The sequence below is a fragment of the Pseudomonas sp. Au-Pse12 genome (genome assembly GCF_021341665.1).
Lineage (GTDB): Bacteria > Pseudomonadota > Gammaproteobacteria > Pseudomonadales > Pseudomonadaceae > Aquipseudomonas.
Genome location: NZ_JAJTTH010000005.1, coordinates 338,983 through 453,005, shown reverse-complemented (window position 1 = coordinate 453,005; position 114,023 = coordinate 338,983). Strand labels below are relative to the sequence as shown.

The following is a 114,023-nucleotide window of genomic DNA, read 5'->3' as shown; positions in this document are numbered from 1 at the left end:
TGGGCGCCACCCACTGCGAGCAGGCGCATATCCTGTTCCTGAACCCCGATACCGTGCTACAGCCAGGAGCGCTGCAAGGAATGGTCGACGCCCTGCGCCAGGCCGACGACCTGGGCATGGCGGGTGGCCTGCTGTGCAATGTCGACGGTAGCGAACAACCCGGGGGGCGCCGGGTCTTTCCCACGCCACGGCGAGCGGTGGTTCGTGCCCTCAACTTGTCGGGCCTGGCCTGGCTGTCGCCACGGCTGTTTTCCGACTTCCTCCTGCACCGCGAACCCCTGCCTCCCCATCCGACCCTCGTGGAGGCCATTTCCGGCGCCTGCATGCTGATCAAGCGCGAAGCCCTGGACAGCGTTGGCGGCTGGGACGAAGGCTATTTCCTGCACTGCGAAGACCTGGACCTGTGCATGCGTTTTCGTCAGGAAGGCTGGAAGGTCTGTTTCGTACCACAGGCAAGGATCTTTCATACCTGGGGCGCCTGCAGTCGCTCTCGTCCGCTGTTTGTCGAATGGCACAAACACCGGGGGATGATTCGTTTCTATGCCAAGTTCTTTCGAGATGATTACCCGAGGGTGCTGTCCTGGGGCGTTTCGGCTGGGGTCTGGGTGCGATTTGGCGTTGTGGCGGGGTATCACTCGGTGCTGCGGCTAGGGCGGATACTTGGGCAAAAATGCTAGGATCGCCGCCTTATTGAAATAACTGAACACTTCGACGGCATGTTGGGCTTGGTCGAATTTTACAAAAGGAAGTCGCAATGAGCGTCCACCTACTTCTCTGGCTCATTCTGACTGGCATGACCGCCTACCTGGCGAACACACGCGGCCGATCAGGACCACGATGGTTTGCAATCGGGCTTTTTCTCCCTGGCGTTGCCCTGATCGCCGTTTTGTTGATGCCTCGCTTGGCGAAGACCGGCGTCGACGCGCTGGTGCATGAGGACCTGCGCCCCTGCCCCGCCTGCACCCAAGCCATCAAAGCGGCTGCCACACGATGCAAACATTGCAAAGCCGACGTGGAACCTATCGCCCTAAAAGATCGCAGCGGCTGGGTAGCGCGATTCACTGCCAATAGCGATGAAGAGTTTGAACGACTGGCCGCGCAGCTAACGCTGATCGACATACCGACAATCCTCGATGAAGCCCCCCACGCGCTCTCGGGCCCGTTTGAAGAAAAAGCCGAGGCACAGAACACGCTCAACTACCTGAAATCCACCCATGGCCTGGATGGGCTGGTGACCTGGCGCTCGGTCACAAGATAACGCCCCCCCCCTTTTCAACCCTTGCCTTACCGCACGCGCCGCCAATCCCGAGTCACCTGTTTTCAGGCACGAGCCCAACTCTCTTGATAAACTCGGGCAGCGTCGCAACAGCCGTTATGCACCCTATTGCCGATGCCGCCAGCGGTACGTAAGCGAAACCTGATCATGGCAATCGTCCTGTGGCCCCCGAGCAAAAGTGCTTGCCACCTTGAATCAGCACTCCTCAGAAAACGCCCGTTCACCCCCAAACACGCCTTAAACACGTAGAGCAAAATGGTCCAGAATTCAGCTACAGCCCCAATAAACTCAAGCCCTACGCTGTCTCGGCGGTTTAGCGTTGCACCCATGATGGATTGGACCGACCGTCACTGCCGGTTCTTTCTGCGCCTGTTGTCCAAGCACACGCTGCTCTACACCGAAATGGTCACTACCGGGGCGCTGCTCAACGGTGATCACGAACGCTTCCTGCGCTACCACCAGTCCGAGCACCCTCTGGCGTTGCAACTGGGGGGCAGCACACCGACGGATCTGGCGGCCTGCGCGCGCATGGCTCAGGAGCATGGTTACGATGAGGTCAACCTGAATGTCGGCTGCCCCAGCGACCGGGTACAGAACAATATGATCGGTGCCTGCCTGATGGGCCACCCGGCGCTGGTGGCCGATTGCGTGAAGGCCATGCGCGATGCCGTGTCGATTCCAGTGACGGTCAAACATCGAATTGGCATCAACGGACGGGACAGTTATGCCGAACTGTGCGACTTCGTCGGTCAGGTCGAGGAAGCCGGGTGCACCAGCTTTACCGTGCATGCGCGGATTGCCATTCTCGAAGGCCTATCACCCAAGGAAAACCGTGACATTCCTCCGCTGCGCTACGATGTGGCGGCGCAATTGAAAGCGGATTTCCCGCAGTTGGAGATCATCCTCAATGGCGGGATCAAGACCCTCGAGGCCTGTCATGAACATCTGCAGACCTTTGACGGCGTGATGTTGGGGCGCGAGGCCTATCACAACCCCTATTTGCTGGCCGAGGTGGACCAGCAACTGTTCGGCAGTACCGCACCGGTGATTTCCCGGGCCGAGGCGCTGGCCCGCTTGCGCCCCTATATTGCCGAGCACCTGGCGGCAGGTGGCGCCATGCACCACATCACGCGTCATGTGCTGGGGCTGGGGACAGGCTTCCCCGGTGCTCGCAAGTTCCGCCAACTGTTGTCGGTGGATATTCACAAGACCCAGGATCCGCTGGCCCTGCTGGATCAGGCCGGACAGTTGCTGGAAGGACGCTAAGCGTCGGCCAGGTTGAACCTGGCCGGGCTTTTGGCATCGTATCTATCTGGATAGTGCCCCACCATTCAAACGGCTGTTTTCAGGCCGCAGGCTGTGCGGCCGTAGTTAGCATTCCGCGCCCTTGAGCGCCTGACAGCGCTCGGGTAATGTCGTCAGACCCATAGGACAGAGCACGCTCATGACTTCCAAGCTGGAACAACTGAAGAAAATCACCACCGTTGTGGCCGATACCGGCGACTTCGACGCTATCGCCCGGGTCAAGCCGGTGGATGCCACCACCAACCCTTCGCTGCTGCTCAAGGCTGCGGCCATTCCTGGTTATGCCGATCTGCTGAACGCCTGCGTCAGCGATTGCAAAGGCGATGTCGGCCTGGCCAGCGACCGTTTTGGCGTTGCTGTCGGCCAGGAGATTCTCAAGGTCATTCCGGGCCGCATTTCCACCGAAGTGGATGCCCGTTTGTCGTTCGACACCGAAGCCATGCTCAAGCGCGCCCATCGCCTGATCGAGCTGTATGAAAATGCTGGTGTCGGCCGTGACCGAGTGCTGATCAAGATCGCCTCCACCTGGGAAGGTATCCGCGCGGCAGAGAAACTCGAACGCGAAGGCATCCAGACCAACCTCACCCTGCTGTTTTCCTTCGCCCAGGCCGTGGCCTGCGCCGAAGCCGGTGTGTTCCTGATTTCGCCATTCGTGGGACGAATCTACGACTGGTACAAGAAAGCCACCGGCAACGACTACGTCGGCGCCGATGATCCAGGCGTGCAGTCGGTAACGCGCATCTACAACTACTACAAAGCCAATGACTACAAGACCGTGGTCATGGGCGCGAGCTTCCGCAACCTGAACCAGATCGAGCAACTGGCAGGCTGCGATCGCCTGACCATCAGCCCGGACTTGATCGAGAAACTGGCTGCCGATACCGGCAAGCTGGAACGCAAGCTGAGCCCAGGCAAGACCGGTGAATCCCGTCAGAGCCTGAACGAAGCACAGTTCCGCTGGGCCTCCAACGAAGATGCGATGGCCACCGAAAAGCTCGCCGAAGGCATTCGCCAGTTCGCCCGCGACCAGGAAAAGCTCGAAGCCCTGTTGGCTGCCAAGTTCTGATAGCTTCGCGGCGATGCAAAAAGGGCGAACCCTCACAGGTTCGCCCTTTTTTGTGCTCTGCTGCCTCAACCGATCAGTGACGCTCCAGAGCATTCACCAGGTCGTGGAAGGCTTCACGATTGGAGTCGTTGAGCCCCATGAGAATCTTGTGCGCCTCCAGGACCTTGATCCGCACCACTTCTTCCGACTGGTCCTGGGACGGCAGATCGGTCAGGCATTCCGGGCAAGGGATCGGACGATCGACGATGTTGAACACCTGATCGAAACCCATGGACTGCAACAGACGGGTAATGTCTTCGTGGGTGGTGACGACTGTGGGCAACAGACCGACTTTCTGCCGCGACAGGATCGACAACTTGGCCAGCAGGCCCAGAGTGGTGCTGTCGATGCTACGGGTTTCCGTCAGATCGATCACGATCGCCGAGAAATTCAGCGCGGTAAAAATCCGCTCAATAGTCGCATCCAGCGCCGAACACAAGGTCAGGCGCACTTCACCGACGAACTTCAGAACGAAGGTGCCGTCCTGCTCGGCGAACTGGATTCTACCGGTACTCATTGAAGGTTCCTGCTCAACACCAATAGGGCGATATCATCCGGCATCTCCCCTAGCGTGGCCAATCCAAAAACTTGCCGCAAGCCATCCAGGCTGCCGCCCGCTGCTCTTACCCGCTCGGGCAAGGCTGCTTCTTTCTCTTTGAGTGTAGGCTCGGGCAAAAGGTCCAGAATGCCGTCGGACATCAGCGTCAGGCTGAACACTGGCGGCAACTCCAGAATGTGATCTTCGTAGGTAGCCTCGTTGAACAGGCCCACCGGCAAACCACGCCCTTCCAGATAACGCACACTGTCTGGGGTGTACAACACCGGCAGCGGCAAATGCCCGCCAATGCTATAGGTCAACAAACCAGTCTCCTCGTCGATGACACCACCGACCATTGTGACGTGCTTGCCCAGCTTACAACTGATCAGGCCACGGTTGATATGACCGAGCACTTCCGAAGGCTTGAATTCCGGCAAGGTGCCGTTGCGCTTGGACTCGAACAGCAAACGCGTGGTCATGAACTTCAACAGCACGGTGACGAAGGCCGACGACGCACCATGACCGGAAACATCCGCCAGGTAAAAAGCCACCCGACGCTCGTCGACCCGGAAATAGTCGACAAAATCACCCGACAGGTACAACGACGGGATGATCTGGTGAGCAAAGTTGAACGCGTCGATTGACCAAGGGCTGGTAGGCAGCATGTTCATCTGCACCTGGCGACCGGCGTTCTGGTCCTCCTGGAGCAGATTGAGGCTGGCCTCGAGCTCGCGGTTGGCCGCTTCAAGCTTCTCTCTATAACGCTGGTTTTCCAGCAACAGACGCGCACGATCCAAGGCCCGACGCACCGAGTGCTCAAGCACAGCCAGATCTTCCAGCGGCTTGATCAGGTAGTCCGCCGCCCCCAGGCGCAACGCTTCAACCGCGTCGTTCATCACGCCCGCGCCCGAAACCACAATCACCGGAGTTTGTGGCGACAGCTCAGTCACTTGACGGATAAGTTCGAGACCGCCCATCTGCGGCATGCGCAGATCGCAGATCACCAGATCGGGGTTGTCGCGCTCGAATACCTGAAGACCCTGCTGGCCATTGGCAGCCTGCAGTACGCTGAAGCCACTGTCTTCCAAATAGGCCGCGAGGCTCGCGCGCACTACTTCGTCGTCATCGATTATCAGCAGCGTGGCACTGGTTTTTTGCATGTGGGCAAACGGCGCCAGAATTAGGTTGGCGTAGGGCGCTCTGGCCTGAGGCCTGATGCACGCTACTGGATTCGCTTTCTAGCCACTCTGCAAGCGAGGCCAGGACCTTCAGCCCTGCACGCCCGACCATCAGAGGTGCCCTTCTAAGGCGCAGACGGTACTCCCATCCGCGGGGCGTTTCAAGCTCATGCCGATGGTCGCCTAACGTCTTTACACCGCAAATCACCGGGAGTTATAAAAACCGCTAAAACCGCAACTCAATCGCAGGATGGAACCCATGAATCAAAACCAGCGTGACTACAGCGAAAAGCGCGATTACATCCGCATGCGGGTGGATGCCGAGGTCACGCTGATCCATCAGGGACAAGTGATTGAAGCCGTCTGCATCGACCTTTCCAGCAGCGGCATGCAGGTCCAGGCCCCTCGCTCGTTCCAGGTCGGCGATCAGTTGAGCGTGCGTATCGACTCCGAGCACGCAGCCCTCAGAGGCCTTGAGGCAGAGACGGAAGTGGTGTGGGCCAAGCCGCTGGAAGGTGGCGGCCAGAAACTTGGGCTTACAATCCTTAAAATGAAGTAAAACTCCAGCCCATGAAAAAGGCGGCCATCGGGCCGCCTTTTCAGTTTCAACAGAACCGCCGAAAGCTTAAAAATCGTCTTCGACCTTGCCGTCCTTGACCTTGAATTCGCGATTCTGCAGGTAGGCATTGCGAATGAAGGTGTACTTGTCACCACGAATCAACTTGTCCGCCGACAACAGGCTAGCCCGGGTATCGACGATATCCAGACCCATGGTGGTGTTCCGTGCGGGGATGTCATTCATGTAGCGGTAAGGTTCGGTGTAGCTGTCGACATATTTGGCCGGCGCATCACGCAGGGTGCTTGGGCCCAACAGCGGCAGCATCACGTAAGGACCGCTGCCCACGCCCCAGTGTCCCAGCGTCTGGCCGAAATCTTCGTCGTTGCGTTGCAGGCCCATCTTGGTGCCGACGTCGAAAAAGCCGGCCAGGCCCAGCGTGGTATTCATCAGCAATCGCGCAGTATCGACACCGGCCGCCCGTGGCTTGGCCTGGAGGATGTCATTGGCCAGGTTGCCGACATCGCCGATGTTGCGAAACATATTGTGGATGCCGTCTTCCAGAAACTGCGGCGTGACAGCCTGATAGCCTTGCGCCAAAGGCTTCAGGGCATAAGTATCCAGCGTGTCGTTGAAGGTGAAGATGGGACGGTTGATGCTTTCCCACGGATCGTCTTCAGCCGCCTGGGCGACCAGGGGAGCCAGCGTCACACCGGCACTCATACATAGTGGAACTAGATAACGGCTCCAGCGCATAGCAGGAAACTCCTTCGATTGTTCTCTCGCGGGGCTATGCCCTGAGGATAAGTTCAGGAGTATAAATCGGATAAGCCGGTTTAGGCAGCATCACTGCAAGCTGTCTTTGCCCATCAGCCAGCCAACCCCGTACTCGTTCACCGTGCTGTCACCTGCGTGTCATCTTCTGCCGCTAGCCTCGGGGGGTATTTCAAGGACGCTGACATGCCCCACGCCGACGCCTCAGTGCAACCCGCCCGCCCCTTGACCGCCGTGCTCTTCGGGCTCAGTGGCTGCCTGGTGGATTTCGGCGCGCGGATGCGCCAGCAAGCCACGGCCGCCCCTGCCCCGGAGCAAGCCCAAGCCACCCCAGGCGCGTTGGAAACCTTGCGACACCTGCATCAGCAAGGCATCCCCTGTGCCTGGCTGGAGCAGCTGCTTCCCACCAACAGCCGCCGGCTGGCGGCCAACTTGCCGGATTGGATCAAGCCTGCCCCCCATTCCCCAACCCCCTGGCCCGCACCCGATGCCTGCTGGCAAGCGCTGATGGCACTGAATGTCAAAGGCATCGACGGCTGCGTCCTGGTCAGCGGCGAGCCTCAGTTGCTGCAGTCAGGCCTCAATGCCGGCCTCTGGACCATTGGCCTGGCCTCCTGCGGCTCCCTGTGCGGCCTGACGCCCAGCGAATGGCAAGCGCTCAGCCAGCAGGAGCGGGAACACAAGCGCGGCAAAGCCACGGTGCAGCTCTTTGGCTTGGGCGTGCATTCGGTCATCGACCATCTGGGGGAGCTCAACACCTGCCTGGCAGACATCGAGCTGCGTCGGTTCAAAGGTGAAAAACCCTGACATAAGGCTGTTGATCCGGATCATGCACAGCGCCTGGGAGTGGATTACTCTAAGCCGTGGGCATGGACCTTTGACGCAACCTCGCGGTCCATCCCTGTGCCTATCAATAAAGGGAGAACGCCATGCCTGCCCGCGAACTGCAAGAACAACTCGACACCCTGCGCGAGCAATTGGAGCAGAACCCACCGCTTTCCGAAGCAGAGCGCGCCAACCTGCAAGAACTGATGCAGCAGATCGAACTGCAGCTCAAGCTGGAGAGCGGCACCCAGGACACCAGCCTCGCCGACGGCGTCAATCTGGCCGTTGAACGCTTTGAACTGGAACACCCGGCCATCGCCGGAACCTTGCGCAACATCGTCCAGACCCTGGGCAACATCGGCATCTGACTCAACCGCCGATGGCCCGCCTCACAAAACAAAAGCCCCACTCTCAGAGCGGGGCTTTTGCTTTACTGGCGTACCAGCCGGTGATTGGCGAAGTCCGCCGTTTCAGTGCTGCGGTAAGGGTTGATATCCAGCCCGCCGCGACGCACATAACGCGCGTATACGGTGAGTTTCTGCGGTTTGAGCAAGCGTTGCAGGTCGAGGAAGATCCGCTCCACGCACTGCTCGTGGAAGTCCGAATGCTGGCGGAAGCTCACCAGGTAGGCCAGCAGGCTGGCGTGATCCAGCGCCGCGCCACGGTACTCCACCACCACGCTGCCCCAGTCCGGCTGGCTGGTCACTGGGCAGTTGGACTTGAGCAGATGACTGTGCACGCTCTCTTCCACCACACGCGAAGCATCACAGCGCAGCAGTTCCGGACGCGGGTGCTCGTAACTGTCGACATTGATTTCCAATTCGTCGATGCATACGCCGGGAAGCGCCACCACGCCTTCGGCCTCGACTTCCTGCAGGCTGCGGATACGCACGCCCACCGGCTTGCCGGCAGCGGCCGAAAGATCGGTGCGCAAGGTCGCCTCAAGCACCCCGCGATCGGCAAATGGCGTCTGGTTCAGCGAGTTGAGATACAGCTTGAAGGACTTGGATTCGATGATGTTCGGCGAGTCAGCGGGAATGCTGAACTCGCCAATGGCCACCACCGGCTTGCCCGAAGGCAGCAACCAGGACAACTCGAAGCAGTTCCAGTAGTCCACACCTTTATAAGGTAGGGTATCGGCACTCAAGCCCAACTCGGCCCACTTCGCCGCCCGGGGTATCGGGAACAGCAGGGACGGGGTGTAAGTGGAGACGTATTCACTGGACTTGCCCAGCGGCGAATGTTCGGCTGCGGGATGCATGGCGGAAACCTGACTGAAGAATCAGCGGATTCTACCAGCCTTTGCTCCCGCCTTTGAGCCCCGGGTACTTACGGACTGACCGTCAACTTGCCGACCATCCCCGCCTGATAGTGCCCGGGAATGTTGCAGGCAAACTCCAGGCTGCCGCTCTTGCTGAAGGTCCAGGTCAGCTCGGCCCGCTTGCCCGGCTCCACCAGCACGCTGTTGGGATCGTCATGCCGCATGCCGTGGTCCATGCCTGCCATCGATCCGTGCCCCATCGCCCCATGATCCATGGCCTGCATGCCGGTGGGCGTGAGCATCCCGCTCTGTTGCATCTTGAGCATTTCCTGCTGGTGCTCGGCATGCATGGCCGCGTTGCCCAGGTTGAATTCATGCAGCAGCTGACCGTTGTTGATCAATACAAAACGCACCGTTTCCCCCGCCTTGATCTCCAGCGCCTTGGGATTGAACGACATGTCCCCCATCACCACCTCGACACTGCGGCTGGCCTTGGCCGCCGGTGCCGGCTGGCCAAAGTCGTAGGACGCCGCCGGCGAGGCCCATAGCGGCGCGCTCAACAGCATCAGACAACCGCCCAGAATCGACCGGCTTCGCCACAACAGCTTTTGCATACTCATCATTAGACTCCAACAAGATCGGGATTCAGCCTGTGGCACACTCTAGAACCCTGCCGCTGCCAGCCAGCTGACAAGAAGGTTACAACTTTGTCAGTTTGAACCGCCCCGGCCTCTTGCACGGTATAAAGCCCGGGTTCCGCCCGCCACGAGTCCACCATGAAACTGCTGATTGTCGAAGACCAAGCAAAAACCGGTCACTACCTGCGCCAAGGCCTGAGCGAGGCCGGCTTCAATGCCGAACTGGTGGCCGATGGCAACACTGGTCAGCACCTGGCCCTGACCGGTGATTATGCCCTGCTGATTCTCGACGTGATGCTCCCCGGTCGCGATGGCTGGCAGATCCTCCAGGCGGTGCGCAGCGCCGGCCTGGAAATGCCCGTCTTGTTCCTCACCGCCCGGGATGCGGTAGAAGACCGGGTCCATGGCCTGGAGCTGGGGGCCGACGACTACCTGGTCAAGCCCTTCGCCTTCTCCGAACTGCTGGCGCGGGTGCGCAGCCTGCTGCGCCGTGGCAGCGCGGTAGCCCAGGAAACCAGCCTGCAACTGGCCGACCTGCGCCTGGACCTGATCCGCCGTCGGGTGGAGCGCAGCGGCCAACGCATCGATCTCACCGCCAAGGAGTTCGCCCTGCTGGAGATGCTGCTGCGGCGCCAGGGCGAAGTCCTGCCCAAATCGCTGATTGCCTCCCAGGTCTGGGACATGAATTTCGACAGCGACACCAACGTCATCGAAGTGGCGATCCGCCGCCTGCGCCTGAAGATCGATGACGATTACCCGAACAAACTGATCCATACCGTGCGCGGCATGGGCTACGTGCTCGAAGAGCGCCAGGCCTGATGCGCCGCCTGTCGCTGAGCGGGCGCCTGGCGCTGCTGTTCGCCGCGTGCACCGCGGTGGTCTCGCTGCTGGCGGGCGTGCTGTTCAGCCGCGCCAGCGAAGCCCACTTCATCGAACTGGATCAGCAACTGCTGGACGGCAAGCTGCTGGCCCTGCGCAGCGCCTTGCAGGATGTCAGCGAGGCCGCGGATCTGCCCCGGCACCAGGCCAGGTTGCAGGACGAACTGAGCCATCAGCCAGACCTGCAGCTACGCGTCAGCGACGCCAACGGCCGGCTCTGGTTCGACAGTGCCCCGAGCCTGCCCGCTTCGCTGCCCGGCAGCGCCGGCTTGCACAGCCTGAACCAGGCCGGTAGCGCCTACCGGATCTACACCGCCGCGCTGAATCCCGGCCAACCCGCCTCGGCGCAGTTGACCCTGATCCTCGACATCACCCATCACCAGCACTTTCTGCAACGCATGCAGCATCTGATCTGGCTGACCGTGGGCCTGTCGGCCCTGGCCACCGCCCTGCTCGGCGCCTGGGCCGCCCGCAGCGGCTTGCGCCCGTTGCGGCGCATGAGCGCGGTGGCCGCCGGCGTGTCCGCCAGTTCCCTGACCCAGCGCCTGCCCCAGGAGCAGATGCCCGCCGAACTGGCGGAGCTGGCCAGCAGCTTCAACGCCATGCTTGGCCGCCTTGAAGAGTCGTTCCAACGCCTCTCGGCGTTTTCTGCCGACATAGCCCACGAACTGCGCACGCCGCTGTCGAACCTGCTGACCCACACCCAGGTCACCCTGACCCGGCCCCGACCGCTGGAGGACTACCGCGAAGCCTTGCACAGCAACCTCGAAGAACTGCAGTGGATGGCACAACTGGTCAACGACATGCTGTACCTGGCCAAGGCCGACCACGGCCTGCTGAGCCCCAGGCGCGAAGCGCTGGACCTGGCCCAGGAGACCGACATGCTGCTGGAGTTCTATGCCCCATTGGCCGAAGACGCGCAGATCGAACTGACCCGTGAAGGCCATGCCGGCTTTGCCGGGGACCGCAGCATGCTGCGCCGCGCGCTGTCCAACCTGCTGGATAACGCCCTGCGCTTCACCCCTGCCGGAGGCTCGATCAAGGTGCGGATCAACGACAGCGCCCAACACTTGAGCCTGAGTATCGAGAACAGCGGTGAAGGCATTGCCCAAGAGGCATTGCCACGACTGTTCGACCGCTTCTACCGGGCGGACCCGGCGCGGCGTGAAGGCAGCAGTGAACATGCGGGGCTGGGGCTGGCAATCACTCAGTCGATCATTCGCGCCCATGGTGGGCAGATCCGTTGCGAATCGGCGGCGGGTTGGACGCGCTTTGTGATCGAATTGCCAAAGCAAGATTGAGGGTCTGTTCGCCGGCAAGCCGGCGAACGCACCCGCGAGTATCAGGAATAACGCAACGCGTGGGCCGGCTCGACCTTGGATGCGCGCCAGGCTGGATACACGGTGGCCAGGAAGCTCAGGACAAAGCCGGCGCCGCAGATCAACGCGACATCGCCGCCCTGCAACTCGGAAGGCAGGTTGCTGACGAAATACACGTCGGAGCTGAAGATCTGCTGGCCACTGATCCGCTCCAGCCAACCCACCAGCTCGCTCACGTTCAACGCAGCAATGACTCCCAGCACCCCACCGATCAGGGTGCCGACAATCCCGATCACCGTGCCCTGGACCATGAAGATCGCCATCACCTGCCGCGGCGTGGCGCCGATGGTGCGCAGGATCGCGATGTCCGCGCCCTTGTCGTTCACCACCATGATCAGGGTGGCGATGATGTTGAACGCCGCTACCGCGACAATCATCAGCAACAGCAGGCCAATCATGGTCTTTTCCATTTTCATCGCGCTGAACAGGCTGCCCTGGGTGTGGGTCCAGTCATCGGCGCGGAAGTCCGTCCCCAGGCCCTTGGCGATGTCCGCCGAAACCTGTGGCGCGGCATACAGATCCTTGACCGCCAGGCGCACGCTCTGTACCTGGTTGGGCTGCCAGTGCTGCATCTCTGCGGCGTCAGCCACATGGATCAGGCCCATGGAACCATCCAGCTCGGCCCCCACCTTGAACACCCCAACCACATTCAAGCGCTGCATGCGCGGGGTAATACCCCCGGGCGCGGTGCTGACTTCCGGCACGATCAGGGTCAGCTTGTCGCCGACATTCAGGCGAAAACGCCGGGCGGTGATCTCGCCGATCACCACACCGAACTCACCGGGTTTCAGATCCTGCAGGCTGCCCTGGACAATATGCTGGGTAACGATGGAGACCTTGCCTTCCTGGGCCGGGTCGATGCCGCTGATCTGGATCGGCTGCATCGCTCCCTTGTAGGACAGCATGCCTTCCATCTCGGTGAAGGGCACTGCCGCGGTGACTTCCGGGTTCTTCAGGGCCGCCGCGGCCACCGGTTGCCAGTCGTCAATGGGCTTGACCCCGACGATGGTGGCGTGAGGCACCATGCCGAGGATCCGCGAGCTCATTTCCCGCTGGAAGCCGTTCATCACCGACAACACCACGATCATCGCCAGCACGCCCAAGGCGAGGCCGATCATCGAGGTCATGGAAATGAACGAGACAAAGCGATTACGCCGTTTGGCGCGGGTGTAGCGCGTGCCGATAAAGATCGATAAGGGTCTGAACATGGGCAAGGCACCCTGGAAAAATTAATGACCCGGCGCCGACGGGCTAGCCCGCCGACGCCGCGTGCGGCCGCATCAGATGGCGACCAGGTGACCTTCTTGCAGGTGCAGTACGCGGTCCATCTGCCGGGCCAGGTTCATGTCGTGGGTCACCACCAGGAAGGCGGTGCGCATCGACGTACTGAGCTCCAGCATCAAGTCCTGAATACCCTGGGCGGTGTGCGAGTCGAGGTTGCCGGTGGGCTCGTCGAGCATCACCAGCCCCGGCTTGTTCACCAGGGCCCGGGCAATGGCCACCCGCTGGCGCTCGCCGCCGGACAGTTCGGCCGGCTTGTGCTCCAGGCGATGGCCGAGCCCGACACGCTCCAGCAGCGCGGTCGCACGCTGACGGGCTTCGGGGATCGGCGTACGGCCGATCAGCAGCGGCATGCAGACGTTCTCCAGGGCGGTGAACTCCGGCAGCAGGTGGTGGAATTGATAGACGAAGCCCAGGGCGCGATTGCGCAACTGGCCACGAGCCTTCTCGCCCAACGCCGAGAGCTCTTCGCCAGCCAGCCAGACGCTGCCCTTGGACGGCGTATCCAGGCCGCCCAGCAAGTTGAGCAAGGTACTCTTGCCGGAGCCGGAGGTACCGACGATGGCCACTCGCTCACCCGGATGCAGTTCCAGTTGCAGGCCGGACAGGACCACCACCGATTCCGGACCTTCCTCATAGGACTTGCCCAGGTCACGGCAGCTCAGGATTGCTTTTTCACTCATGCCCAACTCACTCATAACGTAGCGCCTCTGCAGGCTGGGTGCGCGCCGCACGCCAGGCTGGATACAGGGTGGCGAGGAAACTCAGGACCAATGCCGCGCCGCAGACCATCAACACGTCCTCGGCCATCAGTTGCGACGGCAGGTAGTCGATGAAATACACGTCGGCATTCAGGAATTTATGGCCGATCAGGCCTTCGAGGGCGGAGATCGCGGCACTGACATTCAACGCTGCGAGCATCCCCAGCACCGCCCCGATCAGGGTGCCGACCACGCCGATCACCGTGCCCTGGACCATGAAGATCGCCATGATGGTGCCCGGTGTGGCACCCAGGGTACGGAGGATGGCGATGTCACCTTTCTTGTCGTTCACCACCATCACCAGGGTCGAGATGATGTTGAACGCAGCCACCGCGACGATCAGCAGCAACAGCAGGCCGATCATGGCTTTTTCCATGCGGATGGCCTGGTACAGGTTGCCATGGGTACGGGTCCAGTCGCGGGCGTAGAAATGGTTCTCGCCCAACTGCTGGGCGATTTCCCAAGCGGTGCGTGGGGCCTGGAACAGGTCGTCGAACTTCAGCCGCAGGCCCTGGACCTGATCCGGCTTCCAACGGTGCAGGCGGCCTAGGTCTTCGAGGTTGGTCAGGCCCAGGTAGCCGTCGATCTCGCCCGCGCCGACGTGGAAGATGCCCACCACGGTAAAACGCTTCATGCGCGGGAACATGCCGGCCGGGGTCACCGTGACTTCCGGCGCGACGAAGGTCAGCTTGTCGCCCAGGCCGACGCCCAGCTTGGCGGCCGCCTTGTCGCCGATGACGATGCCGAAGCTGCCGGGCGCCAGCGCGTCCAGCTGCCCCTGTTGCATGAAGTGGTCGATGATCGACACCTGCCGCTCCTGCGCGGGGTCGATGGCATTGAGCAGCACTTTCTGCACCTGGCCGTTGTTGGTCAGCAAGCCCTGCATCTGGGTGAATGGCGCCACCGCCAGCACTTTCGGGTTCTGCTTGACCTTGTCGGCCAGGCTTTGCCAGTCGCTGATGGGCTCGCCGGATTCAATGGTGGCGTGGGGCACCATGCCCAGCACGCGGGTGCGCATCTCATGATCGAAGCCGTTCATCACCGACAGCACCACGATCATCACGATCACGCCGAGGGCGAGTCCGATCATCGAGGTCAGGGAAATGAATGACACAAAATGATTGCGACGCTTTGCACGGGTATAACGCGTGCCGATAAAAGCAAACAGAGGTCTGAACATGTCGGGGCTTGTGCAGAGGAAAAGAAGACGTCCTTGTGGCGGGGCCTGGTAAGCAGCTTTACACTCAGACCACTGCCTCTACCATGGGTTCGCCATGTCGACATTAGATGAAGAAGATCGCCGCGAATACTACCGTATCGAGGACGCGATCGCACTGGAAATTAGCCCCTTGTCCGCCCACGACGCGGCGAGCAAGGAAGTGTTGCAGGATGAGTCTCCACTGTTCAATTTGCTCAGTGAACTGCACCTGAGCGAATTCGAATCCCAGCACCTGCTGCGCCAGGTCAGCGAGCGCGATCGCACCCTGGCCAGCTACCTCAAGGCCATGAACAAGCGCATCGACCTGCTCAGCCAAGTGGTGGCGCAGACCGTGTTCGGCAAGTTCGGCGAACCGCAGCGGGTGATCCTTTCCGAAGGTGGCATCGAGTTCAACCACCACCTGAGCTACGCCAAGGGCAGCCACCTGGCCGTGAAACTGCTGCTGATGCCCCAGGCCCTGGGCCTGCTGCTGCGGGCCAAGGTCATCCACTGCGAGCCCCAGAGTTTCGGCACCTTCGAGATCGGCACCGAGTTCGAAGCATTGACCGACGCCCAACGCCAGCTGCTGGCACGCTATATCCTGCAAAAACAGGCCCAGCAACGCCGCCAGGCCCGGGAGCAGAGCGACCCTGCCGCCGGCTGAGCAGCACGCCTGACCCCTCTTAAGGAACAACATCCGTGAAGGAGCAATTGTGACCCTGATCTATGGCCATCGCGGCGCTAAAGGCGAAGCACCGGAAAATACCCTGACCAGCTTTCAGGAATGCCTCAAGCACGGCGTGCGCCGTTGCGAGCTCGACCTGCACCTGTCCATGGACGGTGAACTGATGGTGATCCACGACCCGACCCTCAAGCGCACCACCGACCGGCGCGGCAAGGTGGTGGAGCATTCCGCCGCCGAGCTGGTGACCTACGACGCGCGCAAAGGCGGCCCAGGCTGGGTCAGCCCCTGCCCCATTCCACGCCTTGAAGAGCTGTTCGAGAAATGCGACTTCGAGCACTGGCAGCTGGAAGTCAAAAGTGCCTCGCGCACTCGCGCCGCCACCACTGTGCTGGCGATTCGGGAAATGGCCCAGCGCTTCGGCCTGCTGGACAAGGTCACCGTGACCTCAAGCTCGCGGGAAGTGCTGAAAGCGGCGGTCGAGCTGACCCCGGACCTGTCTCGCGGACTGGTCGCCGAATACGCCTGGCTCGACCCACTGAAGGTCGCCCAGAGCTACGGTTGCGAGATTCTTGCGCTGAACTGGACCCTGTGCACCCCGGAGCGTCTGCAACGGGCGCAGCGTCAGGGTTTGCATGTGTCGGTGTGGACGGTCAACGAGCCCGCGCTGATGCGCAGGCTCGCCGACTTCGGCGTAGATAGCCTGATTACAGACTTTCCCGGTTTGGCCAGCGCCACTCTCGAGAATTACTGAAATCGGTCTCCCCGGCCGGCTCAGGCCACCGGCCGGAGCCGCTCAAAAAAGCCGGTTGAGGCCGTCGTATGCCGCTACCCGATAGGCTTCGGCCATGGTCGGGTAGTTGAAGGTGGTGTTGACGAAGTACTTCAGGGTGTTGTGCTCGCCCGGCTGGTTCATGATCGCCTGACCGATATGCACGATCTCCGAAGCCTGGTAGCCGAAGCAGTGCACGCCGAGGACTTCCAGGGTTTCCCGATGGAACAGGATCTTCAGCATGCCTTGCGGCTCGCCGGCGATCTGCGCGCGGGCCATGCCCTTGAAGAACGCCTTGCCCACTTCATACGGCACCTTGGCCTGGGTCAGCTCCTGCTCGTTCTTGCCGATCGAGCTGATCTCCGGAATGGTGTAGATCCCGGTCGGCACGTCGTTGACGAAGCGCCAGCTACCGTTATCGACAATGCTGCCGGCAGCGGAGCGACCCTGGTCATGGGCGGCACTGGCCAGGCTTGGCCAGCCGATCACGTCACCGGCGCCATAGATGTTCGGCACGCAGGTGCGGTAGTTCTCGTCGACTTCGATCTGGCCGCGGCTGTTGACCTTGACCCCGATGTTCTCCATGCCCAGCTTGTCGGTGTTGCCGGTCCGGCCGTTGCACCAGAGCAAGGCGTCGGCCTTGATCTTCTTGCCGGATTTCAGGTGCAGGATCACCCCGTTGTCGACCCCTTCGACCCGGTCGTATTCCTCGTTGTGGCGCACGGTGATGTTGTTGTTGCTGAAGTGGTAGCTCAGGGCCTGGGAGATTTCCGAATCCAGGAAGCTCAGCAACTGGCCACGGTTGTCCACCAGTTCCACCAGCACCCCAAGACCACTGAAGATCGAGGCGTATTCGCAGCCGATGACCCCGGCGCCGTAGACGATGAGTTTGCGCGGGGTGTGGCCGAGGCTGAGGATGGTGTCGCTATCGTAGATACGCGGGTGGCTGAAATCGATGTCCGCCGGCCGATAAGGGCGCGAGCCGGTGGCGATGATGATGTGCTTGGCGACCAGCTTTTCCACCACGCCGTTGGCGCAGACCACTTCCACGGTCTGCTCGTCGGCGAAGCTGCCAGTGCCGAAGAACACGTCGACCCGGTTACGGGCGTAGTAGCCGGTGCGCGAAGCCACTTGCTTGGAGATGACCTTCTCGGCGCTCTTGAGCACGTCCGGGAACGAGAACCAACGCGGTTCGCCAATGGCCCGGAACATCGGGTTGGTGTTGAACTGCATGATCTGCCGGACCGAGTGACGCAGGGCCTTGGACGGAATGGTACCCAGGTGGGTGCAGTTACCGCCGACCTGGCGACGGCTATCGACCATCGCCACTTTGCGTCCTGCTTTCGCGGCGTTCATCGCCGCACCTTCTCCAGCGGGGCCCGAGCCCAGCACCACTACGTCGTAGTTGTAGACAGCCATGCGTACTCCTCAGAACAGGCCGAGATGCCCTTCTGGCATCTCCGGCTAAATCATGCCGCGGCCAGCGGCATGAAGGATCAATTTGGCTCGGTTACGAACCCGGGCACAGTCTATAGAAGCGTCAACGCCGCGCACATTAACCCTTGGTCGCGTCGTAGGCTACTTTTGCCTGCACTACAGGGCTCACAAGCGTGCTCAAGGCTATTGTTTTTGCCCGGCCAGCAGCGCATCGAAGGCCGGGGTGCTGCGTGTGACGAAACCTGTATCGGCACGCATCACAAAAAATCCGGCGATGGCGTGTTTTTCCGCGTACTCCCAACCCGCCTCCGGGCCGAGTATCAGCAACAGCGTCGACAGGCCATCGGCCATCAGCGCCGAAGGATGAATCACCGTGACCGAGGCCAGCCGATGGGTGATCGGCCTGCCGAGCCGAGCATCGAAGGTGTGGGAATAACGCTGGCCGTCCTGCTCGAAGTAATTACGGTAGTCGCCAGAGGTGGATACGCCATAACCATCAACGGCAATCACCCGCTGCGCCACCTGCTGGTCGTCACGTGGTTCCTCCAGGGCAATCCGCCAGGACGTGCCGTCCGGCTTGCGCCCCACCGCCTTGAGCTCGCCGGTGGCTTCGGCGAGAAAGCTGTCGATTCCCAGCTGCGCAAGCCGCGCGGCCATGCGATCCACCGCGTAACCGGCAGCGATGCTGTTGAAATCCACCTCCACCGGCGCATCCTTGCACAGCTCCTGCCCTTCGATACGCAAATGCCCATGCCCGACCCGCTGCCGAACCTCGGCCAGCGCCGAGGCAGTGGGAACCTTTTCCTCACGCCCCTGGGGACCAAACCCCCAGAGATCAAGTAACGGCTCCACCGTCAGGTCGAAAGCACCATCGCTGTCTCGGGACAGTTGCTCGCCGACCCGGACCAACTGCAGTACCGGCTCCGGCATCGGCTGACAACTGTTGGCGGGCAAGCCATTGAAACGCTCGATATCCGAATCGCTGCGGTAGGTGGACATCTGCCGGTCGACCTCGGACAGAATCCCCTCGACCTCAGCCTGAACCAACGACGCAGCCGGGCCATTGGCGTGTTGCACATACTGTACGGACCAGGTGCTGCCCATGGTTGGCCCCGATAGGCTTTGCAGGCGATCGCCGCCGCAGCCCGATAGCAGCGCCAGCACAGCGCACAAAGCGCCCCATCGCGATCTTTCGTTACCTGGCAAGGTCTTCCTCCCGATCAACCGCCCAACAGGCTCGGCTGACATTACAAATGGCCATTATGCGACAGACGGAACCAGACCGCGCGCGACCCCAGCCCCCTCGTCTATACGCAGAGCCTTGATCTAGAGCCGCCAAACCACCCAAAGAGTTTTTGTTGCCGGATGGCCTTCATACACATATCGTTACAAAACTGTTCAGCGTGCAGCCTCGTGCCCCGACTTTGCAGTAAGGGACGCATAACGACCAGGGATTGCTAACAAGACAGCCAAAGTGAGTGCAAAAAATGTCCACGACCACGGGCAAAGGCAAGGCGATCTTTCGCGTTGTCAGCGGCAACTTCCTCGAGATGTTCGACTTCATGGTCTACGGCTTCTACGCCACGGCAATCGCCAAGACCTTCTTTCCTGCCGACAGTGCCTTCGCCTCGCTGATGCTGTCCCTGGCGACCTTCGGCGCCGGCTTCCTGATGCGCCCCCTGGGGGCGATTTTCCTGGGTGCCTATATTGACCGTCACGGCCGCCGCCAGGGCCTGATCATCACCCTGGCACTGATGGCCGCGGGTACGGTGCTGATAGCCTGCGTGCCGGGCTACGCCACTCTCGGCGTCGCCGCGCCCCTGCTGGTATTGCTGGGCCGCCTGCTGCAAGGCTTTTCCGCCGGCGTCGAACTGGGCGGTGTGTCGGTCTACCTGGCCGAGATCTCGACCCCTGGCCGCAAGGGCTTTTTCGTCAGTTGGCAGTCGGCCAGCCAACAGGCGGCGGTGGTGTTCGCCGGCTTGCTGGGGGTGGGCCTGAACCACTGGCTGAGCCCCGAGCAAATGGGCGACTGGGGCTGGCGCGTGCCGTTCCTGGTGGGCTGCATGATTGTTCCGGCGATCTTCATGATCCGTCGTTCCCTGGAGGAAACCCCAGAGTTCCAGGCCCGCAAACATCGCCCTTCGCTGCAGGAAATCGTCCGCTCCATCGGTCAGAACTTCGGCATCGTCATCGCCGGCATGGCCTTGGTGGTCATGACCACCGTGTCCTTCTACCTGATCACCGCCTACACCCCGACCTTCGGCAAGGCTGAGCTGCACCTGTCGGACTTCGACGCACTGCTGGTGACCGTGTGCATCGGCCTGTCGAACTTCTTCTGGCTGCCGGTGATGGGCTCGCTGTCGGACAAGGTCGGGCGCAAGCCGCTGCTGCTGGGCGCGACCATCCTGGCGATCTTTACCGCTTACCCGGCGCTGTCCTGGCTGGTGGCCAACCCCAGCTTCAGCCATCTGCTGATCGTCGAACTGTGGCTGTCCTTCCTCTATGGCTCGTATAACGGCGCCATGGTGGTGGCCCTGACTGAAATCATGCCGGTGGAAGTGCGCACCACGGGTTTCTCCCTGGCCTACAGCCTGGCGACCGCAACCTTCGGCGGCTTCACTCCGGCGGCCTGCACCTACCTGATCCACGTCCTGGGCAACCAGGCCGCACCGGGCATCTGGCTCAGCGGCGCAGCCGTGCTGGGGCTGATTGCGACGCTGGTGCTGTTCCGTGGCAACCGCCACGAACTGCGTACCGCGCAGGCGGCTGGCAGCGCCTGACAGCCAGCTTCACCAACGAGCTGGCGCCGGCCTTCCAGGCGCAAGCCACAAACAAAAACGCCCCGACGAGTCGGGGCGTTTTCATTTCAGCTGTCGCTTAGCGTGGGAACGCTGGCGGGTTGACCCCAGCCATGTCTTCCATCACGCGCACGACCTGGCAGCTGTAACCGAACTCGTTGTCGTACCAGACGTACAGAACAACGCGGTTGTCCTGAACGATGGTCGCTTCAGCGTCGACCACACCGGCGTGGCGCGAGCCCACGAAGTCGGTGGACACCACTTCCTGCGAGTTGACGAAGTCGATCTGCTTGTGCAGGTCGGAGTGCAGCGCCATGTAGCGCAGGTACTCGTTCATCTCTTCACGGGTGGCGGCTTTCTCGAGGTTCAGGTTGAGAATGGCCATCGACACGTTCGGCGTTGGAACGCGGATCGCGTTACCGGTCAGCTTGCCGGCCAGCTCAGGCAGGGCCTTGGCAGCAGCAGTGGCCGCACCGGTTTCGGTGATCACCATGTTCAGCGCGGCGCTACGACCACGGCGATCGCCCTTGTGGAAGTTGTCGATCAGGTTCTGGTCGTTGGTGTACGAGTGAACGGTTTCGACGTGACCGTTGATGATGCCGAACTTGTCATTCACAGCCTTCAGCACCGGCACGATGGCGTTGGTGGTGCAGGAAGCGGCGGAGATGATCTTGTCTTCAGCGGTAATTTCGCTGTGGTTGATACCGTGAACGATGTTCTTCAGCTTGCCCTTGCCAGGCGCGGTCAGAACAACGCGGTCGATACCCGGGCAGGCCAGGTGTTGACCCAGACCATCGGCGTCACGCCATACACCGGTGTTGTCCACCAGCAGCGCGTTCTTGATCCCGTACTGGGTGTAGTCCACCTCGGTCGGGTTCTTCGCGTAGATCACCTGGATCAGGTTGCCGTTGGCGGTGATGGTGTTGTTTTCTTCGTCGATGGTGATGGTGCCATTGAACGAACCGTGTACCGAGTCGCGACGCAGCAGGCTGGCGCGCTTGGTCAGGTCGTTTTCGGCGCCTTTGCGCACCACGATGGCGCGCAGGCGCAGGCCGTCGCCGCCACCGGTTTTCTCGATCAGGATGCGCGCCAGCAGACGGCCGATACGACCGAAGCCGTACAGGACAACGTCAGTGCCTTTGCGGGCCGAAGCATTTTGCTGGCCCACGACATCAGCCAGTTCTTCGCGAACGAATTGCTCGGCGGTACGGCCGTTGCCTTCGTTGCGGAATTTGAACGCCAACTTGCCCAGGTCTACCGAAGCCGCGCCGAGCTTGAGCTCGCTCATGGCCTTGAGCAGTGGGAATGTTTCGTGGACGGAGAGTTCGCTGTCGTCGGAGGAGCGATGGCGAGCAAAGCGATGAGCTTTGAGAATCGCGATGACAGACTGGTTGATCAGGCTGCGGCCATAGATCGAGCTCACCACATTGTTATTGCGGTAGAGCTGACCGATAAGCGGAATCATCGCTTCTGCGAGTGCTTCACGGTCGATCCATTCACCAAGACACTGGTCGGGCTTCTGAGTCACGGGAACCTTCCACATGTAGGGGCAGAAAAAAGGGGCTACATTATGCCGCCCAGTTCCTGCCGTAGCAATGCGCGCCTGTCGTGCGGAACGTAACAAAAAGGCCTTGCAAAAAAACACCACTGTGCTGGAGGCCAGTAAAACCGTGGCTTCCAGCAGCGTCAATTTTTTGGACAGCTTATCAGCCTGTCTGTAACCCTCCGTAACACCAGCCGGATTCGGCACTACATTTCCGCCCAAAAGGCACATTTTGTTGTCATAGCCACTACATTTGCCCTGAGCGGCGTAATAGACGCATCAGCCACTGACAGTGGCCACCCGGGGCCGTTACAATTACCGACTTTCGTCGCAACGCTTGGAGCTTGACCGTCCGTGCCCGTCCTGCGTCTACCGCTACTCCCTGCCGCCGCCGGTAAACAGCATTGGGGCAACCTGCCCGGTGCCGCCCTGAGCCTGGCCATCGCCGAAGCCGCCAGCGCTGCCAAGCGCTTTACCCTCCTGTTGACCGCCGACAGCCAAAGCGCTGACCGGCTGGAACAGGAGCTGAGCTTCTTCGCCCCGGACCTGCCGGTGCTGCATTTCCCCGATTGGGAAACCCTGCCCTACGACCTGTTCTCGCCGCACCAGGACATCATTTCCCAGCGCATCGCCAGCCTCTACCGGCTGCCGGAGCTGGAGCACGGCGTGCTGGTGGTGCCGATCACCACCGCCCTGCATCGCCTGGCGCCGACCCAGTTCCTGCTGGGCAGCAGCCTGGTGCTGGATGTCGGCCAGAAGCTTGATGTGGAACAGATGCGCACGCGCCTGGAAGCCACTGGCTATCGCTACGTCGACACGGTCTACGAGCACGGCGAATTCACCGTGCGCGGCGCGCTGATCGACCTGTTCCCCATGGGCAGCAAGCTGCCCTATCGCATCGACCTGTTCGATGACGAAATCGAAACCCTGCGCACCTTCGATCCAGAGAACCAGCGTTCCATCGACAAGGTCGACTCGGTGCGCCTGCTGCCGGCCAAGGAATTCCCGCTACAGAAAGAAGCGGTGACCCGCTTCAAGGCGCGCTTTCGCGAACGCTTCGACGTGGATTTCCGCCGCTGCCCGATCTTCCAGGACCTGAGCAGCGGGATCACCCCGGCCGGCATCGAGTACTACCTGCCGCTGTTCTTCGAAGAAACGTCGACCCTGTTCGATTACCTGCCCCAGGACACCCAGGTGTTCTCCCTGCCGGGCATCGAACAGGCCGCGGAAAACTTCTGGAACGACGTACGCAACCGCTATGAAGAACGCCGCGTTGATCCTTCGCGGCCACTGCTGCCGCCGGCGGAGCTGTTCCTGCCCGTGGAGGACTGCTTTGCCCGCCTGAAGAACTGGCCGCGAGTGGTGGCCAGCCAGCAGGACATCGAAACCGGTGTCGGTCGCGAACGCTTCCCGGCCCACGAATTGCCCAACCTGGCCATCGAGGCCAAGGCCAACCAGCCGCTGGCGGCGCTCTCGGGCTTCCTCGACGAGTTCCCCGGCCGGGTGTTGTTCACCGCCGAATCCGCCGGCCGCCGGGAAGTGCTGCTGGAACTGCTGGAACGCCTCAAGCTGCGCCCCAAGACCGTCGACAGCTGGCCGGACTTCGTCGCCAGCAAGGAGCGCCTGGCGATCACCATCGCGCCCCTGGACGAAGGCCTGGTGCTGGATGATCCGGCCCTGGCCCTGGTGGCCGAAAGCCCATTGTTCGGCCAGCGGGTGATGCAGCGCCGGCGCCGGGAAAAACGCGCCGACGCCAACAACGACGCTGTGATCAAGAACCTCACCGAGCTGCGCGAAGGCGCGCCGGTGGTGCACATCGACCACGGTGTCGGCCGCTACCTGGGCCTGGCGACCCTGGAGATCGACAACCAGGCCGCCGAGTTCCTGACCCTGGAGTACGCCGAAGGCGCCAAGCTCTACGTGCCCGTGGCTAACCTGCACCTGATCGCCCGCTACACCGGCAGCGACGACGCCCTGGCGCCGTTGCACCGCCTGGGCTCGGAAGCCTGGCAGAAAGCCAAGCGCAAGGCCGCCGAGCAAGTCCGCGATGTGGCCGCCGAGCTGCTGGACATCTATGCCCGCCGCGCTGCCCGCGAAGGTTACGCGTTCGCCGATCCGAAGGCCGACTACGCCACCTTCAGCGCCGGCTTCCCCTTCGAGGAAACCCCGGACCAGCAGAGCACCATCGAAGCGGTGCGCGAGGACATGCTTTCCGGTAAACCGATGGACCGTCTGGTGTGCGGCGACGTCGGCTTCGGCAAGACCGAAGTGGCCATGCGCGCCGCTTTCATTGCGGTCCACGGCGGCAAGCAGGTGGCGATCCTGGTGCCCACCACCCTGCTCGCCCAGCAGCACTACAACAGCTTCCGCGACCGCTTCGCCGACTGGCCGGTGACCGTGGAAGTGATGAGCCGCTTCAAGTCGGCCAAGGAAGTGAACGCCGCGGTGGCGGACCTGGCCGAAGGCAAGATCGACATCGTCATCGGCACCCACAAGCTGCTGCAGGACGATGTGAAGATCAAGAACCTGGGGCTGGTAATCATCGACGAAGAACACCGCTTCGGCGTGCGCCAGAAAGAACAGCTCAAGGCCCTGCGCAGCGAAGTCGACATCCTCACCCTGACCGCCACGCCGATCCCGCGGACCCTGAACATGGCGGTCTCGGGCATGCGCGACCTGTCGATCATCGCCACCCCGCCGGCCCGCCGCCTATCGGTGCGAACCTTTGTCATGGAGCAGAACAAGAGCACGGTCAAAGAGGCCCTGCTGCGTGAACTGCTGCGTGGCGGCCAGGTGTATTACCTGCACAACGACGTGAAGACCATCGAGAAATGCGCCGCCGAGCTGGCCGAACTGGTGCCCGAAGCCCGGATCGGCATCGGCCACGGGCAGATGCGCGAACGCGAACTCGAACAGGTGATGAGCGACTTCTACCACAAGCGCTTCAACGTGCTGATCGCCTCGACCATCATCGAGACCGGGATCGACGTGCCCAGCGCCAACACCATCATCATCGAGCGTGCCGACAAGTTCGGCCTGGCCCAGCTGCACCAGTTGCGCGGCCGGGTCGGGCGCAGCCACCACCAGGCCTACGCGTACCTCTTGACGCCGCCGCGCCAGCAGATCACCCCGGACGCGGAAAAGCGCCTGGAGGCCATCGCCAACACCCAGGACCTGGGGGCCGGCTTTGTCCTGGCCACCAACGACCTGGAGATCCGCGGCGCCGGCGAACTGCTGGGCGACGGCCAGAGCGGGCAGATCCAGGCCGTGGGCTTCACCCTGTATATGGAGATGCTCGAGCGCGCGGTAAAAGCCATCCGCAAGGGCGAACAGCCGAACCTCGACCAGCCCCTGGGCGGCGGTCCGGAAATCAACCTGCGCCTGCCGGCGCTGATCCCCGAGGACTACCTGCCAGATGTGCACGCGCGCCTGATCCTCTACAAGCGCATAGCCTCGGCCACCGACGAAGACGGCCTGAAGGACCTGCAGGTGGAGATGATCGACCGCTTCGGCCTGCTGCCCGAGCCGACCAAGAACCTGATCCGCCTGACCCTGCTGAAACTCCAGGCCGAAACCCTGGGGATCAAGAAGGTCGATGGCGGCCCGCAAGGCGGGCGTATCGAGTTCGCCGCGGACACTCCGGTAGACCCCATGGCGCTGATCAAGCTGATCCAGGGCCAACCCAAACGCTACAAATTCGAAGGCGCAACGCTGTTCAAGTTCATGGTGCCGATGGAACGCCCGGAAGAGCGCTTTAATACATTGGAGGCACTGTTTGAACGCCTCACCCCGAAAACTGCTTGAAGGACGCCCCATGCGCCTGTTCCGCTCCTTGACCCTGCTCCTGGCCCTGGTCGCGCCAACGGCCTTTGCCGACGACCTGTACCAGGTGGAAATGATCCTTGTCCGGCAGAACGCCGAGCCGCAGATCATCAGCCGCGCCGCGCCGGAAGACTGGGCCGCCGGCGCTCAACACCTGAGCCCCGACAGCCAGCGCACGCCCTCCCTGGGCGGGATCGTCGACAAGCTCAACGCCAGTGGCAACTACAGCGTGCTGCTGCACAAGGCCTGGCAACAGACCCTGGGGGAAAACCCGGTCAAGGTGGCCCTCAGCGACGGCCCCGAACAGTTCGGCCAATTCCCCATCGAAGGCACCCTGAACCTCAAGCTCGGGCGCTTCACCGATGTCGACGCGGACTTCTGGATCAACCAGATCGACAGCAATGGCCTGGTCACCAGCAGCGAGCGCCTGAAACAGCAAAGCCATACCAAGAATGGCCAGCTCAACTACCTGGACAACGGCCACCTGGCGCTGCTGATCAAGATCACTTCGCTGACCGCTCCAGCGCCGCGCCCTGCTCCAACTGAAATTCCGGACTGATCGAAGTCCCTATGACCCCGCCCCTGACCAAACCCCTGGCCCCGTCCTGGGTCAACCGCTTCAAGGAACAAGCCTTGGAGCGCGGCCGGCGTTACGCCCTGGAAAAGCGCGTACGCATCGCCACGGCCGGAGACAGCGCTATCACTGCCAGCTGTGAAGGCTCCGGCGACCACGTCTACCGACAAACCATTACCCTGCGCGAATCGAGCAAGGGCAACCTGCTGCTGATCGACGCCCACTGCACGTGCCCGGTCCACAGTAACTGCAAACACGTTGCCGCGGTGCTGCTGCAGGTGGAGGAAACCCTGGCCTATCCGGCAGCGGCCCAAGACGCCGAGCTGCTGGAAAAGCTCTCGGCGGTGCTCGACAGCCGGCGCCCCGCCGCCCTGCCCCAGGTGCTGCTGGAGGACGTGCGCCCAATACCGCGCCTGTGGCTGGCGAGCATCGAGTTCAGCGCCTTCGAACCGCGCAACGGCAAGATACAGCGTTATATCCAGCACCGCGCCGCGCTGTCGTTCAACTACAACGGTGAGTACGTCAGCGGGCAGAAAAACGCCGATGTGATCATCCGCCAGGAACACCAAAGCCTGCGCATCAAGCGCCAGCCCGAGCTGGAGCAAGGCTGGCGCGAACAGTTGCGCGGCCTGGGCTTCAAGATCGCCACCCGGCAGAGCAAGGCGCTACCGGAAAGCGCCGGCGAGCTGTTCGAGATGGTCAATGACAGCGCCTGGCTGACGTTCACCCTGAATGAACTGCCCAAGCTGCGCAGCCAGGACTGGGAGCTGCAGATCGACGACGGTTTCGGCTTCGACCTGACCGCGGTGGACGATTGGTACGCCAGCGTCGACGAGGCCCCGGGCCGCGACTGGTTCGACCTGGAACTGGGGATCATCGTCAACGGCGAGCGCCTGAGCCTGCTGCCGATCCTGCTCAACCTGATGCGCTCGCACACCGAGATTCTCAACCCGGAGCGCCTGGCCAAGCGCCGCGACGACGAGCTGATCCTGGTGAACATTCCCAACCGGCCCAACTCGCTGCACGGGCCGCTGCAAGTGGCGCTGCCCTATGGCCGCCTGAAGCCGGTGCTGGCAACCCTGGGCGAGTTCTACCTGCAGGAACCCGGTGAAACCACCCTGCGCCTGAGCAGCGCCGATGCCACCCGCCTCAACCCGCTGCAGGAACTGCCGCTGCTGTGGGAAGGCGGCGAACACATTCGCACCTTCGCCCAGCGCCTGCGGGACATCCGCGACTATTCGGCGCCTGCGCCACCAGGCCTGAATGCCACCCTGCGCCCCTACCAGCTCGAGGGCCTGAGCTGGATGCAGTCCCTGCGCCAATTGGAAGTGGGCGGCATCCTGGCCGACGACATGGGCCTGGGCAAGACCCTGCAGACCCTGGCGCACATTCTCAGCGAGAAGCAAGCCGGACGCCTGGACCGGCCGTGCATGGTGGTGATGCCCACCAGCCTGATTCCCAACTGGCTGGACGAGGCGGCGCACTTCACCCCGCAACTCAAGGTTCTGGCGCTGTACGGCGCGGGGCGCAAGAAACACTTCGCGCAACTGGCCGACTACGACCTGCTGCTGACCACCTATGCACTGCTGCCCAAGGACGTCGAACTGCTGGCCGCGCAACCCTTGCATGTACTGATCCTCGATGAGGCCCAGTACATCAAGAACCCCTCGAGCAAGGCCGCCCAGGCCGCCCGCGAACTGAACGCCCGGCAGCGCCTGTGCCTGTCCGGCACGCCCCTGGAAAACCACCTGGGAGAGCTCTGGTCGCTGTTCCACTTCCTGTTGCCGGGCTGGCTTGGCGATGCCAAGAGCTTCAATCGCGACTATCGGGTGCCGATCGAAAAACACGCCAGTGAAGTGCGCCTGCAACACCTCAACGGCCGGATCAAACCCTTCCTGCTGCGCCGCACCAAGGAGCAAGTGGCCACCGAGCTGCCGCCCAAGACCGAGATCATCCACTGGGTCGAGCTCAACGAGGCGCAACGTGATGTCTACGAAACCATGCGCCTGGCCATGGACAAGAAAGTCCGCGACGAAATCACCCGCAAAGGCGTGGCCCGCAGCCAGATCATCATTCTTGAAGCGCTGCTCAAGCTGCGCCAAGTGTGCTGCGACCTGCGCTTGGTCAATGACTCGCCACCGGCACGGGGCAGCTCGTCGGGCAAACTCGACAGCCTGATGGAGATGCTTGAGGAGCTGTTTGAAGAGGGCCGGCGGATCCTGCTGTTCTCACAGTTCACCTCGATGCTGAGCCTGATCGAGGCCGAACTGAAACGACGCAACATCGCCTACGCCCTGCTCACCGGCCAGACCCGGGATCGGCGCACGCCGGTGCGGGATTTCCAGAGCGGCAAGCTGCAGATTTTCCTGATCAGCCTCAAGGCCGGCGGGGTCGGCCTCAACCTGACGGAGGCCGACACCGTGATCCACTACGACCCCTGGTGGAACCCGGCCACCGAGAGCCAGGCCACCGACCGCGCCTATCGCATTGGCCAGGAGAAGCCGGTGTTCGTCTACAAGCTGATTGCTCGAGGCACGGTGGAAGAGAAGATCCAGCACCTGCAACAGGAAAAATCCGACCTGGCGGCAGGCGTGCTGGACGGGCGCAAGGCCGGTGACTGGAAGTTGCAGAGCGACGACATCGAAGCGCTGTTCGCGCCACTACCGGACAACAAGGGCGGCCGCTAAGGCAGCCCGATCACCCAGGCACCAGGGTATCCCGGGCGCCTCCTGCCAGGTACCTCAGTCGATCAGCTGAGCGTCCTTGAGTGCGCCCAGCGCCGTCAGCCAACGTGGGTCCTGCTTGTATTCGAGGTTGGCGAAGGCCTGACCACGCATCCGTGCAATCCGCGGCGATGGCTGTACCTTGAGGCGCTGTACGGCGCTCAGGGCCAGCTCCGCGGCAGCCCGGTCGTTGCACACCAAGCCCATGTCACAACCGGCGGACAACGCGGCCTCGATCCGGCTCGCCGCATCCCCGACGACATGTGCGCCGGCCATCGACAGGTCGTCACTGAAAATCACCCCGTCAAATTGCAGCTCACCACGCAGGATGTCCTGCAACCAGTAGCGGGAGAAACCAGCGGGCTGGGGGTCGACCTGCGGGTAGATGACGTGCGCCGGCATCACCGCCGCCAGCTGCCGACTCAAGCGGGCGAAGGGCAGCAGGTCCTTGGCGCGAATTTCATCCAGGCTGCGCTCGTCATTGGGAATCGCCACATGGGAGTCGGCCTCGGCCCAGCCATGTCCGGGAAAGTGCTTGCCGGTAGCGGCCATGCCGGCGCTGTTCATGCCGCGGATAAAGGCTCCGGCGAGCACTGCCGCCTGCTCGGGATCGCCTTCAAAAGCGCGGCTGCCCACCACCGCACTGCGCTGGTGGTCGAGATCCAGGACCGGGGCGAAGCTCAGGTCCAGGCCTACTGCCAGGACCTCGGTGGCCATGATCCAGCCGCACTGTTCGGCCAGATACTCGGCATTCGGGTTGTCAGCCAGGGCCCGCATGGCCGGCAGACGCACAAAGCCCTGGCGCAGACGCTGCACCCGACCACCCTCCTGGTCCACCGCCAACAGCACGTCCGGGCGAATGGCCCTGATCGCCGCACACAACTCACGCACCTGGCGCGGGTGCTCGATATTGCGCGCAAAGATAATCAACCCACCGACCTGCGGCTGGCGCAGGAGTTGGCGATCTTCGGCCGTCAGCCAGGTACCGGCAACGTCCACCATCAAAGAGCCTTGCAGGCCTGCAGTCATAGAAATTCCTTAAGCACTACGATGGCTTCCAGGCAACGCCGACGAGGCCGCATCCACTGGGATGCAACCGGAGCAAGCAGCGTCGGCACAAGGAAGGCACGGGGATATGAAACGAGAATCGGCATGGGCGGCTAGCTTAGCGGATGTAAGCAGTCGCGCCCACCCGCGGGATCACGCCTTGGCAGCTGCCGGAGCGGTTTTGCTGCGCGGCTTGAGCTGGGCGCTGGCCATGGCTTCATCGGTGACGCCGGTTTCGGCACGCATGCCGGCGGCGAGGAATGGAACCATCAAGCGCATCACCTGTTCGATGGAGGTGTTGACCCCGAAATCGGTTTCGGCAATCGCCCGCAGCGCCTTGATCCCGGACATGCTGAACGCTGCCGCACCCAGCATGAAGTGCACGCGCCAGAACAATTCGATGGGTGGAATGCGCGGTGCCGCCTCGTTGACCAACAGCATGTAGCGCCGGAACACCTTGCCGTACATGTCTTCCAGGTAACGTCGCAAATGCCCCTGGCTCTGGCTGAAGGCCAGCCCCAGCAGGCGCATGAAGATCGACAGGTCGTTACCGCTGCGTGGTTGCACCACCAACGCCTGCTCAACGAGGATTTCCAGCAACTCCTCCAGGCTTGGCTTGTTTTCCGGCTTGGACTGGCGACGCTCCAGCTCACGATCAAGGCTGATGCAGAACGGCCCGAGGAAGCGCGAGAACACCGCCTGGATCAGGGCCTTCTTGGAACCGAAATGATAGTTGACTGCTGCCAGGTTGACCCCGGCCTTGCTGGTGATCAGCCGCAACGAGGTTTCGGCAAAACCTTTTTCCGCGAACAACTGCTCGGCAGCATCGAGAATGCGTTCAACGGTTTCCGACTGGGCCATGGCTACTCCGCCTGACAAACACTTGTTTGAAACATACGTTTCAGGCTCCGCAATGTCAAGCCTGCGAGCCTCTGCAAAGGCCCTTCGGCGCGCTATTTAATCACACCTGCCGGCCCCTGTAGCCAGGATTGCGGCGCCAGAATGACAACCGTCCGACCACCCCGGGAAAAAGGAGGATTGCCAAGCGACGTTCACTGTATATAATCCCAGTCACTGTATAAAAAGACAGAGCGATCGACATGCTAAAACTGACGCCACGCCAAGCTGAGATTCTGGCTTTTATCAAACGCTGCCTTGAAGACAACGGCTACCCGCCGACCCGTGCGGAAATCGCCCAGGAGCTGGGGTTCAAATCCCCCAACGCGGCTGAAGAACACCTCAAGGCCCTGGCCCGCAAGGGCGCCATCGAAATGACCCCTGGCGCCTCTCGCGGGATCCGCATCCCCGGCTTCGAGGCCAAGGCCGACGACACACTGCCGATCATCGGCCGAGTCGCCGCTGGCGCGCCAATCCTGGCCCAACAGCACATCGAAGAGTCCTGCAACATCAATCCGGCCTTCTTCCACCCTCGCGCCGACTACCTGCTGCGGGTCCACGGCATGAGCATGAAGGATATCGGCATCTTCGACGGCGACCTGCTGGCGGTGCACACCACTCGTGAGGCCCGCAATGGCCAGGTCGTGGTCGCGCGCATCGGCGACGAAGTCACGGTCAAGCGCTTCAAGCGCGAAGGCAGCAAGGTCTGGCTGATCGCCGAGAACCCTGAGTTCGCCCCTATCGAAGTCAACCTGAAAGATCAGGAGCTGGTGATCGAAGGCTTGAGTGTCGGCGTCATTCGCCGCTAAAGGAGGCTCCATGCAGTTCCCCCACACACCACAGCAAGCACAACTGCCACTGTTCGAAGCGTTCCTGGCCCAGCCATTGGCGCCCGCCCTCAAGGAAGTGGTCGAATCGCCCTGGAACAAAGATCCAGAAGCCTTCAGCGAACTGTCGTTACGCGGCGCCGCCGGGAACTGCCTGAACCTCCTGGCCCCCATCCTCCGGGAACTCAGCCAGGATCAGGATGCCCGCTGGCTGACCTTGATCGCGCCCCCTTCCAGCCTGACCCAGAGCTGGCTACGGGACGCTGGGCTGAATCGCGAACGGATCCTGCTGCTGCACCCTCGCGGCAACCAGAGCCCGCAACAGCTCGCCTGCGAAGCCTTGCGCCTGGGCCGTAGCCATACCGTAGTCAGCTGGTTGAACCCACTGAGTGCCAGCGCACGACAACAGTTGACGACTGCCGCACGCACTGGCGATGCGCAAAGCCTGAATATTCGCCTGGGATAAAACACCGGGAAAGCGTGGGATTGACGCTGGAATGACACCAGGCTTCTCCAGGATTGAGAAGCCGAAACAAATACGACGAATGACCGGAATAAAACCGATAGACGGGCTTAGTGCAGAACCCGAGGGCCGTCTTCCTTGTCGATTTCGCCTTCAACCAGTCGGCCAGCCATCTGTACACCAACGCTCAACATGGCCTTGGCCACTTCCACGTGCTGACCTTGAAGAAACGCTTTGGCATCCTCGGAGAAATCCAAAGTAACCAGAGAACCCTCGTCCTCAGCTCTGCGCAGCTCGATACGGCCGTCTGGCAACTCGACAATTTCTAGAAAGGACGTTGGCATAAAGGTCTGGTCTCCACGAAAGGGCGGGATTATATCAGTCATCACCCGCGCCCCGCTCAGGATCTTGCATCGAAATCACCGCCATTCGACTGGCATTGCCTCCCTGCCCCATGCAACAAATACCGAGCCGCACTCTCCCAAACGGCTTGAAAACACTGTTCAGAAATTCGGTTTGTATTCAAAACCCGCTGCCGCCTCGCTGTCGGAGAACGGTGCGATCAGCGACTTTTTCAGGGTCAATCGATTGATCACAGAACCGGGAAACAACTGAATGGAGTTGTTGAAATGCTCCACATTCTGGTTGAACAGGGTAATGGCCCCGCCGATATTGCCCTCCTGCTCGGCAACCTCACGCATCAGATTGCTCAACAGTTCGGCGGACTTGAGATCAGGGTAGGCTTCAAACGCGAGATTCAAACCACCCAGCAATGCCTTGGCGCCCTGGCTGACCGACTTGAGCGCATCGCCATCGGCGGCGGACGGCAAACTGCCAATCGCACTGCGCAGCCCAACTATCTTCTCCAGCAACTGGCTTTCATAAGCCTGGAAACCCGCCACTTGCGGCTCGAGCATATCCAGCACCTTGATCCGCTGGCGCTGGTAGGTCAGCACATCCGACCAGGCACGCTGGGCGCGGTTGTACGCGCCGACAATCTTGTTGTAGTGCACATAGGCAAGAACACCTAAGGCAATCGCGATGACCAGCAACACATCCATACTCTACCGCTCCATTTCGTCAGCGACCTTCAATGGAAGGTCGAAGTTGTTGTCGTGCAACTCTGCCAGTTCATGCACCAGGGCCAGCACCGGAAACAAGTTCGGCAGCTCTAGCCCTTGCTCGATATTCGCGTAAAAGTTCGCTAGATCCGCAAACGTGCCCGGGTCTTTGTAGGCCATGACCTCGGCATCATCGAAACTCAGGCATAAATGGCCCTCGCTGGAGAACTCCAGGTTCACCCTCTTCAGCCGCCGACAAAGCTTCAGTAGAAAAGCCAGGGTCGTGGGCGTCGCAAACTTGGCACAGGCCAGCTCGCTGTCACCGGTGAAACTGAAGGTTCTGTTGAAGTCATCAGAAGTGGTTTCGAAGACCTTGCATGTTGTGCGCTTTTTATCCGGCAGATAACTGCGCACCTTCACGCCGCTGGCCCAGGGAAAATCCACCACCAGACTGAAGCGATCGAAGCTCTCGTATACCCGCTCACTCTCGCCATCGGATTTCGACTTGTAGTGGGAATTCACATAGCACAGATGATGAAAGACAAAGGCCAACTGATGCCGCGCACCCTGATAGACGCCCCTGGCCGAAGCCTCAATACGGCGACTGTCATTGCCGCGGTCATAATCCTCGAACTCGCTGCTCAGCTGCGTGAAACGCTCTTCGGCAGTTCCTCCCGGATCCCAAAGACCATTGGTGAGGAATGAACATTTGCGGGCTATTTTCTTCGGCAGCTCATCTAACACCGCTGTGCGAGCCATCCAGGTGTACAGGCAGGCAAAACCCAGACACGCCGTCACGAACCACATCCAGACCACCCCTGCCATGGCTGGGATTGCCGAGACAATGGCCAGCATCAACAGCAGCCAGGACTGGGCATGGTCGAACTCCAGCCCTCCCTTGAAGGACTGGAGCCTGGCGATGACCTGTAACAGGTCATCGTTGCTCCTGGCCCGCGCCACCTCCGCGTTACTGGTGATCAGCAACTGCGTCAACTCCGCGTCGCGCCTGAGAAACTGCATCACGCTTCCTTAATCAATTCGCCGATTTCAGAAACCTCTGGAAAAGCGGCAGGCACATGCCCCTCGTGCAATTCCGCCAGTCGATGCATCAGCCCCAGCAGTGGATACAACCTCGGCAACTCGATGCCAGCCTTGATTCGCTCGCGAAACGCCGACAGATCATTCAGAGACCCAAGATCGGCATGGACCATGATGTCTTCATTGTCGAAACTCAGGCACAGCCGGCCCTGGCTGGAGAACTCCAGATTGACTCGATCAAGGTGGCGCGAAAGCTCCATCAGGAGACTCAGGGTCGCGGGGGTAGCGAAGTGCTCGCAAGAGGCCTGGTCATTGCCACGCAGCACAAAGGTCTGATTGAAATCGGCGCAGTCCGTCTTGAATGGCTGCCCCGCCAGCGGTACTTCCAGGGGGCTGGAGCGAACCGCAATGTCTCTCACCCAGGGAAAGTCCAGCACCAGACTGTAGCGGTTGTACGTCTCATAGACCGCTCTGGAATCCCCGCTGGCGTCGCGTTCACGCCTGGAGTTCACGTACTGCAGATGGTGATACTCGTACGCCAACGAGTGCCGAGGGCCCTGGGAAAAGCCCTGGAGCGAGTCCACGATACGCCGCCGCTCACGCTCATTGCCCCGCTGGTAATCGGTGAACTCGTTGTCCAGCCTTTTCAGGTGCCAGACGGCATTGGTGTCGAATTCACTCAGCTCATGGCAAAACATCAAGCACTTGCGGGCGATGCTCGCCGCCAGATCCGTCAACGACCCAGAAACCCTTTTACTGACGCGATAACTGAAGAAACAAAGCGCCAGAAAGACCCAGAACATCCCGCCCATGCCATCCATCAACAACGCCGCAGCGAGCGAGGCAAAAGCCAGCACCAGGAGGGCTATCGACTGCACATGATCGAATTCCAGCCCGCCAGGGAATACCTCGAGCCTGTCGAGCACCTCCAGCAGATCCGCATTGGACTGGGCATGAGCGACCCGCATGCGGCAATCACTCAGCAGGCGCACCAGCGCCTGGTCACGCAAGAAGAACAACATGAATCTTCCTTGATCAGTTAAACGCGCCGCGAATCAAGCGGCGCTCAGGCTCAGCACTCGTTCAAGCCATCGCGAAAACGTATGGCCAGGGCCTTGAGGTTCTGCCGCCAGCTTTCCAACTCTGCTCGGCTCAACTCCTGCTCCGGCTCTTCTTCATCCAGGTTGACCGCCACGATCAGTGGCTGAGTCACGTCGCCCTTGGGCTTGTGCGGTGCTCGCGGCGGTTGAAACAGTTCGCTGTAAGCAGTCAGCAGTTGTGCCAGCCAGGTTTGCGGGCTCTGCGCCAATTCCGCCAGCTCCGCCAGCTCGGGAATGGCGATGCTTTCCAGCACTTCACGATTGAGAATCTGCTCGACTCGGGCGGCATTGGCCTGTGGCAACCTGTAGAACCCGGCAATCTCATGGCAAAGCCCCAGCAAGGCCCCGTACAGGTGGAACAGCACCGACTCACGTCCCGCCTGGACCTGCGCCTGGGCATTCATCGCCCGCCCCTCTTCAGCCCGCGCCAGGGTTTCGAGCGACAGGCCAGCAAAGTAGATTTTCTGATTGGTACGGGTATAGAGCTCGTGGGCCATATAGGCAGCCTCCACTGCGAGATGAGAACCAGATGCAGACGGCACAGTTTCAGGGATCACTCCGGCTGGCCGCAAGCAAAACAAAGGCCGCATGACCCCAAAGGGATCATGCGGCCTTGTTGATCGACGCGCCGAGAAACAGGCCCTCGGCGGCGCAAGCGCTTAGCGCTTGTCCTCGACCTTCCATTTACCGCCGTCGTAGAACGCACGCCAGCCAGTCGGCTTGCCGTCGACTTCGGTCTGCACGTACTGCTCCTTGGTCTTGCGGCTGTAGCGCACCACCGCCGGACGACCGTCCGGGTCCTTCTGCGGAGCTTCGCAGAGGAAGTGGTACTTCGGATCGATCTCGTCCTTGTGCGGGATCAGCTCAAGCACCAGCGGGGCACGGGTCTCGCGGTTTTTCGGGAACTGGCTGGCCGCCAGGAACAGGCCCGAAGCGCCATCGCGCAGGATGTAGGTGTCGTTGACCTTCTCGCACTTGAGCTCGGGCATCTTCACCGGATCCATCTTCGGCGGCGCCGCGTCGCCGCTTTTCAGCAGCTTGCGGGTGTTCTTGCAAGTCGCATTGGTGCACCCGAAGAACTTGCCGAAGCGGCCGGTCTTGAGCTGCATCTCGCTGCCGCACTTGTCGCATTCCAGGCTCGGGCCTTCATAGCCCTTGATCCGGTAGCTGCCCTCTTCGATCTCGTAGCCGGCGCAATCCGGGTTGTTGCCGCAGATGTGCAGCTTGCGCTTTTCATCCAGCAGGTAAGCGTCCATCGCCGTGCTGCAGATAGGACAACGGTGCTTGCCGCGCAGGACCAGGGATTCCGATTCGCCCTCGTCGTCCGCGGCGATCTCGTCGCCCGGCACCAGGTTGACGGTGGCCTTGCAACGCTCCTTGGGTGGCAGGCTGTAGCCCGAGCAACCGAGGAACACACCGGTGGAGGCAGTACGAATCTGCATTGGCCGGCCGCAGGTCAGGCATGGAATATCAGTCATCACCGGCTGGTTGGCGCGCATGCCGCTTTCGGCGCCCTCGGCCACTTCGAGCTTCTTCTTGAAGTCGCCATAGAACTCGTCGAGAACGTTCTTCCAGTCGCGCTCTCCCTGGGCCACGTCATCGAGGTTCTCTTCCATGCCGGCGGTGAAGCCGTAGTCCATGAGATTGGAGAAGCTCTCGGAAAGACGCTCGGTGACGATGTCGCCCATCTTTTCCGAGTAGAAACGACGGTTGTGCAGGGTCACGTAGCCGCGATCCTGAATCGTGGAAATGATCGCGGCATAGGTCGAAGGACGACCGATACCGCGTTTTTCCATTTCCTTCACCAGGCTGGCTTCGGAGTAACGCGCCGGCGGCTTGGTGAAGTGCTGGCTCGGATCGAGCTTGATCAGCTTCAGCACTTCGCCCTGGGCCATCTCCGGCAGCACATCGTCGTCGCCCGGCTTGGCCATTTGCGGCATCACACGGGTGTAACCGTCGAACTTGAGGATACGGCCCTTGGCACGCAGCTCGAAGTCTCCAGCGGCGACACTGACGGTGGTGGAGAGGTATTGCGCCGGCAGCATCTGGCAGGCAACGAACTGACGCCAGATCAGCTCATAGAGGCGCTCAGCGTCACGTTCCATGCCCGACAGCTTGCTCGGATGGGTATTCACGTCAGACGGACGAATCGCTTCGTGCGCCTCCTGAGCACCCTCCTTGCTGCTGTAGACGTTAGGCGAGGCCGGCAGGTACTTGTTGCCGAATTCCTCTTCGATATAAGTCCGCGCCATCGCCACGGCATCCGCCGAGAGGTTGGTGGAGTCGGTACGCATATACGTGATGTAGCCAGCTTCATACAGACGCTGCGCCATCATCATGGTCTTCTTCACCCCGAAGCCCAGGCGGTTGCTCGCCGCTTGCTGCAGGGTGGAAGTGATGAACGGCGCCGACGGCTTGCTGCTGGTGGGCTTGTCTTCACGCTTGGCGACGCTGTAGGCCGAGGCCTTGAGCTTTTCCAGGGCGGCCATGGCCTGGGTTTCGTTGAGCGGCTTGAAGGCTTCGCCGTTTTCACGGGCCACTTCAAAACGTACGTTCGAACCCTTGGCGGTGCCCAGGTCAGCGTGAACTTCCCAATATTCTTCGGGGATGAAGGCACGAATCTCGCGCTCGCGCTCCACCACCAGCTTCACGGCTACCGACTGCACGCGACCGGCGGACAGGCCACGGGCAATCTTCGCCCACAGCAGCGGCGAAACCATGTAGCCCACCACGCGGTCGAGGAAGCGCCGTGCCTGCTGGGCATTGACTCGGTGAATGTCCAGCTCGCCCGGCTGGGAAAAGGCTTCCTGGATCGCCTTCTTGGTGATCTCGTTGAACACCACGCGTTTGTAGCGGCTGTCATCACCGCCAATGGCTTCGCGCAGGTGCCAGGCAATGGCTTCCCCTTCGCGGTCCAAGTCCGTTGCGAGATAGATGGTGTCGGCATCCTTGGCAAGGCGGCGCAGCTCTTCGATGACCTTTTCCTTGCCAGGAAGGATTTCGTACTTGGCTTTCCAGCCGTGCTCGGGATCGACGCCCATGCGTGACACCAGCTGCTTGCGCGCTTTTTCCTTGGGCGACAAGGCAGGGGCTTCGCCCGCAGCGGCCTTGCCACGCTTGGCGGCTGGCTCTTTGGCGGCACTCGCCGAACCGCTGGTGGGCAGGTCTCGGATATGGCCGATACTCGACTTCACCACGTATTGGTTGCCCAAGTACTTGTTGATGGTCTTGGCCTTAGCCGGGGATTCCACAATGACCAGCGATTTGCCCATGGATCGGAAAATTCCTGAATTCGAGAAGTGAAAGGCGGTTGGCGCCTGACGCGGCACCGCTATATATAGTGGCAACAGGGTGAGGTCAAGCGCAGGGTACTGCGCGCCCCATGCTTATGCCGGTGAAAAAAGACTGGGTTCGGCTTGCACCAAAGCAAAGCGCGGGACCTGCTCGCCGTCAACTTCGACCGACTCCAGGAACATGCTCAAGGGCCGCACCCAAAAGCCGTAATCCCCATACAGGGCTTGGTAGAACACCACTTCTTCTTCCGTTTCCGAGTGCCGCGCCACGCTGAAAACGCGGTACTGCGGCCCCTTGTAATGCTGATAGAGCCCGGGTTGTAACTGCATGCTCTGGCCCTCGTGCAATGTTCAAAAATAAAAAACAAACAAATCTTCAGAAAAACAAAAACCGGGGCACTGGGCCCCGGCTTCCATCAACCCAACGCTTAAACGCGTTCGAAGACGGTCGAGATGCCCTGGCCAAGGCCGATGCACATGGTGGACACACCGAAGGTGCCGCCATTCTGCTTCATGACGTTGAGCAGGGTCCCGGAGATACGTGCACCGGAGCAACCGAACGGGTGACCCAGGGCGATCGCGCCGCCGTGCAGGTTAACCTTCTCGTTCATCTTGTCGAGCACTTTCAGATCTTTCAGCACTGGCAGGGCCTGTGCAGCGAAAGCTTCGTTGAGCTCGAAGAAGTCGATATCGTTGATGCCCAGGCCCGCGCGCTTCAGGGCTTTCTGCGTGGCCGGTACTGGACCATAGCCCATGATCGCCGGATCCACACCCGCCACTGCCATCGAACGAATCACCGCCATCGGCTGGATGCCCAGGTCCTGGGCACGCTGCGCCGACATCACGATCATGCACGAGGCACCGTCGGTGATCTGCGACGAAGTACCGGCAGTCACGGTCCCCCCTTTGGGGTTGAACGCCGGCTTCAGGGCCGCCAGGCTCTCCAGGGTGGTCTCGGGACGGATGGTTTCGTCGTAGTCGAACAGTTTCAGGAAACCGTTCTCGTCGTAACCCTGCATCGGGATGATCTCGTCCTTGAACTTGCCTTCCACGGTCGCCTTGTGGGCGAGCTGGTGGGAACGCACGCCAAAGGCGTCCTGCTGCTCACGGGTGATGCCGTGCATCTTGCCCAGCATCTCGGCGGTCAAGCCCATCATGCCCGAGGCCTTGGCGGCGTACAGGGACATGTGCGGGTTCGGATCGACACCGTGCATCATGCTCACGTGCCCCATGTGCTCGACGCCGCCGACCACGAACACGTCACCGTTGCCGGTCATGATCGCTTGCGCGGCAGTGTGCAGGGCACTCATGGACGAACCACACAGACGGCTGACAGTCTGGCCAGCCGAAGTGTGCGGGATCTGGGTCATCAGCGACGCCATGCGCGCGATGTTCCAGCCTTGTTCCAGGGTCTGGTTGACGCAGCCCCAGATCACATCCTCGACTTCCGCCGGGTCAACCTTGGTGTTGCGCTCCAGCAGTTTGCTGATCAGGTGCGCCGACATGTCTTCGGCGCGGGTGTTGCGGTGCATGCCGCCCTTGGAGCGGCCCATCGGAGTACGACCGAAGTCGACAATCACGACGTCTCTAGGATTCAAGCTCATATGTTCACTCTCGCTCTAGTGTGGGGCGCTTAACCGAAGAAGCTCTGGCCGTTCTTGGCCATTTCACGCAGCTTCGCGGTGGGGTGGTACAGCGCGCCCAGATCGGCGTACTGGTCGGCCAGGGCAACGAACTCGGCAACACCGATGGAATCGATGTAGCGCAGCGCACCGCCACGGAATGGAGGGAAGCCAATACCGTAGACCAGGCCCATGTCCGCTTCGGCAGCGGTTTCGACGATGCCGTCTTCCAGGCAACGAACGGTTTCCAGGCACAGCGGGATCATCATCCAGTTGATGATGTCTTCGTCAGTGACTTCACGCTGCTCGTAGACGATCGGCTTGAGCACTTCCAGCACCGATGGATCGGCAACCTTCTTCTGTTTGCCGCGCTTGTCGGTTTCGTAGGCGTAGAAGCCCTTGCCGTTCTTCTGGCCCAGGCGCTTGGCTTCGTAGAGCACGTCCACGGCCGAGCGGCGATCGTCCTTCATGCGGTCCGGGAAACCTTCAGCCATGACGTCGCGACCGTGGTGGCCAGTGTCAATGCCAACCACGTCCATCAGGTACGCCGGGCCCATTGGCCAGCCGAATTTTTCCATGATCTTGTCGATGCGCACGAAGTCCACACCGGCGCTGACCAGCTTGGCGAAACCGCCGAAGTACGGGAACAGGACGCGGTTGACCAAAAAGCCCGGGCAGTCGTTGACCACGATCGGGTTTTTGCCCATTTTCTTGGCGTAGGCAACGGTGGTGGCAACGGCCAGCTCGCTGGACTTCTCGCCACGGATCACTTCCACCAGCGGCATCATGTGCACCGGGTTGAAGAAGTGCATGCCGACGAAGTTTTCCGGACGCTTGAGGGCCTTGGCCAGCAGGCTGATGGAAATGGTCGAAGTGTTGGACGCCAAGATGGTGTCCTCCTTGACCTGACCTTCCACTTCAGCCAGCACGATCTGCTTGACCTTGGGGTTCTCGACCACGGCTTCGACCACCAGGTCGACGTTGCCGAAATCGCCGTAGGACAGGGTCGGACGAATGCCGTTGAGCACTTCAGCCATCTTCGCCGCGGTCATGCGGCCTTTATCAACGCGACCGACCAGCAGTTTCGCGGCTTCCGCCAGACCCTGCTCGATACCGTGCTCGTTGATGTCCTTCATCAGGATCGGCGTGCCTTTGGACGCCGACTGGTAGGCGATGCCGCCACCCATGATGCCAGCCCCGAGTACCGCAGCCTGCTTCACGTCCTTGGCGATTTCGTCGTAGGCCTTGGCCTTTTTCTTCAGTTCCTGATCGTTCAGGAACAAGCCGATCAGGCTCTGTGCGGCAGAGGTCTTGGCCAGTTTGACGAAGCCTGCGGCTTCCACTTCCAGGGCCTTGTCGCGGCCGAAGTTGGCGGCCTTCTGAATGGTCTTGATCGCTTCAACAGGCGCCGGATAGTTCGGGCCGGCCTGACCTGCGACGAAACCCTTGGCGGTTTCGAAGGTCATCATCTGCTCAATGGCGTTGAGCTTGAGCTTTTCCAGCTTCGGCTGGCGCTTGGCCTTGTAGTCGAACTCACCGGAAATGGCGCGCTTGACCAGGGCCAGAGCGGCTTCCTTGAGCTTCTCGGGAGCAACTACCGCATCAACGGCACCAACTTTCAGCGCGTCTTCAGCACGGTTTTCCTTGCCGGCGGCAATCCACTCGATGGCGTTGTCGGCACCGATGAGGCGCGGCAGGCGCACCGTACCGCCGAAGCCCGGGTAGATACCCAGCTTGACTTCCGGCAGGCCGATCTTGGCGCTGGCAGCCATGACGCGGTAATCCGCCGCCAGGCACATTTCCAGGCCGCCACCCAGGGCGATGCCATTGATCGCGGCGACGGTCGGCACGTTGAGGTCTTCGAAATCGCTGAAGATCTTGTTGGCTTCGAGGTTGCCAGCCACCAGCTCTGCATCCGGCAGCTTGAAGTTGTCGACAAACTCGGTGATGTCGGCGCCGACGATGAATACGTCCTTGCCACTGCTGACGATCACGCCCTTGATCGAAGCATCTGCCTTGATGGTGTCAACAGCCTGACGCAATTCATTCAGGGTTAGACGGTTGAACTTGTTGACGGACTCACCCTTGAGGTCGAAATTCAATTCGACGATGCCACTTTCAAGAGCCTTAACCGTGATGGCTTTACCTTCGTAAATCATCAACTGATCTCCACGATATGGAAGCTGAACAGTACACGTCGGACGCTGACTTCTGGCATGGCACTAACGTCACCGTCGATGCTAACGCCAATCCGCCAGGCACACCCGCCAACGCGATAGTCGGGATTCTGGAAAGAGCCGCCTGCGATGCAAACGCTCATTTCATACGCCCGTTTGATTTGGGTACGCCACATTCAGGGAAAATCCGACAATTGTCAATCGTCCAAAATGCTGTTTGAAACGCGACTTTGCGGTCATTCCAATGTTCCCCGGATGATCAACACGACCCCGCATTTACAGCCATTCATAGGATCAATATTTAGAAAATGCGCCCTAAATCGTCCGGCCGCACGGAGAAAGAGCGACTACGCTGGGAAATATCTGAATTGATAACAGAAGTTTTTTAGCGAAAAGGGGCACGCCCCCTGGGTGACAAGCCACTTCAAGAGTGGCTCAAACGAGATTACCGGCCTGCCTGGCCATCCCGCCCGATGCTGATGTCGGGCTTTTTATTGCCAAGCGTGCGTGATTGCCGCGCACGCCCTTCCCCCTCGAATTCAGGCCAGTGCCTTGAGCAGCGAGGCAATATCCTGCAAAACACTCGCCTCACCGCGCTCGTTCCAGTACAGGGCAATCATCTGTTTGTCCGCTTCAACCTTGAACACTCCCGCCGGCAAGGCCCGCAGATGCTCGAGCAGCGACTCATCGACACAGGGCTCACGCCACTGATTGACCCAATGACCTGGCGCGATCTGCCAATAACTCCAGCACAGTGACTGCCCGCTGCGCCGCGGCCGATGGTACTGCGGGCAAGGGTTGGGCGGCTCCTGGCCCAGCCAGTGCGGCCATTCCTGGGGTGCCAACTGCATGGCCAGGCCCATGCGTCGTGCCTCCATGCGCAAGGCGATCAACCCATTCTGGCGACGCGAGGGCCGCAACCAGGCCAACGGGCTGAGAACTACCGCAAGGATTGACACCACTATCCAGACCGTCATATCTGTACTCTCGATTTTTGATGAGCGGGACCTCGGTCAAACCAACCCGCTTGAAACCAGCCATACTTGAAGCTATTGCAATCCTCAGGAGGAGCGCCTCATGTCCTACCACCATATTTTGGTCGCCGTAGATCTAACCGAAGAGTGCGATCCTGTTATCCACCGCGCTCGCGAGCTGTCGGTGAGCAATGGAGCCAAGCTGTCCCTGGTGCATATTGTCGAACCCATGGCCATGGCCTTCGGTGGCGATGTGCCGATGGATCTTTCGCAGCTGCAGCAGCAACAGTTCGACCAGGCCAGGGAGCGCCTTGATCGGCTGATCAACAAGTACCCGGAACTGACCAAGGAATACAGCCACCTGACCTACGGCCAGCCACGCCAGGAAATCCATCATCTGGCCAAGGAACAGGAATGCGACCTGATCGTGGTCGGCAGCCACGGCCGCCATGGCCTGGCCCTGCTGCTGGGCTCCACCGCCAATGACGTCCTGCACGGCGCTCCGTGCGACGTGCTGGCGGTGCACCTGGCCAAACGCTGACCCAGAACAGGCATCCGCCCGACAACACCCGTTTATTGCACTGAAAAAAAGCCCGACTCTACAGTCGGGCTTTTTTATCAACCGCCAGGCAATCAGGCATCCAGCTCAGCCCAGCGCTCGACCATCTGCTCCAGCTCGGCGTTCAACTGCTCCAGACGGGCAATCACCGCAGCAGTTTCCGCCGCCGGACGCTGGTAGAAGCCAGCGTCGGCCATTTCAGCCTCAACCCCGGCAATCTGCTGCTCCATGGCATCGATCTGCCCAGGCAACGCCTCAAGCTCGCGCTGCAGCTTGTAGCTGAGCTTCTTTTTCGCCGTCGGCGCTTCCTGCGCAGGAGCGGGAGCCGCCTGCACCGGTGCCACGACCGCGGAATTCAGCTCGGCCTTGCCGGACTTGTTCTCGGTCACGCCCAGCAATCGCGGCGAGCCGCCCTGGCGCAGCCAGTCCTGGTAACCACCGACGTACTCGCGAACCTTGCCCTCGCCTTCAAAGACCAGGGTGCTGGTGACCACGTTGTCGAGGAAGGCCCGGTCGTGACTGACCATCAGCACAGTGCCCTGGAACGTCAGCAGCACTTCTTCAAGCAGTTCGAGGGTTTCCACATCCAGGTCGTTGGTCGGTTCGTCGAGCACCAGCAGGTTCGCCGGTTTGCTGAACAGTTTGGCCAGCAACAACCGCGCACGCTCACCACCGGACAGCGCCTTGACTGGCGTACGAGCACGCTGCGGGCTGAACAGGAAGTCACCGAGGTAGCTCAGCACGTGACGGCTCTGACCATCGATCTCGATGAAGTCGCGACCTTCGGCGACGTTGTCGATCACGGTCTTTTCCAGGTCCAACTGATGACGCAACTGGTCGAAGTAGGCCACGTCGATCCGTGTGCCCTCTTCCACCTTGCCGCTGCTGGGAACCAGGCCACCGAGCATCAGCTTGAGCAAGGTGGTCTTACCGGTGCCGTTGGCGCCCAGCAGGCCGATACGGTCGCCGCGCTGCAGGACCATGGAGAAGTCCTTGACCAGGAACGGGCCGTCCGGGTGAGCGAAGCTGACGTTCTCCAGGACCATCACCTGCTTGCCGGACTTGTCCGCAGTTTCCAGCTGGATGTTGGCCTTGCCGGTACGCTCACGGCGCTCACTGCGCTCCACGCGCAGCGCCTTGAGCGCACGCACGCGGCCTTCGTTACGGGTACGCCGGGCCTTGATGCCCTGGCGGATCCACACTTCTTCCTGGGCCAGGCGCTTGTCGAACAGCGCGTTGGCGGTTTCTTCCGCCGCCAGCATGGCTTCCTTGTGCACCAGGAAGCTGGCGTAGTCGCCGTTCCAGTCGATCAGGCCGCCGCGGTCCAGTTCGAGGATGCGCGTGGCCAGGTTCTGCAGGAAGGAACGGTCGTGGGTAATAAAGAGGACCGCGCCCTGGAAATCCTTCAGCGCTTCTTCCAGCCAGGCAATCGCGCCGATGTCCAGGTGGTTGGTCGGCTCGTCGAGCAGCAGCAGATCCGGCTCGGACACCAGGGCCTGGGCCAGCAGCACGCGACGACGCCAGCCGCCGGACAACTCGGCGAGGGTCTTGTCGGCTGGAAGCTGCAGACGGCTCAAGGTGCTGTCCACCAGTTGCTGCAGGCGCCAGCCGTCACGGGCTTCGAGGTCGTGCTGGACGTGCATCAGTTTTTCCAGATCGGCGTCGGTGACGATGTTCTGACTCAGGTGGTGGTACTGGGCCAGCAGCTCGCCGACACCGTCCAGGCCCTGGGCAACCACGTCGAACACGGTCCGCTCGTCGGCCACCGGCAATTCCTGGGGCAATTCGCCGATCTTCAGACCGGGTGCGCGCCATACGGAGCCGTCATCGGGCTTCTGATCGCCCTTGACCAACTTCATCATGCTGGATTTGCCAGTACCGTTACGGCCGATGATGCACACCCGCTCACCACGGGCGATCTGCCAGGACACCTTGTCCAACAACGGCATGGCGCCGAAAGCAAGGGACACATCGCTGAATTTGAGCAGGGTCATGTTCTTCTCCAAAAACCGGGCGCGCATTCTACCTGAGTTGAGCCCGCAGAAGGCCGGGTATTTCTCCCCCGGCGGCGCCAGCGGTACATTTGTTGCCAACTGATGCCAACGGCTCGGCAAAGCTTTCACCGGTTGCTGGCAAAAGGCTAAGCTAGTGAGCAATCAGTGTTGGCCCTGTCGGCACTTGTCATGATTTCTCTGCCCGGATGTCTCATGCGCAGTCGCCTTTTCAGCCTTTTATCCTGTCTGCTCCTTTCCGCCACTGCCGCCCAATCCGCCCTGGCGGCGGACCTGACCCAGCAACGCCAGTACTACGATGAAGCCAAGCGCGCCCTGGCCAAGGGCGATTCCGGCCCCTACTTCCGTTATGCCGATGCGCTACGCGACTACCCGCTGGAACCCTACCTGGCCTATGACGAGCTCACCGCTCGCCTGAAGTCCGCCAGCAACGCCGAGATCGAGAAATTTCTCGCTGAACATGGCGACCTGCCCCAGGCCAACTGGATGAAACTGCGCTGGTTGCGCTGGCTGGCCGAACGTGGCGATTGGGCGACCTTCACCAAGTACTACGACCCGAAACTCAATTTCACCGAGCTGGACTGCCTCAATGGCCAGTACCAACTGGGGCACAACCTCAAGGCCGAAGGCTACGCCGCGACCGAAAAACTCTGGCTGACCGGCAAATCCCAACCTGCTGCCTGCGACGCGTTGTTCGCCCAGTGGGCCGCCGAAGGCCAGTTGACCGAACAGAAACGCTGGCAGCGGGCCAAGCTGGCCGCCGAAGCGCGTAATTATCCGCTGGCCAACAGCCTGGTGAAGAGCATGAGCACCCTGGCGCCTCAGGGTCGCTTGCTGGTCGATGTGGCGCAAAAGCCCGAGCTGCTGAGCCAGCCCTCGCGCTTCCAGCCTGCCGACGAGGCCATGTCCGACGTGGTCGGCCTGGGCCTGCGCCGCCTGGCCCGCCAGGATCCGGACAAGGCCATGGCCCTGCTGGATGGCTATGCCAGCAGCATGCACTTCTCCCGTGACGAAAAAGTGGCGATTGCCCGCGAGATCGGCCTGACCCTGGCCCGGCGCTTCGACAGCCGCGCCCTGGACGTGATGACCAAGTACGATCCCGAACTGCGGGACAACACCGTGTCCGAATGGCGCCTGCGCCTGCTGCTGCGCCTGGCGCGCTGGGAAGACGCCTACCAGCTGACCCGCAAGCTGCCCCAGGACCTGGCGACTACCAACCGCTGGCGCTACTGGCAGGCGCGCAGCCTGGAGCTGGCCGAACCGAAGAACCCACAGGCACAGGCATTGTTCAAGGGCCTGGCCCGGGAGCGGGACTTCTATGGCTTCCTCGCCGCCGACCACGCGAAGGCGCCCTACCAGCTGAACAACCAGCCACTGATGCTCAGCCAAGCCCTCATCAACAAGGTCCGCAATACCCCGGGGGTACGCCGCGCCCTGGAACTGCACGCTCGCGGGCAGATCGTCGACGGTCGCCGCGAGTGGTACCACGTCAGCCGGCATTTCAACCGTGATGAAATGGTCGCCCAGGCCAAGCTGGCCTATGACCTGAAATGGTATTTCCCGGCCATTCGCACCATCAGCCAGGCCCAGTACTGGGACGATCTGGACATCCGCTTCCCGATGGCCCACCGCGACACCCTGGTGCGTGAAGCCAAGGTTCGCGGCCTGCACTCCAGCTGGGTGTTCGCCATTACCCGCCAGGAAAGCGCCTTCATGGACGACGCTCGCTCCGGCGTCGGCGCCAGTGGCCTGATGCAACTGATGCCCGGCACCGCCAAGGAAACCGCGCGCAAGTTCAGCATTCCCCTGGCCTCGCCCCAGCAAGTGCTGGACCCGGACAAGAACATCCAGCTGGGCGCCGCTTACCTGAGCCAGGTCCACAGCCAGTTCAACGGCAACCGGGTACTGGCCTCTGCCGCCTACAACGCCGGCCCCGGACGGGTGCGCCAGTGGCTCAAGGGCGCCGACCACCTGAGTTTCGATGTCTGGGTGGAAAGCATTCCTTTCGATGAAACCCGCCAGTACGTACAGAACGTCCTGTCCTACTCGGTGATCTACGGCCAGAAACTCAACTCGCCGCAGCCCCTGGTGGACTGGCACGAGCGTTATTTCGACGACCAGTAACTACCGCCCCACGACAAAAAATGCCCGCAGCGATGCGGGCGTTTTCGTCTTCCCCCCAACGGCCTGCCCTCAGTTGTAGCCATCGCTGAATTGCAGGGCCGCCAGGCGCGCATACAAAGGATTGCTCGCGATCAGTTGCTGGTGAGTGCCCACCGCGACCAACCTGCCCTGGTCCATGACCGCAATGCGGTCGGCGTTCTTCACCGTGGCCAGGCGATGGGCAATCACCAGAGTGGTGCGGTTCTTCATCAGGCTGGGCAAGGCCTGCTGGATCAGGTGCTCGCTTTGCGCATCCAGGGCACTGGTGGCTTCGTCCAGCAGCAGGATCGGCGCGTCCACCAGCAACGCCCGGGCAATCGCCAGGCGCTGGCGCTGGCCGCCGGAAAGGCCGAGCCCGGCGTCTCCCAGGTGAGTCTGGTAACCCTCGGGCATCTGCTCGATGAACTCGTGGGCATAGGCGATCTTCGCTGCCTCCTGCACCTGGGCCAGGGTCGCCTGGGGATTGCCGTAGCGAATGTTCTCTTCAATGCTGCCGTAGAACAGCGCCGGGCTTTGCGAAACCAGGGCGAAGCAGCGGCGCAGGTCCAGCGGGTCGAGCTGGGTCAAGGGCACGCCATCGAGCAGGATTCGCCCCTGCTGCGGGTCGTAGAAGCGCAGCAACAGATCATAAAGGGTGGATTTACCGGCGCCCGACGGCCCCACCAAGGCCAGCGTTTCCCCGGCCTGGATATTCAGGCTCAGGCCATCGACTGCATAACGGTCGGGGCGCGAGGGATAGGAAAACCGCAGGCTGTCCAGTTCCAGATCGCCGCGTACCCGCGCCGGCAGGGTCACCAGCCCGCTGTCGGGCGGCTGGATGATGTTGTCTGCGCGCAGCAATTCAGCAATCCGCTCTGCTGCACCGGCGGCGCGTTGCAACTCGCCGATCACTTCACTCAAGGTGCCAAAGGCGCTCCCCACGATCAGGCTGTAGAAGACGAATGCCGCCAGCTCGCCGCCGGAGATGCGCCCGGCAATCACATCCATGCCACCGACCCAGAGCATCACGCCCACCGCGCCGAGCACCAGGACAATCACCAGGGTGATCAGCCAGGCGCGCTGGACGATCCGCTTGCGCGCCGTCTCGAACGCCTGCTCCACGGTCACGGCAAAGCGCTGTTCATCCTGGGGTTGATGGTTGTAGGCCTGGACCGTCTTGATCTGGCCGAGGGTTTCCGAGACATAGCTGCCGACATCGGCGATCCGGTCCTGGCTCAGGCGTGACAGGCTGCGTACCCGCCGGCCGAAGATCAGGATCGGCGCCAGCACCAGTGGCAAGGCGATGACCACGATGCTGGTGAGCTTGGGGTTGGTGATGAACAGCAAAATGATGCCGCCGAGCACCATCAGCGCATTACGCAAAAACAGCGACAGCGAAGAACCGATCACCGACTGCAACAAGGTGGTGTCCGCGGTCAACCGCGACTGGATTTCCGAACTGCGGTTGTTTTCATAGAACCCGGGATGCAGGTAGATCAGGTGATTGAACACCTGGCGCCGGATGTCCGCCACGCATCGCTCGCCAATCCACGACACCAGGTAGAAGCGCACGAACGTGCCCACCGCCAGCGCCAGAACCAGCAGCAGAAACAGACCGATGGACTGGTTCAGCAGATGGGGGGATTGAGTCATGAACCCTTGATCCACCAACAGGCGGATGCCCTGGCCCATGGACAAGGTAATGCCGGCAGTGATGATCAGTGCCAGCAAGGCGCCCAGCGCCTGCCAGCGGTAGGGAGCGACAAAGCGGCTGGCCAGATGCAGCGCCCGGCGGTGACGAGAAGAAAGCATGCAGTTCATCCATTGACGCACCGGCGAGCCGTTCGCTGCAGCGGCGGCAACGAGATGAATTCGCAGGAACTTTGCTAAATCACAATGAGTCAGGTTGATTATGACCGCTGACACTAGCGCCTAGAGATTATCGATCTAATCCGTCGCTGGCACTCTCCGGGCATTTCTGTTGGAGTGAAGTGGCCGGGCCAGCCCTCGCGGCGCTCTGTAACAGCTTGGTCACCCGGTCATTCTAGAGTAAGCACACAACCTGATGAGGAGACAGGCCATGTCCTTGCAACACAGCAGCAATGACAAGATTCAAGTAATCCGTACCCAGCCAAACCAGTCTCTGGGGTGTGCCATCATCGACGCTCAGGGTCGCGAAGTACCTATTACTGAAGACATGATCCAGAACGCCTGCCGCGAACTGGAAAAGCGACTGGTCAAGCCTGCTCGGCAAGATTGACACATAGCCTCACGTCCTCTTGACCCGGCCTTGCGGCCGGGTTTTTTATCCGCGCCATTCGTATACGGCGAACAGGCTCAGACTTCCCTGGCGCCCAAGGCCTGGACAATCTGGCTCAAGGCCGCCGACTCGCCCTGGATTCGCACTTGCAGGCCTTCGATCTCGCGGCGCTCCGGATAATGCTTGCGCAGACCATCGAAGGCACTGCGTTGCTTGTCGACATCGTCCGACAGGCTACGGCGAAAGTCCGCATCGTCGCGGCGCGGGTCGTAGACCGCCCGGCAGATCATCGCCAGGGCCCAGGCCGGATCCGCATTGGCATTCAGGTTGACCTGCGGCACCCAGGGCGCCGGCAGCAAGGCCGACAGGCTGACCTGTTCGGCCTGCCCGAGGAAGCGGCAATAGGCCTGGTAGATCTGTGCCGTACCGCGCTGCTTGCCGTCCAGGCTGTAACCGGCGATATGCGGCGTCGCCAGTACGCAAAGATCCGCCAGAGCGCCGTCCACCGTCGGCTCCTCCTCCCAGACATCCAGCACCGCCTGCAGGTCTTCGCGCTGGCGCAGCACTTCACGCAGGGCCTGGTTGTCCACCACCGGGCCACGGGCCGCGTTGATCAGCCAGGTGCCGTGCCGGAGCTGGTTCAGCCGCTGCCGATCCAGCAGGTGCCAGGTGGCATGCTCCCCAGCTCTGGTCAGCGGCGTGTGCAGGCTGATGACATCGCAACGTTCCAGCAACTGCTCCAGGCTGACGTAATCACCGCCCTCCACCGCCTGCCGCTGCGGATCGCAGACCAGCACGTTCCAGCCCAGGCCGCGCAGCACCTTGATCAGGCGCCCACCCACCTCGCCGGCACCGACCACGCCGTAGCAACGCTGCGCCAGGTCCACGCCTTCGATCTCGGCCAGGGTCAGCAGGCTGCCCAGCACATAGTCCACGACGCCCCGGGCATTGCACCCTGGCGCACTGGACCAGGTGATTCCGGCCTGCTGGAAGTAGTCCAGGTCCAGGTGATCGGTGCCGATGGTGCAGGTGCCGACAAACCGCACCGGGCTGCCGTCGAGCAACTGGCGGTCGACCTGAGTCACCGAGCGCACCAGCAACACATCCGCCTGCGCCACGGTCGCCCGATCGATGGCACGCCCGGGGAAGCGTCGGATCTCGCCGAAACCGGCAAAGAACTCTTCGATCAGGGGGATATTTTCGTCGGCAACAATCAACATGGCAGGCTCCTCTTGCGGAGCCGCAGTGTAGGCGCAGATGACAGGGCGAGCCAGCACGGCATGCGCGCGACCGGGCATTTTCACCGGCCCCGTCGATTACAAATCGACAACACTGGATTTTTTCCTGACCGGGGTGTCAGCGCGTAGACTGTCGCGTCCTGCGCAACACCACCTATGGACGCAACGCCCCGTGAATTCCGTGAACCACTCCCCCGCCGCCACGACCACCAGCCGCCCTGCCCGGGTCGGCCGCGAGCTGTACGACCTGCTGGTGCTGGCGATGCCCATCATGATTGCCCAGGTGGCAACCACCGCCATGGGCTTTGTCGATGCGGTCATGGCCGGCCGGGTCGGCCCGCGAGACCTGGCGGCGGTGGCGCTGGGCAACTCGATCTGGATTCCGGTGTTCCTACTGATGACCGGCACCCTGCTGGCCACGACGCCCAAGGTGGCGCAGCGCTTCGGCGCCGGCAAACTGCAGGAGATCGGTCCGCTGGTGCGCCAGGCGCTGTGGCTGGCCGTGGTGGCCGGGATCTGCGCCTTGCTGATACTGATCTGCGCCGAGCCGGTGCTGCACCTGATGAAGGTCGACCCGGAACTGATCAAGCCCTGCATGGGCTACCTGCACGGGATTGCCAGTGGCCTGCCGGCGGTGGCGCTCTATTACGTGCTGCGCTGCTTGAGCGATGGCCTGGGCCGCACGGTACCGAGCATGGTCATAGGCCTGGGTGGCCTGGCCCTGAACATTCCCATCAACTACATCTTCATCTATGGCCACTTCGGCGTGCCGGCCATGGGCGGCGTCGGCTGCGGCTGGGCCACGGCCATCGTGATGTGGGCCATGATGCTGGGCATGGCCGCGTGGATTCGCTGGGCGCCGGCCTACCGCAAGATCCAGTTGTTCAGCCGCTTCGACTGGCCGCAAGGGGCGATGATCGGGCGCTTGCTGGGCATCGGCCTGCCGATTGGCATCGCGGTGTTCGCCGAATCGAGCATCTTCGCGGTCATCGCCCTGTTGATCGGCAGCCTGGGGGCCACGGTGGTGGCCGGGCACCAGATCGCCCTCAACGTCAGCGCCCTGATGTTCATGATTCCCTACTCCCTGGCCATGGCGGTGACCGTGCGGGTCGGCCAGGCCCTGGGCCGCCAGCAACCGCGCAATGCGCGCTTCAGTGCCGGCGTCGGCATGGCCACGGCACTGGCCTACGCCTGCCTCTCGGCGAGCCTGATGTTCTTCCTGCGCGAGCCCATCGCCACCATCTATACCACCGACCCGATGGTGATCCAGGTGGCGTCGATGCTGATCGTGTATGCGGCGCTGTTCCAGTTTTCCGACGGCATCCAGGTCACGGCAGCCGGCGCGCTGCGCGGCTATCAGGACACCCGGGTGACCATGATCCTGACCCTGTTCGCCTACTGGGGAATTGGCTTGCCAGTGGGTTACGCCCTGGGCCTGACCGACTGGTTCGGCCCTGCGCGCGGCCCGAGCGGCCTGTGGGAAGGCCTGATTGTCGGCTTGAGCTGCGCGGCGCTGATGCTGTCGATCCGCCTGACCCGCAGCGCGCGCAAGCAGATCCGCACCAGCCGCGCGGCGAGTTAATCGAGCTTCTTGCGAATCCAGTAGAGGTAGGTGCCCGCCTCTTCCTGCTGCGCCACCAGTTCATGGTCGAGAAACACGCAAAACTTGGGAATGTCGCGGCGGGTGGAGGGGTCGGTGGCAATCACCTTCAACAGGCCGCCCGGCGCCAAGTCGCGAATGTGCTGGTGCAGCATCATGACCGGCTCCGGGCAGTTGAGGCCGGTGGCGTCGAGGGTGCCGTCAACCGGCGTATCGATAATCTGACTCATGAATCACTCCTGAAACTGGCCGGCATTGTCGCGCAACGCCGCCATCGGTTCATCTGTTGCCGTCGCTATAACGTCCCCACCGTCCTGCAGGAACTGGCTTGCCAGCTCCTGCAGGGAATCGCGCGGTGTTTCGATCGCTATGCCGATTTGGTTTTTTTCTGGTCCAGGCGCCGCAGGTGGCAAGTGACTTCCTCGCGGTCGTGGTACAGCTGCTTGCAGCCAATCGCCACGCGAATGCCCCGGGCCTTGAAGCCCTCTTCGATGCGCTCCAGCAAACGCTTCACTTCGGCGTAACGCTGCTTCATCGGCAACTTCAGGTTGACCACCGCTTCGCGGCAATGCCCCTCGCCAATCCAGGTTTCCAGCAGCGCCGCGTTGCGCGCCGGCTTCTCGACGATGTCGCAGACCATCCAGTCCACCGGCTGCCTGGGCTTGTAGGTAAAACCATCCGCCATCAAGTGCTGCACCAGGCCGGTGTCCATCAGGCTTTCGGCCATCGGGCCGTTGTCGACAGCGGTCACCAGCATGCCACGGTTGACCAGTTGCCAGGTCCAGCCACCGGGAGCGGCCCCCAGGTCGACGCCGGTCATGTCGCCATGCAGGCGCTCATCCCATTGCTCCCGGGGAATGAAATGGTGCCAGGCTTCCTCCAGCTTCAGGGTCGAGCGGCTCGGCGCCTCCCGGGGGAACTTCAGCCGCGGAATGCCCATGGGCCACATCGCCGAGTTACCGGCATCCGCCAGGCCGACAAAGACCTCACGGCCACTCTTGAAGGTCAGCAGCAAGCGCGGCTTGGCGGCATCGTCCACCAGCTTGCCGGCAGCGCTCAGGGCCTTGCGCAGCGGCGCTTCGAACTTCTTGCAGAAGTTCGACAGTTCCTTGCCGTCATTGGTATCCACCACTTCCAGCCACAGGCTGCCGCACTGCGGGAAGTTGGCCAGGTAGGCCAGGATCACGCTGATGCGGTCGGTTTCCGGCAAATCGATGAAACCGCCCCGGGCCCACTGCCGGGGAAAGATCAGCTCCGAGAAGCGCAGGCCCTGCATCAGGCGCTGGGCGCCGTCATCCTCGGTGCAGATGAACTCGGCGCAGGCGGTGCTGGGCTTGGCCTTGGCGTAGCCGGCGACATTCAACCGGGCGGCGTGATCGGCGATCTCGGAGCAGACTTCGCCCTCGAAACCGGGCCGGCAATGGATAAACAGGGTGTTCATTGAATCTCCTGGGCAATTGGCGATGAATCGATGCGCAAACCTGCCCTGTAGCAAAGCCTGTCACGAAAACCGGCGCATGATAACCGAGTTCGGAACCTTGGACTTGAGCCAGCAGTCCAGTGATTAGCCATAAGCCCCAAACAGAGCTAGGTTAACTCTCTGTCCGTATCACAGGTCCGTAGCCGTGCGGGCCACAAGGAGTCATTCAATGCCATCCCTCGATAGCCTGAAAACCCTTAAAACCCTGAAGGTCGACGATAAGACCTACCACTATTTCAGCCTGCCGGACGCCGCCAGGAGCCTGGGCGATATCGACGCCCTGCCCATGTCGCTGAAAGTCCTGCTGGAAAACCTGCTGCGCTGGGAAGACGACAAGACCGTCACCGGCGCCGACCTCAAGGCCCTCGCCGCCTGGCTCAAGGAGCGCCGCTCCGACCGCGAGATCCAGTACCGCCCGGCCCGGGTGCTGATGCAGGACTTCACCGGCGTGCCGGCGGTGGTCGACCTGGCCGCCATGCGCGCCGCCATGGCCAAGGCCGGCGGTGATCCGCAACGGATCAACCCGCTGTCGCCGGTGGACCTGGTGATCGACCACTCGGTGATGGTGGACAAGTTCGCCAGCAGCAGCGCCTTCGAACAGAACGTCGACATCGAGATGCAGCGCAACGGTGAACGCTATGCCTTCCTGCGCTGGGGCCAGAGCGCCTTCGACAACTTCAGCGTGGTACCGCCGGGCACCGGTATCTGCCACCAGGTCAACCTGGAATACCTGGGACGCACGGTCTGGACCAAGGACGAAGACGGTCGCACCTACGCCTTCCCCGACACCCTGGTGGGCACCGACTCGCACACCACCATGATCAACGGCCTCGGCGTACTCGGCTGGGGCGTGGGCGGGATCGAGGCCGAGGCAGCCATGCTCGGCCAGCCGGTGTCGATGCTGATTCCCGAAGTCATCGGTTTCAAGCTCACCGGCAAGCTCAAGGAAGGCATCACCGCCACCGACCTGGTGCTGACGGTGACCCAGATGCTGCGCAAGAAAGGCGTGGTCGGAAAATTCGTCGAGTTCTATGGCGACGGCCTGGCCGACCTGCCCTTGGCGGACCGCGCCACCATCGCCAACATGGCACCGGAATACGGCGCCACCTGCGGCTTCTTCCCGGTGGATGACATCACCCTGGATTACCTGCGCCTGTCCGGGCGTCCGAGCGAGCTGGTGAAACTGGTGGAGGCCTACAGCAAGGCTCAGGGCCTGTGGCGCCTGCCGGGCAAGGAGCCGGTATTCACCGACAGCCTGGCGCTGGACATGGGCGGCGTCGAAGCCAGCCTCGCCGGACCAAAACGGCCACAGGACCGGGTTGCACTGCCCAACGTGGCCCAGGCTTTCACTGACTTCCTCGACCTGCAGTTCAAGCCCACCAGCAAGGAAGAAGGCCGCCTGGAAAGCGAAGGCGGTGGTGGCGTTGCCGTCGGCAACGCCGACCTGGTGGGCGAAGCCGACTACCAATACGAAGGCCAGACCTACCGCCTGAAAAACGGCGCGGTGGTGATCGCGGCCATCACGTCCTGCACCAACACCTCCAACCCCAGCGTAATGATGGCCGCCGGCCTGGTGGCGAAGAAAGCCGTGGAAAAAGGCTTGCAACGCAAACCCTGGGTCAAGAGCTCCCTGGCCCCGGGCTCCAAGGTAGTGACCGACTACTACAAGGCCGCGGGCCTGACGCAATACCTGAATCAGCTGGGCTTCGACCTGGTGGGTTATGGATGCACCACTTGCATCGGCAACTCCGGCCCGCTGCAGGAGCCGATCGAGAAAGCCATCCAGCAGGCCGACCTCAGCGTGGCCTCGGTGCTGTCCGGCAACCGCAACTTCGAAGGCCGGGTGCATCCGCTGGTGAAAACCAACTGGCTGGCCTCGCCGCCGCTGGTGGTGGCCTACGCCCTGGCGAGCACGGTGCGCATCGACATCAGCAGCGAACCGCTGGGCCAGGGCAAGGACGGCCAGCCGGTGTACCTGCGGGACATCTGGCCCAGCAGCAAGGAAATCGCCGACGCCGTGGCCCAGGTCAACACCCGGATGTTCCACAAGGAATACGCCGAAGTGTTTGCCGGGGATGCGCAGTGGCAAGCCATCGAAGTGCCGCAGGCCGCCACCTATGTCTGGCAGGACGACTCGACCTATATCCAGCACCCGCCGTTCTTCGATGGCATCGCCGGCCCACTGCCGTCCATCAAGGATGTCAGCGGCGCCCGGGTACTGGCCTTGCTTGGGGATTCGGTGACCACCGACCACATCTCCCCGGCCGGCAACATCAAGGCCGACAGCCCGGCCGGCCGCTACCTGCGCGACAAGGGCGTGGAGCCGCGGGACTTCAACTCCTACGGCTCACGGCGCGGCAACCACGAAGTGATGATGCGCGGCACCTTCGCCAATATCCGCATCCGCAACGAAATGCTCGGTGGCGAGGAAGGTGGCAACACCCTGTACATCCCCACCGGCGAGAAGCTGGCGATCTATGACGCGGCCATGCGCTACCAGGCCGACGGCACGCCGCTGGTGGTGATCGCCGGCCAGGAGTACGGCACCGGTTCCAGCCGCGACTGGGCAGCCAAGGGCACCAATCTGCTTGGGGTCAAGGCGGTGATCGCCGAAAGCTTCGAGCGCATCCACCGCTCCAACCTGGTGGGCATGGGGGTCTTGCCCTTGCAGTTCAAGCTCGATCAGAACCGCAAGAGCCTGAAGCTGACCGGCAAGGAAACCCTGGACATTCTCGGCCTCAGCGGCGCCGAGCTGATGCCGCGGATGAACCTGGCCCTGGTGATCACCCGCGAGGATGGCAGCCAGGAAAAGATCGACGTGCTGTGCCGCATCGACACCTTGAATGAAGTGGAGTACTTCAAGTCCGGCGGGATCCTGCACTACGTGCTGCGCCAACTGATTGCATCCTGATCCGCAACGAAACCAGACACCGCCTTAGGGCGGTGTTTTTCGTCGGGCTGTCGAACAAAACTCAGCTGGTTATACTTGCCACCCGCCGGCTGACCCGCCGGTCGCAAAAGCGACTACAGATCCGGCGCTGTACGACGTCTCTGCAACACCCCTTTCTTTTTTGCAACAAGGATTCCACATGACCGCTTTGCCATGGATGTATCTGGCACTCCTTTCTATTGGCTACGCACTGGCTCTCAGCTACGGGCAACTGGGGCTGCTGGCCGCCCTCTCGATCCTCCTCCTGCTCTGTGCCGGCTTTGCCGTGCGCCAGCAACGCAGCCGGGTCGGCCAGTACCTGGGCCACGGCCTGTTCGTGGTGCTGGCCCTGGCCCTGGCCATGCACTGGCTGCCTGGCTTCTACAATGGCCGGGCCATCGACCCACAACGCTTTACTGACGATGCCGTGCCGTTTTCCATGTACCTGAACCAAGACAAGCCGCTGATCGGTTTCTGGCTGCTGCTGGTGTGCCCGTGGATTATCGGGCGGCGCTCATTGCGCCTGTCGCTGTATGCCACCGCCGTGGCCCTGACCCTGTGCGCAGTGGCTGCGCTGGGTGGCGCACTGCTGCTGGGGATCATCAGCTGGGCCCCCAAATGGCCTGATCAGGCCTGGCTGTGGGTGCTGAACAACCTGCTGCTGGTGACGCTGGTGGAGGAAGCGCTGTTCCGTGGCTATATCCAGGGTGGCCTGAGCCGACGCTTCAAGGCGCTGCCCCATGGCGAGAACCTGGCGCTAGTATGCGCAGCCCTGCTGTTCGGCCTGGTCCACCTGGGCGCAGGGTGGCAATGGACCCTACTGGCGAGCATCGCCGGGGTCGGCTACGGTCTGGCCTATCGCTTTGGCGGCCTGAGCGCGGCAATCGCCACTCACTTCGGTCTCAACCTACTGCATTTCGGCCTGTTCACCTACCCGATGCTGGCCGGATAAACGGCCGGTCATTTAGCCAAACCAGTACTTCAGAAGTATTGACTGCCAAGGAAGAAGGTCAATGATTAGCCCCTCGCCAACGCCAGCTGAAAGCCGCAGGCGTTTTTTGCAAGCGACACATTCTGCCAATGAGACCCAGAGCCGATTATTGAAAAATAATTTCAATAATCGGTTGAAGCGGCCGACAACCCATCAAAGCCTTGCGGATCGAAAAAGCCATGCGTAATAACCAGCCTGTCACTCAGCGCGAACGTACCTTCCCGGCTCAACAACGGTTGATTTCCACCACCGACGCCAAAGGCGTGATCACCTACTGCAACGACGCTTTTGTCGAGATCAGTGGGTTCTCCCGTGAAGAACTGGTTCGCGCACCGCACAACCTGGTCCGTCACCCCGATGTACCGGCAGCAGTGTTCGCGCACATGTGGGGCACCTTGAAACAAGGCTTGCCATGGATGGGCATCGTCAAGAACCGCTGCAAGACCGGTGACCACTACTGGGTCAACGCCTATGTAACGCCAGTCTTCGAAGGCAGCCAGGTGGTGGGCTACGAATCGGTACGGGTCAAACCCACCGCCGAACAGGTACGCCGCGCCGAGGCCCTCTACCAACGCATCAACACCGGCAAGTCGGCCATTCCCAAGCGTGACAAGTGGCTACCGGTGCTGCAGGACTGGCTGCCGTTCATTCTGGTCAGCCAGTTGAGCTTCATGATCGGTGCCTGGCTCAACTCCCACTGGGGCTTCGCCCTGGCCGCCGCGCTTTCGGTGCCGCTGGGCCTGCTGGGCCTGAGCTGGCAGCAACGCGGCCTCAAGCGCCTGTTGCGCCTGGCCGAGCAGACCACCTCCGACCCGCTGATCGCCCAGATGTATACCGACAGCCGCGGCGCCCAGGCGCGCCTGGAAATGTCGATCCTGAGCCAGGAAGCACGCCTGAAGACCTGCCTGACCCGCTTGCAGGACACGGCCGAGCACCTCAACGAGCAGGCCCGCCAGTCCGACACCCTGGCCCACAACAGCTCCAGCGGCCTGGAACGTCAGCGGGTCGAGACCGAACAGGTGGCCACCGCGGTCAACCAGATGGCCGCCACCACCCAGGAAGTGGCCAGCCACGTGCAACGCACCGCCGACGCCACCCAGGAAGCCAACCGTCTCACCGGCCGTGGCCGGGACATCGCCGGGGAAACCCGCGAAGCCATCCAGCGCCTGTCGGTGGTGGTGGGCGAAACCGGCCTGACCGTGACCCAGTTGGCCAAGGACAGCGACGAGATCGGCGGCGTGGTGGATGTGATCAAGGGCATCGCCGACCAGACCAACCTGCTGGCGTTGAACGCTGCCATCGAAGCGGCGCGAGCCGGGGAAATGGGTCGCGGCTTCGCCGTGGTCGCCGATGAAGTGCGCCAGCTGGCGCAACGCACCAGCGAGTCCACCGGGCAGATCCACACCCTGATCGCCAAGCTGCAGCAAACCGCAGCCACCGCCGTGCAGACCATGGACGCCGGTCATCGCCAAGCCGAAGAAGGCGTGGCACGGGTGCTGGAAGCCGACCAGGCCCTGGTGGGCATCAGCGAAGCGGTGGCCAACATCACCGACATGACCACCCAGATCGCTGCCGCTACCGAAGAGCAAAGCTCGGTGGCCGAAGAGATCAGCCGCAACATCAGCACCATTGCGCAACTGGCGGACCAGACTTCGGAGCAGGCCCAGCACTCGGCCGAACTCAGCGAAGCCCTGACCCGCACTGCACATACCCAGTACTCGCTGGTGGAGCGCTTCAACCGCTGAGTCTTTCGACTGGCGACAAAAAACCGGAAGCCTTGGCTTCCGGTTTTTTTATGCCCGCAATCCCGCTCCTATGAGGACGGGACGCCGTTCAGAAATCCGGCGACCTTGAGCGCCGCAGACTCCAGGTGCTGCTCATGGGTGAAACCCGAGGCCTTCAGGGGCTTGAGATCGTGATCGGCGGCCGCCAGCCAATACAGCTCGATACTCGGTGCCAGTGAGTAGGCCTCGACTGCCTGGCGATTGCCCAGGGCGTCACGCTCGCCCTGCACGATCAGGCTCGGCGTCGCCAGTTCGGCCAGGTGCGCCACTCGCGGTTTCTCCGGCTTGCCGGCCGCATAGAAGGGATACCCCAGGCACACCAGGGCATCGGCCGCCAACTCATCGACCAGCAAGCTGGCCATGCGCCCGCCCATGGACTTGCCACCCACTGCCAGGACCCCAGTGACATAAGGTCGCACCCGCGCATGCACCTCGCGCCAGCACTCCAGGAGTTTCGCCGCCGGGTTGGGCGGCCGCTTGCCGCCGTCCAGGCGCCGCTGGGCCATGTAGGGAAACTCGAAGCGCAAGACGTTCACCCCATGCCTGGCAAGGCGTACAGCGATGTCGTTCATGAACCCGCTGTCCATCGGCGCGCCGGCACCGTGGGCCAGAATCAGCGTCGGTGCCTGCAACGGGTCGGCAACAGCGGCGACCTCCCATAACCAGCCCCGTTCCTGCACGCACTGCGCCCATTGATCCCCGTCAATACTGGCCTTGTGCTCATTGCTCATGCTTGCCTCGCTTTTAGTCTGCCTATAACTCCAGACGAAGTGAGCGCGCCTTGCCGTGCGCAGTCGCTTTCACTTCAGCTGAACCGTGGATGGGGAACCATGAACACTTCTATCAGTACCGCCTACAACTACAAGGTGGTCCGCCAATTCGCCATTATGACGGTGGTGTGGGGCATCGTCGGCATGGGGCTCGGGGTTTTTCTCGCTGCCCAGTTGGTCTGGCCCGAACTCAACTTCGACTTACCGTGGACCAGCTTCGGCCGTCTACGTCCATTGCACACCAACGCCGTGATCTTCGCCTTTGGCGGCTGCGCGCTGTTTGCCAGCTCGTTCTACTCGGTGCAACGCACCTGTCAGACCCAGTTGTTCGCGCCGAAAATCGCCGCGTTCTGCTTCTGGGGCTGGCAGTTGGTGATCCTCCTGGCGGCTATCAGCCTGCCACTGGGCTACACCAGCTCCAAGGAGTACGCCGAACTGGAATGGCCGATCGACATTCTGATCACCATTGTCTGGGTGGCCTACGCCATCGTGTTCTTCGGCACCCTGGTGAAGCGCAAGACCAAACACATTTATGTGGGTAACTGGTTCTTCGGCGCTTTCATCATCACCGTGGCCATCCTGCACATCGTCAACAACCTGGAGCTGCCGGTCAGCTTCACCAAGTCCTACTCGGTGTATGCCGGTGCGACCGACGCGATGGTGCAATGGTGGTACGGCCACAACGCCGTGGGCTTCTTCCTGACCGCGGGCTTCCTGGGGATGATGTACTACTTCGTACCCAAGCAGGCCGAGCGTCCGGTGTACTCCTATCGCTTGTCCATCGTGCACTTCTGGGCACTGATCACCCTGTACATCTGGGCCGGCCCGCACCACCTGCACTACACCGCGCTGCCGGACTGGGCACAGTCGCTGGGCATGGTGATGTCGCTGGTACTGCTGGCGCCAAGCTGGGGCGGCATGATCAACGGCATGATGACCCTGTCGGGCGCCTGGCATAAGCTGCGCAGCGACCCGATCCTGCGGTTCCTGGTGGTGTCCCTGGCGTTCTACGGCATGTCGACCTTCGAAGGTCCGATGATGGCGATCAAGACCGTCAACGCCCTCTCGCACTACACCGACTGGACCATCGGCCACGTACACGCCGGCGCTCTGGGCTGGGTAGCGATGATCTCCATCGGCGCGCTGTACCACCTGATCCCGAAAGTCTTCGGCCGCGAGCAGATGTACAGCGTCGGCCTGATCAACACCCACTTCTGGCTCGCCACCATCGGCACCGTGCTCTACATCGCGTCGATGTGGGTCAACGGCATCGCCCAGGGCCTGATGTGGCGTGCGGTCAACGAAGACGGCACCCTCACCTACTCCTTCGTCGAAACCCTGGTGGCCAGCCACCCAGGCTTCATCGTGCGACTGGTTGGTGGTGCGATCTTCCTCAGCGGCATGTTCCTGATGGCTTACAACACCTGGCGCACCGTACGTGCCGCCGTGCCAGCCGATGTCAACGCCGCTGCGCAGATGGCCTGAGGAGTTCGCAATGAAACACGAAACGATTGAAAAAAACGTCGGCCTGCTGATGCTGCTGATGGTCTTCGCGGTGAGCATCGGCGGTCTGACCCAGATCGTCCCGCTGTTCTTCCAGGACGTCACCAACAAGCCGGTGGAAGGCATGAAGCCCTACACCGCGCTGCAACTGGAAGGCCGCGACATCTACATCCGCGAAGGCTGCGTACAGTGCCACTCGCAGATGATCCGTCCGTTCCGCGCTGAAACCGAACGCTATGGCCACTACTCGGTAGCCGGTGAGAGCGTCTGGGACCACCCGTTCCTGTGGGGTTCCAAGCGTACCGGTCCGGACCTGGCCCGGGTTGGCGGTCGTTATTCGGATGACTGGCACCGCGCGCACTTGTACAACCCGCGCAACGTCGTGCCTGAGTCGAAGATGCCGGCCTACCCATGGCTGGTGACCGCGCCGGTAGACAGCAGCCACACCGAAACCAAGCTCAAGGTCATGCGCACCCTCGGCGTGCCGTACACCGACGAAGACATCGCCGGCGCCACTGCCACGCTCAAGGGCAAGACCGAGATGGACGCCCTGGTGTCCTACCTGCAAGTGCTTGGCACTTCGATCAAGAGCAAGAGGTGAGCCATGGGTTTTGAACTCGATAGCGGCATGATCCGCGGCCTCGGGACCCTGGTGGTGATGATCGCCTTCGTCGGCCTGTCGATCTGGGTGTTCAACTCAAAACGCAACCCCGAGTTTGCCCAGGCACGCCTGCTGCCCTTCGCCGATGACCCGATGCCGGGCGCGGCACCGGCCGGCAACACAACTGATGACGCTCAACCTCAAGAGCCTGCAACAAGGAGCATTCGGCCATGACCACCTTCTGGAGTACGTGGATCTGCGTACTGACCATTGGCAGCCTGATCGGCCTGACCTGGCTGCTGGTCGGCACCCGCAAGGGCGAGACCAAGGGCAGTGTCGACCAGACCATGGGCCACGCCTTCGATGGCATCGAGGAGTACGACAACCCCCTGCCGCAATGGTGGTTCCTGCTGTTCGCCGGGACCCTGGTGTTTTCCGTGGGTTACCTGATCCTCTACCCGGGCCTGGGTAACTGGAAAGGCATCCTGCCGGGCTATGAAGACGGTTGGACCCAGACCAAGGAATGGGAAAAGGAAATGGCCAAGGCGGACGTGAAGTTTGGTCCGATCTTCGCCAAATTCGCAGCCATGCCCGTGGAAGAAGTGGCCAAGGACCCGCAAGCGCTGAAGATGGGCGGACGCCTGTTCGCTTCCAACTGCTCGGTCTGCCACGGCTCTGACGCCAAGGGTGCCTTCGGCTTCCCGAACCTGGCGGACGACAACTGGCGCTGGGGCGGCAGTGCCGACACCATCAAGGCCACCATCATGGGCGGCCGCATGGCTGCCATGCCGGCCTGGGGTGAAGTGCTCAAGGAAGCAGGCGTGAAGAACGTGGCGGCTTATGTCCGTCACGAACTGGCCGGCCTGCCTCTGCCTGCCGACAGCGACGCCGACCTGGTGGCCGGACAGCAAGCGTTCAGCACCACCTGCGTAGCCTGTCACGGCGCCAACGGCAAGGGCACCCAGATCATGGGCGCGCCCGACCTGACCCAGCCGGCCGGCTTCATCTACGGCACCAGCCTGGCGCAACTGCAGCAGACCATCCGTCACGGTCGCCAGGGCCACATGCCAGCGCAGAGCGAGCTGCTCGGCAATGACAAGGTGCAACTGCTGGCCGCCTACGTTTACAGCCTGTCCCACAACAGCAACAAGCCTCAAGCTGCAAGCGAGCAGTAAAAGGTCCACGGCAAGCTGCGAGATTTCACTTGCAGCTTGCCGCTTGAAGCTTTCTCCCTGCCTCTTTGCGACCAAGTGTCGCACCCTCTCCTCCCCTTCGTTTGCACTCATCTGATTCAGGACTAAGCTTGCCCCGATGGGGACTGGCAAGGGCTGGTCACAGGCCAACGGTATCCGTGAAGTTCGAAGCTTCTGCTCGATGACAGGCCGCAAAGGCTGGTTTATACCGGCTGTCGACTCGTTTACCGCCTGTCAGCTGATCCGCCAGCTTCCACGCACCCGGTTACAACCAACCTGACACCGCCCGAATCCTGTCCACGGCGACAGCCTGTCCGAGGGCATATTTTTGTCCCTACTCGGCATAGGGAAAGGCCGCAGAATCAGGCATGGAACGCATTGACCCAGGTCATGGCGCGTTGCAATGACCCCCTGCTTTCTCCATACTTGCGGCCGATTTTTATCCCTAATAAAACACCCAAACCGTGGAACCTTAGAATGAGCACAGCAATCAGTCCGACTGCTTATAACTATAAGGTAGTCCGCCAGTTCGCCATCATGACGGTGGTCTGGGGGATCCTTGGCATGGGGCTCGGTGTCTTCATCGCCTCACAACTGGTATGGCCGGAGTTGAATTTCGGTCTGCCGTGGACGACGTTTGGACGCCTGCGCCCGCTGCACACCAACCTGGTGATCTTCGCCTTCGGTGGATGTGCATTGTTTGCCACCTCTTACTATGTCGTGCAGCGAACCTGCCAGACGCGACTGATTTCCGACAGCCTCGCGGCCTTCACCTTCTGGGGTTGGCAAGCGGTGATCGTCGGCGCGATCGTGACCCTGCCACTGGGTTACACCACCACCAAGGAATACGCCGAACTGGAATGGCCCCTGGCTATCCTGCTGGCGATCGTCTGGGTCACCTACGGCCTGGTGTTCTTTGGCACCATCACCAAGCGCAAGACCAAGCACATCTACGTCGGCAACTGGTTCTACGGTGCCTTCATCGTGGTGACCGCGATGCTGCACATCGTCAACCACGCGTCCCTGCCGGTCAGCTTCTTCAAGTCCTACTCGGCCTACGCCGGTGCGACTGACGCGATGATCCAGTGGTGGTACGGCCACAACGCCGTGGGCTTCTTCCTGACCACCGGCTTCCTGGGGATGATGTACTACTTCGTACCCAAGCAGGCCGAGCGTCCGATCTACTCGTATCGCCTGTCCATCGTGCACTTCTGGGCACTGATCACCCTGTACATCTGGGCCGGTCCGCACCACCTGCACTACACCGCGCTGCCGGACTGGGCTCAGTCCCTGGGCATGGCCATGTCGATCATCCTGCTGGCGCCAAGCTGGGGCGGCATGATCAACGGCATGATGACCCTGTCGGGCGCCTGGCATAAATTGCGCACCGACCCGATCCTGCGGTTCCTGGTGGTGTCCCTGGCGTTCTACGGCATGTCGACCTTCGAAGGCCCGATGATGGCCATCAAGACCGTCAACTCGCTGTCGCACTACACCGACTGGACCATCGGCCACGTACACGCCGGCGCTCTGGGCTGGGTAGCGATGATCTCCATCGGCGCGCTGTATCACCTGATCCCGAAAGTCTTCGGTCGTCAGCAGATGCACAGCATCGGCCTGATCAACACCCACTTCTGGCTGGCTACCATCGGTACCGTGCTGTACATCGCCTCGATGTGGGTCAACGGCATTACCCAGGGCCTGATGTGGCGTGCAATCAACGATGACGGCACCCTCACCTACTCCTTCGTCGAAGCGCTGCAAGCCAGCCACCCGGGCTTTATCGTCCGCGCCCTGGGCGGTGCGTTCTTCGCCACCGGCATGCTGATCATGGCGTACAACGTGTTCCGCACCGTTCGCGCCTCGAACCCGGCTGAAGCTGAAGCCGCCGCTCAGATCGCTGTAGTTGGAGCTCACTGATGAAGCACGAAGTAGTCGAGAAGAACATTGGCCTGCTGGCCTTCTTCATGGTCATCGCCGTCAGCATCGGCGGCCTGACCCAGATCGTCCCGCTGTTCTTCCAGGACGTCACCAACAAGCCGGTGGAAGGCATGAAGCCGCGCACCGCGCTGGAACTGGAAGGCCGCGATGTGTACATCGCCAACGGCTGTGTCGGCTGCCACTCGCAGATGATCCGCCCGTTCCGCGCTGAAACCGAACGTTATGGCCACTACTCGGTGGCCGGTGAAAGCGTCTGGGACCACCCGTTCCTGTGGGGTTCCAAGCGTACCGGTCCGGACCTGGCCCGAGTGGGCGGTCGTTACTCCGATGACTGGCAGCGTGCGCACTTGTACAACCCGCGCAACGTGGTCCCCGAGTCGAAGATGCCGGCTTATCCGTTCCTCGTAGAAAACAAGCTCGACGGCAAAGACACCGCGAAGAAAATGGAAGTCTTGCGCACGCTCGGCGTCCCCTACACCGACGAAGACATCGCCGGCGCCAAGGATGCTGTGAAGGGCAAAACCGAAATGGACGCGCTGGTGGCCTATCTGCAAGGCCTGGGCACCATCATCAAAAGCAAACGGTGATCTAGATGGATATCGGGATGATTCGTGGCCTGGGCACCCTTGTTGTGATGGTGGCCTTCATCGGTTTGGCGCTCTGGGTGTTCAGCCCCAAGCGCAAGTCCGAGTTTGAAGACGCAACCTTGCTGCCGTTCGCGGATGATCCCGACGCCATCAAGCACGTCGAGCAAGCTTCTAGGAGTAACAAAGAATGACTACGTTCTGGAGTCTGTACGTCACAGTCCTCAGTCTGGGTACCATCTTCGCCCTGACCTGGCTGCTACTGTCGACCCGCAAGGGCCAGCGCGCCGAGCAGACCGACGAGACGGTCGGCCACTCCTTCGACGGGATCGAGGAGTACGACAACCCGCTGCCGAAATGGTGGTTCATGCTGTTTGTCGGCACCATCGTCTTCGCCCTGGGTTACCTGGTGCTGTACCCGGGCCTGGGCAACTGGAAAGGTGTTCTACCCGGCTACAACTACCTCGATAACGAGAAGCAGACCCCGTTCGCCAACGGCCAGTCCGGCTGGACCGGCGTGCACGAGTGGGAAAAGGAAATGGCCAAGTCGGACGCCAAGTTCGGTCCGATCTTCGCCAAGTACGCTGCCATGCCTATCGAGGAAGTCGCCAAGGACCCGCAAGCCCTGAAAATGGGCGGTCGCCTGTTCGCTTCCAACTGCTCGGTCTGCCACGGTTCCGACGCCAAGGGCGCCTATGGCTTCCCCAACCTGACCGACGCCGACTGGCGCTGGGGCGGCGAGCCGGAAACCATCAAGACCACCATCATGGGCGGTCGCCACGCGGTGATGCCGGCCTGGCTGGACGTGATCAAGGAACAAGGCGTCAGCGACGTTGCCGCTTATGTCCTGACCAACCTCGACGGCCGCAAATTGCCTGAAGGCATCAAGGCCGACCCGGTCAATGGGCAGAAGCTGTTCGCCGCCAACTGCGCGGTCTGCCATGGTCCGGAAGGCAAAGGCACCCCAGCCATGGGCGCGCCCAACCTGACTCACCCGGCAGCCTTCATCTACGGTTCGAGCTTTGCACAACTGCAGCAGACCATTCGTTACGGCCGTCAAGGCGTGATGCCTGCGCAGGAACAACTGCAAGGCAACGACAAGGTTCACCTGCTGGCGGCTTATGTCTACAGCCTGTCCCACGGTGACAAGCAGGCCGACGCCGAGTAAGACCGACGCCTGAAAGCAACACCCGACGGCCCCGCCAATGAGAATTGGCGGGGCCGTTTTGTTTATGCCTTACATCGGTTTGCCCCGGCAGAAGATTGCTCTTGGCGGCAACCAGGTAGTAACGCTCCTATATTGAGTGCTTCAAGCAGGTGCCCACCATGACCATCACCACCCTTTCCAGCCGCGAGTTCAACCAGGACACAAGCGGTGCCAAAAAAGCCGCGCTTACAGGGCCGGTCATCATCACTGAGCGTGGCAAGCCAACCCATGTACTGCTAAGCATTGAGGAGTACCAGAAACTCAGCGGCCTGAACCTGAGCATCGTCGAGATGCTGGCGATGCCGGAAGCCAAAGACATCGAATTCACCACGGAGCGCGCAGTGATCACTCCACGCGAAACAGATCTGTCCTGATGTTCCTGCTCGACACCAACGTCATCTCCGAGCTGCGCAAACCCAAGGCCAATCATGGGGTCAAGACCTGGGCCCACGGCATCGCGCCCACCAGCCTGTTCCTCTCGGCGATCACGGTGCTAGAGCTGGAAACGGGCATTCTGCGGGTGGAGCGGCGCGCCCCGGATCAGGGCACCCTACTGCGCAACTGGCTGGAGCGCCGGGTTCTTCCCGCCTTCGCCGGCCGCATCCTGGCCATCGACAGTGCCGTGGCCTTGCGCTGCGCCCAACTGCATGTCCCGGACCGCAGCAATGAATGCGCTGCACTGATTGCCGCAACCGCCCTGGTCCATGGTTTGACCCTGGTTACCCGCAACGTGAAGGACTTCGAGGCCTGTGGCGTACGCCTGCTCAACCCATGGAAGAATTGAACGGCGCGGAGTACAAATGGGTCCATAATTCACAAGTCAATTGATTCAAGTCATTACACCATCAGTTGATTTCCCCCAACGCGACCAAAGGTCGCACCCTTGCACTAGAGCTACAGGCGTATCATTGCGCCACTGCAACACCCCTTTTGACCGCGGTCGGCACGTACTGACCGAGGCATTTTTCCACTGCCGTGGGATGCAATGATGAGCAACCAGATTCCCGTACAAGACGTTACCCCGCCTGCCAAAAACGCGACCAACAGCGTCGATCTCTACGCCTCCAGGGAAAAAATCTACACCCGCGCCTTCACTGGCCTGTTCCGCAATCTGCGCATGCTCGGCGGCGCTGGATTATTCCTGCTGTACTTCGGCACCGTGTGGCTCAACTGGGGCGGCCACCAGGCTGTCTGGTGGAACCTTCCGGAACGTAAATTCTTCATCTTTGGCGCCACTTTCTGGCCCCAGGATTTCATTCTGCTCTCGGGCCTGTTGATCATTGCCGCGTTCGGCCTGTTCTTCATCACCGTCTATGCGGGACGTATCTGGTGCGGCTACACCTGCCCGCAGAGCGTCTGGACCTGGATCTTCATGTGGTGCGAAAAGGTCACCGAAGGCGACCGCAACCAGCGCATCAAGCTGGACAAAGCGCCCATGAGCACCAACAAGTTCCTGCGCAAGCTCAGCAAGCACAGCCTCTGGCTGCTGATCGGCTTCGTCACCGGCATGACCTTCGTCGGCTACTTCTCGCCGATCCGCGAACTGGTCATCGACTTCTTCACCGGCCAGGCCGATGGCTGGTCGTACTTCTGGGTCGGTTTCTTCACCCTGGCCACCTACGGCAACGCCGGCTGGCTGCGCGAACAAGTGTGCATCTACATGTGCCCCTATGCGCGCTTCCAGAGCGTGATGTTCGACAAAGACACCCTGATCGTCTCCTACGACCCGCGCCGTGGCGAAAGCCGTGGCCCGCGCAAGAAAGGCGCCGACTACAAGGCACAGGGCCTGGGTGACTGCATCGACTGCACCATGTGCGTCCAGGTCTGCCCCACCGGCATCGACATTCGCGACGGCCTGCAGATCGAATGCATTGGCTGCGCGGCCTGTATCGACGCCTGCGACAGCATCATGGACAAGATGGAGTACCCGCGCGGGCTCATCAGCTATACCACCGAGCACAACCTCTCCGGACAGAAGACCCATAAACTGCGTCCGCGCCTGATCGGTTATGCCCTGGTGCTGCTGACCATGATCAGCCTGTTGGTGACCGCATTCCTCCTGCGCCCGCTGGTGGGCTTCGATGTCAGCAAGGACCGGGTGCTGTACCGCGAGAACGCCGAAGGCCGGATCGAGAACGTCTACAGCCTGAAGATCATGAACAAGGACCAGCGCGACCACACCTATGTGCTGGATGCCGCCGGCCTGCCGGACCTGAAGCTGCAAGGCAAGCGCGAGATCCATGTGGTGGCCGGCGATATCGTCAGCATGCCGGTGGAGCTGTCGATTGCTCCAGAACAACTGCCATCGACCACCAACGAGGTGAAGTTCATCCTCAAGGATGCCGACGATGACAGCGTCCACGTTGAAGCCAAGAGCCGGTTCATCGGCCCACAAATTCGTTAAGAGAAGTGACTATGTCCACAGCCACCGCCACAAGCCCCTGGTACAAGCATCTCTGGCCCTGGATCATCATTGGCATCCTCGCCTGCTCGGTGACCCTGACCTTGTCCATGGTGACCATCGCCGTGAACAACCCGGACAACCTGGTCAACGACAACTACTACGAGGCCGGCAAGGGCATCAACCGCTCCCTGGACCGCGAGCTGCTGGCCCAGACCCTGAAGATGCGTGCCAATGTGCACCTCGACGCGCTGACCGGCGAAGTCGAACTGCGCCTGAGCGGTGACAGCCAGCCCAAGACCCTGGAACTGAACCTGATCTCGCCGACCCAGCCGGAAAAGGACCGCAAGATCACCCTGACCCGCAGCGAAACCGAACACGGTCGCTACATCGGCCAACTGACCGACCAGGTCGAAGGGCGGCGCTTCGTCGAGCTGCTCGGCGTTGAAGGTGACAAGACCTGGCGCATGTTCGAAGAAGAACAGGTCAGCCACGACAAGGACCTGCTGCTGGGCGACGAACCGCTGCAGGGCGCGGAAGACCTGAACTGATCAACACCCGCCGTACATCGCCGGCCCGCCGCTCCCCTGCCCCGCAGCGGAGCCGGTGCGCCGGCGATGAGTTTTTCCCCAATCACAAAGACTGCCGATGACCACGCCACTGCCTTGCTACCACTGCGCCCTGCCGGTTCCCTCCGGTAGCCGGTTCACCGCCGTCGTGCTCGGTGAGCCCCGGGAGTTCTGTTGCCCCGGCTGCCAAGCGGTGGCCGAAGCCATAGTCGCCGGCGGCCTGGAACACTATTACAGCCATCGCAGCGAAGCCTCCGCCAACCCCGAAGCCTTGCCCGTGCAACTATTGGACGAGTTGGCCCTGTACGACCGCGCCGACGTCCAGCAGCCCTTCGTCCGCCATGAAGGCGAACTGGCGGAAACCACCCTGCTCATGGAAGGCATCAGTTGCGCCGCCTGCGGCTGGCTGATCGAAAAACACCTGCGCAGCCTACCGGCGGTGGCCGAAGCCCGACTCAACCTGTCCAATCACCGACTGCACGTGCGCTGGGCCGACAGCCAGTTGCCCCTGAGCCAGGTCCTCGGCGAGCTGCGCCACATCGGCTACGCGGCCCACCCATACCAGCCGGACCGCGCCTCGGAGCAACTGGCCAGCGAAAACCGCCTGGCACTGCGCCAGCTGGGGGTCGCCGGGCTGCTGTGGTTCCAGGCGATGATGGCGACCATGGCCACCTGGCCGGAATTCAACATCGACCTGAGCCCCGAGCTGCATACGATCCTGCGCTGGGTTGCACTGTTTCTGACCACGCCCATCGTCTTCTATAGCTGCGCGCCGTTCTTCAAGGGCGCCATGCGTGACCTGCGCACCCGCCACCTGACCATGGACGTGTCGGTCTCGCTGGCTATCGGCGGGGCCTACCTGGCGGGTATCTGGACCTCCATCAGCGGCGTCGGCGAGTTGTACTTCGACGCCGTGGGCATGTTTGCCCTGTTCCTCCTCGCCGGGCGCTACCTCGAGCGGCGGGCGCGGGAACGTACCGCGGCGGCCACCGCCCAGTTGGTCAACCTGCTGCCCGCCTCCTGCCTGCGCCTGGATGAAGACGGGCAGAGCGAGCGCATCCTGCTGACCGAGCTGCGCCTGGGCGACCGGGTGTTGGTGCATCCTGGCGCGGTGCTGCCGGCGGACGGCAAGATCCTCGACGGCCAGTCGAGCATCGATGAGTCCCTGCTCACCGGCGAGTACCTGCCGCAGCCTCGCGGCCTCGGCGACCAGGTCACTGCCGGCACCCTGAACGTCGAAGGCGCGTTGACCGTGCAAGTCCAGGCCCTGGGCCAGGACACCCGGCTGTCCGCCATCGTCCGCCTGCTGGACCGCGCCCAGGCGGAAAAACCCCGGCTGGCGGAAGTCGCCGACCGCGCCGCCCAGTGGTTCCTGCTGTTCTCGTTGATCGCAGCCGCCGCCATTGGCCTGCTGTGGTGGCAGCTGGACGCCTCGCGCGCCTTCTGGATCGTCCTGGCGATGCTGGTGGCGACCTGCCCTTGCGCACTGTCCCTGGCAACACCCACTGCGCTCACGGCCGCCACCGGCACCTTGCACAAACTCGGCCTGCTGCTAACCCGCGGTCACGTGCTGGAAGGCCTGAACCAGATCGACACCGTGATTTTCGACAAGACCGGCACCCTCACCGAAGGGCGCCTGGCACTGCGTTCCATAAGGCCACTGGGGGCCCTGTCCAGCAACGACTGCCTGAGCCTCGCCGCCGCCCTGGAAAACCGTTCCGAGCACCCGATTGCCCGAGCCTTCGGCCGCGCCCCGGTGGCCGCCGAGGACGTCACCAGCAGCCCGGGCCTGGGCCTGGAAGGCCGAGTCGGCAGCCAGCGCCTGCGCATCGGCCAGCCAGCGTTCGTCTGCGAGCTCAGCGGCTGCGCGGTGCCGAGCATGCCCGAAGAAGCCGGCCAGTGGCTGTTGCTGGGAGACAACCAGGGGGCCCTCGCCTGGCTGGTACTCGACGACCGCCTGCGCAGCGATGCTCCGGCCCTGCTGGCGGCCTGCAAGGCTCGTGGCTGGCACACCCTGCTGCTGTCCGGGGACAGCTCGCCGATGGTCGCCAGTGTCGCCGCCGAGCTGCAGATCGACGAGGCCCGTGGCGGCCTGCGCCCGGATGACAAGCTGCAGGTGCTGCAACAGCTGCATCAGCAGGGGCGCAAGGTGCTGATGCTCGGCGACGGGGTCAACGACGTGCCGGTGCTGGCCGCCGCCGACATCAGTGTCGCCATGGGCTCGGCCACCGACCTGGCCAAGACCAGCGCCGACGCGGTGCTCCTGTCCAATCGCCTGGATGCCCTGGTGCAAGCCTTCAGCCTGGCCCGACGCACGCGCCGGGTGATCATCGAGAACCTGCTCTGGGCAGGCCTGTACAATGGCCTGATGCTGCCGTTCGCCGCCCTCGGCTGGATCACCCCCGTGTGGGCAGCGGTCGGCATGTCCATCAGTTCCCTGACCGTGGTGCTCAATGCCCTGCGCCTGACCCGCATGCCGCGGCTGGCCGACAGCGCCGATACCCCCGCAACCCGCCCGCTGCCGGCCTGAGCCGCCGGGCCTGGAGACCAGATGCCTGCTCTTTACGTGATGATCCCCGCGGCCCTGCTGATCGTGGCCGTCGCCATCTATATCTTCTTCTGGGCCGTGGACAGCGGCCAGTACGACGATCTCGACGGCCCGGCCCACAGCATCCTGTTCGATGACCAGGACCCGAGCCACACCGCCGCGGTGGATGAGGCCAAGGGGCAACCGGCAAGCGAAGCCGACCCGGCCAGGAAATCGGAACCGCCCCATGCTTGAACTGGCCCCCCTGCTGGTCTCGGCACTGATTCTCGGCCTGCTGGGCGGCGGCCACTGCCTGGGCATGTGCGGCGGACTGATGGGCGCCCTGACCCTGGCCATTCCCCAGGAACAACGCAGCCGACGCCTGCGCTTGCTGCTGGCCTACAACCTCGGACGCATCCTCAGCTATGCCTTGGCCGGCCTGCTGCTGGGCCTGGCCGGCTGGGCGGTGGCCAACAGCCCGGCAGCGCTGTTCATGCGCATACTGGCCGGGCTGCTGCTGATTGCCATGGGCCTGTACCTGGCCGGGTGGTGGAGCGGCCTGACCCGCATCGAAGGGCTCGGCAAGGGGCTGTGGCGGCATATCCAGCCGGTGGCCAGCCGCCTGCTGCCGGTCTCCAGCCTGCCCCGCGCATTGCTCCTGGGCGCGCTCTGGGGCTGGCTGCCCTGCGGCCTGGTGTACAGCACCCTGCTGTGGTCCGCGAGCCAGGGCAGTGCCCTGGATAGCGCATTGTTGATGCTCGCCTTCGGCCTGGGGACCTGGCCCGTGCTGCTGGCCACCGGGCTGGCGGCGGAACGGATCACCGCCCTGCTGCGCCGACGCAGCGTACGCATGGCCGGCGGCGTGCTGGTGATGCTCTTTGGCATCTGGACCCTGCCCGGTCCTCATCAGCACTGGCTGATGGGCCACTGACCCTGGGGCCGAGCCCGGCAACCGGGCCCGTACGCCCCGTCGGCACTACCCCAGCAGCTCCCGAACACCCTTGATACAAGTCAAGATGGCCCTAGCCCGAACCTCCTAGACTCGCGAACACTGCCAGCCTATCCGGGGGAATTCCCGCATGCTCGACGCCATTCGTTGGGACACAGATCTGATCCGCCGCTATGACCTGGCGGGACCACGCTACACCTCGTACCCGACCGCCGTGCAATTCAACAGCCAGGTCGGCGCTTTCGATCTGCTGCACGCCCTGCGCGACAGCCGCAAGGCCCAGCGCCCACTGTCGCTGTACGTGCACATCCCGTTCTGCGCCAACATTTGCTACTACTGCGCGTGCAACAAGGTCATCACCAAGGATCGCAGCCGCGCCCTGCCCTACCTGCAGCGCCTGGAACAGGAGATGCAACTGATCGCCTGCCACCTGGCACCCAACCAGCGGGTCGAACAGCTGCACTTCGGCGGTGGCACCCCGACCTTTCTCAACCACGATGAGCTGCGCCAGCTGATGGCCCTGTTGCGCAAGCATTTCAACCTGCTGGACGACGACTCCGGCGACTACGGCATCGAGATCGATCCCCGGGAAGCCGACTGGTCGACCATGGGCCTGCTGCGGGAGCTGGGCTTCAACCGGGTCAGCATCGGCCTGCAGGACCTGGACCCGGCGGTGCAGCGCGCGGTCAATCGCCTGCAGAGCCTGGATGAAACCCGGGCAGTGATCGAGGCGGCCCGCACCCTGCAGTTCCGCTCGATCAACATCGACCTGATCTACGGCCTGCCCAAGCAGACCCCGGAAAACTTCGCCCGGACCGTGGAAGAAGTCATCAGCCTGCAACCGGACCGGCTCTCGGTGTTCAATTACGCCCACCTGCCCGAACGCTTCATGCCACAACGGCGGATCAACAGCAGCGAATTGCCGGCTCCAGCGGAAAAACTGCAGATGCTGCAACGCACCATCGAACAGCTGACGGCTGCCGGCTACCGCTACATCGGCATGGATCATTTCGCCCTGCCCGATGATGAACTGGCCATTGCCCAGGAAGAATCAACTCTGCAACGCAACTTCCAGGGCTATACCACCCATGGTCATTGCGACCTTATCGGCCTGGGTGTTTCCGCCATCAGCCAGATCGGCGACCTCTACTGCCAGAACAGCAGCGATCTGACGCACTATCAGAATGCTCTAGCGGGTGCGCAACTGGCCACTAGTCGCGGCCTGGTATGCAATGCCGACGACCGTCTGCGTCGTGAAGTTATTCAACAACTGATCTGCAACTTTAGTCTTAAGTTCGAAGAGATCGAACAGGCTTTCAACATCGACTTTCGCGGTTACTTCAATGAACTATGGCCAGAACTGGAGGAGATGGCCGACGACGGCCTGATTGAACTCAGCGGCGAAGCCATTACCGTGTTGCCTGCCGGTCGCCTGCTGGTGCGCTCGGTGTGCATGGTTTTCGACGCTTACCTGGGGCAGCAGAACCGCCAGCGCTTCTCCCGGGTGATCTAGGACTTCATGATCAACGAGGCCGCCTTCAAGATCTGCTCAGGGCTCAAGCCCGCTTCTTTCATCGCCTTGGCCAGGGAGGCATTGGCGGCCAGCAAACCGCCGTTGAGCGTTGCCAGTGCAGATTGCAGGCTGCCCATCCGGACCTTGGTCTCTTCAGGGCTCAGGTGCTTGTCGGCCATCAGCGCCTGCAGTTGGGCGAGGGCCTCTGCAATCTGTTGTTGCAATTTCCTGATCATCTTGAGGAGCTGCTGGATGTTTTCTGGCAGGCCGCTTTCCTCGATATCACGGTCACGCCCTTTGGCGGCGGCAGATTGACTCAGGCCGGCGCCCGACAGCGACACTTTGACGCCCTCCCCGAGCAGCGGCCCTGCAACTAACGGAGAAACCCTTAGTTCATCGTCAGCGGCGCTTTTCGAGGAATCATGAAGTGGCTGCAAGTTATTGCTGCCATTAGTAATAGTGCCAACGGACGACATAATTGCAGCCCTCTAAGTTACTTTCGTTAACAGGTTATCGAGCCATAAAAGGATAGCTTTACGACTAACAATCAATACGGCACGGACTGGCCGGAACCTCCTCCCGTGAGTTACCCTTACGGCTTATGTGTGTTTTCCCACAAGGATTCTAGAATGTCCGAGCCAGTTAAACTGCGCGCTCACAACCAGGCCCATTGCAAGGATTGCAGCCTGGCACCCCTCTGCCTGCCACTTTCTCTGAACTTGGAAGACATGGACGCGCTGGACGAAATCGTCAAACGTGGCCGCCCATTGAAAAAAGGCGAATTCCTGTTCCGTCAGGGTGACGGCTTCGACTCGGTGTACGCCGTGCGTTCGGGTGCCTTGAAAACCTTCAGCCTGAGCGACAGCGGCGAAGAGCAGATCACCGGCTTCCACCTCCCCAGCGAACTGGTAGGCCTGTCCGGCATGGACACCGAAAGCCACCCGGTTTCAGCCCAGGCGCTGGAAACCACCTCGGTGTGTGAAATCCCCTTCGAACGCCTCGACGAACTGGCGCTGCAGTTGCCACAACTGCGTCGCCAACTGATGCGAGTCATGAGCCGGGAAATCCGCGATGACCAGCAAATGATGCTATTGCTGTCGAAAAAGACTGCCGACGAGCGCATCGCCACCTTCCTGGTCAACCTGTCCGCACGCTTCCGCGCCCGTGGCTTCTCGGCCAACCAGTTCCGCCTGAGCATGTCGCGCAACGAAATCGGCAACTACCTGGGCCTGGCGGTGGAAACCGTGTCCCGGGTGTTCACCCGTTTCCAGCAGAACGAACTGATTGCCGCCGAAGGCAAGGAAGTGCACATCCTCGATCCGATCCAGCTCTGCGCCCTCGCCGGCGGCTCGGTAGAAGGCTGATCCACAGCACGTGCGGCTGAGCCAAGCGGCTCGGTCGCGGGTATACTGGCGCGGCCTATTTGCCCGCCAGGACACCTGAAGATGGCCTTCGATTCCTTCGACATCAAATCCCTGATCCGCCCCGTGGTCGACTTCCCGAAACCGGGCGTGATCTTCCGCGACATCACCCCTCTGTTCCAGTCTCCCCGGGCCCTGCGCCTGGTGGCCGACAGCTTCGCCCAGCGTTATGTCGAAGAAGACTTCAGCCACATCGGCGCCATGGATGCCCGCGGTTTCCTGATCGGCTCGATCATTGCCTACCAACTGAACAAGCCACTGATCCTGTTCCGCAAACAGGGCAAGCTGCCGGCCGATGTGCTCGCCGAGGGCTACCAGACCGAATACGGCGAGGCCTTCCTCGAGGTCCATGCCGACAGCCTGTGCGAAGGCGACTCGGTGCTGATGTTCGATGACCTGATCGCCACCGGTGGCACCCTGATCGCTGCCGCCAACCTGGTACGGCGCATGGGGGCGAAGATCTATGAAGCCGCGGCAATCATCGACCTACCGGAACTGGGCGGCTCGCAGAAACTGCAAGACATGGGGATTCCCACCTTTTGCCTGACCCAGTTTTCCCTGACCGAGCGCTAACCTTCCCCGGGGTATCGGCTGCTACAACCCCATCTGCTTGCTGATGATTTCGTTCATCACCTCGCGAGTGCCGCCGCCGATCGAGAGAATGCGATTGTCGCGGTACAGACGCTCCACCAGGCTCTCGCGCATGTAGCCCATGCCACCGAGTATCTGCACCGCATCGTTGGTAATACGGTCGGCGGTATCGGTGGCAAAATTCTTGGCCATGGAAATCTCCTTGATCACGCTCTTGCCGGCAGCCATCTTCGCCGCCTGGCGATAGGTGAACTCCCGCGAGACCTCCAGGGCCGTAGCCATCTCCGCCAGGCGATGCTTGAGCACCTGGAACTTGGCGATGGGCTTGCCGAACGCCTCCCGCTCGCGAGCCCACTTCAGGCTTTCCTCCAGGGCCAGCTGTGAGGTCATGTTGGCCATCAGGGCCAGGGCCAGGCGCTCGCTCTGGAAGTTGCCCATGATGCAGGCAAACCCCATGTTCTCGGCGCCAATCAGGTTGCCCACCGGCACCCGGCAATCGTCGAAGAACAACTCGGCGGTGTCCGAGGCCCACCAGCCCATCTTCTTCAGCTGCCGGCCCACGGTGAAGCCCGGCGTGCCCTTTTCGATCAACAGCAGGCTGATGCCACCGTAGCCGGGGTCGCCGGTGCGCACCGCAACGGTGTAGAAATCGGCACGCACGCCGCTGGTGATAAAGGTCTTGCTGCCACTGACCCGGCAATGATCGCCATCGCGCACGGCGCGGGTCTGCAGGTTGGCCACATCCGAGCCGCCGCTGGGTTCGGTGACCGCCAGGGCACTGATCTTTTCCCCGGACAACACCTGCGGCACAACCCGCTCACGCACTTCGTGGCGAGCCCATTTGACGATGGGCGGCAAGCCGATATCCAGGGACCCGAGCCCCGCCACCAGGCCGCCGGAGCCGCTGCGCATCAGTTCTTCACTGGCGGCGATCTTGGCGAACAGGTCACCTTCATGACTGCCACCCAAGGCCTCGGGGTAGCCGATACCGAGAAGCCCGGCGGCCCCGGCCTTGAGATACAGCTCGCGGGGGAAACTGCCAGCCTCCTCCCATTCATCGATCTGGGGAAGAATTTCACGTTCGACGAAACGTCGCACGCTGTCGCGAACCAACTGGTGGCTGGGATCGAAGTATTCCTGGCAGGCAGACATCGGCAAGCTCCTCTGAAGGGTCGAGGAAACTTACCAAGCGCTTGCTTGGTTTTCAAGGAGATGTGTGGCGTATCCTTCGCCGGCGATCCGGCTCCTGCAGCGTTATAGAGCGATGGGTTTGCGCCCGGCGAAGGAGTGAGCCAGGGTGCCACCGTCCACCAGCTCCAGCTCGCCCCCCAGGGGCACGCCGTGGGCGATGCGCGAGGTGATCAGGCCCTTGTTGGTCAGGAGCTGGGCAATGTAGTGCGCGGTGGCCTCGCCTTCCACGGTCGGATTGGTGGCCAGGATCACTTCGCTGAAGCTGCCCTGTTCCTCGATCCGTGCCAGCAACTGCGGGATGCCAATGGCTTCAGGACCCAAACCATCCAGCGGTGACAGGTGCCCCTTGAGCACGAAATAGCGACCTCGATAACCGGTCTGTTCCACCGCATATACGTCCATCGGCCCTTCCACCACGCAGAGCAAGGTGTCGTCGCGACGCGGGTCGGCACACTGCGGGCACAGCTCGTCTTCCGTCAGGGTCCGGCACTGGCGGCAATGCCCCACGCCCTCCATGGCCTGGCTCAGGGCCTGGGCCAGACGCAAGCCGCCACTGCGATCACGTTCGAGCAGTTGCAGGGCCATGCGCTGGGCGGTTTTCTGACCCACGCCCGGCAAAGTCCGCAAGGCGTCGATCAGTTGGCGAATCAGGGGGCTGAAGCTCATGGGCAAAGGTCCGACAAAAACAACGAGACGCGGTTTATACCCGCGCCTCGGGGTAGCGTCAAATGCTCGCGTCCGTTGCGACCTTGACCACCAGCTTGCCGAAGTTGCGCCCCTCCAGCAGGCCGATGAAGGCTTGCGGCGCCTGTTCCAGGCCCTCGACCACGTCCTCCTTGAACTTGACCTTGCCCTCACGCACCCAAGGCGCCATGGCCTTGATGAACTCCGGGTGCCGGTCGCCATAGTCGTCAAAGACGATAAAGCCCTGGATGCGTACCCGCTTGGTCAGCAAGGTGCGCTGCAACAACGGTAAGCGGTCCGGCCCCGCAGGCAGCGCCTGGGCGTTGTACTGGGCAATCAGCCCGCACAGCGGAATGCGCGCCTTGGGATTGAGCAAGGGCAGTACCCCATCGAATACCTTGCCGCCGACGTTTTCGAAATAGATGTCCACGCCCTTGAAGCAGGCCTGGGCCAGCTCATCGGCGAAGTCGGCGCTCTTGTGATCGATGCACGCATCGAAACCCAGTTCTTCGACCACATAACGGCATTTTTCGGGGCCACCGGCCACGCCCACCACCCGCAGCCCCTTGAGCTTCGCCACCTGCCCGACCACCGAGCCCACGGCACCGGAAGCAGCCCCGACCACCAGAGTCTCTCCCGGCTTGGGCTGGCCGATGTCCATCAACCCCATGTAGGCGGTCATTCCCGGCATGCCCAGCACACCCAGGGCCATGGAGGGGCTGGGCAGGCCCGAAGGCACCGGGATCAGGTTGCGGCCATCGCAAATGCAATGGCTCTGCCAGCCGGTGGCCCCCACCACCAGATCCCCTGCCTGGAACTTGGGGTTCAGCGAGCGCTCGACCCGACTCACCGCGCCGCCAGTCATGACCTCATCTATCTCCACCGGCGCCGCGTAGGACGGCGCATCGCTCATGCGCCCGCGCATGTAGGGGTCCAGAGACAGGTAGAGGGTCTTCAACAGTACCTGGCCATCAGCCAGTTCCGGCAAGGCCACCCGCTCCAGGCGAAAGTTCTCCGGCACGGGCGCGCCCTGGGGACGCGATACCAGCACCACACGCTGATTGAGGGTCAATGTCTGCGGCATCGTGGACACTCCTTTAGAGAAAGTTGACTGAAACTGTATAGGGTGCAGACCCTGAGAGGACCATGGCGTTCGATGTTTTTGCAGCTGAAGCGGCGGCGGCCCTGGCCTGCAAGCCGGCTCCCGCGAGCAGCGCCGTACTTATCGACAGAATAAAAAAAGCCAGGCACAAGGCCTGGCTTTTAGTCCATCCGACGCGCGTGCGCGAATCAGAAGGGCAGTTTCATGCCAGGAGGCAGTTGCATGCCGGCGGTCATGCCGGACATTTTTTCCTGGCTGTTGGACTCGATCTTGCGCACGGCGTCGTTGACCGCAGCGGCAAACAGATCTTCCAGCACTTCACGGTCATCTTCGCTGACGCCTTCCAGCAGGCTCGGGTCGATGCTCACACGCTTGATGTCATGACGGCCGGTCATGACCACGGTAACCATGTCGCCGCCGGCCTTGCCGGTGACTTCAGCGTTGGCCAGCTCTTCCTGCATCTTGGCCATTTTTTCCTGCATCTGCTGTGCCTGCTTCATCAGGCCGGCCATGCCACCTTTCATCATGGGAATTACCTCAAAGTACGGGGATGGAAACGGCGCCCGGCTCAAGGCCCGGCACCCTTTGAATGATCAGCCCTGAGCCGCCAGGGCCTCGACAGGTTCAATAGTATCGTGGCGCACCACCGCACCGAACTCCTGGACCATCCGCTGGATGAACGGATCACCGTGGATCGACTCCTCCGCTTCGCGCTGACGATCGGCACGGCGCCGTGAAGCGGCCTGGGCCGGGGTTTCCTGCTCGGGCTTGATCAGCTCGATCGCCAGGGTCAGGGTCCGCCCGTGGTACTGGTTCAGCGCGTCGTTGAGGCGCCGCTGCTGGGTGGCGTTGAACAGGGCGCTGTGGGCCGGGTCCAGGTGCAACAGCCAATTGTCGCCGTCCACAGCCATCAAGGTGCAGTTGGCGGCGATGCTACCGGTCATGCCGGAAATCGGCAGCTTGGGAAACAGTTCCAGCCACTCCAGGGCGAGGCCGGTGGCGGGCTTGGCGGCGGGCTCCGGCTCGGGTTCCGGGGCCGGCTCGGCGGCATGCTCGCTGGCCAGTTCGTCCAGGTAGCTGTAGGCCGAATCGATGTCCGGCTCGATGTAGTCTTCGTCCAGCGGCGGCTCGTCGTCCAGGTCGATCCCCGGGGTGGCGGCATCAACCTCGGCCACACTCGGCTCGGGCATTGGCGCGCTGACCCACTCCGGCGCGTCCGGCACCACGCTGTCCGGCGTCGGGGTCGGCATTGGCGTCAGTTCAGGCTGCTCGGCGGCCACTTCCAGCACCGGCTCAACCGCCGGCTGCTGTTCAATCTGCGGCTCTACCGGGTCGTTCCATGGCAGGTCGACCACGGCTTCGGCAACCACCGGCACAGGCTCGACGGCAATCGCCTGGGCAACGGGCTGCGGGGCAGGTTCAGGCTCGGCAACAGGTGCTGGTGCTGGTGCTGGTGCTGGTGCTGGTGCTGGTGCAATTGGAGCACTCACAGCCGGGGCCGGGGCAACAGTCGCTACAGGCACAGCGGGTGCCGGCACCGCCACGGTTTGGGCGGAATCAACTGTGGCCTGGCTGATCCCCACTGGCTTTAGCGGCTGTCTCGGCGCATCCGCGGTGTCTGCCGGGCGGAAGGCCAACATCCGCAGCAGGACCATTTCAAAGCCGCCACGCGGGTCTGGCGCCAGCGGCAGATCGCGCCGGCCGATCAGGCCCATCTGGTAATAGAACTGCACATCTTCGGCCGGCAGTGCCTGGGCCAGGGCCAGCACCCGGTCACGATCGCCATGCCCGTTATCGACCCCTTCCGGCAGCGCCTGGGCAATGGCCACTCGGTGCAGCACATTGAGGATTTCCGAAAGCACGCCGTTCCAGTCCGGCCCCTGCTCCGCCAGGTGCCGCACCGCCTCCAGCAGTGCCTTGGCATCGCCGTTGATCAGCGCATGCAACACGTCGTAGACCTGACCATGATCGAGGGTGCCGAGCATCGCCCGAACATCAGCGGCCATGACCTTGCCTTCACCGAAGGCAATCGCCTGGTCGGTGAGGCTCATGGCATCGCGCATCGAGCCGTCGGCGGCGCGGCCCAGCAGCCACAGCGCGTCGTCCTCGAAGGGTACGTTCTCCACACCCAGGACATGGCTGAGGTGCTCGACCACCCGCTCGGGTGTCATGTTTTTCAGGGAAAACTGCAGGCAGCGTGACAGAATGGTCGCCGGCAGCTTCTGTGGATCGGTGGTCGCGAGGATGAACTTGACGTACGGCGGCGGCTCTTCAAGGGTCTTGAGCAAGGCGTTGAAGGAGTGACTGGAGAGCATGTGCACTTCGTCGATCAGGTAGACCTTGAAGCGCCCGCGGCTCGGTGCATATTGCACGTTATCCAGCAGTTCACGGGTATCCTCGACCTTGGTCCGGCTCGCGGCGTCGATCTCGATCAGGTCGACAAAGCGTCCTTCATCGATTTCGCAGCACACCGAACAGGTGCCGCACGGCGTGGAAGTAATACCTGTTTCACAATTCAGGCATTTGGCTATGATCCGCGCGATGGTGGTCTTGCCCACTCCGCGGGTGCCGGTAAACAGATAGGCGTGGTGCAGCCGCTGGCTGTCCAAGGCATTGATCAGAGCCTTGAGCACATGGGTCTGGCCGACCATTTCGCGGAACGAGCGCGGACGCCATTTACGTGCAAGAACCTGATAACTCATCGAAAACCGTCGCAACTGGAAAGCGGAAGCCGGTAATGCTAGCGGAGCAAGGGCGAAATTGCATCCGGCGCGCTCGTCTAATCTGTCTAAGCTGACTTTTGCAACGGATTGCTCGCCCGCCGACACCCTGGAGATTGTATGCGTTTGACCTGGGGCGCCCTGTTTTTCTTCAGCGCCAGCTTGCAAGCCGCAGAGCCAACTTTGCGCTTTGCCGTCGCCGACAGCTGGACCATGCCAACCATCGAGATCAAAGGCGACCAGCCCACCAACGGCATCCTGTTCGACACGATGAACAGCCTGGCCCGGCACCTCGACACCCGCGCCGAGTTCCACGTCCTGGCCCGGGCCCGGGTGCAGAATGCCATGACCCAGGGCGAAGTCGACGTGCGCTGCTATGCCGCCCAGGCGTGGTTGCCGAACCTGTCCGGGGATTACCTGTGGAGCGTGCCCCTGTTCATGCAGCGCAACCTGCTGGTCAGCACCCACGCGGTTCCGGCGGTGGTCCACCTGCAACAGCTGTCGCGCCAGCACATCGGCACCGTGCTCAGCTACACCTACACCCCCTTGCAGCCGCTGTTCGACGCCAACCTGTTGATTCGCGACGACGCACGCAATGAAGAGCAGGTGTTACAGAAGCTGGTGGTCGGGCGCTACCGCTATGCCATTGCCAGCCAGTGGACCCTGGACTGGTTCAACAAGACCCAGGCCTCCGCCAACCCACTGCAAAGCGTTGCGGTGCTGCAGGAGCAAGCCGTCGGCTGCTACGTGCGCGACGCCCCGGGAGTGCCGGCCCAGCGGATCCTGCGGACCCTGCTGCGCATGAAAATGTCCGGGGAAATCGACGCCATCGTCCAGCGCTACGTTGGCCCGCTGCCCTCCGAAAGCGCCTCGCCCTGAAGCTGATCGTCGCGCCAGGCCAAGGGCGGTTCGAAACTGCGCACCCACTCCAGCACCGCCTCGGCAGGCATCGGCGGGGCAATGAAATCACCCTGGGCCACATCACAGCCCAAGGCCATCAACCGCGCGCCGTGCGCCAGGCTTTCCAGGCCTTCGGCCACCACCCGCCGACCAAACGCCTGGGCCAGCCCCACCATCGCCTGGATCAGCGCCTGATCGTCCTCGTCGTGCAGCATGTCGCGCACGAACAGCCGGTCGATCTTGATGGTCTGGGTACGCAAACGCTTGAGGTAGCTGAGGGACGACTGACCGGTGCCGAAATCTCCCAGGGAGAACTGCACGCCAAATCCCTGGCAGGCATCGAGGCAATCGCTGACCCGCTGGATATTGTCGATGGCCACCGACTCGACAATCTCCAGGTCGAGCAATGCCGGTAATACGTCCGGGTAACGATCGAGCATGTCCTTGAGCCGCTCGACGAAATCCGCGCGCTGGAAATGCCGCGCCGCCACGTTCAGGCTCACCGGCCAGCCCATGCCCGCCTGCTGCCAGCCCTGCAGCCGGGTCATTACCTGATCCATGACCCACTCGCCGATATCGATGATCAGGTCGGTCTCCTCCACTTGCTGCAGGAATTCCTGGGCGCCCAGCATCCCGCGCTGCGGATGCTGCCAACGCAGCAGCGCCTCGAAGCCCACCACGGCACCGGTGCGCATGTTCACCTTGGGCTGGAAGTACAGGCACAGCTCCCCCCGGTGCAGCGCCTGGCGCACCTGTTCCACCGTCTGGTAAGTGACCATCACTTCACGGTCACGCAGCACATCGAACAGGTGAAAGCGGTTGCGCCCACTCTGCTTGGCCACATACATGGCCTGGTCGGCGTGACGCAACAGGGTATCGGCGTCGTGGTTGTCGTTGGGGTACAGGGTCACGCCGATGCTGGCGAAGACATTGATGTCCTTGCCCTGGATCGAATATGGCTGGGAAATGGTCGCCAGTACCCGCTGCAATGCCGCGCGCAACTCCAGCATATCGCGCACATAACGCAGAATCAGCACGAACTCGTCGCCGGCCAGGCGTGCCACCACATCCTCGCCGCGGATGATCGAGCGCAACCGCGCGGCCACTTCCACCAGCAGCAGATCGCCGCACGCGTGGCCATAGCCGTCATTGACCGCCTTGAAACCGTCCAGGTCGAGCATGCACACCGCCAGGGGAATATCCTCCGCGCGGGAGAAGTCCAGGGCCTGGTGTAACAGCTCGGAGAGAAAGGCCCGGTTGGGCAGCCCGGTGAGCACGTCGTGCCCGACCCGCCATTGCAACGAATGCAGCAGCTGGCGCTTTTCACTGACATCGAAACGGATCGACACGTAACGCATCACCCGGCCGGAGCGCTGGTCCACCAGCGGCACCATGGTGCTGTCGACCCAGTACAGGCTGCCATCCTTGGCGCGGTTGCAGATCTCGCCCTTCCACACCCGGCCCTGGGTGATGGTCTGCCACAGCTCGGTGAAGAACTCCGGCGGGTGCAGCCCGGAACTGAGCATGCGGTGATTGGCGCCGAGCAACTCTTCACGGCTGTAGCCCGAGACCTGGCAGAACAGATCGTTGACATAGGTGATGCTGCCGCTCAGATCAGTCTCGGAGAAGATGGCGGCGGCATCGACGGCCCTGCGGTATTTCTCATCCATGAGTCGAACTCACTGTCGCTAGCGGTTGAACCGCTCGACCAGGGCACGCAGCCCGGAAGAGATGTTTTCCAACTCAGTGCCGCGAACCACACCGGCGCTGGCATTCTCGGCCGTGCGTTGCACGGTGGCGGCGACGGTGTTGATCTGCTCGGACACCGATTCGGCGACATGCGACTGCTCCTGGGACGCCGCGGCCATTTGCTGGCTCATATCAGTAATGCGCTCCACTGCAGCCCCAATCCCCTGCAACGCCTGCTGCGCCTGCAACACTTGCTGCACACCCTGTTCGGCCTCCTCGATGCCCAGGCTGGCGATCTGCACGGCCTCGTCGGCCCCGGACCGCAAGCTCTGGATGATGCCCTGGATCTGCTGGGTCGATTCACGAGTCTTGCCAGCCAGGGCCCGCACCTCATCGGCGACCACGGCAAAACCGCGCCCCTGCTCACCGGCCCGGGCAGCCTCGATGGCCGCATTCAGCGCCAGCAGGTTGGTCTGGTCGGCAATGGCCTGGATCATGCTCGCCGCCACCATGATCTCCTGGGTCTGCCCCGCCAGGTCGCCTACCGCCTGGTTGATCTGGGTCACCGTGCGCGCCAGCAACTGGATCGCATCCCGGGACGTGCCAGCCACCTCGCTGCCCTGGCGGGCCAGGAGATTGGCGGTGTGGGCTTCGCTGGCGGTGTGCTGGACATGCTCGGCGACTTCGGTGATCGAGGCGGCCATCTGAGTCATGGCCGCCGCCGTCATGTCGGTTTCGGCCCGCTGTTCGAGCAGTGCCGATTCGGTACGGCTGGACAGCTGGCTGGAGTCGGCCGCTGCGGTGGCCATCTGCCGAGCCAGATCACTGAGGCGGGTCAAGGCGGTCTTCAGGCGCGCCTCTTCGCTGATCAGGATCATCTGCAGCTGTGCTGCCGGCCCCAGAGCTTCGCTGTAGGCCAGGGCGCAGATCGGATCGGCAAAGGTGTTCGGCGTGCTGCTGACAATCTGCTTGAGCTGCTGCCCCATGCGGCGCTGGGCCAGCAGCCCGACAGCAACGAACCCCAGGACCGTCAGGCCCTGCGCAGCCAGCATCGGCAGCCATTTGAACGCCGCCAGGCAACCCACCGCCACCGCTACCGGCAGCAGCAACGGCCGCGCCATGGCTTCGGTGCGACGCCAGGCGCACACCGGGGCCTTGTCGGCCCGCAGGCGGGCGTACAGGGTTTCGGCGCGGCTGACCTGCTCACGAGTCGGCTTGACCCGTACCGATTCATAGCCCACCAGCCTGCCCTCTTCGAGAATCGGCGTGACATAGGCGCTGACCCAGTAGAAGTTGCCGTTCTTGCAGCGGTTCTTCACCACGCCCATCCAGCTCTGGCCCGCCTTCAGGTAGCCCCACATCGACTCGAATACCGCCGCCGGCATGTCCGGGTGGCGTACCAGGTTATGCGTGCTGCCGATCAGTTCGGCCTGAGTGAACCCGCTCATCGCGGCGAACTCGGCGTTGCAATAGGTAATATGACTGTTGATGTCGGTGGCGGATATGAGCCGCTGCTGGTCGGGAAAGGTCTGCTCAACAGAGGTGACCGGCAAATTGAGACGCACTTTAGAACTCCATAGACAGCCAGCGATCAACAGTTACCGGAGCCCGGTAATCAGCTGATTCGCGATGTACTTTCCTGGCGGTACAACTCAATCGGAAGGTTCGCCCTGATTGCAGCCGTACAGCGGTTTGCGCGGCAGTTGACCGTCGATTCGACGGAGATCAACTAGGATCAGATTAGGCGTCAGGTGGGGACGGCGGACGGAGCGTTGGCGGGATATACGAGACGTGCGAGCCTCTGCCAAGTCCTTGGTTTAGGTGAACAAGGGAAATGCAATGATTTCTTGTTTCATAAACCAGCCTGCTGAAACTAGATCACCAAATACCTGTCCGAAGCGCCGATTCTACGAAATGCATCACATTTTGCAAAGCAAGGTGATGAACCATGGTGTTGTCTAATGCCAATATTTATCGTTAAGTTCTTGATTCTAAATGGGAATTGAGCGATGCAAATTTCAAGTTTGGGTGCAGCCATCAAACGTTATCGAAAGGTAGCGGGGCTTACTCAGGCTGAACTAGGTGAAAAAACCGGTTTTGACCCAAAAACCATCAGCCGCTTCGAAACCGGCACCTACACCCCCAGCGTTGAAGCTCTATTTCTGCTAGCCGAAGTACTGGGAGTGAAGCTGAAAGCCTTCTTCGCCGATCTGGGCGACGAAGAGGAACAGCGGGCTTATTTGTTCGGTGTCATTCACAAAGCCACCCCGAAGGATCTGGGAAAGCTGATAGCAGCGGTAGACCAGGCCTTGTCCAAGCCTTGAGCCCCGCAACAAATCAACGCCAAGAGGCAGGCGTATCGACAGCGATATGCAGGCCTCTTTTTCAATCGATGACTCCTGACAGGAACTGACAGCCCCGGCGCATAAGCTTGCGCCCACTGCACAGCTCACACCCCCCGGAGTCGCCATGATCACCAACACCAACACCTACTTCCTGTTGTATGTGGACAGCCCTGCCGTCAGTGCACAGTTCTACAGCCGCCTGCTGGAAAAACAGCCGGTGGAATCCTCCCCGACCTTCGCCCTGTTCATCCTCGATTCGGGGATCAAGCTCGGCCTCTGGTCCCGGCACACCGTGCAACCCAGCGCCCAGGCGGCCGGCGGTGGCGGCGAGCTGGGCTGGGCGGTAGACAGCCGCGAAGCAGTGGACGAACTGCACCGGCAGTGGCAGGCCCTGGGCATGCGCATCGCTCAGCCGCCCACCCAGATGGATTTCGGTTACACCCTGGTGGCTCTCGACCCGGACGAGCACCGCCTGCGGGCGCTGTACCTGACCATCGACTGAATCGACGCTACCGAAACGGCGCCGGACCCGGCGCCCTTCCCGGAGAAAAACAGAAACCTCGCATTGAGCCACCCGCCACTCATCGTTATCCTTCCCGCCGACTTGTCACAAAATGTAAGGGAATACGATGAAGTACCTGCGCCTCCTCATGGCCATGGCCGCCCTCTGCGCCATGCCATTCCTTGCCAACGCCACCACCGCGCCCGAAAGCCAGGACGCCGAACCCCAGACCGCCGAACAGTTCCTCGCCTCGCTCTCTCCGCGCCATGGCAACGTCAAGCTGCCTGGGGATATCGCCAGCCTCGACTTGAGCAAGGAGTTCTATTACCTCAACCCCAAGGACACCGAGAAACTGCTGACTGAAGGCTGGGGCAACCCACCCGGCTTCACCACCCTGGGCATGATCGTGCCCAGCGCCGTCAGCCCGCTGTCCGCCGAAGGCTGGGGCGTGATCATCAGCTACAAGAACGATGGGCACATCTCCGACGACGATGCGGCGAAGATCGACTATCAGGACCTGCTCAAGCAGATGCAGGAAGCCGATGAAGAAGACAACAAGCAGCGCCAGGAACAGGGCTACGGCGCCATCCACCTGCTGGGCTGGGCTGAGCAACCGAGCTACGACGCGCAGTCGCACAAGATGTACTGGGCCCGCGAACTGAAGGCCGAAGGTGCTCAGAACAACACCCTGAACTACAGCATCCGCGTGCTGGGTCGCGAAGGCGTGCTGGAACTCAATGCCGTCGCCTCGATGGACGACCTGGCCACCATCAAGCGCGAGATTCCCAAGGTGCTGGCCTTTACCAACTTCACCGATGGCAATCGTTACGCGGACTACAACCCCAGCACCGACAAACTGGCCTCCTACGGCCTGGCAGCCCTGGTAGCCGGCGGCCTCGCCAGCAAGGCCGGGCTGTTCGCCAAGCTCGGCGTGCTGCTCCTGGCCGGCAAGAAATTCATTGTCATCGGCGTGCTCGCCATCGCCGCCTTCGTTGGCCGGCTGTTCAAGAAAAAGAGCTGAATCCCGCGCGACAACGCCCTACCACGCCAGGGCGTTGTCACTCGCCAGCCCCGCTCTAGCGCTCCTGCCCCGCAGGCGCCTGAGCAGCGGTTTTCGGCGACGGCCAGCGCCCAGCGCGGCGCTGACGCCAACGCCCTTCCAACGGCATCGCCATCACACTGCCCAGTACCACAGCCGCCCCCAGCAGCACACTCGCTTGCAGGGTTTCGCCCAGCACCGTCGCCGCCAGCAGCATCGCCACTGGCGGGATCAGGTACATGGCAATCGACGCCCGGCTGACCTCAACCCGCGCCAGCACATAGGCCCAGGCCAGATAGGCCAGTGCGCTGGGAAACAAGCCCAGCAACAGCACCGCCAGATTCACCCGCCACGACGCCTGGACCACCGCCTGCGCCAGTCCGGGCGCATACACCGACAACAACAGCGTGCCGCACCAGACCATGTAGCAGACCGTGGTCAACACCCCATAGCGCCCGGAAAAGCGCCGCTGCAAAACGAAATACAGCCCCCAGGAAAATGCCGCCAGCAGCACCAGCAGCCCCCGCGGCTCGATCGAGCCCAAACCCTTGTCAGTTGCAACCACCAGCACCGCCCCCAACAACCCAACCGCCACACACCCCCAGCGCCAGCCACTGACGGGCTCCTTGAGCCAGAAAAACGCGATCAGCGTGCTGAAAAGTGGCGCCGATTGCGCCAGCACACTGGACGCCCCGGCGCTCAACCCCTGCTGCCCGTAGTTGAGGCTGACGTGATGCAAGGCGATGGCGAAGAATCCCAATACCAGCAACCACGGCAGGTCACGCCAACGCGGCAGGGAGATTTTCAGCACCAGCGCCATGCCGGCCATGAACAGCGAAGCCATCAGGAACCGCAACAAGGCCAGGTGCCCCGGGCTGTAGCCCTCCAGGCCAATGTGAATGCCCACCGGCGAATAGGCCCAGCACAGAATCACCGCAGCAATCGCCAGCACCAGCTTGAACAGGGGCGAGATCTTCACGACACAGGTATCCACAAGGCAAGGAGAAGGCCTGCAGTGTCGCGCCGCGCACAACTCACCACAATTAACCGATACTGAGGCCATTCCTCACTGGAAATGAGCAATGGAACTGACCCAACTGAAAATGGTGAAAGCCGTGGCCCGCACCGGCAGCATTGCCCGGGCGGCCGAACAGCTGCATTGCGTGCCGTCCAATATCACCAACCGCCTCAAGCAATTGGAGGCTGAACTGGGCACGCCATTGTTTACCCGGGTCGGGCGCGGCCTGCGGATCAGCCCGGCCGGGGAAATCTTCCTTGGCTACAGCGAACGCATCCTGGCCCTGGTGGACGAAGCCAGGCGCGCCGTGGACAGCCAGGCCGAACCCAGCGGCCTTTTGCGCCTGGGCTCGATCGAGTCCTGCGCCGGAGGACGCCTGCCACCCCTGCTGGCGGAGTACCACCGACGCTACCCGAAGGTCAGCGTGGAACTGGTGACCGGCACCTGGTCGCAACTCTTTGAGGAACTACGGCACCAACGCATCGACGGCGCCCTGGTAGCGATCGACAGCCTGCCGGCCAAACTGCAACAGACCGTGCTCTACCACGAACCCCTGGTGCTGATCTCCAGCGCCGCCAGCGCTCCCATCCGCCGCGCCAGTGACTTGCAGCAGCACACCCTGTTCATGTGGCCACCCGGCTGCCCCTACCGCCGCGCCCTGGAAAACTGGTTGGCCCGGCACGGACTGAACCTGCCCATCACCGGCTATGCCAGCTGGGGCACCATCATCGGCTGCGTCAGTGTCGGCGCCGGGGTCTCGCTGATACCGGAGGGGGTGCTGGAGCGCTACTCGCAATCGGCCAACCTGACGGTGCAGCGCTTCACCGACTTGCTCCCGGTGGATAACCGCTTCGTCTGGCACAAGGACGTACAACACCACGGTGCCAGGGACGCCTTTGCCCAGCTGTTGCAAGAGAAGCTCGGGGCCTGACAGCCATCTCTTGGGCCTGTTGCAGGCCACACCGAGCATTTGCGCACAACCTGCGAGCATCCCGGCACAATGCCGCGCACCGCCTCTGAATAGACTGGTCCTTCCTCCTCCTCACCTGGACCAGTCCCTCATGAAAAACCGCTTTTTACCCTGCGCTCTCGGCCTCGGCCTGAGCCTTGGCGCCCACGCCGCCGACTTCACCCTCAGCAGCTCCGACATCGCCGATGGCAAGCCCATGAGCAGCCAGCAAGTGTTCCAGGGATTTGGCTGCGCGGGCGCCAACACCTCACCGGAACTGTCCTGGAACAGCCCGCCGGCAGGCACCCGCAGCCTGGCGATCAGCGTCTATGACCCTGACGCCCCCACCGGCAGTGGCTGGTGGCACTGGACGGTGATCAATCTCCCCGCGACCACCCGACAATTGCCCAGCGGCGCCGGCGATAGCCGCGGCGCACTGCTGCCGGCAGGAGCCATTCAAACCCGCACCGATTACGGCCAACCCGGTTTTGGCGGCGCCTGCCCACCCGCGGGAGATAAACCTCATCGCTACCAGTTCACCGTCTGGGCACTGAAGGTGGATAAACTGCCCCTCGACGCGCAGGCCAGCGGCGCCATGGTGGGCTACATGCTCAATGCCAACAGCCTGGCCAAGGCCACACTGACCGCCACCTACGGACGCTAGACAGCATGAACGCACCCGCCGGCCTGCAGCATCATCAAAGCCGTATCGACGCCTGCATCATCAAGGCCCGTCAGGCCCATGCCTTGCGGCGGGTTCCGATATTCGTCAGCGCCCTGTGCCGGGTGCGCCAGGGCGAAAAGCGCATGAGCTGGGACGACCGCGAGAGACGCGTTGGCGCCCAGCACCTGATCCTGCTGCCGGCGGGGCGTGAGGTGGGCATCAACAACTACCCGGGCGCACACGGGCATTACATCGCCGACGTGGTGAGCTTTCCCACCCAGGCATTGCGCAACTTCAGCCTGCGCTACAGCCAGCAGATCGTCAGCCGCCCAGGCCCGAGCGAGCTGTGCGTTCCTCTGGACCGGCATAGCACCCTGGCCTGGGACAACCTGCTGCAATGCATCGCCGCCAACGCACCGGATGCATTGCGCAGCCATTACGGCGAAGCGGTGCTACTGGCGCTCGCCCTGGGTGGCTGGGCCGGCCCTTTGCTGCTCGACCGTCACGATCCGCTGTGCGAGCGCGTGCAGCACCTCCTCATGAGCAATCCGGCACGGGACTGGACCGTGGCCTGCGTGGCCGAACGGCTGAACCTTGGCGCTTCGACATTACGCCGCCAATTGGCAAGCGAGGGCGGCAGTTTCAGCCATATCCTCGAGAACGTCAGGCTGGGCACGGCCCTGCAATGGTTGCAGACCACCGCTCGGCCCATCGGTGAAATCGCCGCAGCCAGCGGCTACGCCTCGGCATCGCGCTTTGCCGTGCGCTTTCGCAAGCATTACGGGCTTTCCCCCCGAGAATTGCGGGCAGCGATCTAACCGGCGCCAGTCACCTTGACTGGCTGCTCATCAGCGCATCGATGAAGGGGGCTTTCTGCGCCAGGTATTCGCCGATGCCCTGGCGATTGCTGGCTTCAAGCTGAAGCTTAAGCGCCTGGTATTGCTGACGGATGTTGCTGTCCTGGCGCAACAGATCGCGAAAACGCAACATGCGCCCGACTTGCTCGTGCCCCGAAAGACAGACATGCACCTTATGGGTACGCACGCCCTCGACATCACGCCGATAAAAGTGATGCCCCGGGGAAAGATTGCTGCCCCGCACATACCCCAACGTCGCCATGAAGGCGTTGCGCGCGGCCTCATCCCGGTGCTCCACGACCACCACCAGCAGATCGATCTCCGGCTTGGCCGCCAGCCCCGGAACAGCCGTGCTGCCCACATGCTGAATATCCACCAGCTCGGCGCCGAAGCCTTGGGCGATACGCCCTTGCTCGGCACTGAAGGCCGCTGGCCAGTGATTGTCATAAGCACAGATTTTACTGGTCAGCGCCATTGGCACTCCGTCCCTGATAGCAAAAAACGCGAGAGCTTAGCTCCGCTGGGCAATCCTTGGAATCCTCCCGCACGCTGGAGCCAACCATGAGGAACCGCCAGATAGCGCTACACGCCTTCCCTGCGCCCATCAAACTCAAACCAGAAACTGGCGCCGCCACTCTCCGACCGGCCATCCATGAATTCACTCAACAAGTCGTCAAGGCGTTCAGGCACTCGCCGTCACTTCCTGAGCCGGCCACACCTGCAACTTGAGTGCACCCTCGGCACCCAGCGCAGCAATGAACGGCCGTGGAAAGGGCTCGATGCAATGCAGCCGTCCGACGGTGTTTCTGGCCAATGCCTGCAACGCAATCAACGAAGAAAAACCGCTGCCGATCTCGACAATGTTCCGCGGGCGGAGACGCCGCACATAGGCGTAGTAGGCCATGGCATCGCTGCCTGTGAACTGGCCGCTTTTCCAGAAGTACGAACGGCTGTTGTCCTTGTCCCCGGTTTGCGCCGAAGTGAAATCGACCCCATATCGAACGAGCTCGGCAAGTTCTGCCCGCAACGCGTCCCGATCGAAGATTCCACAGTGCAAATACGGCGGCTCTGCTTCGTTGTATTCGTAGAACGCCTTATCGGTGATACGCGCCATGTCATCGATTTCCTTGTTCAAGCGGTGCTGGACAAGGCAGAACACCTGCGGCACGCCCTCTCCCGTTAGGAGAAACAGCCTAGACCGTTCACCCCCGCGGTGCAGCGCAACGCTTTTGAACTGGCCACCAACGCAGAAGCCGCTCACGCCCGCCGCAAGCAAAGGCTCTTGAGAAAACAACGGACGCAGAAAAACCAGCACCACGCTCGCAAGCGTTGGGCCGAGTGGCGGGACAACGTCAGGTAGAATCGCAACGGATGCATCACTCCTTGTACCACCGGGTGGTAAAGGGTGAAAAATCGTTGGAAAAGAATGACTTGGAGATTGGAGGCAACCCCACCAGCCACACCCCGGCACACAATGTTCCCGCTGTGGCTGCTGCCTTCCGGCTCTGACCAGGTTCACGGGTAATCGTTGCGGGGGGACCGATGGGGTCACCATAACGACGCTCGCCTGTCGGCGAGCCGCGCCATTGTACCTATCTGAGTTGAACTTACAACTGCTCCTTGCAGATTAAAAAATCTGATGAGCTTCAAGTACTTGGCTGTGGCCCGCCTACAAGACGGCAAGTGTCAGCCCAGAGACAGGGCTTCGTCGGCGCGACCGCCTTCCTGCTGGACCACCAGGTGAATGAAGTGCAGCTTGGCAATCACTGCCGGCGGCAGGCTGAAGGGATAGAAGTCCGGCTGGCCCATGCTGCGCGACAGTTCGTTGAGCATGCCCGCCAACTCGATCCAGGCGTTGACGAAGGCCAGGAACGCCGGGCCGCTCGGATGCTGCGGATCATAGAGGCTGCCCAGGGGAAACGGCTGGTAGTCGAGGTCGACGTCACGCGCGCTCATGCCGAAACCCAAGGCGGTATCCAGCGCATCCATCATGTGCAGGTAGTGGGCCCAGGTTTCCGCCCAGTCCTCCCAGGGGTGCATGGTGGCGTAGGCACTGACATGACTTTGCTCCCAGCCCGCCGGCGCGCCCTTCTGGTAGTGCCGGTCCAGGGCCTCGGCGTAGCTGTAGCGTTCGTCGCCAAAGAGGCTGCGGAACGGTTCCAGCCAGGCACCGTGGGCAATCAATCGATCCCAGTAGTAGTGACCCACCTCGTGACGAAAGTGCCCGAGCAGGGTTCGATAAGGCTCGTGCATCTGCGCCCGGACCTTTTCTCGATGAGCATCATCAGCCTCCTTGATATCCAGGGTGATCAGGCCGTTGGCATGCCCGGTCATGGGCGCCCTGCCCTCCAGGTCGACACCGATGAAATCAAAGGCCAGTCCGGCCTGCTCATCCTCGCTCTTGGAAATCACTGGCAACCCCAGATCAAGCAGTTGCGCCACCAGCCGGCGCTTGGCGATTTCCACTTTGCGCCAGCGCTCCGGGTTCTCGGCCATGGACAGGTCGGGGATGGTCCGATTCAGACGACAAGCCACGCACAGGCTGTCGGTCAGGTGCGCAGGCAGTAACCAATTGCAGGCCGCCGGTGCATCGAGATTGGCGCAGCGCCTGAAGGCGCCGGCTTCGGGCTGGCTGTCGAGCACCCAGGTAGCCGTCATGGGGCCGGGCTGCAAGGACGACAGAACGCCCAGTTGCGGTGCATAGCCGAGCATCGCCGAACAGGCCAGGCACTGGCTGTTGCGAAAGAACAGCGATTGCCCGCAGCGGCAGGACCAGAGTTTGCTGTTGCGTGAACGATCACCGACGAAGGGCGCGGCGATCCGGGAACTGAGCTGCTCGAAGAAACGGTGCATGACGAATCCTCCCTGAGGCTTGCCAAGACTAGATCATGGGCAAGCCTGTGGGGTTCCAGGATTCGCAGGCTGCACCGCAGGCACGGGAAGCCTCTGTGGAGCTTGTCGCAGCCTGCGGCAGTGGCTGCAGGTCAGGTCGGGATGCCGTGCTCGGTCAGGAAGGCAACGAAGGCTTCTTCGTCCAGGACCTTGAGCCCCAGCTCGTTGGCCTTGGCCAACTTGGAGCCCGCGCCAGGGCCGGCCACCACGCAGTGGGTCTTGGCCGAGACCGAGCCGGCCACCTTGGCGCCGAGGCTCTCCAGCTTGTCCTTGGCCACGTCGCGGCTCATCAGTTCCAGCGAACCGGTGAGCACCCAGGTCTGCCCCGCCAGAGGCAGCCCAGCCACCACCTTCTTCTCGCTGTGCCAGTGCATGCCAAAGGCCTGCAGCTGCTGCTCGATGGCCTGGGCCAATTGCGCGTTGGCCGGGTTGTCGAAAAACTCGCGAACCGCCTTGGCCTGCTTCTCCGGCAGCGCCTGGCGCATGTCCAGCCAATCGGCATCGATCACGCCTTGCAGGGAGCCGAACTTGTCCGCCAGCTTCTGCGCACCGCCCGGCCCCACCGACGGGATATTGAGCTTGTCGAGCATGCCACCCAGGGTGGTGCTGGCGGCAAACTCCGCCCCCAGCTCCCCTTGATCCTGCAACACCAGGCCGCATTGATCGGCGTCCAGCAAGGCGCCGATCACTTCCTGGTTGTGGCTGTCTTCAAAGAAGCTATGAATCTCGTGGGCCACCTCCAGGCCGACATCCGGCAGGTAGGTCAGCACTTGCGGCAACGCTTGCTGGACCCGCTCCAGGGTGCCCAGGGAACGAGCCAGGACCTTGGCGGTTTCCTCACCGACGTCCGGGATCCCCAGGGCATAGATGAAGCGCGCCAGGGCCGGACGCTTGCTGTCCTCGATGGCCTTGAGCAGCTTGTTGCTGGAGACTTCGGCAAAGCCTTCCAGGTCGATGATCTGCTCGTACTTGAGCTGGTAGAGATCCGCCGGCGAGGCAATGAGCTTCTCGTCCACCAACTGCTCGATGGTCTTGTCGCCCAGACCTTCGATGTCCATGGCGCGCCGGGAGACAAAATGGATGATCGCCTGCTTCAGTTGGGCAGCACAGGCGAGCCGGCCGACGCAGCGATACACCGCGCCTTCGCTGACGGTTTCCCGGCCTTTGCTGCGCTTGACCAACTGCGTGCGTTCGACGTGGGAGCCACAGACCGGGCAGTTCTGGGGAATCTGTACTGGCCGGGCGTTCTCCGGGCGGCGCTCGGTAACCACTTGCACCACTTGCGGGATCACATCGCCGGCGCGGCGGATAATCACCGTGTCACCGATCATCAAGCCCAGCCGCGCCACTTCATCCATATTGTGCAAGGTCGCATTGGACACGGTGACCCCGGCCACCTTGACCGGCTGCAAGCGCGCCACTGGAGTCACGGCGCCGGTGCGGCCGACCTGGAACTCCACGTCCAGCAGCTCGGTGAGCTCTTCCGTGGCTGGAAACTTGTGGGCAATGGCCCAGCGCGGTTCCCGAGCGCGAAAGCCCAGCTCGCGCTGTGAGGCGACGCTGTTGACCTTGAACACCACGCCGTCGATCTCATACGGCAGCGCATTGCGCCGCTCGCCGATCTCGCGGTAGTAGTCCAGGCACTCATCAATGCCCCTGGCCAGGCGTAGCTCGCGGCTGATGGGCATGCCCCACTGCTTCAACTGCTCAAGGTTGCCGATGTGGGTATCGGCAATCTCGGCGCTGACCTGGCCCAGGCCATAGCAGCAGAACTCCAGAGGCCGGCTGGCGGTGATCTTCGAATCCAGTTGGCGCAGGCTGCCCGCTGCGGCGTTGCGCGGGTTGGCGAAGGTCTTGCCGCCCGCCTCCAATTGCGCGGCGTTCAGGCGCTCGAAACCGGCCTTGGACATGAACACTTCGCCGCGCACTTCCAGGGTGGCCGGCCAACCGCTGCCTTGCAGCTTGAGGGGAATGTTGCGCACGGTGCGCACGTTGACGCTGATGTCTTCACCGGTGGTGCCGTCGCCTCGGGTGGCCCCACGCACCAGTACGCCGTCCTGGTACAGCAGGCTGACCGCCAGGCCATCGAGCTTGGGCTCGCAGCTGTACTCCACCGCTGCGCCACCGCCGAACAGGTCGCCAGCCGGCAGGTCCAGGCCTTCGTTGACCCGGCGATCGAACTCGCGCATGTCGACTTCTTCGAAGGCGTTACCGAGGCTGAGCATCGGGATTTCGTGACGCACCTGGGTGAAGGCCGAAAGCGCAGCGCTGCCGACACGCTGGGTCGGCGAGTCACTGGTCACCAGCTCCGGGTGCTCGGCTTCAAGGGCCTTGAGCTCGTGGAACAACCGGTCGTATTCCGCATCCGGAATGCTCGGCTCGTCCAGTACGTGGTAGCGATAGTTGTGTTGGTCCAGCTCAGCGCGCAGCTCAAGAATGCGGGTTTCGGCGGCGGTCATGGGGTTCTCTCATAAAGCAAAAGAGCAGCCTAGGCTGCTCGATCTGAAGATTGGGGCAAGGGCATCGCTGGCAAGCCAGCCCCTGCAGGAGGGGCTGATGGCAGGAGCTTAGCGCTTTTGGGTCAGGGCGCGACGCTCGAATTCGACGATGCGCTGACGGTAGTGCTCGATGGTCTGGGCAGTGAGGACACTGCGTTGATCGTCCTTGAGTTCACCATTGAGCTCCTGGGACAGCTTGCGCGCTGCCGCCACCATCACGTCGAAGGCCTGCTTCGGATGACGCGGGCCAGGCAGGCCGAGGAAGAAACTCACGGCCGGGGTGCTGAAGTGGTCGATGTCGTCCAGGTCGAACACGCCGGGCTTGACCGCGTTGGCCATGGAGAACAGCACTTCGCCGTTGCCAGCCATGCTTTCGTGACGGTGGAAAATATCCATCTCGCCAAAACGCAGACCGCTTTCGAGGATGTTCTGCAACAGCGCGGGGCCTTTGAAGCCGGCGGCGTCACGACAGATCACGCTGATGACCAGCACCTCTTCGGCTTGCGGTTGTTCCTTGTCGCTGTGGCTGGCGGACTTGCCTTCCGCGGCCGGGAAATCATCATCACGGCTGCTGAAGCTCGGGCCGCTGTCCAGATCCAGGTCCAGGTTGAGGTCGCCCTGGTGCGGCTCGCCACCACGCTTGCCACGCTTGGACGAAGAGCCTTCCCGAGGCTCGCGGGCAGGCATGCTCACCGACGGCAGATCATGCTCGTCCAGTTGCGGTTCTTTATGGGTGTCCAGCACGCGGGGTGGTCCCAGCAGCTCGGCACTGCCCTCATCATCGGGCAAATTGGAAAGACTTCGATCAAGACGGAACTTCAACTTCCCCTTGCCGCCGCGCATACGCCGCCAGCCATCAAAAAGAATACCGGCGATAACAATAATGCCGATGACGATCAGCCACTCGCGCAGACCGATTTCCATGTAATCCCGTGCCTCTATAAAAAATGCTGAAAAATAAGGGGTTTACAATCTGCAAACCGCTTTAAAACGTGGCGCCAACTCTATGTTCTGAATGGCGTTTTGCCCACGCATAGGAAAAATTGACATTAAACTAGCACGACCAAAGGCAACTTTACACCGTCTGTCGTGACGGCTAGGGCCAATATATCGATTGGCCAGCTTGGCAATGGGGAAATTCCCCCTACTTGACCTCCTAACAGTCACCTCGGTCGCCTGGACTCAAGCGTCCACCATCGCCATCGCCTCCTCGACATCCACGGCTACCAGGCGCGAACAACCGGGTTCGTGCATCGTTACGCCCATCAATTGATCAGCCATTTCCATGGCGATCTTGTTGTGGGTGATATAGATGAACTGCACCGTCTGCGACATCTCTTTAACCAATCTTGCGTAGCGTCCAACGTTAGCGTCATCCAGCGGTGCGTCAACTTCGTCGAGCATGCAGAACGGCGCCGGGTTCAACTTGAAGATGGCAAATACCAGGGCCAATGCAGTCAGCGCCTTTTCGCCACCCGAGAGCAAATGAATGGTGCTGTTCTTCTTGCCCGGAGGGCGCGCCATGATCGTTACCCCTGTATCGAGTAGATCTTCGCCCGTCAGTTCCAAATAAGCGCTGCCGCCACCAAAAACTTTTGGAAAGAGTGCCTGCAGACCGCCGTTGATCTGATCAAAGGTATCTTTGAACCGATTACGGGTTTCCTTGTCGATCTTGCGGATCACGTTCTCCAGAGTCTCCAGCGCCTCCACCAGGTCGGCATCCTGGGCATCCAGATAACGCTTGCGCTCGGACTGCTGCTGGTACTCGTCGATGGCCGCCAGGTTGATCGCGCCCAGACGCTGGATCCGCGCGGCAATACGTTCCAGCTCTTCTTCGGCAGCCTGCTCGCTGGCTTCTGCGGTCAGGGTTGCCAGCACGCCATCCAGGTCATAGCCATCAGCCAGCAGCTGCTCCTGCAAGGTCTTGCGGCGCACAGTCAGGGCTTGCCATTCCATGCGCTGCTGTTCCAGCTGGCCGCGAATCAGTTGCGATTGCTGTTCGGCCTGGTTGCGACGCTTCTCGGCATCGCGCAGTTCGCGGTCGGCATCTTCCAGGGCGATTTGCGCGGTCTTGAGCTCGACATCCACGGTCATGCGTTTTTCCAGCAGCTCTTCGAGCTTCAGGCGCAACTCTTCCAGCGGCGCCTCGCCCTCCTCCAGATTGAGGCTGAGCTGCTCGCGCTTTTCGGTCAGGCGCTCGGACTGCAGCTCCAGGCGCTCCAGGGCCTGGCGCGTGGAGTCATGCTGGGCCTTGAGCGAGCCCATGCGTACTGCCAGTTGATGAGCGTGATCCTTGTGCTGGCGCGCTTCCTGGCGCACCCGATCGAGGCGCTCGCGCAAGCTGTCACGCTGGGCCAGCAGCAGTTCGCGCTGCTCGGTGTCCAGGGCCATGCTGTCGAGGGCTTCCTGCAACTGCAGGCGCGCCTCGCCGATCTGTTCGTGCTCCAGCTCACGCTGCTCACCCAGCTCGACCAGCTCTTCATCAAGACGGGTACGCCGCAGGTTCAGCTGTTCGGCCTTGGCTTTGCCGGCCGACAGCTTGGCTTTCAACTCACCCTGCTGGCGGGCTTCGTCCTGCAACAGGCGACGCAAATGTTCACGACCGTTCTCCTGCTGGCGCTGCTGGGCCCGCAGGTTGAGCAACTGGCTTTCCAGGGCCTCGACGCTGGCTTCGCGCTCATCGCGCTCCAGGGTCAGTTGCTGGATTTCCTGGCCTCGAGCCAATACGCCACTTTCCGCTTCACTGGCGCGACGCACCCGCAAAAAATGCCGGCCAACCCAGTAGCCATCCCGGCTGATCAGGCTCTGCCCGGCGCTCAGTTGTCCGCGCAAGGCCAGGGCCTGTTCCAAGCTGTCCACCGGCTTGACCTGGCCCAGCCAGGGCGACAGATCGACCTGGGATTCAACCTTGTCCAGCAAGCTGCCGGGCATGCGCAGGGCATCCCCTTGCACACTCAGCAGACGCAGGTCGCCTTGCTGGAATCCGGCCAGGTCGATGCCAGAAAAATCGTCCACCAGCACTGCTTGCAGATCAGCGCCGAGCACGGTTTCCACCGCCAGCTCCCACCCCGCCTGCACCTGCATGCCATCGGCCAGGCGCGGACGCTCGGCCAGTTGCTGCTCACGCAGCCATTGCGCGGCACCGGTGCCCGGGTCGAGGGCCGCTTGCTGCAAAGCTTCCAGGGAAGCCAGGCGACCGTTGAGCCGCTGCAGCTCGCCCTGAGCCTGCTGCTGAGCCTGGGTGGCCTGCTGCAGTTGCTGGCGCAGCTGTTCCAGGCGCTCGACCTGGGACTCCTCACTGGCTTGCAGGTCTTCCAGGGTCGCTTCGCTGGCGGCCAGTTGTTCGTTGAGTTCGAGGATGGCCGCATCTTCCGGGTCCGCCGAGAGCAGCTCGCGCTCCTCGGCCAGACGCCGCTGACGCTCGGACAGGCGCTCCATGCTGCCTTCGAGCTGCTGGATGCGCGACTGCTGCACTTCCGCCTGGCGCCGCGGCTCGGCGGAACTCAGGTTGAAAGCGTCCCACTGCTCCTGCCAGCCGTGCATGGTGGCTTCGGCTTCTTCCAGGGTCGCAGCCGCTTCTTCAGCCGCCGCGGCGGTCACTTCCTGCTCGGGCTCGAGCATCGCCAACTCTTCACCCAGGGTCGCCAGCAAGGTGCGGTCGTGGCCCAGGTGCGACTCGGTTTCCAGGCGCGCGCGCTCGGCTTCCTTGAGATCGTCCTGCAACTGCCGCAGGCGTTGCTGGCCGTGCTGGATGCTCTGCTCGACCCGGGCGATATCGCCGCCCACCGAATAGAAGCGCCCCTGCACCAGATTGAAGCGCTCGGACAGCTCGTGGTGCCCGTCGCGAAAGCGTTCGATGGCCGCATCGGCGTTGCGCTGCTCGGCCACCAGCGCCTCGAAGCTGACTTCCTGGCTGCCGATCACCGACTCGCGCTGACCCACCTGTTCATTCAGCGCCTGCCAGCGCAGGGCCGACAGTTGCGCCTTGAGCTGACGTTCCTCGGCCTTGTATTCCTGATACTTCTCGGCGGCCTGGGCCTGACGATGCAAGCGTTCGAGCTGGCGCTCCAGCTCTTCGCGCAGGTCGGTCAGACGGGCGAGGTTCTCGTGGGTGCGGCGGATGCGGTTTTCCGTTTCGCGCCGGCGCTCCTTGTACTTGGAGATGCCCGCGGCTTCTTCGATGAAGTTGCGCAGGTCCTCGGGCTTGGCCTCGATCAGCTTGGAGATCATGCCCTGCTCGATGATCGAGTAGCTGCGTGGCCCCAGGCCGGTGCCAAGGAAGATGTCAGTGATATCACGACGGCGGCACTTGGCGCCGTTGAGGAAATAGCTGTTCTGGCTGTCGCGGGTCACCTTGCGGCGGATGGAGATTTCCGCATAGGCCGCGTATTCGCCCACCAGGGTGCCGTCGGAGTTGTCGAACACCAGTTCGATGCTGGCCTGGCTCACCGGCTTGCGGCTGGTGGAACCGTTGAAGATGACGTCGGTCATCGACTCGCCACGCAGGTTCTTCGCCGAGCTTTCGCCCATCACCCAACGCACGGCGTCGATGATGTTCGACTTGCCGCAACCATTGGGCCCGACCACCGCCGCCATGTTACTGGGGAAGTTCACCGTGGTCGGATCGACGAAGGACTTGAACCCCGCCAGCTTGATGCATTTGAGTCGCACGTTTACGCATCCGCCAACGCAGACACCACCAGATCGCTGCTGCGCTGGGCGTAGACCGTCAACACCTGACGGATCCGCTCCAGATCACGGGCCAATACGGCGGCCAGCAATTGCTCGAACAACGCCAGGTATTCGCTCATCGAGGCCTTGCGCTGCTCCAGTGCCAGGTAATAGGCACGGCTCATGGCCGGTTGCAGGTTCTCGACGGTTTCCTGCAGGTAGGGGTTGTTGGCGAACGGATAGGCCGCGCGCATCACGCTGAAGCTGTCTTCGACGAAGGCGCGGATGTCCTGGCGCTCGTAGGCGCTTTCCAGGCGCTGCTGGATCTGCAGGAACGGCGTCATGTCGCTCTGCTGCACCCAGCCGCTGGCCACGGAGTTGCCCAGCAGGATGTACAGCTCGCTCATCAGGGTGCACAGGCTGCGGACCTTGTGCTCGGTGAGCTCAGTCACGTGGGCGCCACGGCGCGGCAGGATGGCGATCAGATGGCGGCGCTCGAGAATCAGCAAGGCCTCGCGGACCGAACCACGGCTGACATTGAGGGCCAAGGTGACCTTCTGTTCCTGAATGCGCTCCCCAGGCTTGAGATCCCCGCGAATGATACGTTCGGCGAGGTGGTGAGCAATTTGCTCGGCGAGGCTGTCCGGCGCCTTGAACGTCATGGTTTTCCTTCAAAATCTTTAATCGGCACAAGCGGCGCAGTGTAGCGCAATTGACACTTCATCGCGGAGTGCCCAGGGGCCGGAATTTGGCACGAAATAAGCAAATTCGTGCTGATCCGAGCAATTTTCTGTAGCCGTTCATACTTGAATTGTTAGAGGCGGAAATTTCCTGACCTCAAAGTCAGAAAATCATTGACCGAAAAGTCAGACATGACTAAATTCGGCTGACGTCGGTTAACAATAATAATGAGTCTGCGAGGCCTTCCGTGATCCAGTTTTTACTCAACCAGGAACTCCGTAGCGAGCATGCCCTGGACCCCAACCTGACCGTGCTCAACTACCTGCGCGAACACGTGGGCAAGCCCGGCACCAAGGAAGGCTGCGCCAGCGGCGACTGCGGCGCCTGCACCGTGGTGGTGGGCGAATTGCAGACGGATGCGCAAGGCCGCGAAAGCATTCGCTATCGCAGCCTCAACTCATGCCTGACCTTCGTCTCCTCCCTGCACGGCAAGCAACTGATCAGCGTCGAGGGCCTCAAGCACCAGGGCCAGCTGCACAGCGTGCAACAAGCCATGGTCGACTGCCACGGCTCGCAATGCGGCTTCTGCACCCCGGGCTTCGTCATGTCGCTGTTCGCCCTGCAGAAAAACAGCAGCCAGCCCGACGCCCACAAGGCCCATGAAGCCCTCGCTGGCAACCTTTGCCGCTGCACCGGCTACCGGCCGATTCTCGCCGCCGCCGAACAGGCCTGCTGCGCCGGGCAAAGCGACCAGTTCGACGCGCGCCAGGCCGAGACCATCGGCCGCCTCAAGGCCATCGCCCCCAAAGACACCGGCGAGCTCAATAGCGGCGACAAGCGCTGCCTGGTGCCATTGACCGTGGCCGACCTGGCCGACCTCTATGACGCCTACCCGCAAGCCCGGCTGCTGGCCGGCGGCACAGACCTGGCCCTGGAAGTGACCCAGTTCCACCGTACCCTGCCGGTGATGATCTACGTCGGCAACATTGCCCAGATGAAGCGCATCGAACGCTTCGACGATCGCCTGGAAATCGGCGCCGCCACCGCCCTCACCGACTGCTACGACGCGCTACGCGCCGAGTACCCGGACTTCGGCGAACTGCTGCAACGCTTCGCCTCGCTGCAGATCCGCAACCAGGGCACCCTGGGCGGCAACATCGGCAACGCCTCGCCCATCGGCGACTCGCCGCCGCTGCTGATTGCCCTGGGCGCGCAGCTCGTCCTGTGCAAGGGCGAAGTGCGCCGCACCCTGGCCCTGGAAGACTATTTCATCGACTACCGGGTCACCGCCCGCCAGGAAAGCGAGTTCATCGAGAAGATCATCGTGCCCCGGGCCAGCGCCGAGCGACTGTTTCGAGCCTACAAGGTGTCCAAGCGCCTGGACGACGATATTTCCGCGGTCTGTGCGGCCTTCAACCTGCGCATCGACAACGGCGTGGTCAGCGATGCGCGCATCGCCTTCGGCGGCATGGCGGCGATTCCCAAGCGCGCCAAGAGCTGCGAGGCCGCGCTGATCGGCGCGCCCTGGAATCAGTCGAGCATCGAGCGCGCCTGCGCCGCGCTGGCCGAGGACTTCACCCCGCTCTCGGACTTTCGCGCCAGCAAGGAATACCGCCTGCTGAGTGCGCAGAACCTGCTGCGCAAATACTTCATCGAACTGCATGCACCGCACATCGAGACCCGGGTGACCGCTTATGTCTAACCATCACAAGGTCGAGAAGACCCAGGCCGAACTGACGGCCCTGTTTCACCAGGACCTGACCACCGGCGTCGGACGCAGCGTCAAGCACGACAGTGCCGACAAGCACGTGTCCGGTGAGGCGGTGTACATCGACGACCGCCTGGAATTCCCCAATCAACTGCACGTCTACGCGCGGCTGTCGGATCGGGCCCACGCCCGGGTCATCAGCATCGACACCGGCCCCTGCTACGCCTTCGAGGGCGTGCGCATCGCCATCACCCACGAGGACATTCCCGGCCTCAAGGACATCGGCCCGCTGCTGCCCGGCGACCCGTTGCTGGCCATCGACACCGTACAGTTCGTCGGCCAGCCGGTGCTGGCGGTAGCCGCCCGTGACCTGGAAACCGCGCGCAAGGCGGCCATGGCCGCGGTCATCGAATATGAAGACCTGGAACCGGTACTGGATGTGGTCGAAGCCCTGCGCAAGCGCCACTTCGTGCTGGACAGCCACACCCATCAGCGCGGCGACTCGGCCAGCGCCCTGGCCAGCGCCGAACACCGTATCCAGGGCACCCTGCATATTGGCGGCCAGGAACACTTCTACCTGGAGACCCAGATTTCCTCGGTGATGCCCACCGAGGACGGCGGCATGATCGTCTACTGCTCGACCCAGAACCCCACCGAAGTGCAGAAGCTGGTGGCGGAAGTGCTCGACGTGTCGATGAACAAGATCGTGGTCGACATGCGTCGCATGGGCGGCGGTTTTGGCGGCAAGGAAACCCAGGCGGCCAGCCCCGCCTGCCTGTGCGCGGTGATCGCCCGCCTCACTGGCCAGCCCACCAAGATGCGCCTGCCGCGGCTCGAAGACATGCTGATGACCGGCAAGCGCCACCCCTTCTACATCGAATACGACGTGGGCTTCGACAGCCGCGGCCGCCTGCACGGCATCCAGCTGGAACTGGCGGGCAACTGCGGCTGCTCGCCGGACCTCTCGGCGTCCATCGTCGACCGGGCGATGTTTCACGCCGACAACTCGTACTACCTGGGCGATGCCACCATCAACGGCCATCGCTGCAAGACCCACACCGCGTCGAACACCGCCTACCGCGGCTTCGGCGGCCCGCAAGGCATGGTCGCCATCGAGGAGGTGATGGACGCCATCGCCCGTCACCTGCACCTCGACCCGCTGGCGGTGCGCAAGGCCAACTACTACGGCAAGACCGAGCGCAACGTCACCCACTACTACCAGACCGTCGAGCACAACATGCTCGAGGAAATGACCGCCGAACTGGAAGCCAGCAGCCAGTACGCCGAACGCCGCGAAGCCATCCGCCGGTACAACGCCAACAGCCCGATCCTGAAAAAGGGCCTGGCGCTGACCCCGGTGAAGTTCGGCATTTCCTTCACCGCCAGCTTCCTCAACCAGGCCGGCGCGCTGATCCACATCTACACCGACGGCAGTATCCACCTGAACCACGGCGGCACCGAAATGGGCCAGGGCTTGAACATCAAGGTGGCGCAAGTGGTGGCCGAGGTGTTCCAGGTCGACATCGACCGGGTGCAGATCACCGCCACCAATACCGACAAGGTGCCCAACACCTCGCCCACCGCCGCGTCCAGCGGTGCCGACCTCAATGGCAAGGCCGCGCAGAATGCCGCGCAGACCATCAAGAACCGCCTGGTGGAATTCGCCGCGCGCAAGTACCAGGTCAGCGAGGAAGACGTGGAGTTCCACAACGGCCATGTGCGGGTCCGCGAGCACATCCTGACCTTCGAGGACCTGATCCAGCAGGCATATTTCGCCCAGGTGTCGCTGTCCAGCACCGGCTTCTACAAGACCCCGAAGATCTACTACGACCGCGCCCAGGCCCGGGGCCGGCCGTTCTACTACTTCGCCTTCGGTGCCGCCTGCGCCGAGGTGATCGTCGATACCCTGACCGGCGAGTACAAGATGCTGCGTACCGACATCCTGCATGACGTCGGCGCCTCGCTGAACCCGGCCATCGACATCGGCCAGGTCGAGGGCGGCTACATCCAGGGCATGGGCTGGCTGACCACCGAGGAGCTGGTGTGGAACGCCAAGGGCAAGCTGATGACCTGCGGCCCGGCCAGCTACAAGATCCCGGCGGTGGCCGACATGCCGGTGGATCTGCGGGTCAAGCTGGTGGAAAACCGCAAGAACCCGGAAGACACGGTGTTCCACTCCAAGGCCGTGGGCGAACCGCCGTTCATGCTCGGTATCGCCGCCTGGTGCGCGATCAAGGACGCGGTGGCCAGCCTCGGCGACTACCGTCACCAGCCCCAGATCGATGCACCGGCGACTCCCGAGCGGGTGTTGTGGGGCTGCGAGCAGATGCGCCGCTTGCAGGTGAGCAAGGGCACGGATCAGCACGTCGAGCTGGCACCGCTGTAATGGCCTTCGCGGGCTTGCCCGCGACAGGCCCGGGCAGACAACCAAGATGTCGAGGTGAACATGTACAACTGGATCAGCGCCCTCGCCGACCTGCAAAGCCAGGGCGAACCCTGCGTGCTGGTGACCATCATCGAAGAGCTGGGTTCGACCCCGCGCAATGCCGGCTCGAAGATGGTGGTCAGCGCCACCCGGGCCTTCGACACCATCGGCGGCGGCCACCTGGAATACAAGGCCATGCAGATCGCCCGGGAGATGCTCGCCGCCGGCAAGCAGGCCACCCACCTGGAGCGCTTCAGCCTCGGCGCCAGCCTCGGCCAATGCTGCGGCGGCGCCACGGTGCTGCTGTTCGAGCCGATGGGCCAGGTACAGGCACAGATCGCCGTATTCGGTGCCGGACATGTCGGCCGCGCCCTGGTGCCGCTACTGGCCAGCCTGCCTTGCCGGGTGCGCTGGATCGATTCGCGGGAACAGGAGTTCCCGGAACAGATTCCCCAGGGCGTGCGCAAGATCGTCAGCGACGAACCGCTGGAGGAAATCGATAACCTGCCCGCCGGCAGCTATTGCATCGTCATGACCCATAATCACCAGCTGGACCTGGAGTTGACCGCGGCCCTGCTCAAGCGCAACGATTTCACCTATTTCGGCCTGATCGGCTCGAAGACCAAACGGGTCAAGTTCGAACACCGCCTGCGTGATCGCGGTTTCGACGCAGACACCTTGCAGCGCATGCGCTGCCCGATGGGGCTCGGCGAAGTCAAAGGCAAGTTGCCTGTGGAAATCGCCATCTCCATCGCCGGCGAGATCATCGCCACCTACAACGCTCATTTCGGCCAGCCCAGCGCCAGCGCCGAACCCATTGCCAGACTGCTGCCGGCCTCGCGCCGCAGCCAGGCCTCAAACTGACAGGACACACTGAGAATCCCCCATGCCTTTGACTCGCAAAGCCTACCGTGCCGCCATCCTGCACAGCATCGCCGACCCGGCCGAAGTCGGCATCGAAGCCTCCTACGAGTACTTCGAAGACGGCCTGCTGGTAATCGAGAATGGCCGGATCAGTGCTCTCGGCCATGCCAGCGAACTGCTGGCCAACCTACCCGCCGAGGTGCAGGTCGAGCACTATCCGGACGCCCTGATCACTCCCGGCTTCATCGACACGCATATCCACCTGCCCCAGACCGGCATGGTCGGCGCCTACGGCGAGCAACTGCTGGACTGGCTGAACACCTACACCTTCCCCTGTGAAAGCCAGTTCGCCGACCAGGCCCACGCCAATGAAGTGGCGGACATCTTCATCAAGGAACTGCTGCGCAACGGCACCACCACCGCCCTGGTGTTCGGCAGCGTGCACCCGCAGTCGGTCAACGCGTTCTTCGAAGCCGCCGAAAAACTCGACCTGCGGATGATCGCCGGCAAGGTGATGATGGACCGCAACGCCCCGGACTACCTGACCGACACCGCCGAATCCGGCTATCAGGAAAGCAAGGCGCTGATCGAGCGCTGGCACGGCAAGGGCCGCCTGCACTACGCCGTCACTCCGCGCTTTGCGCCAACCAGTACCCCGGAGCAACTGACCCTGGCCGGCCAGTTGCTGACCGAGTACCCCGACCTCTACATGCAGACCCACATCAGTGAAAACCTGCAGGAAATCGAATGGGTCAAGGCACTGTTCCCGGAGCGCAAGGGTTACCTGGACGTGTACGACCACTACCAGTTGCTCGGCGAGCGCTCGGTGTTCGCCCATGGCGTGCACCTGTGCGATGACGAATGCGCGCGCCTGGCGGAAACCGGCTCGGCCGTGGCCTTCTGCCCAACCTCGAACTTCTTCCTCGGCAGCGGCTTGTTCAACCTGCCGATGGCGGAAAAGCACAAGCTCAACGTCGGCCTGGGCACCGACGTCGGTGGCGGCACCAGCTTCTCGCTGCTGCAGACCCTGAACGAGGCCTACAAGGTCATGCAACTGCAAGGCGCCCGCCTGAGCCCGTTCAAGTCGCTGTACCTGGCGACACTGGGCGGCGCCCGGGCCCTGCGCCTGGAGGACAAGATCGGCACCCTGCACCCGGGCACCGACGCCGACTTCGTGGTCCTCGACTACCACGCCACGCCGCTGCTCAGCTACCGCCTGAAGCAGGCCAAGAGCATCGCCGAAACCCTGTTCGTGCTGATGACCCTGGGGGATGACCGCACGGTGCTGCAGACCTTTGCCGCCGGCCAGCAGGTGCACCAGCGCTAACCTTTGCGAAAATGAAAATCCCCCGTTCGACAGCCTCGCACGGGGGATTTTTTGTCTGCACCCTGAACCGGGTTGCACGGAACCTAGAAGGTCACTTCCATGTTCAAGGTTGGCGCCGAGGTCCGCGTGCCACGTCCGCCGTCCACCCCGAACTTGTTATGCCAGTATTCGTAGCCAACCCCCAGGTACAGGTTGGGCTTGACGTTCTTGCCCGGCAGCACGGCCACCATCAACGAACTGCGCAGCAGGGTTTCCGGAGCGGTGTCGCGGTAGTTGTAGTCGTGCCCCTTTTCACCGGTGTAGTTGATGAAACCCTGGAACTTGGCAGCGTGGCTGCCGACTTCGAAAGGTCGCATCCAGGCCAGGTTGAGCAGGTAGGTATCGTCGAAGGTGTGATCCGGATCCTTGGCCCCGGGGATCCCCGAATGGTTGTTTTCCTTGTAGTACAGCAAGCTCAGGTCAAGCACTCCGACCGTGTTGAACTTGAGGGTCGGGCCAAAGACCAGGGCGCGCTTTTTCGCCGATCCCAGGTTGTTGTTGCGGCTGGCGTCGAAGCCCATGGTCAGCGCGTAGTCCTTGATCAGGCCGGTGCCCAGCGGCGTGCCCAGTACCCGGGAAGAATACAGCTGATGACGATAGACCCCGTAGACCTCGCTGCTGCCCTTGTGGGTGCCCTTGCGCGGATCGTCGCTGTCGGAAAGCAGTACATCCAGGTGCAGGTAGTTGCTGCCGTACTGGTAGCCGCTGGCGTGGGTGAAGCTGTAGATGCGCTTGCTGATGTAGTGCGGGTTGTTCGGGTTGGTGAACTCCTTGCCGTACCGAAAGCCGACGCTGTTGTTCATCCACTCGAGGGCGGCTGCTTCCCCTGCTCCGATCATGGTCAATAGCAGGGTTGCGCCTTGTAGTGCCTTTTTCATTTTTATTATGTCCTGTGGCGGTGTGGCTTGAGGCAGCTTCGCTGGCTGCCGACCGGACGCAGTATCGACACAAGCGCCACAGTGCCCAAAGCACAGAATATCGATCAGGGCGCTGCCGAAATGGCAACACGGGGCCAGGAGGCCGGACTCAGAGCACCGGCTGGCCGAAGGCGCGCTCTGCCCGCTCGCGAATCGCGATCTCCTCACTGAGCAAATGCGCCAGCGCCTCCACCGCGCTGGGCAAGTCGCGGCCACTGCGGGCATAGAGCCCCAGGTCACTGTAGATGCCGCCCTGGTCACTCAGGGGAATGTGCAGCAACTCGCCCTTGTCCAGATCCGCCTCGACCCCGACACGGGTCTGGAAGGCCACGCCCATGTTGTGCCGGGCCATCTGCCGCGCCAGCTCCATGGAGTTGCTCTGCAACGGCGGCTTGTCCAGCAGCCCCAGGCGCTTGTGCAGTGGCGCCAGCAAGTGATGGATCGACAGTTCGCTCTTGGCCAGGATCAACCCGTGCTCGGCACAGGTGGCGAAGTTGACGCTGCCTCGCTCCGCCAAGGGATGGTCAGGGCTGACCAATGCCCCCAGGCGAAAATGTCCGACGCTCAATTGACGAATTTCCGCCGCCCGCGGCACGGCGAAGGCCAGGCCCAGGTCGGCGCGACTATTGATCAGGGCCTGGGGAATCGATTGCGACCCCTGGACGGTGACGCCGATGGTCACCTGCGGGTAGTGATCGCGCATGCGCTTGAGCACCGAAGGCAGCAGATCCACCGCGGCGCCTTCTGCCGTGGCGATCTCCACGTGGCCGCTCTTCAAGCCACGCAAGGCGTCGAACTCCAGGCGCACCCGCTCCAGATCCTGCAGCACCAGGTTGACGTGGCGACTGAGAACCTCCCCGGCCAGGGTCAGGCGCAGGCCGCCGGGCAAGCGTTCGAACAGCGGCGCGCCAATTTCATCCTCGATCTTGAGAATCTGCCGATTCACCGCCGAGGACGCGACATTCAGACGCCGGGCAGCCTCACGGATCGAATGGCAGCGCCGGACCATGTCGAAGTAGTGGATCGCGGAGGAATGAATACGTAGCGTTCTGCCGCTCATGCCGCGGGCTCCTTTCGCAGGGCGAGAAGCGAGTCATGGCGGTCTGCAACCGCGCCGCCCGCCTCGAAGCGGGCACTGTATACAATCCATCATTAAAATCGCAACAATCAACCCGCCCCGGAACCTTTGCTTGTGCCAAACAAAAATCCCCCGCTGCGTGCCAGGTACGCAGCGGGGGATTGCTTGAAGCTGGCGACGGCTACTCAGAGCTTGGCGCTGGGCCGCCCCGGCTTCTTGGTTTGCAGCAGGTGCGAGAACACCGCATGCAGGTCGTCCGAAGCGCTTTCCTCGTCGAGGTTGAGCTTGCTGTCGATGTGGTCCATGTGATGCATCATCAGGTTCACCGCCAGTTCACCGTCCCTGGCTTCGATGGCATCGATCAGCTGGGTGTGTTCATCGTAGGAACAATGCGAGCGGTTGCCGCTTTCGTACTGGGCGATGATCAGCGAAGTCTGGGACACCAGGCTGCGCTGGAAACTGATCAGCGGCGCGTTCCTGGCCGCTTCCGCCAGCTTCAGGTGGAACTCCCCGGAGAGACGGATTCCGGCGCCGCGATCGCCACGGGAAAAGCTGTCGCGCTCTTCGCTGACCATCTGCCGCAACTCCAGCAACTGCTCGGCGGTGGCGTGCTGCACGGCCAGCTCAGTGATGGCTCGCTCCACCAGACGCCGGGCCAGGAACACCTGACGGGCTTCCTCGACGCTCGGGCTGG

The 114,023-nt window shown here is 62.2% G+C and carries 101 protein-coding genes, 1 other RNA gene and 1 pseudogene (2 of these 103 only partly in view); 53 read left to right on the top strand and 50 right to left on the bottom strand.

Going from position 1 to position 114,023, the window contains the following annotated elements:
• From LXM55_RS17030 to tal, 4 genes are all read left to right on the top strand, one after another.
• Nucleotides 1-677 carry the 3' portion of a glycosyltransferase family 2 protein gene (locus LXM55_RS17030; protein ID WP_233321431.1) on the top strand. Its footprint begins 223 nt before the window's first position, so the window shows 677 of its 900 coding nt (coding positions 224-900); its start codon lies off the left edge, out of view; it ends in the stop codon at nt 675-677.
• A gap of 77 nt (nt 678-754) precedes the next feature.
• The gene (locus LXM55_RS17025; protein WP_233321430.1) at nt 755-1,258 is read left to right on the top strand and encodes an SPOR domain-containing protein; all 504 of its coding nucleotides are present in this window, start codon (nt 755-757) and stop codon (nt 1,256-1,258) included.
• 273 nt (nt 1,259-1,531) lie between these two features.
• Nucleotides 1,532-2,542: a tRNA dihydrouridine(20/20a) synthase DusA gene (dusA, locus tag LXM55_RS17020; RefSeq protein WP_233321429.1), complete on the top strand. Its 1,011-nt coding sequence runs from the start codon at nt 1,532-1,534 to the stop codon at nt 2,540-2,542.
• Nucleotides 2,543-2,720: 178 nt separating this feature from the next.
• A complete protein-coding gene (gene tal, locus LXM55_RS17015; protein WP_233321428.1) occupies nt 2,721-3,647 on the top strand; it encodes a transaldolase in 927 nt (308 codons plus the stop codon).
• A gap of 73 nt (nt 3,648-3,720) precedes the next feature.
• On the opposite strand, the gene rssC is transcribed toward tal, so the two are convergent.
• Both rssC and rssB read right to left on the bottom strand, forming a co-directional pair.
• On the bottom strand, nt 3,721-4,203 hold the full coding sequence (gene rssC, locus LXM55_RS17010; RefSeq protein WP_068587814.1) for an anti-sigma factor antagonist RssC: 483 nt from the start codon (nt 4,201-4,203) through the stop codon (nt 3,721-3,723).
• The gene (rssB, locus tag LXM55_RS17005) at nt 4,200-5,384 is read right to left on the bottom strand and encodes a two-component system response regulator RssB (protein ID WP_233321427.1); all 1,185 of its coding nucleotides are present in this window, start codon (nt 5,382-5,384) and stop codon (nt 4,200-4,202) included. The genes rssC and rssB overlap by 4 nt, the downstream gene beginning before the upstream one ends.
• 277 nt (nt 5,385-5,661) lie before the next feature.
• On the opposite strand from rssB, the gene LXM55_RS17000 reads away from it, so the two are divergent.
• Nucleotides 5,662-5,961: a PilZ domain-containing protein gene (locus tag LXM55_RS17000; protein ID WP_233321426.1), complete on the top strand. Its 300-nt coding sequence runs from the start codon at nt 5,662-5,664 to the stop codon at nt 5,959-5,961.
• Nucleotides 5,962-6,027: 66 nt separating this feature from the next.
• Here the strand turns inward: LXM55_RS17000 and LXM55_RS16995 are convergent, their stop codons facing one another.
• Nucleotides 6,028-6,714 (bottom strand): MlaA family lipoprotein, encoded by a 687-nt coding sequence (locus tag LXM55_RS16995; protein WP_233321425.1) that lies wholly within the window; start codon nt 6,712-6,714, stop codon nt 6,028-6,030.
• 204 nt (nt 6,715-6,918) lie between these two features.
• Here LXM55_RS16995 and LXM55_RS16990 point away from each other — a divergent pair, with 204 nt between their 5' ends.
• Nucleotides 6,919-7,539: an HAD family phosphatase gene (locus LXM55_RS16990; protein ID WP_233321424.1), complete on the top strand. Its 621-nt coding sequence runs from the start codon at nt 6,919-6,921 to the stop codon at nt 7,537-7,539.
• A 122-nt stretch (nt 7,540-7,661) separates the two neighbouring features.
• Nucleotides 7,662-7,925: a DUF4404 family protein gene (locus LXM55_RS16985; RefSeq protein ID WP_233321423.1), complete on the top strand. Its 264-nt coding sequence runs from the start codon at nt 7,662-7,664 to the stop codon at nt 7,923-7,925.
• Nucleotides 7,926-7,987: 62 nt separating this feature from the next.
• Here the strand turns inward: LXM55_RS16985 and queF are convergent, their stop codons facing one another.
• Nucleotides 7,988-8,818, bottom strand: coding sequence for an NADPH-dependent 7-cyano-7-deazaguanine reductase QueF (gene queF, locus LXM55_RS16980; protein WP_233321422.1), 831 nt, complete (start codon nt 8,816-8,818; stop codon nt 7,988-7,990).
• 68 nt (nt 8,819-8,886) lie between these two features.
• Nucleotides 8,887-9,438, bottom strand: a complete 552-nt coding sequence (gene copI, locus LXM55_RS16975; protein WP_442799762.1) for a copper-resistant cuproprotein CopI — start codon at nt 9,436-9,438, stop codon at nt 8,887-8,889.
• Between the two features lie 156 nt (nt 9,439-9,594).
• Between copI and LXM55_RS16970 the strand changes: the two genes are divergently transcribed.
• Complete coding sequence (locus LXM55_RS16970; RefSeq protein ID WP_233321420.1) at nt 9,595-10,275, top strand: heavy metal response regulator transcription factor; 681 nt, start codon at nt 9,595-9,597, stop codon at nt 10,273-10,275.
• Nucleotides 10,275-11,636 (top strand): heavy metal sensor histidine kinase, encoded by a 1,362-nt coding sequence (locus LXM55_RS16965; RefSeq protein WP_325169900.1) that lies wholly within the window; start codon nt 10,275-10,277, stop codon nt 11,634-11,636. Before LXM55_RS16970 ends, LXM55_RS16965 begins: the two co-directional genes overlap by 1 nt.
• Before the next feature lie 41 nt (nt 11,637-11,677).
• Here the strand turns inward: LXM55_RS16965 and LXM55_RS16960 are convergent, their stop codons facing one another.
• From LXM55_RS16960 to LXM55_RS16950, 3 genes are all read right to left on the bottom strand, one after another.
• Nucleotides 11,678-12,922 carry a lipoprotein-releasing ABC transporter permease subunit gene (locus tag LXM55_RS16960; protein WP_103739347.1) on the bottom strand — a complete coding sequence of 415 codons (1,245 nt, stop codon included), beginning with the start codon at nt 12,920-12,922 and terminating at the stop codon, nt 11,678-11,680.
• Nucleotides 12,923-12,994: 72 nt separating this feature from the next.
• Nucleotides 12,995-13,678: a lipoprotein-releasing ABC transporter ATP-binding protein LolD gene (lolD, locus tag LXM55_RS16955; protein WP_015634822.1), complete on the bottom strand. Its 684-nt coding sequence runs from the start codon at nt 13,676-13,678 to the stop codon at nt 12,995-12,997.
• Between the two features lie 7 nt (nt 13,679-13,685).
• The gene (locus LXM55_RS16950) at nt 13,686-14,936 is read right to left on the bottom strand and encodes a lipoprotein-releasing ABC transporter permease subunit (RefSeq protein WP_016967733.1); all 1,251 of its coding nucleotides are present in this window, start codon (nt 14,934-14,936) and stop codon (nt 13,686-13,688) included.
• Nucleotides 14,937-15,030: 94 nt separating this feature from the next.
• Here LXM55_RS16950 and LXM55_RS16945 point away from each other — a divergent pair, with 94 nt between their 5' ends.
• Both LXM55_RS16945 and LXM55_RS16940 read left to right on the top strand, forming a co-directional pair.
• Nucleotides 15,031-15,618 carry a PilZ domain-containing protein gene (locus LXM55_RS16945; protein WP_060838364.1) on the top strand — a complete coding sequence of 196 codons (588 nt, stop codon included), beginning with the start codon at nt 15,031-15,033 and terminating at the stop codon, nt 15,616-15,618.
• Between the two features lie 49 nt (nt 15,619-15,667).
• The gene (locus LXM55_RS16940) at nt 15,668-16,390 is read left to right on the top strand and encodes a glycerophosphodiester phosphodiesterase (RefSeq protein ID WP_016967735.1); all 723 of its coding nucleotides are present in this window, start codon (nt 15,668-15,670) and stop codon (nt 16,388-16,390) included.
• A 42-nt stretch (nt 16,391-16,432) separates the two neighbouring features.
• Here the strand turns inward: LXM55_RS16940 and sthA are convergent, their stop codons facing one another.
• Nucleotides 16,433-17,827, bottom strand: a complete 1,395-nt coding sequence (gene sthA / locus LXM55_RS16935) for a Si-specific NAD(P)(+) transhydrogenase (protein ID WP_092316553.1) — start codon at nt 17,825-17,827, stop codon at nt 16,433-16,435.
• A gap of 201 nt (nt 17,828-18,028) precedes the next feature.
• On the bottom strand, nt 18,029-18,949 hold the full coding sequence (locus LXM55_RS16930) for an FAD:protein FMN transferase (protein WP_233321419.1): 921 nt from the start codon (nt 18,947-18,949) through the stop codon (nt 18,029-18,031).
• Between the two features lie 383 nt (nt 18,950-19,332).
• On the opposite strand from LXM55_RS16930, the gene LXM55_RS16925 reads away from it, so the two are divergent.
• On the top strand, nt 19,333-20,625 hold the full coding sequence (locus LXM55_RS16925; RefSeq protein WP_233321418.1) for an MFS transporter: 1,293 nt from the start codon (nt 19,333-19,335) through the stop codon (nt 20,623-20,625).
• A gap of 97 nt (nt 20,626-20,722) precedes the next feature.
• On the opposite strand, the gene LXM55_RS16920 is transcribed toward LXM55_RS16925, so the two are convergent.
• Nucleotides 20,723-22,186: a glyceraldehyde-3-phosphate dehydrogenase gene (locus LXM55_RS16920; protein WP_233321417.1), complete on the bottom strand. Its 1,464-nt coding sequence runs from the start codon at nt 22,184-22,186 to the stop codon at nt 20,723-20,725.
• A gap of 354 nt (nt 22,187-22,540) precedes the next feature.
• Here LXM55_RS16920 and mfd point away from each other — a divergent pair, with 354 nt between their 5' ends.
• The 3 genes from mfd to LXM55_RS16905 are packed head-to-tail and all read left to right on the top strand — an operon-like array spanning nt 22,541 to nt 29,269.
• Nucleotides 22,541-25,990 (top strand): transcription-repair coupling factor, encoded by a 3,450-nt coding sequence (gene mfd, locus LXM55_RS16915; RefSeq protein WP_233321416.1) that lies wholly within the window; start codon nt 22,541-22,543, stop codon nt 25,988-25,990.
• Nucleotides 25,991-26,000: 10 nt separating this feature from the next.
• Nucleotides 26,001-26,567 (top strand): CsiV family protein, encoded by a 567-nt coding sequence (locus LXM55_RS16910; protein ID WP_233321415.1) that lies wholly within the window; start codon nt 26,001-26,003, stop codon nt 26,565-26,567.
• An 11-nt stretch (nt 26,568-26,578) separates the two neighbouring features.
• On the top strand, nt 26,579-29,269 hold the full coding sequence (locus LXM55_RS16905; RefSeq protein ID WP_233321414.1) for a DEAD/DEAH box helicase: 2,691 nt from the start codon (nt 26,579-26,581) through the stop codon (nt 29,267-29,269).
• A gap of 54 nt (nt 29,270-29,323) precedes the next feature.
• Here the strand turns inward: LXM55_RS16905 and nagZ are convergent, their stop codons facing one another.
• Together nagZ and LXM55_RS16895 are read right to left on the bottom strand one after the other, a co-directional pair.
• Nucleotides 29,324-30,322 (bottom strand): beta-N-acetylhexosaminidase, encoded by a 999-nt coding sequence (gene nagZ, locus LXM55_RS16900; protein ID WP_233321519.1) that lies wholly within the window; start codon nt 30,320-30,322, stop codon nt 29,324-29,326.
• A 183-nt stretch (nt 30,323-30,505) separates the two neighbouring features.
• Nucleotides 30,506-31,213, bottom strand: a complete 708-nt coding sequence (locus LXM55_RS16895) for a TetR/AcrR family transcriptional regulator (protein ID WP_233321413.1) — start codon at nt 31,211-31,213, stop codon at nt 30,506-30,508.
• Nucleotides 31,214-31,452: 239 nt separating this feature from the next.
• Here LXM55_RS16895 and lexA point away from each other — a divergent pair, with 239 nt between their 5' ends.
• Together lexA and sulA are read left to right on the top strand one after the other, a co-directional pair.
• Nucleotides 31,453-32,058 carry a transcriptional repressor LexA gene (gene lexA, locus LXM55_RS16890; protein WP_233321412.1) on the top strand — a complete coding sequence of 202 codons (606 nt, stop codon included), beginning with the start codon at nt 31,453-31,455 and terminating at the stop codon, nt 32,056-32,058.
• A gap of 10 nt (nt 32,059-32,068) precedes the next feature.
• Entirely contained in the window at nt 32,069-32,542 is a 474-nt protein-coding gene (gene sulA / locus LXM55_RS16885) for an SOS-induced cell division inhibitor SulA (protein WP_233321411.1), read from the top strand.
• 107 nt (nt 32,543-32,649) lie between these two features.
• Here the strand turns inward: sulA and LXM55_RS16880 are convergent, their stop codons facing one another.
• The 10 genes from LXM55_RS16880 to LXM55_RS16835 all read right to left on the bottom strand — a co-directional run bounded on the left by LXM55_RS16880 (nt 32,650) and on the right by LXM55_RS16835 (nt 43,807).
• Nucleotides 32,650-32,883, bottom strand: coding sequence for a hypothetical protein (locus tag LXM55_RS16880; RefSeq protein ID WP_011060267.1), 234 nt, complete (start codon nt 32,881-32,883; stop codon nt 32,650-32,652).
• A gap of 159 nt (nt 32,884-33,042) precedes the next feature.
• Nucleotides 33,043-33,600 carry a LemA family protein gene (locus tag LXM55_RS16875; RefSeq protein ID WP_233321410.1) on the bottom strand — a complete coding sequence of 186 codons (558 nt, stop codon included), beginning with the start codon at nt 33,598-33,600 and terminating at the stop codon, nt 33,043-33,045.
• Between the two features lie 3 nt (nt 33,601-33,603).
• Nucleotides 33,604-34,620 carry a hypothetical protein gene (locus tag LXM55_RS16870; RefSeq protein WP_233321409.1) on the bottom strand — a complete coding sequence of 339 codons (1,017 nt, stop codon included), beginning with the start codon at nt 34,618-34,620 and terminating at the stop codon, nt 33,604-33,606.
• On the bottom strand, nt 34,620-35,660 hold the full coding sequence (locus tag LXM55_RS16865; RefSeq protein ID WP_233321408.1) for a hypothetical protein: 1,041 nt from the start codon (nt 35,658-35,660) through the stop codon (nt 34,620-34,622). The genes LXM55_RS16870 and LXM55_RS16865 overlap by 1 nt, the downstream gene beginning before the upstream one ends.
• A gap of 50 nt (nt 35,661-35,710) precedes the next feature.
• Nucleotides 35,711-36,235 (bottom strand): DUF6586 family protein, encoded by a 525-nt coding sequence (locus tag LXM55_RS16860; RefSeq protein WP_233321407.1) that lies wholly within the window; start codon nt 36,233-36,235, stop codon nt 35,711-35,713.
• Between the two features lie 162 nt (nt 36,236-36,397).
• Nucleotides 36,398-39,010, bottom strand: coding sequence for a type I DNA topoisomerase (gene topA, locus LXM55_RS16855; protein ID WP_233321406.1), 2,613 nt, complete (start codon nt 39,008-39,010; stop codon nt 36,398-36,400).
• Nucleotides 39,011-39,124: 114 nt separating this feature from the next.
• A complete protein-coding gene (locus LXM55_RS16850; protein WP_019093731.1) occupies nt 39,125-39,361 on the bottom strand; it encodes a DUF1653 domain-containing protein in 237 nt (78 codons plus the stop codon).
• Between the two features lie 98 nt (nt 39,362-39,459).
• Nucleotides 39,460-40,635 carry an acetyl-CoA C-acyltransferase FadA gene (gene fadA, locus LXM55_RS16845; RefSeq protein ID WP_047284962.1) on the bottom strand — a complete coding sequence of 392 codons (1,176 nt, stop codon included), beginning with the start codon at nt 40,633-40,635 and terminating at the stop codon, nt 39,460-39,462.
• Between the two features lie 29 nt (nt 40,636-40,664).
• On the bottom strand, nt 40,665-42,812 hold the full coding sequence (gene fadB, locus LXM55_RS16840; RefSeq protein ID WP_233321405.1) for a fatty acid oxidation complex subunit alpha FadB: 2,148 nt from the start codon (nt 42,810-42,812) through the stop codon (nt 40,665-40,667).
• A 557-nt stretch (nt 42,813-43,369) separates the two neighbouring features.
• The gene (locus LXM55_RS16835) at nt 43,370-43,807 is read right to left on the bottom strand and encodes a hypothetical protein (protein WP_233321404.1); all 438 of its coding nucleotides are present in this window, start codon (nt 43,805-43,807) and stop codon (nt 43,370-43,372) included.
• A 100-nt stretch (nt 43,808-43,907) separates the two neighbouring features.
• On the opposite strand from LXM55_RS16835, the gene LXM55_RS16830 reads away from it, so the two are divergent.
• Nucleotides 43,908-44,345, top strand: coding sequence for a universal stress protein (locus LXM55_RS16830; protein WP_233321403.1), 438 nt, complete (start codon nt 43,908-43,910; stop codon nt 44,343-44,345).
• A 92-nt stretch (nt 44,346-44,437) separates the two neighbouring features.
• Here the strand turns inward: LXM55_RS16830 and LXM55_RS16825 are convergent, their stop codons facing one another.
• A complete protein-coding gene (locus tag LXM55_RS16825) occupies nt 44,438-46,357 on the bottom strand; it encodes an ATP-binding cassette domain-containing protein (protein ID WP_233321402.1) in 1,920 nt (639 codons plus the stop codon).
• A gap of 213 nt (nt 46,358-46,570) precedes the next feature.
• On the opposite strand from LXM55_RS16825, the gene LXM55_RS16820 reads away from it, so the two are divergent.
• The gene (locus tag LXM55_RS16820; protein WP_233321401.1) at nt 46,571-48,499 is read left to right on the top strand and encodes a transglycosylase SLT domain-containing protein; all 1,929 of its coding nucleotides are present in this window, start codon (nt 46,571-46,573) and stop codon (nt 48,497-48,499) included.
• Nucleotides 48,500-48,568: 69 nt separating this feature from the next.
• On the opposite strand, the gene LXM55_RS16815 is transcribed toward LXM55_RS16820, so the two are convergent.
• Entirely contained in the window at nt 48,569-50,338 is a 1,770-nt protein-coding gene (locus LXM55_RS16815; protein WP_233321400.1) for an ABC transporter transmembrane domain-containing protein, read from the bottom strand.
• Between the two features lie 259 nt (nt 50,339-50,597).
• Here LXM55_RS16815 and LXM55_RS16810 point away from each other — a divergent pair, with 259 nt between their 5' ends.
• A complete protein-coding gene (locus LXM55_RS16810) occupies nt 50,598-50,777 on the top strand; it encodes a PA1571 family protein (RefSeq protein WP_011060254.1) in 180 nt (59 codons plus the stop codon).
• 77 nt (nt 50,778-50,854) lie between these two features.
• Here LXM55_RS16810 and pdxB read toward each other — a convergent pair whose 3' ends face one another.
• Nucleotides 50,855-51,997: a 4-phosphoerythronate dehydrogenase PdxB gene (pdxB, locus tag LXM55_RS16805; RefSeq protein ID WP_233321399.1), complete on the bottom strand. Its 1,143-nt coding sequence runs from the start codon at nt 51,995-51,997 to the stop codon at nt 50,855-50,857.
• A gap of 190 nt (nt 51,998-52,187) precedes the next feature.
• Between pdxB and LXM55_RS16800 the strand changes: the two genes are divergently transcribed.
• Entirely contained in the window at nt 52,188-53,597 is a 1,410-nt protein-coding gene (locus LXM55_RS16800) for an MATE family efflux transporter (protein ID WP_233321398.1), read from the top strand.
• Here the strand turns inward: LXM55_RS16800 and tusA are convergent.
• Nucleotides 53,594-53,845 carry a sulfurtransferase TusA gene (gene tusA / locus LXM55_RS16795; RefSeq protein ID WP_233321397.1) on the bottom strand — a complete coding sequence of 84 codons (252 nt, stop codon included), beginning with the start codon at nt 53,843-53,845 and terminating at the stop codon, nt 53,594-53,596. The two genes, LXM55_RS16800 and tusA, sit on opposite strands and share 4 nt — an antisense overlap.
• Before the next feature lie 137 nt (nt 53,846-53,982).
• Nucleotides 53,983-55,056 carry a 23S rRNA (cytidine(2498)-2'-O)-methyltransferase RlmM gene (gene rlmM / locus LXM55_RS16790; protein ID WP_233321396.1) on the bottom strand — a complete coding sequence of 358 codons (1,074 nt, stop codon included), beginning with the start codon at nt 55,054-55,056 and terminating at the stop codon, nt 53,983-53,985.
• A gap of 208 nt (nt 55,057-55,264) precedes the next feature.
• Here rlmM and acnA point away from each other — a divergent pair, with 208 nt between their 5' ends.
• From acnA to LXM55_RS16775, 3 genes are all read left to right on the top strand, one after another.
• Complete coding sequence (gene acnA, locus LXM55_RS16785) at nt 55,265-58,006, top strand: aconitate hydratase AcnA (RefSeq protein WP_233321395.1); 2,742 nt, start codon at nt 55,265-55,267, stop codon at nt 58,004-58,006.
• Between the two features lie 178 nt (nt 58,007-58,184).
• Nucleotides 58,185-58,976 (top strand): CPBP family intramembrane glutamic endopeptidase, encoded by a 792-nt coding sequence (locus tag LXM55_RS16780; RefSeq protein ID WP_233321394.1) that lies wholly within the window; start codon nt 58,185-58,187, stop codon nt 58,974-58,976.
• A gap of 218 nt (nt 58,977-59,194) precedes the next feature.
• Nucleotides 59,195-60,760: a methyl-accepting chemotaxis protein gene (locus tag LXM55_RS16775; protein WP_053150094.1), complete on the top strand. Its 1,566-nt coding sequence runs from the start codon at nt 59,195-59,197 to the stop codon at nt 60,758-60,760.
• A gap of 68 nt (nt 60,761-60,828) precedes the next feature.
• Here the strand turns inward: LXM55_RS16775 and LXM55_RS16770 are convergent, their stop codons facing one another.
• Nucleotides 60,829-61,530 carry an alpha/beta family hydrolase gene (locus LXM55_RS16770; RefSeq protein ID WP_233321393.1) on the bottom strand — a complete coding sequence of 234 codons (702 nt, stop codon included), beginning with the start codon at nt 61,528-61,530 and terminating at the stop codon, nt 60,829-60,831.
• 99 nt (nt 61,531-61,629) lie between these two features.
• On the opposite strand from LXM55_RS16770, the gene ccoN (LXM55_RS16765) reads away from it, so the two are divergent.
• The 16 genes from ccoN (LXM55_RS16765) to hemN all read left to right on the top strand — a co-directional run bounded on the left by ccoN (LXM55_RS16765) (nt 61,630) and on the right by hemN (nt 76,557).
• Nucleotides 61,630-63,054 (top strand): cytochrome-c oxidase, cbb3-type subunit I, encoded by a 1,425-nt coding sequence (gene ccoN / locus LXM55_RS16765; RefSeq protein WP_233321392.1) that lies wholly within the window; start codon nt 61,630-61,632, stop codon nt 63,052-63,054.
• A gap of 10 nt (nt 63,055-63,064) precedes the next feature.
• Entirely contained in the window at nt 63,065-63,673 is a 609-nt protein-coding gene (gene ccoO / locus LXM55_RS16760; RefSeq protein WP_011060244.1) for a cytochrome-c oxidase, cbb3-type subunit II, read from the top strand.
• A 3-nt stretch (nt 63,674-63,676) separates the two neighbouring features.
• The gene (locus LXM55_RS16755; protein ID WP_016967269.1) at nt 63,677-63,907 is read left to right on the top strand and encodes a cbb3-type cytochrome oxidase subunit 3; all 231 of its coding nucleotides are present in this window, start codon (nt 63,677-63,679) and stop codon (nt 63,905-63,907) included.
• A complete protein-coding gene (gene ccoP / locus LXM55_RS16750) occupies nt 63,904-64,848 on the top strand; it encodes a cytochrome-c oxidase, cbb3-type subunit III (RefSeq protein ID WP_233321391.1) in 945 nt (314 codons plus the stop codon). The genes LXM55_RS16755 and ccoP (LXM55_RS16750) overlap by 4 nt, the downstream gene beginning before the upstream one ends.
• Nucleotides 64,849-65,343: 495 nt before the next feature.
• On the top strand, nt 65,344-66,786 hold the full coding sequence (ccoN, locus tag LXM55_RS16745) for a cytochrome-c oxidase, cbb3-type subunit I (protein WP_011060241.1): 1,443 nt from the start codon (nt 65,344-65,346) through the stop codon (nt 66,784-66,786).
• Nucleotides 66,786-67,394: a cytochrome-c oxidase, cbb3-type subunit II gene (ccoO, locus tag LXM55_RS16740; protein ID WP_011060240.1), complete on the top strand. Its 609-nt coding sequence runs from the start codon at nt 66,786-66,788 to the stop codon at nt 67,392-67,394. Before ccoN (LXM55_RS16745) ends, ccoO (LXM55_RS16740) begins: the two co-directional genes overlap by 1 nt.
• A gap of 5 nt (nt 67,395-67,399) precedes the next feature.
• Nucleotides 67,400-67,585, top strand: coding sequence for a CcoQ/FixQ family Cbb3-type cytochrome c oxidase assembly chaperone (locus tag LXM55_RS16735; RefSeq protein WP_011060239.1), 186 nt, complete (start codon nt 67,400-67,402; stop codon nt 67,583-67,585).
• Nucleotides 67,582-68,559: a cytochrome-c oxidase, cbb3-type subunit III gene (gene ccoP, locus LXM55_RS16730; protein ID WP_047284937.1), complete on the top strand. Its 978-nt coding sequence runs from the start codon at nt 67,582-67,584 to the stop codon at nt 68,557-68,559. Before LXM55_RS16735 ends, ccoP (LXM55_RS16730) begins: the two co-directional genes overlap by 4 nt.
• A 158-nt stretch (nt 68,560-68,717) precedes the next feature.
• Complete coding sequence (locus tag LXM55_RS16725; protein ID WP_233321390.1) at nt 68,718-68,972, top strand: type II toxin-antitoxin system Phd/YefM family antitoxin; 255 nt, start codon at nt 68,718-68,720, stop codon at nt 68,970-68,972.
• Nucleotides 68,972-69,382 carry a type II toxin-antitoxin system VapC family toxin gene (locus tag LXM55_RS16720; protein ID WP_233321389.1) on the top strand — a complete coding sequence of 137 codons (411 nt, stop codon included), beginning with the start codon at nt 68,972-68,974 and terminating at the stop codon, nt 69,380-69,382. Before LXM55_RS16725 ends, LXM55_RS16720 begins: the two co-directional genes overlap by 1 nt.
• Nucleotides 69,383-69,586: 204 nt before the next feature.
• Nucleotides 69,587-71,002 (top strand): cytochrome c oxidase accessory protein CcoG, encoded by a 1,416-nt coding sequence (ccoG, locus tag LXM55_RS16715; protein ID WP_233321388.1) that lies wholly within the window; start codon nt 69,587-69,589, stop codon nt 71,000-71,002.
• Nucleotides 71,003-71,013: 11 nt separating this feature from the next.
• A complete protein-coding gene (locus LXM55_RS16710) occupies nt 71,014-71,550 on the top strand; it encodes a FixH family protein (protein WP_233321387.1) in 537 nt (178 codons plus the stop codon).
• A gap of 97 nt (nt 71,551-71,647) precedes the next feature.
• Complete coding sequence (locus tag LXM55_RS16705; protein WP_233321386.1) at nt 71,648-74,098, top strand: heavy metal translocating P-type ATPase; 2,451 nt, start codon at nt 71,648-71,650, stop codon at nt 74,096-74,098.
• Nucleotides 74,099-74,119: 21 nt separating this feature from the next.
• Nucleotides 74,120-74,350: a cbb3-type cytochrome oxidase assembly protein CcoS gene (gene ccoS / locus LXM55_RS16700; protein ID WP_233321385.1), complete on the top strand. Its 231-nt coding sequence runs from the start codon at nt 74,120-74,122 to the stop codon at nt 74,348-74,350.
• Nucleotides 74,343-75,026 carry a sulfite exporter TauE/SafE family protein gene (locus LXM55_RS16695; RefSeq protein ID WP_233321384.1) on the top strand — a complete coding sequence of 228 codons (684 nt, stop codon included), beginning with the start codon at nt 74,343-74,345 and terminating at the stop codon, nt 75,024-75,026. Before ccoS ends, LXM55_RS16695 begins: the two co-directional genes overlap by 8 nt.
• 148 nt (nt 75,027-75,174) lie before the next feature.
• Complete coding sequence (hemN, locus tag LXM55_RS16690) at nt 75,175-76,557, top strand: oxygen-independent coproporphyrinogen III oxidase (protein WP_233321383.1); 1,383 nt, start codon at nt 75,175-75,177, stop codon at nt 76,555-76,557.
• Here hemN and LXM55_RS16685 read toward each other — a convergent pair.
• Nucleotides 76,554-77,033: a hypothetical protein gene (locus tag LXM55_RS16685; protein WP_233321382.1), complete on the bottom strand. Its 480-nt coding sequence runs from the start codon at nt 77,031-77,033 to the stop codon at nt 76,554-76,556. The two genes, hemN and LXM55_RS16685, sit on opposite strands and share 4 nt — an antisense overlap.
• A gap of 153 nt (nt 77,034-77,186) precedes the next feature.
• Between LXM55_RS16685 and fnrA the strand changes: the two genes are divergently transcribed.
• Together fnrA and LXM55_RS16675 are read left to right on the top strand one after the other, a co-directional pair.
• Nucleotides 77,187-77,921 (top strand): Crp/Fnr family transcriptional regulator FnrA, encoded by a 735-nt coding sequence (gene fnrA, locus LXM55_RS16680; RefSeq protein WP_011060230.1) that lies wholly within the window; start codon nt 77,187-77,189, stop codon nt 77,919-77,921.
• Between the two features lie 81 nt (nt 77,922-78,002).
• Nucleotides 78,003-78,551: an adenine phosphoribosyltransferase gene (locus LXM55_RS16675; RefSeq protein ID WP_233321381.1), complete on the top strand. Its 549-nt coding sequence runs from the start codon at nt 78,003-78,005 to the stop codon at nt 78,549-78,551.
• A gap of 21 nt (nt 78,552-78,572) precedes the next feature.
• On the opposite strand, the gene LXM55_RS16670 is transcribed toward LXM55_RS16675, so the two are convergent.
• The 5 genes from LXM55_RS16670 to dnaX all read right to left on the bottom strand — a co-directional run bounded on the left by LXM55_RS16670 (nt 78,573) and on the right by dnaX (nt 84,248).
• Nucleotides 78,573-79,721: an acyl-CoA dehydrogenase family protein gene (locus LXM55_RS16670; protein ID WP_233321380.1), complete on the bottom strand. Its 1,149-nt coding sequence runs from the start codon at nt 79,719-79,721 to the stop codon at nt 78,573-78,575.
• A 102-nt stretch (nt 79,722-79,823) separates the two neighbouring features.
• Nucleotides 79,824-80,426: a recombination mediator RecR gene (gene recR, locus LXM55_RS16665; protein ID WP_011060227.1), complete on the bottom strand. Its 603-nt coding sequence runs from the start codon at nt 80,424-80,426 to the stop codon at nt 79,824-79,826.
• 58 nt (nt 80,427-80,484) lie between these two features.
• Complete coding sequence (locus LXM55_RS16660; protein WP_233321379.1) at nt 80,485-81,528, bottom strand: NADP-dependent oxidoreductase; 1,044 nt, start codon at nt 81,526-81,528, stop codon at nt 80,485-80,487.
• 206 nt (nt 81,529-81,734) lie between these two features.
• A complete protein-coding gene (locus LXM55_RS16655) occupies nt 81,735-82,073 on the bottom strand; it encodes a YbaB/EbfC family nucleoid-associated protein (protein WP_015634779.1) in 339 nt (112 codons plus the stop codon).
• Between the two features lie 66 nt (nt 82,074-82,139).
• Nucleotides 82,140-84,248, bottom strand: coding sequence for a DNA polymerase III subunit gamma/tau (gene dnaX, locus LXM55_RS16650; RefSeq protein ID WP_233321378.1), 2,109 nt, complete (start codon nt 84,246-84,248; stop codon nt 82,140-82,142).
• A 138-nt stretch (nt 84,249-84,386) separates the two neighbouring features.
• Here dnaX and LXM55_RS16645 point away from each other — a divergent pair, with 138 nt between their 5' ends.
• Nucleotides 84,387-85,145: a substrate-binding periplasmic protein gene (locus tag LXM55_RS16645; protein WP_233321377.1), complete on the top strand. Its 759-nt coding sequence runs from the start codon at nt 84,387-84,389 to the stop codon at nt 85,143-85,145.
• Here LXM55_RS16645 and LXM55_RS16640 read toward each other — a convergent pair.
• The 3 genes and pseudogenes from LXM55_RS16640 to LXM55_RS32700 all read right to left on the bottom strand — a co-directional run.
• Complete coding sequence (locus LXM55_RS16640) at nt 85,106-86,836, bottom strand: putative bifunctional diguanylate cyclase/phosphodiesterase (RefSeq protein ID WP_233321376.1); 1,731 nt, start codon at nt 86,834-86,836, stop codon at nt 85,106-85,108. The genes LXM55_RS16645 and LXM55_RS16640 overlap by 40 nt on opposite strands.
• An 18-nt stretch (nt 86,837-86,854) precedes the next feature.
• A complete protein-coding gene (locus LXM55_RS16635; RefSeq protein ID WP_442799765.1) occupies nt 86,855-87,907 on the bottom strand; it encodes a methyl-accepting chemotaxis protein in 1,053 nt (350 codons plus the stop codon).
• Between the two features lie 231 nt (nt 87,908-88,138).
• Nucleotides 88,139-88,420, bottom strand: a pseudogene (locus tag LXM55_RS32700) (PAS domain-containing protein); the annotation flags it as partial.
• A 444-nt stretch (nt 88,421-88,864) separates the two neighbouring features.
• Here LXM55_RS32700 and LXM55_RS16630 point away from each other — a divergent pair.
• The 3 genes from LXM55_RS16630 to LXM55_RS16620 all read left to right on the top strand — a co-directional run bounded on the left by LXM55_RS16630 (nt 88,865) and on the right by LXM55_RS16620 (nt 90,723).
• Nucleotides 88,865-89,179, top strand: coding sequence for a helix-turn-helix domain-containing protein (locus LXM55_RS16630; RefSeq protein WP_011060220.1), 315 nt, complete (start codon nt 88,865-88,867; stop codon nt 89,177-89,179).
• 145 nt (nt 89,180-89,324) lie between these two features.
• Nucleotides 89,325-89,702 carry a VOC family protein gene (locus LXM55_RS16625; protein WP_233321374.1) on the top strand — a complete coding sequence of 126 codons (378 nt, stop codon included), beginning with the start codon at nt 89,325-89,327 and terminating at the stop codon, nt 89,700-89,702.
• Nucleotides 89,703-89,829: 127 nt separating this feature from the next.
• Nucleotides 89,830-90,723, top strand: a complete 894-nt coding sequence (locus tag LXM55_RS16620; RefSeq protein WP_233321373.1) for a DUF2167 domain-containing protein — start codon at nt 89,830-89,832, stop codon at nt 90,721-90,723.
• Nucleotides 90,724-90,778: 55 nt separating this feature from the next.
• Here the strand turns inward: LXM55_RS16620 and LXM55_RS16615 are convergent, their stop codons facing one another.
• Entirely contained in the window at nt 90,779-91,720 is a 942-nt protein-coding gene (locus LXM55_RS16615) for a DMT family transporter (RefSeq protein WP_233321372.1), read from the bottom strand.
• Between the two features lie 103 nt (nt 91,721-91,823).
• Between LXM55_RS16615 and LXM55_RS16610 the strand changes: the two genes are divergently transcribed.
• The 3 genes from LXM55_RS16610 to LXM55_RS16600 all read left to right on the top strand — a co-directional run bounded on the left by LXM55_RS16610 (nt 91,824) and on the right by LXM55_RS16600 (nt 94,190).
• Nucleotides 91,824-92,690: a LysR family transcriptional regulator gene (locus LXM55_RS16610; protein ID WP_233321371.1), complete on the top strand. Its 867-nt coding sequence runs from the start codon at nt 91,824-91,826 to the stop codon at nt 92,688-92,690.
• A 130-nt stretch (nt 92,691-92,820) separates the two neighbouring features.
• Nucleotides 92,821-93,372 (top strand): kinase inhibitor, encoded by a 552-nt coding sequence (locus LXM55_RS16605; RefSeq protein WP_233321370.1) that lies wholly within the window; start codon nt 92,821-92,823, stop codon nt 93,370-93,372.
• Nucleotides 93,373-93,377: 5 nt separating this feature from the next.
• On the top strand, nt 93,378-94,190 hold the full coding sequence (locus LXM55_RS16600; RefSeq protein ID WP_233321369.1) for a helix-turn-helix transcriptional regulator: 813 nt from the start codon (nt 93,378-93,380) through the stop codon (nt 94,188-94,190).
• A gap of 10 nt (nt 94,191-94,200) precedes the next feature.
• Here the strand turns inward: LXM55_RS16600 and LXM55_RS16595 are convergent, their stop codons facing one another.
• The 8 genes from LXM55_RS16595 to LXM55_RS16560 all read right to left on the bottom strand — a co-directional run bounded on the left by LXM55_RS16595 (nt 94,201) and on the right by LXM55_RS16560 (nt 104,952).
• Nucleotides 94,201-94,704 (bottom strand): GrpB family protein, encoded by a 504-nt coding sequence (locus tag LXM55_RS16595; RefSeq protein ID WP_233321368.1) that lies wholly within the window; start codon nt 94,702-94,704, stop codon nt 94,201-94,203.
• A 207-nt stretch (nt 94,705-94,911) separates the two neighbouring features.
• Complete coding sequence (locus tag LXM55_RS16590) at nt 94,912-95,547, bottom strand: class I SAM-dependent methyltransferase (protein WP_233321367.1); 636 nt, start codon at nt 95,545-95,547, stop codon at nt 94,912-94,914.
• 130 nt (nt 95,548-95,677) lie between these two features.
• Nucleotides 95,678-95,774, bottom strand: an RNA gene (gene ffs / locus LXM55_RS16585) — signal recognition particle sRNA small type.
• Nucleotides 95,775-95,915: 141 nt separating this feature from the next.
• Complete coding sequence (locus tag LXM55_RS16580; RefSeq protein WP_233321366.1) at nt 95,916-97,082, bottom strand: zinc-binding metallopeptidase family protein; 1,167 nt, start codon at nt 97,080-97,082, stop codon at nt 95,916-95,918.
• Nucleotides 97,083-97,213: 131 nt separating this feature from the next.
• Nucleotides 97,214-99,580 carry an NAD-dependent DNA ligase LigA gene (ligA, locus tag LXM55_RS16575; RefSeq protein WP_233321365.1) on the bottom strand — a complete coding sequence of 789 codons (2,367 nt, stop codon included), beginning with the start codon at nt 99,578-99,580 and terminating at the stop codon, nt 97,214-97,216.
• Between the two features lie 108 nt (nt 99,581-99,688).
• Nucleotides 99,689-100,543, bottom strand: coding sequence for a cell division protein ZipA (gene zipA, locus LXM55_RS16570; RefSeq protein WP_233321364.1), 855 nt, complete (start codon nt 100,541-100,543; stop codon nt 99,689-99,691).
• Between the two features lie 258 nt (nt 100,544-100,801).
• Nucleotides 100,802-104,290: a chromosome segregation protein SMC gene (smc, locus tag LXM55_RS16565; protein ID WP_233321363.1), complete on the bottom strand. Its 3,489-nt coding sequence runs from the start codon at nt 104,288-104,290 to the stop codon at nt 100,802-100,804.
• A gap of 2 nt (nt 104,291-104,292) precedes the next feature.
• Complete coding sequence (locus tag LXM55_RS16560; protein ID WP_233321362.1) at nt 104,293-104,952, bottom strand: GntR family transcriptional regulator; 660 nt, start codon at nt 104,950-104,952, stop codon at nt 104,293-104,295.
• Between the two features lie 266 nt (nt 104,953-105,218).
• Between LXM55_RS16560 and xdhA the strand changes: the two genes are divergently transcribed.
• The 4 genes from xdhA to guaD are packed head-to-tail and all read left to right on the top strand — an operon-like array spanning nt 105,219 to nt 111,295.
• Nucleotides 105,219-106,673, top strand: a complete 1,455-nt coding sequence (xdhA, locus tag LXM55_RS16555) for a xanthine dehydrogenase small subunit (RefSeq protein WP_233321361.1) — start codon at nt 105,219-105,221, stop codon at nt 106,671-106,673.
• On the top strand, nt 106,666-109,065 hold the full coding sequence (xdhB, locus tag LXM55_RS16550; RefSeq protein ID WP_233321360.1) for a xanthine dehydrogenase molybdopterin binding subunit: 2,400 nt from the start codon (nt 106,666-106,668) through the stop codon (nt 109,063-109,065). The genes xdhA and xdhB overlap by 8 nt, the downstream gene beginning before the upstream one ends.
• 60 nt (nt 109,066-109,125) lie before the next feature.
• Entirely contained in the window at nt 109,126-109,968 is an 843-nt protein-coding gene (gene xdhC, locus LXM55_RS16545; RefSeq protein WP_233321359.1) for a xanthine dehydrogenase accessory protein XdhC, read from the top strand.
• Between the two features lie 22 nt (nt 109,969-109,990).
• Entirely contained in the window at nt 109,991-111,295 is a 1,305-nt protein-coding gene (gene guaD, locus LXM55_RS16540; RefSeq protein WP_233321358.1) for a guanine deaminase, read from the top strand.
• 83 nt (nt 111,296-111,378) lie between these two features.
• On the opposite strand, the gene LXM55_RS16535 is transcribed toward guaD, so the two are convergent.
• From LXM55_RS16535 to LXM55_RS16525, 3 genes are all read right to left on the bottom strand, one after another.
• Nucleotides 111,379-112,212, bottom strand: a complete 834-nt coding sequence (locus tag LXM55_RS16535) for a nucleoside-binding protein (RefSeq protein ID WP_233321357.1) — start codon at nt 112,210-112,212, stop codon at nt 111,379-111,381.
• A 148-nt stretch (nt 112,213-112,360) separates the two neighbouring features.
• Nucleotides 112,361-113,311: a LysR family transcriptional regulator gene (locus tag LXM55_RS16530; protein ID WP_233321356.1), complete on the bottom strand. Its 951-nt coding sequence runs from the start codon at nt 113,309-113,311 to the stop codon at nt 112,361-112,363.
• A gap of 203 nt (nt 113,312-113,514) precedes the next feature.
• Nucleotides 113,515-114,023, bottom strand: the 3' portion of a protein-coding gene (locus tag LXM55_RS16525; RefSeq protein ID WP_233321355.1) for a GntR family transcriptional regulator. The gene runs 256 nt beyond the window's last position; the window shows 509 of its 765 coding nt (coding positions 257-765); the start codon falls outside the window, past its right edge — the gene reads right to left on this strand; it ends in the stop codon at nt 113,515-113,517.

What these genes read in the sequence shown, in the direction of transcription:
- LXM55_RS17025 (WP_233321430.1), top strand. Translation starts at nt 755, where the DNA reads ATGAGCGTCCACCTACTTCTCTGGCTCATTCTGACTGGCATGACCGCC.
- dusA (WP_233321429.1), top strand. Translation starts at nt 1,532, where the DNA reads ATGGTCCAGAATTCAGCTACAGCCCCAATAAACTCAAGCCCTACGCTG.
- tal (WP_233321428.1), top strand. Translation starts at nt 2,721, where the DNA reads ATGACTTCCAAGCTGGAACAACTGAAGAAAATCACCACCGTTGTGGCC.
- rssC (WP_068587814.1), bottom strand. Translation starts at nt 4,203, where the DNA reads ATGAGTACCGGTAGAATCCAGTTCGCCGAGCAGGACGGCACCTTCGTT.
- rssB (WP_233321427.1), bottom strand. Translation starts at nt 5,384, where the DNA reads ATGCAAAAAACCAGTGCCACGCTGCTGATAATCGATGACGACGAAGTA.
- LXM55_RS17000 (WP_233321426.1), top strand. Translation starts at nt 5,662, where the DNA reads ATGAATCAAAACCAGCGTGACTACAGCGAAAAGCGCGATTACATCCGC.
- LXM55_RS16995 (WP_233321425.1), bottom strand. Translation starts at nt 6,714, where the DNA reads ATGCGCTGGAGCCGTTATCTAGTTCCACTATGTATGAGTGCCGGTGTG.
- LXM55_RS16990 (WP_233321424.1), top strand. Translation starts at nt 6,919, where the DNA reads ATGCCCCACGCCGACGCCTCAGTGCAACCCGCCCGCCCCTTGACCGCC.
- LXM55_RS16985 (WP_233321423.1), top strand. Translation starts at nt 7,662, where the DNA reads ATGCCTGCCCGCGAACTGCAAGAACAACTCGACACCCTGCGCGAGCAA.
- queF (WP_233321422.1), bottom strand. Translation starts at nt 8,818, where the DNA reads ATGCATCCCGCAGCCGAACATTCGCCGCTGGGCAAGTCCAGTGAATAC.
- copI (WP_442799762.1), bottom strand. Translation starts at nt 9,438, where the DNA reads ATGAGTATGCAAAAGCTGTTGTGGCGAAGCCGGTCGATTCTGGGCGGT.
- LXM55_RS16970 (WP_233321420.1), top strand. Translation starts at nt 9,595, where the DNA reads ATGAAACTGCTGATTGTCGAAGACCAAGCAAAAACCGGTCACTACCTG.
- LXM55_RS16965 (WP_325169900.1), top strand. Translation starts at nt 10,275, where the DNA reads ATGCGCCGCCTGTCGCTGAGCGGGCGCCTGGCGCTGCTGTTCGCCGCG.
- LXM55_RS16960 (WP_103739347.1), bottom strand. Translation starts at nt 12,922, where the DNA reads ATGTTCAGACCCTTATCGATCTTTATCGGCACGCGCTACACCCGCGCC.
- lolD (WP_015634822.1), bottom strand. Translation starts at nt 13,678, where the DNA reads ATGAGTGAAAAAGCAATCCTGAGCTGCCGTGACCTGGGCAAGTCCTAT.
- LXM55_RS16950 (WP_016967733.1), bottom strand. Translation starts at nt 14,936, where the DNA reads ATGTTCAGACCTCTGTTTGCTTTTATCGGCACGCGTTATACCCGTGCA.
- LXM55_RS16945 (WP_060838364.1), top strand. Translation starts at nt 15,031, where the DNA reads ATGTCGACATTAGATGAAGAAGATCGCCGCGAATACTACCGTATCGAG.
- sthA (WP_092316553.1), bottom strand. Translation starts at nt 17,827, where the DNA reads ATGGCTGTCTACAACTACGACGTAGTGGTGCTGGGCTCGGGCCCCGCT.
- LXM55_RS16930 (WP_233321419.1), bottom strand. Translation starts at nt 18,949, where the DNA reads ATGGGCAGCACCTGGTCCGTACAGTATGTGCAACACGCCAATGGCCCG.
- LXM55_RS16925 (WP_233321418.1), top strand. Translation starts at nt 19,333, where the DNA reads ATGTCCACGACCACGGGCAAAGGCAAGGCGATCTTTCGCGTTGTCAGC.
- LXM55_RS16920 (WP_233321417.1), bottom strand. Translation starts at nt 22,186, where the DNA reads ATGTGGAAGGTTCCCGTGACTCAGAAGCCCGACCAGTGTCTTGGTGAA.
- LXM55_RS16910 (WP_233321415.1), top strand. Translation starts at nt 26,001, where the DNA reads ATGCGCCTGTTCCGCTCCTTGACCCTGCTCCTGGCCCTGGTCGCGCCA.
- LXM55_RS16905 (WP_233321414.1), top strand. Translation starts at nt 26,579, where the DNA reads ATGACCCCGCCCCTGACCAAACCCCTGGCCCCGTCCTGGGTCAACCGC.
- LXM55_RS16895 (WP_233321413.1), bottom strand. Translation starts at nt 31,213, where the DNA reads ATGGCCCAGTCGGAAACCGTTGAACGCATTCTCGATGCTGCCGAGCAG.
- lexA (WP_233321412.1), top strand. Translation starts at nt 31,453, where the DNA reads ATGCTAAAACTGACGCCACGCCAAGCTGAGATTCTGGCTTTTATCAAA.
- sulA (WP_233321411.1), top strand. Translation starts at nt 32,069, where the DNA reads ATGCAGTTCCCCCACACACCACAGCAAGCACAACTGCCACTGTTCGAA.
- LXM55_RS16880 (WP_011060267.1), bottom strand. Translation starts at nt 32,883, where the DNA reads ATGCCAACGTCCTTTCTAGAAATTGTCGAGTTGCCAGACGGCCGTATC.
- LXM55_RS16875 (WP_233321410.1), bottom strand. Translation starts at nt 33,600, where the DNA reads ATGGATGTGTTGCTGGTCATCGCGATTGCCTTAGGTGTTCTTGCCTAT.
- LXM55_RS16870 (WP_233321409.1), bottom strand. Translation starts at nt 34,620, where the DNA reads ATGCAGTTTCTCAGGCGCGACGCGGAGTTGACGCAGTTGCTGATCACC.
- LXM55_RS16865 (WP_233321408.1), bottom strand. Translation starts at nt 35,660, where the DNA reads ATGTTGTTCTTCTTGCGTGACCAGGCGCTGGTGCGCCTGCTGAGTGAT.
- LXM55_RS16860 (WP_233321407.1), bottom strand. Translation starts at nt 36,235, where the DNA reads ATGGCCCACGAGCTCTATACCCGTACCAATCAGAAAATCTACTTTGCT.
- topA (WP_233321406.1), bottom strand. Translation starts at nt 39,010, where the DNA reads ATGGGCAAATCGCTGGTCATTGTGGAATCCCCGGCTAAGGCCAAGACC.
- LXM55_RS16850 (WP_019093731.1), bottom strand. Translation starts at nt 39,361, where the DNA reads ATGCAGTTACAACCCGGGCTCTATCAGCATTACAAGGGGCCGCAGTAC.
- fadA (WP_047284962.1), bottom strand. Translation starts at nt 40,635, where the DNA reads ATGAGCTTGAATCCTAGAGACGTCGTGATTGTCGACTTCGGTCGTACT.
- fadB (WP_233321405.1), bottom strand. Translation starts at nt 42,812, where the DNA reads ATGATTTACGAAGGTAAAGCCATCACGGTTAAGGCTCTTGAAAGTGGC.
- LXM55_RS16835 (WP_233321404.1), bottom strand. Translation starts at nt 43,807, where the DNA reads ATGACGGTCTGGATAGTGGTGTCAATCCTTGCGGTAGTTCTCAGCCCG.
- LXM55_RS16830 (WP_233321403.1), top strand. Translation starts at nt 43,908, where the DNA reads ATGTCCTACCACCATATTTTGGTCGCCGTAGATCTAACCGAAGAGTGC.
- LXM55_RS16825 (WP_233321402.1), bottom strand. Translation starts at nt 46,357, where the DNA reads ATGACCCTGCTCAAATTCAGCGATGTGTCCCTTGCTTTCGGCGCCATG.
- LXM55_RS16820 (WP_233321401.1), top strand. Translation starts at nt 46,571, where the DNA reads ATGCGCAGTCGCCTTTTCAGCCTTTTATCCTGTCTGCTCCTTTCCGCC.
- LXM55_RS16815 (WP_233321400.1), bottom strand. Translation starts at nt 50,338, where the DNA reads ATGAACTGCATGCTTTCTTCTCGTCACCGCCGGGCGCTGCATCTGGCC.
- LXM55_RS16810 (WP_011060254.1), top strand. Translation starts at nt 50,598, where the DNA reads ATGTCCTTGCAACACAGCAGCAATGACAAGATTCAAGTAATCCGTACC.
- pdxB (WP_233321399.1), bottom strand. Translation starts at nt 51,997, where the DNA reads ATGTTGATTGTTGCCGACGAAAATATCCCCCTGATCGAAGAGTTCTTT.
- tusA (WP_233321397.1), bottom strand. Translation starts at nt 53,845, where the DNA reads ATGAGTCAGATTATCGATACGCCGGTTGACGGCACCCTCGACGCCACC.
- rlmM (WP_233321396.1), bottom strand. Translation starts at nt 55,056, where the DNA reads ATGAACACCCTGTTTATCCATTGCCGGCCCGGTTTCGAGGGCGAAGTC.
- acnA (WP_233321395.1), top strand. Translation starts at nt 55,265, where the DNA reads ATGCCATCCCTCGATAGCCTGAAAACCCTTAAAACCCTGAAGGTCGAC.
- LXM55_RS16780 (WP_233321394.1), top strand. Translation starts at nt 58,185, where the DNA reads ATGACCGCTTTGCCATGGATGTATCTGGCACTCCTTTCTATTGGCTAC.
- LXM55_RS16775 (WP_053150094.1), top strand. Translation starts at nt 59,195, where the DNA reads ATGCGTAATAACCAGCCTGTCACTCAGCGCGAACGTACCTTCCCGGCT.
- LXM55_RS16770 (WP_233321393.1), bottom strand. Translation starts at nt 61,530, where the DNA reads ATGAGCAATGAGCACAAGGCCAGTATTGACGGGGATCAATGGGCGCAG.
- ccoN (WP_233321392.1), top strand. Translation starts at nt 61,630, where the DNA reads ATGAACACTTCTATCAGTACCGCCTACAACTACAAGGTGGTCCGCCAA.
- ccoO (WP_011060244.1), top strand. Translation starts at nt 63,065, where the DNA reads ATGAAACACGAAACGATTGAAAAAAACGTCGGCCTGCTGATGCTGCTG.
- LXM55_RS16755 (WP_016967269.1), top strand. Translation starts at nt 63,677, where the DNA reads ATGGGTTTTGAACTCGATAGCGGCATGATCCGCGGCCTCGGGACCCTG.
- ccoP (WP_233321391.1), top strand. Translation starts at nt 63,904, where the DNA reads ATGACCACCTTCTGGAGTACGTGGATCTGCGTACTGACCATTGGCAGC.
- ccoN (WP_011060241.1), top strand. Translation starts at nt 65,344, where the DNA reads ATGAGCACAGCAATCAGTCCGACTGCTTATAACTATAAGGTAGTCCGC.
- ccoO (WP_011060240.1), top strand. Translation starts at nt 66,786, where the DNA reads ATGAAGCACGAAGTAGTCGAGAAGAACATTGGCCTGCTGGCCTTCTTC.
- LXM55_RS16735 (WP_011060239.1), top strand. Translation starts at nt 67,400, where the DNA reads ATGGATATCGGGATGATTCGTGGCCTGGGCACCCTTGTTGTGATGGTG.
- ccoP (WP_047284937.1), top strand. Translation starts at nt 67,582, where the DNA reads ATGACTACGTTCTGGAGTCTGTACGTCACAGTCCTCAGTCTGGGTACC.
- LXM55_RS16725 (WP_233321390.1), top strand. Translation starts at nt 68,718, where the DNA reads ATGACCATCACCACCCTTTCCAGCCGCGAGTTCAACCAGGACACAAGC.
- LXM55_RS16720 (WP_233321389.1), top strand. Translation starts at nt 68,972, where the DNA reads ATGTTCCTGCTCGACACCAACGTCATCTCCGAGCTGCGCAAACCCAAG.
- ccoG (WP_233321388.1), top strand. Translation starts at nt 69,587, where the DNA reads ATGAGCAACCAGATTCCCGTACAAGACGTTACCCCGCCTGCCAAAAAC.
- LXM55_RS16710 (WP_233321387.1), top strand. Translation starts at nt 71,014, where the DNA reads ATGTCCACAGCCACCGCCACAAGCCCCTGGTACAAGCATCTCTGGCCC.
- LXM55_RS16705 (WP_233321386.1), top strand. Translation starts at nt 71,648, where the DNA reads ATGACCACGCCACTGCCTTGCTACCACTGCGCCCTGCCGGTTCCCTCC.
- ccoS (WP_233321385.1), top strand. Translation starts at nt 74,120, where the DNA reads ATGCCTGCTCTTTACGTGATGATCCCCGCGGCCCTGCTGATCGTGGCC.
- LXM55_RS16695 (WP_233321384.1), top strand. Translation starts at nt 74,343, where the DNA reads ATGCTTGAACTGGCCCCCCTGCTGGTCTCGGCACTGATTCTCGGCCTG.
- hemN (WP_233321383.1), top strand. Translation starts at nt 75,175, where the DNA reads ATGCTCGACGCCATTCGTTGGGACACAGATCTGATCCGCCGCTATGAC.
- LXM55_RS16685 (WP_233321382.1), bottom strand. Translation starts at nt 77,033, where the DNA reads ATGTCGTCCGTTGGCACTATTACTAATGGCAGCAATAACTTGCAGCCA.
- fnrA (WP_011060230.1), top strand. Translation starts at nt 77,187, where the DNA reads ATGTCCGAGCCAGTTAAACTGCGCGCTCACAACCAGGCCCATTGCAAG.
- LXM55_RS16675 (WP_233321381.1), top strand. Translation starts at nt 78,003, where the DNA reads ATGGCCTTCGATTCCTTCGACATCAAATCCCTGATCCGCCCCGTGGTC.
- LXM55_RS16670 (WP_233321380.1), bottom strand. Translation starts at nt 79,721, where the DNA reads ATGTCTGCCTGCCAGGAATACTTCGATCCCAGCCACCAGTTGGTTCGC.
- recR (WP_011060227.1), bottom strand. Translation starts at nt 80,426, where the DNA reads ATGAGCTTCAGCCCCCTGATTCGCCAACTGATCGACGCCTTGCGGACT.
- LXM55_RS16660 (WP_233321379.1), bottom strand. Translation starts at nt 81,528, where the DNA reads ATGCCGCAGACATTGACCCTCAATCAGCGTGTGGTGCTGGTATCGCGT.
- LXM55_RS16655 (WP_015634779.1), bottom strand. Translation starts at nt 82,073, where the DNA reads ATGATGAAAGGTGGCATGGCCGGCCTGATGAAGCAGGCACAGCAGATG.
- dnaX (WP_233321378.1), bottom strand. Translation starts at nt 84,248, where the DNA reads ATGAGTTATCAGGTTCTTGCACGTAAATGGCGTCCGCGCTCGTTCCGC.
- LXM55_RS16645 (WP_233321377.1), top strand. Translation starts at nt 84,387, where the DNA reads ATGCGTTTGACCTGGGGCGCCCTGTTTTTCTTCAGCGCCAGCTTGCAA.
- LXM55_RS16640 (WP_233321376.1), bottom strand. Translation starts at nt 86,836, where the DNA reads ATGGATGAGAAATACCGCAGGGCCGTCGATGCCGCCGCCATCTTCTCC.
- LXM55_RS16635 (WP_442799765.1), bottom strand. Translation starts at nt 87,907, where the DNA reads ATGCTGGCTGCGCAGGGCCTGACGGTCCTGGGGTTCGTTGCTGTCGGG.
- LXM55_RS16630 (WP_011060220.1), top strand. Translation starts at nt 88,865, where the DNA reads ATGCAAATTTCAAGTTTGGGTGCAGCCATCAAACGTTATCGAAAGGTA.
- LXM55_RS16625 (WP_233321374.1), top strand. Translation starts at nt 89,325, where the DNA reads ATGATCACCAACACCAACACCTACTTCCTGTTGTATGTGGACAGCCCT.
- LXM55_RS16620 (WP_233321373.1), top strand. Translation starts at nt 89,830, where the DNA reads ATGAAGTACCTGCGCCTCCTCATGGCCATGGCCGCCCTCTGCGCCATG.
- LXM55_RS16610 (WP_233321371.1), top strand. Translation starts at nt 91,824, where the DNA reads ATGGAACTGACCCAACTGAAAATGGTGAAAGCCGTGGCCCGCACCGGC.
- LXM55_RS16605 (WP_233321370.1), top strand. Translation starts at nt 92,821, where the DNA reads ATGAAAAACCGCTTTTTACCCTGCGCTCTCGGCCTCGGCCTGAGCCTT.
- LXM55_RS16600 (WP_233321369.1), top strand. Translation starts at nt 93,378, where the DNA reads ATGAACGCACCCGCCGGCCTGCAGCATCATCAAAGCCGTATCGACGCC.
- LXM55_RS16595 (WP_233321368.1), bottom strand. Translation starts at nt 94,704, where the DNA reads ATGGCGCTGACCAGTAAAATCTGTGCTTATGACAATCACTGGCCAGCG.
- LXM55_RS16580 (WP_233321366.1), bottom strand. Translation starts at nt 97,082, where the DNA reads ATGCACCGTTTCTTCGAGCAGCTCAGTTCCCGGATCGCCGCGCCCTTC.
- ligA (WP_233321365.1), bottom strand. Translation starts at nt 99,580, where the DNA reads ATGACCGCCGCCGAAACCCGCATTCTTGAGCTGCGCGCTGAGCTGGAC.
- zipA (WP_233321364.1), bottom strand. Translation starts at nt 100,543, where the DNA reads ATGGAAATCGGTCTGCGCGAGTGGCTGATCGTCATCGGCATTATTGTT.
- LXM55_RS16560 (WP_233321362.1), bottom strand. Translation starts at nt 104,952, where the DNA reads ATGACGTTCAAGGCGCCGGACAGCCTCGCCGAGCAAATTGCTCACCAC.
- xdhB (WP_233321360.1), top strand. Translation starts at nt 106,666, where the DNA reads ATGTCTAACCATCACAAGGTCGAGAAGACCCAGGCCGAACTGACGGCC.
- xdhC (WP_233321359.1), top strand. Translation starts at nt 109,126, where the DNA reads ATGTACAACTGGATCAGCGCCCTCGCCGACCTGCAAAGCCAGGGCGAA.
- guaD (WP_233321358.1), top strand. Translation starts at nt 109,991, where the DNA reads ATGCCTTTGACTCGCAAAGCCTACCGTGCCGCCATCCTGCACAGCATC.
- LXM55_RS16535 (WP_233321357.1), bottom strand. Translation starts at nt 112,212, where the DNA reads ATGAAAAAGGCACTACAAGGCGCAACCCTGCTATTGACCATGATCGGA.
- LXM55_RS16530 (WP_233321356.1), bottom strand. Translation starts at nt 113,311, where the DNA reads ATGAGCGGCAGAACGCTACGTATTCATTCCTCCGCGATCCACTACTTC.